Source organism: Polaromonas sp. P1_G1 (genome assembly GCF_056405595.1).
Map to the genome: position 1 here is coordinate 54,103 of NZ_JBFUBU010000027.1, position 108,533 is coordinate 162,635.

The following is a 108,533-nucleotide window of genomic DNA, read 5'->3' on the forward strand; positions in this document are numbered from 1 at the left end:
CAGAGCGTTGCTCGATGGCCGCCAGCAGGGCGGTGCGTACCGAGGGCGTGGTGGAGATGGGGCTTGCTGCCGGCGACGAGGTGGCCGTCCAGGTGCCGGCGGTCAACGGACTGAGCAGGTAGGCCCGGCCTTCAACGGTGACACGTTGCGCGAGAGGATCGTTCGAGGTGGCGCAGCCGGCCAGCAACAGCATGAAAACTGGGATGAAAGCGCACCGGAAGGTCTTCATGCGTGCGCGTTGCGATGTGCTGCTGTGAGTTGTGCCGGCAGGCGAAGCTCGGCCGAGTCGGCCGCTTTGGGCTCGGGTACTTTGGGAGGAGCTTTGGGGGACTTGGGATCGGGGCAAGCCGACAAAAGCAGCAAGCCGGCCAGTGTGAAGGGCAAGAGGGGCTTCATGGTGTCTCCAGGCGCATGCGGGTGCGCTGCCTGAATGATAGGACGCGGGCAGGCGCAAGGCCAGTGCCCGCGGGCAAGTCGCGGCGGTGACCTACAGGCGGCGGCGCGGGTGCGCGCCTGCCACGCCCATGCGCTGCAGGGCTTCGCTGAGGCTGCGCGCAGGGCGCTGGCTGCCGGGTTGCGCGGCGGCGCATTGCTGCTGGGCGGAAGAGGGCCGGGATGCGGTCGGGGCGGGCCGGTGCTTCGCGAGTTCCGCCGCGAGCCGGCGGCCTTCCGTCTGCAGATAAAGCGTCAGGTCCATTTCATCGGGCTGGTTCATGGGTGCCTCGCAAGCCCTTTTGTGTGGGCGCAAAAAAAGCGGAGGCACATGGCCTCCACTTGTCTTTTGGGGAAATGCGGTCCACAGCGCGATCAGTTGTTGCTGCGGCCCGACTGCCGGCTGCCGGAGTCCTGGGGCTCCATGTTCTCGTCGCGCTCGGACTGGTTGCGCGACTGCTTTTGCTGGTTGCCCTGGGCGCTGCCGTGCTGGCCTTGCTGCCCCTGGCGCTGGTTGCCCTGGCCCTGGTTCAATTGCGCATCGCTGGACTGGTTGACGTTCTGGCGGTCCTGCTGGCCGGGCTGCTTGCGCTGGCCTTGTTGCTGTTGCTGTTTGTCCTGGGCTTGGGGATTGTTGCGTTGCTGGTCATTCTGGTTCGAAGGCATACGGGTCTCCTTGAGTGAATGGATGAATGAATGCGAAATGGGAGGTTTTGGAACCCCCACAACTCCAATTTAAAGGCTGCTTGCGTTCGGCCATGTCGGGCCGCGGGCCCTGGCGCTGTAGGAGGCGGATGACAGGTCCCCTGCATCACGCGCGCCGCGTCGGCGGCTTGAAGCCAAGCTGTTTCATCGCGGCGCTCAGGCTGTTGCGTGAGGCCTCGTAAGCGTCCCAGGGCCGGTTGCCGACGCCCAGCCGGGCGCCCAGGGTCTGCGCCGTCCAGTGCGCGCCGCCGGTCAGCGAATCCAGTTCGTCCCAGGCAACGGGCACCGAGACGCCCAGCCCGGGCCGGGCGCGCAGCGACCAGGCCGACACGGTGGTCGCGCCGAAACCGTTGCGCAGGTAGTCCGGGAAAATCTTGCCTACACGGTTTTTAGGGCCACTCTTGGCGACAAAGCGCTCGGGAATCACCGTGGCCAGATGCTTGACCAGCGCATACGAAAAATCCTTGACGGTGTCGAAGTCATACTGCCGCTTGAGCGGCACCACCACGTGCAGGCCCTTGCCGCCGCTGGTCTTGAGGAAGCTGGACAGCTTCAGCTCATCGAGGAAGGCCCGCACCAACTGTGCGGCCTCTTGCATCTGCGGCCAGGCCACGCCTTCGCCGGGGTCCAGGTCAAAGGTCATGCGGTCGGGTTTGTGGATGGCGCGCGTCGTGGCGTTCCAGGTGTGGAACTCCAGCACATTGACCTGGGTGGCGGCCAGCAGGGCGGCGGTGGTGGGGATTTCCAGCAGCGGCTCGTGCTCGGGGTCGAGCGCGGGGTCCAGCAGTTTGATGCCCGGGACAGAACCGGCCTCGGCGTGCTTCTGGAAGAACAGCTCGCCGCCTATGCCCGAGGGGGCGCGCACCAGCGAGGTCGGGCGCGCCTTGAGGTGCGGCAATATCAGCGCCGCGACCTGCGCATAGTGCTCGACCACGTTCTGTTTGGTGAAGCCGGTGCTGCTGTCGACCACGCGGTCGGCATGCGTGACGCGCAGGGATTTCAGCGTGGCCGGGGCGGCTTTGGCGGGTGTTTTTGCCGCGGCTTTCAGGCTGCCCTTGGCACTGGGTTTTTCGCTGGCGGGTTTTTTCGCGGGGTTCACGGCGGCGCCTTTCTTGCCGCGCTGCAGGGCGGCGGGTTTTTCACGAACGATGTGGGTGGCGGGCTTGTCGCTGCGCAGGCCCTGGAACACCGAATGGCGGATGTGGCCGCCGTGGGTCCATTCGCCGAAGGCGACTTCGGCCAGCAGCTGCGGTTTGACCCACTGGCCCTTGACGCCGGCGGGCAGCTTTGCGAAGGGGCTGCGTTCCGTGTGGATTTTCTGCAGCCGCGCCTTGAGGTCCTTGAGCACCTTGTCATTGAAACCGGTGCCGACGTTGCCGGCATACTTCAGCGCGCCGTCTTCGTCATGCACGCCCAGCATCAGCGCGCCCAGGCCGGCACGCGAGCCCTTGGGCTCGGTGTAGCCGCCGATCACGAACTCCTGGCGCAACTGGGTCTTGAGCTTGATCCAGTCCGGTGAGCGGCGCGAGACATAGGCCGAATCCATGCGCTTGCCGATCACACCTTCGAGCCCGACTTGCCGCGCCGACTCCAGCAGGTCTTGCGGTGCTTCCTCAAACGTGTCGCTAAAGCGTATGGTCTCCTGCGGATGGCGGGTGACCAGCGCGCACAGTAGCTCCCGGCGCTGGGCCAGCGGCAACTGGCGCAGGTCCAGTCCGTCGAACCAGGGCAGGTCGAACACGTAGTAGAGGATGCGAGCCGTGCTGGCGTGGTCGAAAGCGTTTTGCAGCGCGCCGAAGTCGGGCACGCCGTGCTCGTTCATCACCACGATTTCGCCGTCGACCCAGCCCGAAGGAATTTCCAGCGCGGCCACGGCCTGGGCCAGCTTGGGCAGCTTGTGCGTCCAGTCATTGCCGTTGCGCGTCATGAGGCGGACCGAATCACCGTCTATGCGGGCCAGCAGGCGGTAGCCGTCGTACTTGATCTCATAGGCCCAGCCCTGCGGGTCGGCAGGCGGGCGCGCGACCAGCGTGGCGAGTTGCGGCGAGAGTATCTCGGGTAGCTTGGCCTTGACGGCGCCTTCGGGAATGCCGGCGGTGCTTTGCTTTGCGGTCTTTTTGGTCGATGCCGTGGAGGCTTTTTTTGCCGCGGCCTTGCGCGGCGCTTTGCCGGGTTTTCCTTTGGCGTCACGGGGCAGCGGCTGGCCTGAAAGCACGCTGTTGGGCAGGGCCTCGCGCACGTCGTATTCTTTTTCGGGGCGCGCGTATTCGTCGTGTTCCTTGATCAGCAGCCAGGGTTCCTTGCTGTCGTCGCCGCGGCCGTGCATGCGCACCAGGGTCCAGCCGCCTTTGAGTTTTTCACCGTGCAGCTCGAATTTCAATTTACCTTGGCGCAGGCTTTTGGCGGGGTCGCCGTGCGGTGCCCACAGGCCGCGGTCCCAGACGATCACGTCACCGGCACCGTATTGTCTGGCTGGGATGCTGCCTTCAAAACCCCCGTAAGAGATCGGATGGTCTTCCACGCGCATGCCCATGCGCTTGACGGCCGGGTCCAGGCTGGGGCCTTTGGGCACCGCCCAGCTTTTGAGCGCGCCCTGCAGCTCCAGGCGGAAGTCGTAATGCAGGTTGCGGGCGTCGTGTTTCTGGATCACGAAGCTCAGGGCCTTGTCCGAACGCGTGCCGCCCTCCGCGGGTTCGGGCGTGCGCGTGAAGTCGCGTTTGGCGCGGTAGTGTTTCAGCGAATCGCGTGTGGTGCCCATGTCGTCGGCCTGCGCGGCAGTGGCCGGCTAGGCGGCGCGCCGCCTGGCGGGGGCATGCGCGCCGCTTTTGGCCGCGGACTTTTTGCGTGCCGGCGTTTTGGCAGAGACCTTTGTTTTGGCGGCCGGTTTGGATTTGGGCGCCTCGCCGCCGCCTTTGCGCAGGCTGCGCTGCAGCAGCTCGGTCAGGTCGATGATCTTGGCGCCGGAACGGGTTTCGGCTTCGTCGGACTCCTCCGGCTGCACCACGTTTTCCAGTTTGCCTTCCTTGGCCTTGCGCTTGACCAGCGCCATGATGTCGTCCTTGAAGGAATCGGTGAACTGTTCGGGGTCCCATTTGCCGGTCATGTCGTCCACCAGCTGTTTGGCCATGGCCAGTTCCTTGTCGGAAAGGCCGGCAGCCTTGGCGCCCACGGGCGGCAGGTTCAGCTCTTCGATCGAGCGGATGTCGGCGCCCCAGCGCAACAGGTTCAGCACCAGCACCGGGCCCGCGGGCACCAGCACGGCCAGGTGCTGCTTGGTCTGGATGATGACGCGGGCAACGCCGACGCGCTGCGTCTTCAGCAGGGTGTCGCGCAGCAACGCATAGACCTTCTGGCCCTTGTTGATGGGCGCAACATAGTAGGGCCGCTCGAGGTAGACAAAGGGAATCTCGGTGTTGGGCACAAAACTTTCGATCTCGATGGTCTGGGTGGTCTTGGGATAGGCCGCGGCGATTTCGTCTTCCGACAGCACCACGTACTGGCCGTCCTCGTATTCGACGCCCTTGACGATGTTTTCCTTGGTGATTTCGCGGCCGGTGCGCTTGTTGATGCGCTTGTAGCCCACCGGGTCCATGCTGCGCTTGTCCAGCCAGTCGAAGTTGACGCCGCTTTCGGAGGTGGCCGAATGCAGCGCGACGGGGATGTGGACCAGGCCGAAGCTGATGGCGCCTTTCCATAGAACGCGGGATGCCATGGGTGTCTTTCTTGCGGATGTGGCTATCCCAACAGTCTCCGGCTCGCGCGCATGCGGTTGTGTCGGCGCGCGGTGGGGTAGGGGCGTCGTCCGGAACCGACTGTTCGCATGGGGTTTGTCCTACGGGTCCGGGCGCGGTGCGACACGCACAATCGGCTGCAACTTTTCAAGGAGCTGACCCATGCTTTCACGCCGTACCGCCACCCGAATGTCCCTGGCCGCCCTGGCTGTGGCCGCTGCCGCCATCACCGGCTGCGGTGTGATGAACAAGCAATCCAGCCTGGTCGCTTTCACCACGCAGCTTCGCGGCGCGAATGAAGTGCCCGCCAATGCCAGCCCCGGCAGCGGCTCGGTCGATGCCGTGTTCGACCCCAGCACCAACCTGCTTCGCTGGAAGGTCAACTACACCCGTCTCACCGGGCCTGCAACGGCAGGGCACTTTCACGGCCCCGCCGCCATTGGCGCCAACGCCGGCGTGGCCTTGGGATGGGCCGGCCCTCCAAGCAGCCCCAWGGACGGCAGCGCAACGCTGACAGCCGCCCAAGCCGCCGACCTGATGGCAGGCCGGTGGTATGCCAATATTCATACGGCGGCCTATCCCGCGGGTGAAGTGCGCGGCCAGATGACGGTGGTGCGCAACTAAATTCGGGTTTCCCGGCCTCTGCGGAGGTTGTCGAATAAATGGTTGCGGACGCAACCGGATGGGTTTATAGTTGCGAGCGCAACCATAAATCAACCGGGACAAGCGCATCGTGACAACGCCTCTTTCTTCGGGTTCCCCAAGCTGGCCGCACCGCGTGCCGGTGCTGATCGCCGGCGGCGGCCCGGTGGGCATGACGCTGGCGGCTTTGCTGGCGCGCCACGGCATTGCCAGCCTGGTGGTGGAGGCCGATGCCGGTTATTGCGCCGGCAGCCGGGCCATCTGCATGTCGCGCCGCTCGCAGGAAATTTTCGGCTGGGTCGGCGCAGACAAGGCGCTGGTGGACAAAGGTCTGTCGTGGGTGGGTGGGCGCAGCTACTTTCGCGATCGCGAAGTGCTGCATTTCCAGATGCCCAGCGAACCCGCGCAGCGCTTCGCGCCCATGGTCAATATCCAGCAGTTCTATGCCGAGGAGTTCGCGCACAAGGCGGCGCTGGCCCAGGGCGGCCTGGTTGACGTGCGCTGGTCCAGCAGGGTGACGGCCGTGCGGCCCGAGGCCGGCGGCGCGCAGGTGGATATCGAGGCGCCTGACGGCACGCATACCGTGCAGGCTGACTGGGTGGTGGCCTGTGATGGCGGCCGCAGCACGGTGCGCGAACAGCTGGGCCTGCAGCTTGAAGGCACACAGTACGAGGGCCGTTACGTGATCGTCGACGTGGTGCAGAAAACCCGCCGCGCGGTCGAACGCCTGGCCTGGTTCGACCCACCGTCCAACCCCGGCTCCACCATCCTGATGCACCGCCAGCCCGACGACGTCTGGCGCATCGACTACCAGATCCGCGACGACGAGGACCCGCTCGAGGCGGTCAAACCCGAGAATGTGCTGCCGCGCGTGCAAAGCCATTTGTCCATGATCGGCGAGGACCAGCCTTGGGAGCCGCTGTGGATTTCGATCTACAACGCCAAATGCCTGACCTTGCCCAGCTACCGCCACGGCCGTGTGCTGTTCGCCGGCGACGCGGCCCACCTGGTGCCCATCTTCGGCGTGCGTGGGCTCAACTCGGGCCTGGACGATGCGGGCAACCTGGCCTGGAAACTGGCACTGGTGCAACAAGGCCGCGCCGCGGATTCGTTGCTCGACAGTTATTCCAGCGAGCGCGTACAGGCCGCTCGCGAGAACATCCGCTACGGCGCCAAAAGCACCGAATTCATGGCGCCGCCCAACCACGGCTTCAAGCTGTTGCGCGAAGCCGCGCTGCGCCTGGCGACCGAGGACGCCGCCGTGGCCTCGCTGCTGAACCCGCGCCAATCCACTCCAGTCGAATATGTGGGCTCGCCGCTGAACCTGGCCGCGCAGGAAAGCGCTTTCGGCGCCGGTGCGCGCGCCGGCATGCCCGCACCTGAGGCCAGGCTGCGTGGTGCGGACGGCGACCTTCATCTCACATCGTGTTTCGGTGGCGGTTTTGTGCTGCTGTATTTCAGCGAGAAGGGCGTACTGCCAAAAGGCATCGCCGCCTTGGCGGCCTCCGGCCAGGACGGCCCCGCTTCCGTCAAGGTGATCGCTATTGGCAAGCAGGGCGAGCCCGCCAATGACGTCCTGCTCGATGAGCTCGGCCAGGCTCGCGAGCGCTACGGCGCTGGTGAGGGCTCGGCCTTCCTGGTGCGGCCCGACGGCTACCTCATGGGCCGCTGGAAGGCGGCTTCAGCGGCGGAAATTGCATCCGCGTTGAAGCCTTTCCAGCAGCGGCCAGCTTGATGATTGAGGAGACAGCCATGAACCCAACACTGCCCCAAACCGGCGACCTTGACCAGGCCTATACAGCGCTCGCGGAGGCCACGGCCCGCGTCGGCGAGGCGAGGGCGCCGCTGCTGCTGGCCACGCTGGCGCTCGCGTTGCTGAGCCGCCAGCCCGACGCCGGCGAGGTCCTGGCGTTGATCGCCCAGGCCGAGCGCCTGGCGGCCACCTGATTTCCGATACACCTTCCCGATCACCCATAACCATTTCACGGAGACAAAACATGCACCGCCTTCCCGCTTCCCTTCGCCGCCTGCTTGCCGTACTGGCGCTGGCCTCTACCGCCGCTTCCGCGCAGACCTGGCCGGCACGCCCCATCGAGTGGGTGGTGCCTTACCCGGCGGGCGGCGGCTCCGACGTGGTGGCGCGCGCGCTGACGGAAGCCATGGGCCAGGCCCTGGGCCAGCCGCTCATCGTCAACAACAAGCCGGGTGCGGCGACCAATATCGGCGCCGACTACGTCGCCCACGCCAAACCCGACGGCTACACCGTGCTGACCGGCGACACCGCCACGCTGGCGGCCAACCCGGCGCTCTACACCAAGCTCAGCTACAGCGCTGAAAAAGACCTGGCGCCCATAGGCCTGCTGGCGCGTTTCCCGATGATCCTGGTCGTCAACCCCACCGTGCCGGCCAAAAACCTGGCCGAGTTCACGGCCTGGGCCAAGACCCAGAAGGGCGGCGTCAGCTACGCCACGCCGGGCGCCGGCAGCCCGCACCATCTGGCCACGGAACTGTTCCGCGGCAAGACCGGCCTCAACCTGGTGCATGTGCCGTACCGCGGCGCCGCACCGGCGGTGCAGGACGTGGCGGGCGGGCAAGTGCCTTTCATGTTTGTCGACACTGCCAGCGGCATGGGCTTTATCAATGCCGGGCGCCTGCGCGCCATTGCCATCGCGAGCCCGCAGCGCGTGAAGAACTTCGAGACCATCCCCACGCTGGACGAACAGGGCCTCAAGGGTTTTGAAGCCTATGCCTGGCAGGGCCTGGCTGCGCCGGCCGGCACCCCTGACAGCGTGATTGCGAAGCTGAACAAGACGCTGGTGGACGCCCTGAACTCCACGCCTGTCAAGGCGCGCTTCCAGGTGCTGGGCCTGGAACCCACGCCCAGCACGCCGGCGCAGATGGCGAGCTATGCCAAGGCCGAACGCGAAAAATGGGCGCAGGTCATACGCGCCAGCGGCATCAAACTGGACTGAGTGCGCTGAAAATGGAGTCCCTGCCACCAAGGTAAGACCGACATGATCAAGCTCGACAGAACCCTGACCTACCGCCTGCATTTGCTGCACAAGCTGACCGACCTGGAAAGCCAGCGCGCCTATGTGGCCGGGGCCGGGCTGTCGATGAGCGACGGCCGCTGCCTCACGGCGGTCGGCACCTTCGCGCCCTTGTCGGTCAACGACCTCGCACAAAAAGCCAACCTGAACAAGGGCCAGGCCAGCCGCGCCGCCCAGTCGCTGGTCGAGCAGGGCCTGGTGGTCAAGGCCGCCAGCCCGACCGACGGCCGGGGCGTGGTACTGACCATGACGCCCAAGGGCAAGGCCGCCTGGCAGTGTGCCATGCAGGTGGTGGGCCGGCGCAACCAGGACATCTTTGGTGTGCTGAGCGCGGCCGAGCGCGAGCAGCTCAGCGGCTTTTTCGACCGGCTGATCGCCAAGGCCAGGGCCGACGGCGGCGCGGTGGAAGACACCGGCGAAGAATGACATGGGAACTTTGGAGAAACTTCAATGAACACGACGACCACCTTGCGATACCAGTCCGGCTTCGGCAATGAATTCGCCAGCGAAGCCGTCGCCGGCGCCTTGCCCGAAGGCCGCAACAGCCCGCAGCGCGCGCCGCACGATCTGTACACCGAGTTGATCTCGGGCACGGCCTTTACCGCGCCGCGCGCCGACAACCGCCGCACCTGGCTCTATCGCCGCCAGCCGTCGGTGGTGGCGGGCGGTTACCAGGCTTACGCGCAGCCGCAGTGGACCACGGGCGCCGCGGGCGGTGTGGCCGTGCCGCCCGACCCTTTGCGCTGGAGCCCATTTGCGATTCCCGCGCAGCCGCTGGATTTTGTCGACGGCCTGCGCACCGTGGCGGCCAACGGCAACGCCGATGCGCAGACCGGCATTGCCGCGCACATGTACGTCGCCAACCGGTCGATGGCGCGGCGCGCATTGGTCAACGCCGACGGCGAAATGCTGCTGGTGCCGCAGCAAGGCCGGCTGGTGCTGACGACCGAACTCGGCATCCTGGACGTCAAGCCTGGTGAGGTCGCGCTGCTGCCGCGCGGCATGGCTTTCAGCGTGGCCCTGCCCGACGGTGCCTCGCGCGGTTACGTCTGCGAAAACTACGGCGCGCATTTCCGCCTGCCCGAGCTCGGCCCCATAGGCTCCAACGGCCTGGCCAATGCGCGTGACTTTCTGGCGCCCGTGGCGGCTTTTGATGCCGACGACGCACCAGGCAAGAGTTACGAGATCATCAAGAAGTACGGCGGCCGTTTATGGTCGGCGCAGCAGCTGCGCAGCCCCTTCAATGTGGTGGCCTGGCACGGCAACCTGGTGCCCTGCAAGTACGACACGGCGCACTTCATGACCATAGGCTCCATCAGCTACGACCATCCGGACCCGTCCATTTTCACCGTGCTTACCTCGCCATCGGACACGCCGGGCACGGCCAACTGCGATTTCGTGATCTTCCCGCCGCGCTGGATGGTGGCCGAGAACACCTTCCGCCCGCCCTGGTACCACCGCAACCTCATGAGCGAGTTCATGGGACTGGTGTACGGCCAGTACGACGCCAAGCCCGAAGGCTTCAAACCGGGCGGCGCCTCGCTGCACAACTGCATGGTGCCGCACGGCCCCGACACCGAGGCGTTTGAAAAAGCCAGCACGGCCGAGCTCAAGCCGCACAAGCTCGACAACACCCTGGCCTTTATGTTTGAAAGCCGCTACCGCTTTATCCCCACGGCCTATGCGATGGAAGGCGGCTCGCTCGATACCGCCTATGCCGGCTGCTGGGCCGGGCTCAAGGACCAGTTCAAGGCTTGATGCCTGCCACCTATTTTTTGCAAAGCCGACCATGATGAATTCGCTGAATGCCACCCACGACCCGAAGCTGCGCAGCTGGGTAGCCTCCGCCAATGGGACCACCGACTTCCCCATCCAGAACTTGCCTTTCGGCACTTACAGCCTCATGCCGAAGGGCGAACGCCGCATCGGTGTCGCCATCGGCGACCAGGTGCTGGACCTGCAGGCGGCGGGGCTGATCAATGCCAGCGACATGAATGCGCTGATGGCAACAAGCCCACAGGAGATGAGCGCGCTGCGGGCCGCGATCTCGCAAGGCCTGACTGAAGGCAGTGCGAAGCAGCGCGAGTGGTCGGGCTTGCTGCACCCCCAGGATGCGGTCACCCTGCACCTGCCTTGCCGCATCGGCGACTACACCGACTTTTACACCGGCATCCACCATGCGACCACGGTCGGCAAGCTGTTCCGGCCCGACGCGCCGCTGCTGCCGAACTACAAATGGGTGCCCATCGCTTATCACGGCCGGGCATCGTCCATTGGCGTCAGCGGCCAGAAATTCCCGCGGCCGCTGGGGCAGACCAAGGGTCCGAACGAGGAGGCGCCGGTCTTGCGGCCCAGCCATCGCCTGGACTACGAACTCGAACTCGGTGTGCTGGTGGGGCAGGGCAACGCGCTGGGCGACGCTCTGGGCATCGAGCAGGCCGAGGCCCATGCTTTCGGGATGGTGTTGCTTAACGACTGGTCGGCGCGCGACGTGCAGGCCTGGGAGTACCAGCCGCTGGGCCCATTCCTGGCCAAGAATTTCGCGAGCACCATCTCGCCCTGGATCGTCACCCTGGAGGCGCTCGCACCGTTTCGCGCGGCCTTCTCGCGCCCCGAGGGCGACCCGCAGCCTTTGCCCTACCTCGACTCGCCAGGCAACCGGCAGCAGGGCAGCCTGGACGTGGAACTCGAGGTCTGGCTGCACACACAGGCCATGCGCGAGGCCGGCCAGGGTCCCGAGCGCCTGTCGCAATCCAACTTTCGCGACGCCTACTGGACGGTGGCGCAAATGCTCGCGCACCACACCGTCAACGGCTGCAACCTGCAGCCCGGCGATTTGCTGGGTTCGGGCACCTTGTCTGGGGTGCGGCCCGAGCAGGCCGGCTCGCTGCTGGAGCTAAGCGCCGGCGGCAAAAACGCATTGAAACTGGCCAACGGCGAGACGCGCACCTTCCTCGAGGACGGCGACGCCATCATCCTGCGTGCCTGGTGCGAGCGCGAAGGTTTCCAGCGCATAGGTTTTGGCGAATGCCGGGGGCAGGTGCTGCCCGCACGCTAAAAGCGGTCATGTTTCGTCCGCGAGCGAAGCATAGGGTCGATGTTTGGGGCAAAAATGATGGCCATGCACCTCGACACCAACCCCGAAAACATCCTCGCGGCCTCCGCCCACCGCAATCCCTATCCGTATTACGCAACCCTGGTCGCTGGCCCGGCGCTGGTGTTTGACGCGCCGCGCAAGCTCTGGATCGCGAGCAGCGCGGCCAGCGTCAAAGAGGTGCTGGGCAATCCGGCCTGCCGCGTGCGACCCGTCGCCGAGCCTGTGCCCGCGGCCATCGTCGGCTCGGCGGCCGGCGAAGTCTTTGGCCATCTGGTGCGCATGAACGAAGGCCTTAGGCATGACGCGCCCAAGCTGGCTTTGCAGCGTTTCCTGGCGGCGGTGGACCTGGACCTTGTCGCGCTGGGCGTTTGAGGTGCCCGTGATGGCGGTGGCCGACCTGCTGGGTTTTGCCGAAGATGAGCTGCCCCAGGTGGCGCGCTGGATGGCCGACTTTGTCGCCTGCCTCTCACCGCTCAGCACGCCGGCCCAACTCGCGGCGGCCGGCGATGCCGCATCGGCCTTGCTCGCACGCTTTGCGGAGCTGGTGCAAGCGGCAGACGCCCAGCCCGGCAGCGCGCTGGCACGCCTGCAGCACGAGGCCGCGCAGGCCGGCTGGCACGATGCGCAGGCGCTGCTTTGCAATGCGGTCGGCTTGCTGTCGCAAACCTATGAAGCCACGGCGGGTTTGATCGGCAACAGCGTCGTCGCACTGGCCACGCAGCCCGGCTTGCTGGATGCCACGGAGCGGGAGCCCGGCCAGCTGCTGCAGATGGTCCATGAGGTCAGCCGCTATGACCCTTCCATCCACAACACGCGCCGCTTTGTGGCCGGGGCCACCGAGGTCGCGGGCGTTTCACTGCAGGCCGGCGATGTGGTGCTGCTGGTGCTGGCCGCCGCGGGCCGCGACCCCGCGTGCAACGCCCGGCCCAACGAATTCCTGCTGGAGCGACCGGACCGCGAGGTGCCCGGCTTCGGCCATGGCGCGCACCAGTGCCCGGGCCAGGCGCTGGCTTGCGTGATCGCGGCGGCGGCCGTCCGGGCCTTGCTGGTGCCGGGGCGGCTCAAGGATGCCGCGTCGTTCAGCTGGACTTACCGGCCCGCCATGAATGCCCGGATTCCGGTCTTCACCGGCTGATGCCACCATCACACCCCGCTCGCCAATAACAAAGGCCCCCCATGATCGCGATTATTTTTGAAGTGCTGCCCGCCCAGGGCCAGAAGCAGACCTACCTCGACATCGCCGCGGCGCTCAGGCCGCAGCTCGAAAAAATCGACGGCTTTATTTCTATTGAGCGCTTTGAAAGCCTGAGCACGCCGGGCAAGCTGCTGTCGCTGTCCTTCTTCCGCGATGAGGCCGCCGTGCTGGAATGGCGCAAGCTGGAAACCCACCGTAATGCGCAAAGCCGCGGGCGCGGCGGGGTGTTTGAGGACTACAGGCTGCGTGTGGCCCATGTGCTGCGCGATTACGGCATGACCGAACGCGACGAAGCGCCGGCCGACAGCCGGCAGATTCATGGCTGATTAACGGTCGATTCAGCGCGCGCGGCGCGGCGGCCACCACCACCAGCTCAGCAGGACCAGCACGCCGAACGCGGAGTAGGCCACCATGAACATCCAGGCCGGCGCGTTGAAAAAGATCAGCCTTGAGAGCCAATGCTCGATAAACGAATCGGCATAGGCTTCTTGCCCGGCCTGCAGTCGCAGCGACTGTTCCCAGAGGGTGAGGGGGCATACCTGGCCCAGCCAGCTTTGCAGCACCACAAAGGCGATCAGCGCCAGGTGCGCCAGCCGGACCCACAGCTTGCGCACCCAGGCCCAGCCGCGCAGGCCGCCGGCCATGAATAGCAGCTGGCCCAGCACGGCAAAAGCCACGATGGCCACGTGCAGCAGCAACATCAGGTCGGCGAGCCAGCCGGCGGTAAAAGGTGTCATGGGGATGATTTAAAGGGAAAAGCGATTGAATCCGTGGTCCCTGAGCCACTTTATGCCCCTCGGGGGCCTGTGTCGGGGCCTTTGTAGGGCTTAAATGCCGGATAAAGAGGCATAACTCAGGGTAAACCTTACAATCGAGGGTTACCCAAAGTCCCCATGAACGCCCCCGTCGACGTCTCCTTCTTCACGCGCGCCGCCAAGCCGCTGACCAGCTACCGCAAGTACTGGGCCGCCCGCTTCGGCACCGCCAAGTTTCTGCCCACCAGCCGGGCCGAGATGGAYGYGCTSGGCTGGGACAGCTGCGACATCATYSTGGTSACGGGCGACGCCTATGTCGACCACCCGAGCTTCGGCATGGCCGTCATTGGCCGCATGCTGGAGGCGCAAGGCTTTCGCGTCGGCATCATCGCCCAGCCCGAATGGCAAAGCGCGGATCCCTTCAAGGTGCTGGGCAAACCCAACCTGTTCTTCGGCGTGACCGCCGGCAACATGGACTCGATGATCAACCGCTACACGGCTGACCACAAAATCCGCAGCGACGATGCCTACACCCCCGGCGACRTAGGCGGCAAGCGCCCCGACCGCGCGGCGCTGGTGTATTCGCAGCGCTGCCGCGAGGCCTWCAAGGACGTGCCCATCATCCTGGGCGGCATCGAAGGCTCGCTGCGCCGCATCGCGCATTACGACTACTGGTCCGACAAGGTCCGCCGCAGCGTGGTGGTCGATGCGAAGTGCGACCTGCTGCTCTACGGCAATGCCGAGCGCGCCATCGTCGAGATCGCGCACCGCCTGGCCGCCAAGGAGCCCGTGGCCAACATCACCGACGTGCGCGGCACGGCCTTCATACGCCGTAGCGGCGACGAAAGCGCCCAGGGCTGGTTCGAGATCGACTCCACCAGTGTGGACGCGCCGGGCCGCGTCGAGGCGCACGTCAACCCCTACCTGATGATTTCCGACCAGGCGCGCGAACAGGGCGCGACCTGCGCACGTGAGGATGAAGCCACCGAAGTGGCGGTCAAGGCCGAATCGGCAGGCTCGCCCATGGTGGCCAAGGCTGCGCCGGCCAACCCGGCCATCAAGCCGCTGACCTTTGTCGCCAACCCAAACCTCCCGTCCACGGTGCACACCGCGCAGGGCAAGATCAAGGTCCCGCCGCGCGACCGCTCGGTGATACGCCTGCCGTCCTACGAACAGGTCAAGAGCGATGCGGTGCTCTATGCCCACGCCAACCGCGTGCTGCACCTCGAAACCAACCCCGGCAACGCCCGCGCGCTGGTGCAGGCCCACGGCGAAGGCGCCACGGCGCGCGACGTGTGGATCACGCCGCCCCCCATCCCGCTGACCACGGCCGAGATGGACTACGTGTTCGACCTGCCTTACGCCCGTTCGCCGCACCCGCGTTATGCCGACGAAAACGGCAACCACGACGGCGCGACCAAGATTCCCGCGTGGGAGATGATCCGTTTTTCCGTCAACATCATGCGCGGCTGYTTYGGYGGYTGCACCTTCTGCTCCATCACCGAGCAYGARGGCCGCATCATCCAGAGCCGCTCSGAAGACTCGGTGATCCGCGAGATCGAGGCGATCCGCGACACCGTCAAGGGTTTTACCGGCGCGATTTCCGACCTGGGTGGGCCCACCGCCAATATGTACCGCATAGGCTGCAAGTCGCCCGAGATCGAGGCCGCCTGCCGCAAGCCTTCGTGCGTGTACCCGGGCATCTGCTCCAACCTCAACACCGACCACAACCCGCTGATCAAGATGTACCGCCGCGCGCGGGCCTTGAAGGGCGTGAAGAAGATCCTCATCAGCTCCGGCCTGCGCTACGACCTGGCCGTGMAAAGCCCSGAGTAYGTGAAAGARCTGGTGMMRCACCACGTGGGYGGCTACCTSAAGATYGCRCCCGAGCACACCGAGCAGGGCCCGCTCACCAAGATGATGAAGCCCGGCATCGGCAGCTATGACAAGTTCAAGCAGATGTTCGAGAAGTACAGCCTCGAAGCCGGCAAGAAGCAGTTCCTGATCCCGTACTTCATTGCGGCCCATCCGGGCACCAGCGACGAAGACATGATGAACTTGGCSATCTGGCTCAAGAAGAATGGYTTYCGCGCCGACCAGGTGCAGACCTTCTACCCSAGCCCCATGGCCACGGCGACGACGATGTACCACACCAACAAGAACCCGCTGCGCAAGATCACGCGCGACAGCGAGACGGTGGACATCGTGCGCGGCGAACGCCGCCGCCGGCTGCACAAGGCCTTCCTGCGCTACCACGATCCCAACAACTGGCCGGTGCTGCGCGAGGCGCTCAAGGCCATGGGCCGCGCCGACCTGATCGGCAACGGCAAACACCACCTGATCCCGACCTTCCAGCCGATGACCGACGGCAGCTACACCAGCGCGCGGCGCAAGAACTCGACGCCGCTGGCGGGCAAGCCCGCCGGTTCCGGAGTTGCGTTGAAGAGCGCCACCCCGGTCAAGGGCCGCATGCTGACCCAGCACACGGGGCTTCCGCCTCGCGTGACCGGTTCAGCCAAACCCCGCAAGACAGGCCGCTAGAAAGCGATTGCGGCATCCCGATCCCCGAGGTGCCGTCCAGACTCCTAGAATGCCTGATGAGAATAAAAGGGCTATCCGGGAGGGGAACCATGCAGGCAGGCTTCACAAAGCGGTTCATCGCGGCTCTGTTGCTGTGCGTGGCCGGTACGAGCGTCATCGCTCAGACGCAACAAACTTACCAGGCACAGGCGGGGCGCGTCCTGTCCGCCGACGAGCAGCAGGTTGTGCTCCTGGTCAACGAGTCGGCTGCCCTGCTTGACCAGGGCCGTACCGAGCCCGCGGCGGCCGTCGCCCGGCGGGCGCTGGAGCTGGCTAAAACAACCCGTATGCGCGACATTGAGGCGCTGGCCTTGCACAACCTTGCGCGGCTGGAATTCAAGGGCGGCCAGACCGATTTGGGTCTGCGCCTGTTGCGCCGTACCCTGTTGCTGTACGAAATCGAAGGCAATATAGGCGGGCAGGGGATGACTCGCCTGGAGATGGCCGAGATGCTCTCCCAGCTGGGCCAGCCCGAAGCCTCCAGGGCGCAGGCCGATGCCGCTCGCAAACTATCTGCCGCCGCGGGCGACAGCCTGGGCCTGCTCAACGCCACCAGCCTGGCCGTGCGGACTCACCGCGGCGATCCCGCAAGCAAAGAGGCCCAGATCGAAAGCCTGTTGGCGCAATCCCAGGCGCAGGGAGCGCCTCTGGCCGAGGCCACCGCATTGCGCCAGCAGGGCCGCCGGGCCATGGAGGAAGGCCGGCTACAGGATGCGCAGCAGTTTTTCGATCGCTCCCTTGCCCGTTCCCTGACCGCCTTGAATCCGGAAGCGGAGTCCTATTCGCTGGTGACGCTTGGCGAGCTTGCCGCCGCGCAATACAAGCTGCCCGAAGCACAGGCCTTCTACCAGCGCGCCCTGGGCGCGGCGCATAAAAGCAAGGATTCCGGCGCCGTGGGCAATGCCTTGCTGAAGTCCGCGCTGCTGCAGGGACTGATGGATAACGCGGCGCTCATGCGCGAGCAGGCGACGCAGGCGCAAGCCGCTTTCAAGGCCGACGGGCAGCTTGTGGGCCAGGGCTTGGCCAGCGAAGCGCTGGGTGACGCCGAGTGGATGGAAGGCCGCAGGCCGAGGGCTGAGGCCTTCTACCGTGAAGCCATCAGGGCGGGCGAAACGACAAAACAGCCGGAGAACGAGGCCAGCGCGCGCTTGCGCCTGGCCTCGCTGCTGCGCCCCAAGGCTTTCCAGGCGGCAAAGGCCGAAGCCGAGCGCGCCATCGAGCTCTACAGGGCGGCAGGCATGAAGTCTGGCATCGCGCAAGGCTTGTTCGAACTGGGGCGTATCCACGGCGCTGCCGGCGATGTTCCCAAAGGCCTTGAGATGGTCCAGAAAAGCCGCGATGCGTTTGCGCAGATCAACCGTCAGGACAAGATGGCCATGGCGGATTTGATGATCGCGGGTGCCCAGCGCTATGCCGGTAATCTGCCCGAAGCGCTGGTCGCCGTACGGCGTGCGATTGACGGCTACGGCAAGGCCGGCATATCGGCGGAAGAGGCCAGCGCAGAGCAAGAACATGCCGACATACTGGCAAGAATGGGCGACGCGCAGGGCGCGCAAGCCGCGTTGCAGCGCGCGCTGCTGCTGGCCCGGCAAAGCAGCCGGCCCAAGCTTGTCGACGCCGTCCAGCGGAAAATCGACTCACTGAAGAAGGGAGGCTGAAATGGCGCAGCCTTTTGACGACACCCGCCCGGACACGCGGCCGGCAGCCCTCGATGCCGGGATCACCCGCAAGCGCGCATGGGCATGGTGCACCCTGCTGATCCTGCTGGCGATGCTGGGCCTGACCGCGACGGCGCTCTACAGTTCCAACGCCTGGTTTGCCCCCAATGACGCCCTGCTGAAATGGGGCGGCAACTCCGCCACGACCACTCTGCAGAGCGGTAACGCGTGGCGGCTGGTCGCATCCAAGCTGCAACTGGGGTCCGTGATCGGCGCCGCGGCCTTTATTCCCTTTTTCTGGGTGGTCTCGGGGGCCTTCGAGCGCACCTATGGCACGCTGAGCCTGTTGTTGTCGTTTGTGCTGGTGTCGGCGCTGTGCAGCGTGGCGACACTTTATTTCCGCGATTTTGCGACGGTGAGTGTGGGCGCCGGCGGGCCGGCGCTGGGCCTGGGGCTGTGCCTGCTCATTGCCATGTTGCGGGGGACCGAAGGTGCGCCCGGCAGGCGCGACCTGTCCATACTCAGCGGGCTGGCCCTGGTCCCGCTGCTCGGCCTTCTGGGTTTTGCCGTCGCCAAGGGCTCGGCGGATTTCGGCTCGCTGCTGTGCGGGCTGTCCTGCGGCGCTGTCATGGGCATACTGCTTCAGCCGAAAGCGGCCCAGGCGAGCGCGGGACGCGGCAACCGGTTTGCGGCCGTCGCGGTATCCGTGGCCGCGGCAGCCGTCATCGCCACCGGGACGCTTTATGYGCCCAAGCCGCCGTACTACTGGTCGGAAGTCGTGGCGTTGCAGCAGGCCGCGCGGGAGTATGAATCGCAGATCAATCCGCTCAATGCGCGGTTCGAAACATTTATGAACAGGGCGCTCGATGGGGATATCCCGCCCAAGGACCTGGTGCCGGAGATGCAGGCGGAGCTCATCCCCGCATGGCGGGCGCTTGAACAGCGCTGGAGCGTGTTCACCATCAACCCGGCGATGCCGGACGCAGCGATGCTGGCTTCGATGAAGCAGTACCTGCAGAGCCGCCGCGCGTTCCTGGAGGCGACGTTCAGGGGCTGGACCACCGGCGACGAAACTGCTTTCATCGATGCGGCGAAGCACAAGGCGATGCTTGAGCAGGCTCGCCTGGTGCTGACAGGCGCGCCAGGCGCCAGGGTGGCGCCAAAGCCGGCAAAGCCTTGATAGAGCTGGCCGGGCCCTGCATCTTTGCGGAGCTGTGACGTCCGACGGGGGCTCTATGACGGGTACTGGGTACTGCGCTCAGGCCGCCTGGTTGTCAGAGACAGGCGAGTTGCGGCCAGCTCTTTCTGGCAAGATGGACTGACGCCCAGCAGCTTTCGGCGTGGCACCGCTGCTATCCATCACACGGAGAGACCCATGCACATCGCACTCAGAGCCCTCTTGGCTTTCACCATGGCCGCTGTCATGGCCTGCGCCTGGCTGGCGCCCCTGGACGCGCCGGCCATGCGGCAGGTCGATGCCGGCCTCAAGCGCGCGCTGGTCAGTTTCGCGACGGCGCGCCTGCTCAATGCCGTGATCTCTGTCGCGCAGGGCACTGAGGCCTCGGTGCAGCCTTTCGGTGTGGGCGTGACCTTCACGCCTGGGCAAATCCTGGATCCGGTGAACGACCTGGTGGAGCAGTTCTCGCACTTGATGCTGGCGGCCAGCGTTGCCTTCGGCATCCAGAAGGCGCTGATCAGCATAGGCAGCTACTGGCCGGTGTCGCTGGCCTTGAGCGCCGCGGCGCTGGGCTGGTGGTGGTTCCAGCTGCGCAGGTCGCGGGCGCCGCCCTGGCTGTCCAGGCTGCTGGTGATTTTGCTGATGCTGCGCTTTGCCGTGCCGGTGGTGACGCTGGGCAGCGACCTGCTGTGGCAAAAATTCCTGGCGGCCGACTACGCGGCCAGCCAGCAGTTGATAGACGGCGCGACGGGCCAAGCCGTTCAGCTCAACCCCGCTGCCGCGGCCGCACCCGATAACCGCGGCCTGGTCGACAGCATGAAAGACTGGCTGGCGAAAAACGGCGACGTGGGCCGGCATTTCGAGAATCTCAAGCGCGCGGCAGAGCAGGCCACCGAGCACATCATCAAGCTCATCGTGATCTTTGTGCTGCAGACCCTGGTGATTCCTTTGCTGTTGCTGTGGGCCCTGTATGCCTTTGTCAGGCAGGTGTTTGAGCGGCCGGCACCAAGGGGGTTTGTATCGACCGCCGTTCCTTGAGCAGCTGTTTTTTAGTCGGCAAGCGACCAGGGCTTGATGCTTCCGCGCTCGAATTCATCGAGCGCTTTTGCCACGGGGACGTTGTAGGTGAATTCGGCTGCGCGGCCTTGTGAGGCAAGCTGTTTCCAGCGCGCCGCATATCCTTCGACTCCGATGTTCATGCCTTGCTTGAATTCGTAGTTTTTCAGGCTTGCCTGCAGCGCCGGCAAGGTGATGGCGATGGGACCCAGCTTGTTGCGCTTCGTCTTGTCCGGCATGGTGACGATCATGTTGTTGACCAGCACAAACGCCACGGGCCCAACAGGTGTTGAGGCTTCGATGGCCAGGGTGGTCACGGAAATCGCGCCATCGCCCCGGTGCGTTTCGATCATCCAGGTCTGGCCCGCGGCAAGCGGCGGCGGCGGGCGCGGACTGCAAGCGGCCAGAGTAAGCGTTGATGCAACTACCGTGGCCGCAATGCAGGAGGCTAGGGTGAGGTGTTGCGGAGCGAGGCTTCTCATCATGCGAATGATCTTAGCCCAGGCGATGCGGGCCTGTTCGTCACCTTTTCGTTATCATCTCGCCCATGCAACTCCAGCTTTCTCCCCCCTCCGTCAGCCTGTGATGCACCCGGCTTGACGCCGGGCTGCGCCCTTTGGCCGTGCCAGTTCCAACGGAACGGCGCGCGGCCTTGAGTTGACGCGCCTGCCTGCTTTTTTCGCGGCGACCCCGCCTGCGGCAGGCGCACGGACGGAGAATTTTCATGAAAACCCAAACATCGGCCACCCTGGCCTGGGGCGGTGTCTTGCTTGCGGGCGTCTTGTGGGGCGTGGGTGCCCTGGTTGCCCAGTCTGTGATGGCCGGGGGCATGGCGCCCTACAGCCTGTCCCTGGCGCGCTTCGCGCTGGGCCTGCCGCTCCTGTGGTGGTGGCACTGGCGGCAGTTGCCGCTTGCGCCACATACCGCCCATTGGCGGCAACTGCCGCGCCGCGGCCAGGCGCTGGTTGTGGGCACCGGCCTGGCCATGGCGCTCAACGTCACGAGCTGGTTCATCGCCATGGGCTACATAGGCGCGGCGCTGCCGACGGTGATCTCGATCTGCTGCGCGCCGGTGATCGTCGCGCTGCTATCGGTGCTGCGCGGCTATGAGCGCGCCAGCGGCCGGTTGCTGCTGGCTTTGGGCCTGGCCTTGCTGGGTGTGGGCCTGATCGCCATGCCCGGCGAGGGCTTGAGCCTGCCGGCGCATTACGCGGCCGGCCTGGCTTGGTCGCTGGCTTCGGCCGCACTGTATTCGCTGGTGGTGCTGGGCAATGCGCGCATGCCCTCGCACATTCCCGCGGTCACGGCCTCGGCGTGGAGCATGAGCGCGGCCGCCTTGTTGATGCTGGCCCTGGCCATCTCACAAGGTGTGACCTGGCCGCAGCACACCACCGCCTGGCTGCAGGTGGCTTACACCGGCATCTTCACCACCTCGATCGCCTACCTGGCCTTCGCCTGGGGCGCGCGGCGCCTGTCGCCGACCGCGACGGTGATAGGTACGCTGGTGGAGCCGCTGGTGGCCGCCGTCGCGGCGGCCTGGCTGTTTGCCGAACCGCTGAGCGCGCAGCAGGGCGTGGGCGCCTTGCTGCTGGGAGCGGCGATGGTGGTGCTGGCGCGGCGGGCTTCGTGAGTTCGCGCAGGGACGCTCAGGCCGCCAGCGTATGCAGCGGGATGTCCTTTTCCACGGCCAGCGCGTCCAGCTCCTTGCGTGTCTTGCCTTTGAGCCAGGTTTCAATCGCCGCATGCGTGGCCGGTGCGAACATCGCCTTCATGCCCGAGGCCTGGACGCCGGCGACGGTGCACAGGCTGGCCGCGAAGTGCGGCTCCAGCGCCGCCAGCGCGACGCGGCCGTCCTTGCAGGCGTAGAGGCGGTAACCCGCATGGCCGCCGCCCACGGCTGCGCCGGCTTGCGTCAGGCCCCAGCTGCGCGGCAGGGCCAAGTAGCCGGCCGCGGCGGAGAGGGCGACTTCAAGGTACGCGCCTTTGCCCTTGCTTCGCTGGTGCATCACGGCTTGCAGCACGGCTTCGCTGGCCATCAGCGAGCCGCCCATGTCGGCGTACAGCGTGGCAGGCAAGTCCAGCGCGGTGACCAGGTCGTTCTCGGCCAGGTAGGTGAGGTCGTGGCCGGGTTCTTCGGCGCGCTCACCCGGGCTGCCGACGATGGCGACCTGGCTGAGCTGCGGGTGTTGCTTGTGCAGCGCCTTCCAGGTCAGCCCGAGTTTGACCAGGGCTGAGGGCCTGAACGAGGTGAGCAGCACGTCGGCCTTTGCGAGTTCGCGGTGCAGCAAGGCCTGGCCGCGTTCGGTCTTGAGGTCGGCGGTGGCGGTGCGCACGCCGGCATGCAGCGCCGCGTAGGCCTTGGGGTTGTAGAGCTTCATCGGGTCGCCCGAGGCACCAGCCGGAGCACCGGCGGGCGGGGGCGGCTCAAGTTTCACGCAACTCGCACCCATCTGCCGGCAGCGCATCAGCGCCGCAGGGCCGGGCAGGTTGAGTGCCAGGCTTACGACACGTACGCCTTTGAGCGGCTGGATGGGGGCGGGCGAAGAGGGCGTTTTCCGGGCGGCGGGGGATTTGGAAGTGGGCATTGAAGGGGTGGGAAGCGTGAAGGGAAGGCCGGCCCGGCTCGCAGGCGTGCAGGCAATTTACCCCAAACCTTTGCCCGCGGTAGCGCGGGTTGTCGCTAAAGCGCCCAAAATTATCGAAAGAATTTCTGTTTTAAAGATATTAATTATTGTTTTACGGTAATTATTCTGCGACACTGAAGCCCTCTTCACAAGACAAGAGGTGCTCCCTTGAAACACACAGCAACTCCCCTGGCCCCTTCCGAGCCTGWTGTGCAGGGCATCAGCAGCGTGCTGGCCTGGGCCTGCGCCTTGCTCGCGGTGGCGCTGCCGCTGGCGGTGGCCTACCACCTGCTCAGCACCCCGGTGGACAGCCTGCTGCTGCGCGCGGGCCTTTCGCTGCAGGCCGCACAGGCCGCCGCCATGGACATCACGCTGGGGCAAAAATGCCTGGCCGCGCTGCTGGGCGTCTTGCCGGTGTGCTGCGCGTCCTACGGCCTGGTGTGCGCGATGCGCTGCTTTTCGGGGTTTTCGCAGGCGGAGTATTTCAGCCTGCGCACCGTCAAATACCTGCGCGGTTTTGCCGCCGGTATTTTTGCGTCGGTGGTCACGGGTGTGCTGGCATCCACGCTGGTCACGGTGGTGCTGACCCTGGGTGCGCCGGCCGGGCAGCGCGCGCTGTCGCTGGGCCTGGGCAGCAACGAGCTGCTGACCCTGTTGTTCGCCGGCATGGTGTGGCAGATCGCCGCCGTGATGGCGCGCGCCGTCGCGCTGGCCGAAGAGAACGCGCAGTTCGTTTAACTTTTTTCGTTTTCCGCGCGTGCCCATCGTCGTCAAACTCGATGTGATGCTCTCCGAACGCAAGGCCAGGTCCAAGGACCTGGCCGCCTACGTCGGCATCACCGAAGCCAACCTCTCCCTGCTCAAGCAGGGCAAGGTCAAGGGCGTGCGTTTTGACACGCTGATGCGCATTTGCGAATTTCTCGATTGCCAGCCGGGGGACCTGCTTGTTTCCCGGCCGGACGACACCACTTGATTCCCTGTTCAGGAGCCTTTCCATGAAACGTCTTGCTATTGCCGCGGTCCTTGTCACTTTGCTGAGCGCCTGCGCCGCCGTCAATTGGGAGCAGACCGCGAAGGAGTCCGTCAAGTCGGCCTGCCGTGGATCCAGCAATTGCAGCATCCCCTGCGACCGCAACAACCCGGCCACTTTCAACGACCCGCAATGCATCGTGGGCGGCAGGCGGACCTCGCAATAACAAACCTCCAAGATGCCGCCGGAAACGCCCGAGACGACAACCGAACCTGCGCCGCCGCGCTGGGTGGACCGACATCGGTCCCTGGCGGCTGTGCTGGTCGTCATGTTCTCGATGTTTTCCCCCGCGGTAGACCTGCGGCCCAAGCCCCTGCTTCCGGCCCAGTACGAGATGGCCGAGCCTGCCGACCCGCCCGACCTCGACTTGAACCAGATGAAAGCTGAGTCCGCGCAAAAGAGTGGGACAGCCGCAATGGAAGAAGGCGCGGCAGCCTCCGGCGCGCCTTGGCCTTCGGCTACCGGTTCGCATCCGTTCAAGTCTGAAAAAGCACGGAAACGTTACCTGGCTTTCTACGATGCACGCGCCCGCCACTGGCCCGCGCCCTCAGTGACGCAAATGATCGCCGGCGATTTCGGCGACACCCTGGTCCGCATCAGTGGGCCTGCCGATGCACCGCCGCTGGTTTTGCTGCACGGCATCAGCAGCAATTCGCTCACCTGGATGCCCAACATCCAGGCGCTTTCCGCGCACTACCGGGTCTACGCCGTCGACCACATCTTTGATTTCGGGCGCAGCGTCTATCACCGGCCCTTGCGCAGTGCCGCGGATCATCTCGCCTGGCTGGATGGATTGTTCGACAGCCTGGGACTGTCAAACGGGGTGCGCCTTGTCGGCCTGTCTTACGGCGGCTGGCTGGCCGCCCGTTATGCGCTGCATGCACCGCGGCGCCTAGCCGGAGTGGTTTTGCTGGCGCCTGTTTGCACTGTGCTGCCGCTCGCGGCCGGGTGGATTGCCCTGGCCGTGTCGTGCCTGTTGCCGCACCCCTGGTTTACGCGAAATTTTATGCGCTGGTTGTTGCCCGACCTTGCGGCGCAAGGGGGCCCGCCTGGGTCCACTTTTGACGAGGTCGCGAACGAAGCCTTGCTGGCTTTGCGGTCCTTCAAGTCGCGGCGGTTGGTGCCGGCGAATGTTTTCAGCGACGCCGAACTGGCGGCCATCAAGGTGCCCGCACTTTTTATGGTTGGCGTGAACGAGAAAATCTATCCGCCCCTGAAAGCCTGTGAACGGCTTGGCAGCGTGGCGCCGCAGATTCAGACGCTGCTGCTGGCGGATGCCGGCCATGACCTGAGCGTGGTGCGCGCCGATCGGGTCAATGCTGAAATTCTGCGGTTTTTCGGGACAGCTGGCCAGGGCTGACGCGCGGCGTTTCCGGGTACGTGCGCGGCCCGGCCTCCTTTAGATGCAGGAGGCGCATTGCATGGGCGCGGCGTAGACTCGGCCGACGCTCGAAGGCAGCCGCGTCGTCAGCCGATGCCTGCCTGATCCATCCCATTGCCAAAAGGACCCCCACCATGTTTTTGCAAGTTCCCGCCGAGAGTGAGGCGAGTTCGCGCCTGTACAAGAGTGACCTGGAGCAGCAAGGCTTTGTGATGAACCTCAGCCGCCTGTGGGCCTGGCGGCCCGAAGTCTGTGAGGCCTTCTCCGCCTTGCGGGGATTGCTGACGACGCAATCCTCCCTGTCGGACCGTGAACTGGCGGTGATTGTCTGCGCCACCGCCGCAAGCCTTGGCGACTCCTATTGCGCGTTGGCCTGGGGAAAGAAGCTTGCCGCGGCAAGCGGTGCTTCGGCCGCCGCGGCTGTTTTGCAGGACCTTGAGAATGATGCGCTGACGCTGCGTGACCAAGCCTTGTCGGCATGGGCGCGCAAGGTGGCGCAAAACCCGAACGCCACCACGCCGGGAGATGTGGAAGCACTCCGCGCGGCGGGTTTCTCCGAGCGGGAAATTTTTGAAGCCACGGCTTTTGCGGCATTCCGGCTGGCGTTTTCCACCGTCAACGACGCCCTGGGCGTGCGGCCGGACTGGCAGTTGGCCGCTGCGGCGCCGCCAGAGGTCAAGCAGGCCGTCACCTTTGGCCGGCCAAGCGCGGAGCAGACAGCGTGAGCGCAAATGCCGAATTCGTCGCTCACGTGCGTGAACTGCTGGCCCCATTGGGAGACATCCGCGATGGCAAGTTCTTTGGCGGCCACGCGATGAAGCATGGCGGAAGCCAGTTCGCCATGGTCATGGGCAATACCTTGTACTTCCGGGTGGACGACGGTTCGCGGCCGGCCTACGAGAAGAAGGGTTCCAAGCCCTTCAGCTATTCCACCAAAAACGGTGTGGTGCAGGTGCGCAAGTACTACGCTGCGCCCGCCGAATTGCTCGATGACCCGGCGCAGTTGCTGGTGTGGGCCCGGCAGGCCATTGGTGCGGCGGGAACAGCCTGACGGTACGCCTCAAACAAGCAGCTTAAAGCGGCAGGCCCACATAGTTTTCGGCCAGGGCCGTTGAGGCCGCCGGCGAATGGATCAGGTAGTCCAGCTCCGCCTGCTGCAGCTTGTGGCCGAACTCCCCGCCATCGGGGAACTGGTGCATCAGCGAGGTGAACCACCAGGAAAAGCGCACGGCCTTCCAGACGCGGTGCAAGCAGGTCTCTGAATAGCGGTCGATGCCGGTCTCGTCGCCGGCGTAAAAACCGGCCAGCGCGCGGGCCAGGTAGCGCACGTCGCTGGCCGCCAGGTTCAAGCCCTTGGCGCCTGTGGGCGGCACGATGTGGGCGGCGTCGCCGGCCAGGAACAGCCGGCCGAAGCGCATGGGCTCGGCCACAAAGCTGCGCAGCGGGGCGATGCTTTTTTCAATCGACGGGCCCGTCACCAGGCTTTCGGCGAGCTCGGGCGCCAGGCGGCGGCGCAGTTCGTCCCAGAAGGCGTCGTCGCTCCAGCGCTCGGCCTTGTCATCCAGCGCGCACTGCACGTAGTAGCGGCTACGCGTGTGGCTGCGCATGCTGCACAGGGCGAAGCCGCGCGCATGGTTGCTGTAGACCAGCTCGTCGGCCACGGGCGGCGTCTCCGACAGCACACCCAGCCAGCCGAAGGGGTAGACGCGCTCAAAGGTCTGCATCGCGCCGGGCGGCACGCTGGCGCGGCTCACGCCGTGGAAGCCGTCGCAGCCGGCGATGAAGTCGCATTCGACCTCGTGCGCCACGCCGTGCTGCACATAGCGCACCTTGGGCCGTGTGCCGTCGAAGTCATGCAGGCTGACGTTTTCGGCTTCATAGGCGGTGGCCAGGCCCGCCGCGGCGCGCGCGTTCATGAGGTCGCGCGTCACCTCGGTCTGGCCGTAGACCATGACGCTTTTGCCGCCGGTGAGCTGCTGCAGGTCGATGCGGTGGTGGTCGCCGCCGAAGCTCAGCGAAATGCCGCCGTGCACCAGGCCCTCGGCATGCATGCGGCTACCCACACCGGCTTCATCGAGCAGGTCGGTCGTGCCTTGCTCGAGCACGCCTGCGCGTATGCGGCCCAGTACATAGTCCTGGCTGCGCTGCTCGATCACGATGGCGCTGATGCCGGCCTTGTAAAGCAGCTGGCCGAGCAAATGCCCGGCGGGGCCGCCGCCCACGATGGCAACTTGTACACGCATGTCTGTCTCCCGTAAATCCTGTTGGCCTCAAGGGTAGGGCGCGAGGCTTCTGATCGCCAGTGGCGGCAAGCGGCTTTGCACGATGTTTGGCCTGTTTGTGCGATGATCGCGCAATGGTCACGTCCCGAACCGCTTCAAAACCCGGCACCTTTGCGATTGCCAAAGCCGACATGATTGAAGGCATGGCCAAGGGCATGGCGGTGCTGGAGAGCTTCGACACACAGCGCCAGCGCCTCAATGCCACGCTGGCGGCCGAGCGCGCCGGCATCACACGCGCCGCGGCGCGCCGCCACCTGCTCACGCTCACGCACCTGGGCTACCTGGAAACCGATGGCAGCTATTTCTGGCTGGCGCCCAAGGTGCTGCGTTTTTCCGGCAGCTACCTTGCGACGGCACGCCTGCCGCGCGCCATCCAGCCGGCGCTGAACCGGCTGGCCGCGCAGGCGCAGGAGTCGTTTTCGGTCGCGGTGCTGGACGGCGACGAGATCGTCATCATCGGGCGCAGCGGCTTTGAATGGAAGTCCTCAGGCGACCCAAAGGCAGCGCCGGCCCGCGTGCTGGCTTACGGCCTGCACCTGGGCGCGCGCCTGCCGGCGCATGCCACTTCCACCGGCCGCATCCTGCTGGCCGCCAAGACCAAGAGCGAATTCAGCGCCTGGCTCAAGGCAAAAACCGAAACCGGCAACCTGGCGCGGCTGACCTTGCACACGACCACCGACCCGCGCAAGCTCAAGGCCCTGGTCGAGCAGGTGAGGCTGGATGATTTTTGCCTGGCCAGCGAGGAGCATGAGCTGGGTGTGCACGCGCTGGCCGTGCCGCTGCGCGACATGCAGGGCCGCACGGTGGCCGCACTTAACGTGGTGTCCTCGCCGCAGCGGCTGCGCGTGGAGGTGCTGCAGCGCGAGCTGCTGCCTTTGCTGCTGGATGCTGCGCGGGAATTGCGCTCCCTGCTTTAGCCCAGCCTTACTGCGGCACCAGCCCGGCCGCTTTCACGAGCTCAGCATGAATCCGGATCTCTTCCGAAATCACCTGCATCAAGGGTTTGGCTTCATCGACCGCCGGCTCCATGCCTATTTCAATGAGCTTGCTTTTGGCATCGCCGCGAAGCATGGCCTTCACGGACTTGCCGAGGCTGTCCAGGATGGGCTGGGGCGTTTTGGCGGGTGCCAGCAGGGCGATCCAGGCGGACAGCACCACGTTGTTCACGCCGCCTTCTTTCAGCGTCGGAATCTCCGGCGCCGAAATGGCGCGCTTCTCACTGAGCACGCCCACCGGATGCAGCTTGCCGGACTTGATGTGCGGCAGCGCCTCCGGCAGCGGGGCGAAGGCCATGTCCACCACGCCGCCTATGAGGTCGGTAATCGCCGGTGCGCCGCCCTTGTACGGGATGTGCAGCAGTTTCACGCCGGTCCGGCTTTCAAACATCAGGCCGGCCAGATGCTGCGGGCTGCCGTCGCCAGAGGAGGCGTAGGTCAGCTTGCCGGGGTTGGCTTTGGCCGCCGCCAGCACGTCGGCCGGGGTGGCGTATTTCGCCTTGTCGCGCACCACCAGTACCATGGCCTGGTTGACCAGCTTGGTCACGGGCWCAAAGTCGGTTTCAGGGTTGTAGGGCAGTGTCTTGAAGATGCTCTTGTTCGTGGTCAGGAAGGACGCGGGAGACACCATGAGGGTGTAGCCGTCCGGTGGCGCCTTGGCGACCACCGGTACGCCGATCTGGCCCGATCCGCCTGCCCGGTTGTCCACTACAAAAGGCTGGCCCAGGTCGGACGTCAGCTGCTGGCTGATCTGCCGCGCCACCATGTCCACGCTGCCGCCCGCCGGCAGCGCGACGATGACCTTGACCGGCCGGTTGGGGTAGACGTCCTGTGCCGAGGACAGTGTGGCGAACAGGCTGGACGCGGCGCAGAGGGCCGCCAGGAAAGATCGACCGATAGCAGGGGTAGAAGGCATGGCTTGCTTTCAGAGGGGGATGGGATTTCATGCCTGTCGTCGGCGCACTGGTGCGTGCCCCGGACCGGACGGAAAAATCGGAGCAAGTTGTGTACCAGCCCCGCCTGATGCGGCGCGGGAATTGCGTGCCTTGCTTTAGCTTTTGGGCGGCGAAGGGCGCACGGCCAGCGCGACGCCGCCCAGAATGGCCGCGCAGCAGACGGCGAGCGCCCAGCCCAGCGGCTCCCCCAGAAAGGCGATACCGCCCAGCGCGGTGATGGCCGGCACTGACAGTTGTACCGAGGCCGCCGTAGTGGCGGGAAGCCGCTTCACCGCCGCGTACCAGACGATGTAACCCACACCGGAAGTGAGCGCGCCGGAGGTCACGGCATATGCCGCCCCGCGCATATCCCAGACCAGCTGCGGGAACATCAAGCCGGCCAACAACAGTGCTGGCGGCGTGGCGCGCAAGAAGTTTCCGGCGGTGGCCCGCGTCGGGTCACCGGCGTTTTTTCCGCGCAGCGAATACACCGCCCAGGCGATGCCGGCCAGCAACATCAACATGGCCGACGGCAAGCTTGGGGTGGCGGCGCCCGGCAGCAACAGGGCGATGAGGCCCACAACGGCAATTGCCAGGCCGGCGCTTTGCCTTGCGCCCAGCCGTTCGCCGCGGGCCAGCCCGGTGCCCAGCATCGTGAGCTGTACTGCGCCGAACAGCAGCAGGGCACCCGTGGCCGCCGGCAGGCTTACGTAAGCCAGCGAGAATGCGGCGGCGTATACGAACAGCGCCCCGGCAGACGGCCAGTTGCCGGTCGCCGTGACACCACGCCGACACACGAAAAGCCAGAGCACCAGCGCACCCGAAGCGATGCGAAGGGCCGTGAAGCTGGCCGCGTCAATCGGCGTGCTGCGCAGTGCGAGGCGGCACAGGAGCGAGTTGCCCGCAAAGGCGAGCATGGCCAGCACGGTGAGGCTCAGTGTCGAGGTGGCCGGTGATATCTTCATGGTTGCCGCTTCCTGGCAACTCCCGGCTCATACGCCCAGGTATTGCGCCAGCAACTCAGGCTTGGCATGCAGTTCGGGGGAACTGCCTTCAAACACGACCTGGCCCTTGACCAGGATCACGTTGCGGTCGGTGATCTGGGTAACGTGCTTCCAGTTCTTGTCGACGATCACGCTGCTGATGCCGGTTTCGCGGATCAGGCCGCAGATGCGCCAGATGTCGCGCGCGATCAGCGGCGCCAGGCCTTCGGTGGCCTCGTCGAGGATCAGCACGTCCGGGTTGGTCATGAGCGCGCGGCCTATGGTCAGCATCTGCTGTTCGCCGCCTGAGAGCTGCTGGCCGCCGTGGTTCAAGCGTTCTTTCAAACGCGGGAAGGTCTCGAGCACGCGTTCGTAGGTCCAGTCGCGCTGGCCCCGGGTGCCGGCGCGTGCCGCCATCTTGAGGTTCTCGGTCACGCTGAGGTTGCCGAAGATGCCGCGGCCCTCGGGCACGTAGGCGATGCCCAGGCGGGCGATTTCGTAGGGCGGGGCGCCCGTCATGGGCCTGCCGTTGATCGCGACCGAGCCCGAGCGCGGTTTGACCAGGCCCATGATGCTTTTAAGCAAGGTGCTCTTGCCCATGCCGTTGCGGCCCAWGAGGCCAATCGTTTCGCCGCGCGCGACGTGAAAGTCAATGCCGCGCAGCACGTGGCTTGCGCCGTAGTAAGTGTTGATGTCCTGGGCGCCGATCAGGATGTCGATCTGTTTCTCGGGGGCGTTCATCAGTGTTCCTCTCCGAGGTAGGCCGCCTGCACGCGGGCATCTGCGCGTATCTGCGCGGGCGTTCCGCTGGCGATCACCTGGCCGTTGACCATCACGGTGAGCTTGTCGGCCAGCGTGAACACCGCGTCCATGTCGTGCTCGACCAGCAGGATGCCGTGGTCCTTCTTGATGGCCAGCAGCAGGGCGACCATTCGCTCGGCCTCGGCCACGCCCATGCCGGCCAGCGGTTCATCGAGCAGCAGCACCTGCGGTTCGGTGGCCAGTGTCATGGCGATTTCAAGCTGGCGCTGCTCGCCGTGGCTGATGGTGCCGGCGATGCTGTGCTTTCGGTTTTGCAGGCCGGCCAGTTCCAGCGCTTGTTCGGCACGGGTATTGACCGCCGCGAAGTCGGTGGCGCGCTTGAGCCAGTGGGCGGCGTGCGGTGCGCGCGACTGCGAGGCCAGCCTGACGTTTTCCCAGACGCTGAAAGGCAAAAAGATATTGGTCTTCTGGTAGCTGCGGCCCAGGCCCTTGCCCGAGATTTTCTCGGGCGTCCAGCCGGTCACGTCGTGGCCGCCCAGCGTCACCGTGCCCGACGTCGGCGGCAGGTCGCCCGAGAGCAGGTTGGTCAGCGTGGACTTGCCGGCGCCGTTGGGGCCTATGACCGCGTGGATGTGGTTGCGCCAGAGGTCGACCGACACATCGTTGACMGCAGCCAGCCCACCGAAGCGCTTGGTGAGGTTTTTTGCACTGAGCAGGACTTCACTCATGGCCGGCCTCCGCCTTGGCTTTGCGCTGGGTGAATTTTTCAACCAGGCCCAGGATGCCGCGCGGCGCGAAAACCACCAGCAGCACGATGAAGAGGCCCATCCACAGCTGCCAGTGTTTGCCGAGGTTGACGCTGCCGATCTGCGGCAGGTCCTTGAAGACGTGCAGCAGATATTCAAACGCGAAGGCGCCGACGATGGCCCCCGCGAAATTGCCCATGCCGCCCAGGATGACCATCATGATGGCGTGCGCGCTCATGTGAAAGCCCATGAGCTCGGGGTTGATGTAGCCGGTCTGCGTGCCCCACAGGTAGCCGGCCAGGCCCGCGAGCGCGCCGGCCAGGGTGAAGGCCGAGAGCTTGTAGCCGAAGGTGCCGAAGCCCATGGCGCGCATGCGGTGTTCGTTGACGCGTATACCGGCCAGCGTGCGGCCGAAGGGGCTCCAGAGCAGGCGGCGCAAGAAGGCGTAGACCCCCAGCATCGCGCCTAGCGTGAAGTAGTAGAGCGTGAGCTTGCTGTCCAGGTCGAAGGGCACCCAGCCGAAGACGGCGGCGCTGGGCTTGAAGTTGACGTAGAGCCCGTCGGAGCCGCCCAGGGCCTTGTTGTCGAAGAAGAGGTAGAACACCATCTGCGCAAACGCCATGGTGACCATGATGAAGTAGATGCCGTGGGTGCGCACCACAAAGAAGCCGATGATGAGCGCCGCCAGGCCGGAGGCCAGCACGGCCACCGGCAGCGTCCACCATAGGCTCACGGGTTCACCCGCGGGCGTCAGGAAAGCCAGCGCATAGCCGGCCAGGCCGAAGTAGGCCGCGTGGCCCAGCGACACCAGGCCGCTCACACCCTGCAGCAGGTCCAGGCTCATCGCGAAGATCGCCATGATCATCATGCGCGTGACCATCTGCGTGTAGAAGTCGGTACCGACGAAGGGGAAGGCGACCAGCGCGATCAGCCCCAGCCCCAACGCCACCTGCACGCCACGCGGCAGGATTTCGAGGTTTGCTTTTGCCGTGCTCATTGTTTAAAGAGTCCTTCTGGCTTCCACAAAAGGACAGCAGCCATCAACATATAGACCAGCATGCCGGCCATGGAAGGCAGCAGCACCTTGCCGAAGGTGTCGACCAGGCCGACCAGCAGCGCGGAAATCAACGCGCCGCGCACCGAGCCTATGCCGCCAATCACCACCACCACAAAACACATGATGAGCACTTGCGAACCCATGTTCGGGTAGACGCTGGCGACCGGCGCGGCGATCATGCCGGCCACTGCCGCCAGGCCCACGCCCAGCGCGAACACCACGGCATGGATCAGCTTGATGTTGATGCCCAGCGATTCGGCCATGTCGCGGTTGAAGGCGCCGGCGCGTATCTTCATGCCCAGGCGTGTGCGCGAAATCATCCAGTACAGGCCCAGCGCCAGCGCGATGCAGACGCCCGACATGAAGAGGCGGTAGACGGGGTAGGACAGGTTGTCGGTGAGCGGAACGGAGGCGCTCAGCAGCTCTGGAATCGTGACGCCGTGCACGTCGTCGCCCCAGAGGATGGAGCGCAGCTCTTCAAAGATGTAGATCAGGCCGAAGGTCAGCAGCACCTGGTCCAGATGGTCGCGTTTGTAGAAATGGCGGAACAGCAGCCATTCCAGCGCCAGGCCGAAGATGACCGACAGCACCGCGCCGCCGAGGATGGCCAGCGTCAGGCTGCCCGTCAGCGTGCTGAGGGACCAGGCGAGGTAGGCTCCCAGCATGTAGAAGCTGCCATGGGCCAGGTTGACGACACCCATGATGCCGAAGATCAGCGTCAGGCCGGCGGCCAGCATGAACAGCAGCAGGCCGTACTGGACGCTGTTGAGCAGCTGGATAAGGAAGTTGGCGAGATCCATAAATCCGATTAGGTATGACGACGTGTAAAGAGAAGCAGGCTGCCCATGAGCGTGAACAGGCCTCCAGAGACGCGGTTAAACCAGCGCACGGCACGGCTGGAGCGTAGCAACGGCGCGATGCGCGATACACCCAGCGCGCAGCAGGTGAGCACAGTGAATTCGAAGGCCATGAAGGTCAGGGCGAGGATGGCGAACTGCGGCACAAAGGGCGCGGCCGGGTTCAGGAACTGCGGGAAGAAGGCCGCGAAAAACAGCACGGCCTTGGGGTTGCTGGCGCCGACAAGAAAACCGCGCAGGAAGAACGAACGGCGCTGGGCCGGTGCTTCGCCGGCGGCGGGGTCAAAGACGGCCGCTTCGCTGCGGAAGGTCTTGATGCCTAGCCAGATCAGATATGCCGCGCCAATGACTTTTGCCACGGTGAAGGCGGTTTCAGACGCTGCCAGCAACGCGCCCAGTCCCATGGCCGACAGCAACATGACGCACAGCACCGCGGCGACGCTTCCGGCCACCGAGGTCATGGCCTTGCGCGGGCCGTGGTTGAGTGCATTGGTCATGCACATCAGCATGGTCGGGCCCGGCGTGAGGATCAGCAGGGCAACTGCTGCGACGTAGAGGAGGTAGGTGGTGAGCGTCATGAGCCTGAAGATAGCACCGGTAAGGACCCGTCAGCATGGTCCGTGCCAGCATGGTTCAAAAAAAYGGGAGGCCTGAAGACCTCCCATTGCGCTGAAACTAAGGCGATCAGGCCATCTTGCAGCCGGCGCCGGAATCGGCAAGCGCCTTGGCTGCAACGCCGATCACCTTGTTTTCCTTGTTCTCGACCACGCGCAGGTACATGTCCTGCACCGGGTTGTGTGAAGGGCTCATGGTCCATTTGCCGCGCGGGCTGTCGATGACGGCGCCTTCCATGGCCTTGTAGAGGGCCGGCTTGCTGCTCAGGTCTCCTTTGACGGCGTTGGCGCCCTGGATCAGCAGCAGGCCGGTGTCGTAGCCCTGCACGGCGTAAACGTCGGGCTGCATCTTGAATGTCTTGGCGTAGCTGAGGCGGAACTGGCCGTTGCGCTGGGTCGGCAGCGAGTCGCTGTAGTGCATGGTCGTGATGATGCCGTTGGCCGCGGGGCCGGCGGCGTCGAGCACGCCTTCGGTCAGGAAGCCGGAACCGTACAGCGGGATTTTCTCCTTGAGGCCAGCGGCCGCATAGTCACGGATGAACTTGGCGGCGCCGCCGCCGGCGAAGAAGCAGGCCACGGCGTCAGGCTTGAGCGCGGCGATCTCGGTCAGCAAGGCCTGGAACTCGACCTGCGGGAAGGGCAGGCCCAGCTCCTTGACGATGGTGCCGCCCGCGGCGGTGTAACTTTCCTTGAAGCCTTCAAACGCCTCGTCGCCCGCGGCGTATTTCCAGGTGATCCAGACGGCCTTCTTGTGGCCGCGGTCCACCATGGCCTTGCCCAGGGCGCGGGTCGGCTGCGAGTTGGTGAAGGACGTGCGGAACACATTGGGCGCGCACAGGCTGCGCGTGGCGGCATGCACGCCGGCATTGGGGATCAGGCTCAGCACGCCGCTGTCGCGCGCGACTTTCTGGATGCCCATCTGCACGCCCGAATGCACGGTGCCGACCAGCACGTCGACCTTGTCGCGCTGCACCAGCTTGTTGGCGTTTTCAATGCCTTTGGAGGGCTCGGACTCGTCGTCGACCTTGAAGTATTCGATCTCGCGGCCGCCGAGCTTGCCGCCTTGCTCGTTGATGGCCATGCGAAAGCCGTTTTCAATGGCCACGCCGAGCTGGGCGAAGGTCCCGGTATAGGGCAACATGAAACCCACACGCACCTTGGCGGACTGCGCACGCACGATTTCGGGGAGCAAAAGGCCGGTGGAGGCGGCGCCTATCATGGCGGCGCTGCGGGTCAGTATGAGACGGCGTGAGGTCATGGAATAGCTCCTGGTTGAGACTGAAAACAGTTAGACGAATAGTAAGCGTGCGTTGTGTGGGCGGCCCTAGTGTAAAACCCGAGATTGAGGGTTGAATTGTTTACATCTAAAGCAATAGCTGTGCCCGATCCGGCCTGCCTGCAACTTTTTTTTGCGGTATTTTTGCGGCACGGCGGGTTTGTGCACGGTGCGCTTCAGCGTGGCTGGCGCAGCTTGAAGCGCTGGATCTTGCCGGTGGCCGTCTTCGGCAGTTCGTTGACGAACTCTATCCAGCGCGGGTACTTGTAGGGCGCGAGCTGCTGCTTCACATGGGCCTTGAGTTCGTCCATGGTGGCGCTCTGGCCGGCCTTGAACACCACATAGGCCTTGGGCTTGACGAGCTCATCGGCATCGGCCACACCGATCACCGCCACCTCGAGCACGGCCGCGTGCGTCATCAGGCAGGCCTCCACCTCGAAAGGCGAAACGTAAATGCCGCCGACCTTGAGCATGTCGTCGCTGCGACCGCCGTAGGTGTAGAAGCCGTCGGCGTCGCGTGTGTACTTGTCGCCGCTTTTGGTCCATTCGCCGGCGAAGGTGGCTTTGGTCTTGGCGCGGTTGTTCCAGTACATGATGGCGGCGCTGGGGCCGCTGATCTGCAGTTCGCCGATCTCGCCGTCGGCGCATTCGCGGCCGTCGTCGCCGATGATGCGCAGCGCATAGCCCGGCACCGCCTGGCCGGTCGTGCCATAGCGCACCTGGCCGGGACGGTTGGACAAAAAGATGTGCAGCATCTCGGTGGAGCCTATGCCGTCGAGGATTTCGCAGCCGTACTGCGCCGTCCACTTCTTGCCGATCTCGGCGGGAAGGGCCTCACCGGCGCTGGTGCACACGCGCAGGCTCAGCTCGGATTTCGCCGGCCGTGCCGGGTCGGCCAGCAGGGCGGCATACAGCGTGGGCACGCCGTAAAAAATAGTCGGCTGGTATTTTTTGAGCAGCGCGAAGACATCGGCGGGCGCCGGCCGCGCGGGCAACAGCACCGTGGTGGCGCCCACGCTCATCGGGAAGGTCAGCGCGTTGCCCAGGCCGTAAGCGAAAAACAGTTTGGCGGCGGAATACACCACGTCGGACTCGCCTATGCCCAGCACACCGCGGCCATAAAGCTCCGCCGTCTGGACCAGGTGGCTGTGCAGGTGCACCGTACCCTTGGGCGCGCCGGTCGAGCCGCTGGAGTACAGCCAGAAGCAGGCGTCGTCGGCGCAGGTGGCCGCAATGCTGGGGGTGGCCGCCGATGCGCGCAGCAGGGCAGCCATGGTGGTGTGTCCTGCGGACGCTTCCACGCCTGCGACGATCACAGTCTTGAGCTGGTCGATCTTGCCCAGCAGCGGCTCAAAAGCCGGCAGCAGCGCGTGCGAGACGACCAGGCCCTGGGCGCGCGAGTCGCGCAGCATGAATTCGAAGTCCTGCGTGGTCAGCAAGGTGTTGGCCGCCACGGGCAGCACGCCCGCGAGTATGCAGCCCAGGAAGGCGACCGGCCATTGCGGTGTGTCCAACATGGCCAGCAGCACGCGGCTTTCGGGAGCGAAGCCCTGGGCGCGCAGGGCGTTGGCAAATCGGTGGGATTGTTCGGTGAGTTCGCCGTAAGTGAGCTGCTCGCCGCTCAGCGCGTCCATAAAGGCCACTTTTCCGGGGCGCGTGGCGTTGCGCGCCAGCAGGTCGTGCGCCGCGTTGTAGTCGCGCGGGATGGTTATCCGGGGCGGGCTTGCCGAATGGTCGGCACTGCTTGTTTGCATGCTTGTCTCCAGATCTCTTTTGTCTTTTGTTTTGGTAGCTGCTTGCGCACGCTCATCAAGCGCTACGGGGGGCATTTTTTCTTCTTGTGCGTCAGGCGGTGGCGGAACCGACCCCCAATGTTTGCAGGGCGTCGGTGAGCCATTGGCGGCACCACTCAGTGCCTTCAGTTTCCGGCATGGTGCCGCTGCTTGCGTCATGGCACCAGATCTCGCCGATGCGCTGTGCGCCCAAGTCCTGCAGGCGCTCGTCAAATTTCTTGCCGCCGAAGCAGAAAGTCTGCATATAGGTACGGTCGCCGAGCGCGATGACGCCGTAGCGCACGTGGCCGAGGAATTGGGGATTGGCGCCCAGCGACTCATAAAGGGCGCGTGCGTTGTCGGGCACGTCGCCCGAGCCATAGGTTGAGCTGCAGATGAGATAAAGTGCATCTTCGGCTTTGGCCGCATCAAAGACGCTGATGTCCAGGTTATCCATCAGCTCAACCTCAATCTCGCTGACCAGGTCGGCGCAGTCCATCTGGATCGCTTGCGCCACATAGTCGGCGGTGCTGGTCATGGTGCCTACAAGGATTTTGAGTTTCATCAAAGGTCTCCAGATAAAGATGCAATAAACTGCTTGACATCGATTTGACCTGAAGTATACTGCAATTTATTCAAATCGCAACCACCAAAAGCCCGTCCCTAGGGTTTTCACAGGTTTTTTGACACAGGTGCCGCTTGGAAATCATGTCTGAACAGGAATCGAAAGCCACGCTCAGCGAACTGGGCGCCCGCGTTCGTGCCTGGCGTGCCCGCCGCGGCATGACGCGCAAGCAGCTGGCTTCGGATTCGGGTCTGAGCGAGCGTTTCCTGGCCGACGTGGAAAGCGGCAAGGGTAATGTGTCCATCAATTCCCTGGAAGCCGCGGCCCGCGCGCTCAATATTTCCATCCTTGAACTGCTGCAGGACGCGCCGCGTCCGGCGCTGGCCCGCGTGCAGGGCCTGCTGACGCGGCTGGACGATGCCCAGCTGGACCAGGCTTACAGCCTGCTCGGCGGCACTTTCGGCCTCAGCGACGCGCTGGGCCGCGAGCAGCGTGTGGCGCTGATAGGTCTGCGCGGCGCCGGCAAGTCCACCTTGGGCGGCCAGCTGGCGGCTGAGCGCGGTGTGCCTTTTATCGAACTCGACCGCGAGATCGAGCGCGAGGCGGGCACCAGCATGAACGAAATCCTGTTGCTCCACGGGCAGGCCGGCTACCGCCGCTATGAGCGCCGCGCGCTGTTCCGCATCGCCGAGGACCACCCGGAAGGCGTGGTCATGACCACCGGCGGCAGCATCGTGAGCGAGCGCGAGACCTTCGACTTGTTGCAAAGCCGTTTTTATTGCGTATGGCTCAAGGCCAGCCCCGAGGAACACATGGCCCGCGTGGTGGCCCAGGGCGACATGCGGCCCTTTGACACGACCCGCGGCGCGACCGACGAGGCGATGGAGGACATCCGCCGCATCCTCTCCAGCCGCGAAGCCCTCTATGCCCGCGCCGACGCCGTGGTCGACACCGCCGCGCGCACACTGAAACAAAGCCTCAAAGACCTGGAACGCGCCGTTCCCAAAACAACCGTCCGCGAACAAGCCGAACGGACCTAACCGGAGACACCCCATGAACGCCATGACAGAACCGCTTTTATTCAAACAGGTTATCGAAGGCCAGGAGCGCGAGCTCGTGAGTTTCTCCACCCACCCCAGCAAATACCAGCACTGGACGCTGAGCGTGGAGGGCGACGTTGCGCGCTTGAAGCTCGACATCAATGAAGACGGCGGCATCAAGCCGGGCTACAAGCTCAAGCTCAACAGCTACGACCTCGGTGTCGACATCGAACTGCACGACGCGATCAACCGCGTGCGCTTCGAGCACCCCGCCGTCAAGGTGGTGGTGTTCGAGTCGGGCAAGGAAAAGATCTGGTGCTCAGGCGCCAACATCTACATGCTGGGTTTGTCGACGCACGGCTGGAAGGTCAACTTCTGCAAGTTCACCAACGAAACCCGCAACGGCCTGGAAGACTCCTCCCGCCATGACGGCTTGAAGGCGATTGCCTCGGTGACCGGCGCCTGCGCCGGCGGCGGCTACGAGCTGGCCCTGGCCTGCGACCGCATCATCATGGTGGACGACCGCTCCTCCACCGTGAGCCTGCCCGAAGTGCCCCTGCTGGGCGTGCTGCCGGGCACCGGCGGCCTGACCCGCGTGACCGACAAGCGCAAGGTGCGCCGCGACCTGGCCGACATTTTCTGCACGACCTCCGAGGGTGTGCGCGCCGACCGCGCCAAGGACTGGAAACTGATCGATGCCCATGCCAAGCCGCAGCAGTTCGGCGACTTGCTGAATACCGAAATCGAAGCATTGCGTGCGCAGTCGACACGGGCCGCCGGCGCCAAGGGCATAGCACTGACGCCGCTCAAAGCCTTGATCGATGACGCCGGTTACCACTACAGCCTGGTCGACGCGCAGGTGGATCGCGAAAAGCGCATTGCCACTGTCACGGTGAAGGCGCCCGCAAGCGCCATCGAATCCACACCCGAGGCGATTGAAGCGGCCGGCGCCAACTGGTACCCGCTGAAACTGCAGCGCGAGCTTGACGACGCCATCCTGAACCTGCGCACCAACGAACTCGAAGTCGGCACCTGGGTCATCAAGACGACGGGCGACGCCGGCCAGGTGATACGCATGGACGAGGTGTTGGCCAAACTGAAGGACCACTGGCTGGTGAAGGAAACCACGGGCGCGTTGCGCCGTACGCTGGCGCGGCTGGATGTCACCAGCCGCTCGCTGATCGCGCTGGTCGACGCAGGCTCGTGTTTTGCCGGCACCTTCTATGAATTGGCCCTGGCTTGCGACCGCATTTACATGCTCGATTTACCCGATGCGCCCGACAGCGCTCCCGCGCTGCAATTGAGCCCTGCCAACTTCGGCTGGTTTCCCGCCGTCAACGGCCTGACGCGACTGCAGACGCGCTTCTGCGAAGACAGCGCCACGATTTCCCAGCTGCAAAAACTCGGCGACAGCCCGCTGCGTGCCGACCAGGCATTGGCGCTGGGTCTCGTCACCTTGACGCCCGACGACATCGACTGGGAAGACGAAATCCGCATCATGCTGGAAGAGCGCGCTTCGCTCTCGCCCGACGCCATGACCGGCATGGAAGCCTCGCTGCGCTTCCCCGGGAAGGAAACCATGGAGACGCGCGTGTTTGGCCGCCTGTCGGCCTGGCAGAACTGGATTTTCATTCGTCCGAATGCGGTGGGTGAGGACGGTGCGCTGAAATTGTTTGGGACTGGCAAGAAGGCCAAGTTCGATTGGAAACGGATTTAAGGAAACATCATGAGCACCATAGACCTCCAAGCCCTCATCCCCAACAACGTCCATCTCGGCGAAAACCGCCAGCTCCAGCGCGCACTTGAGCACTGGCAGCCGGCTTTCCTGAACTGGTGGGACGAGATGGGACCCAGCGACTTCAAGGCCAAGGAAGTCTATTTGCGCACCGCCGTCGGCGTGGACGCTTCGGGCTGGGCCAGCTACGGCTACACGCCGATGCCGGACTACCGCTGGGGTATCTTCCTGGCCGACAAGGAAGAGGGCCGCAAGATCGGCTTTGGCGATCACATGGGTGAAGAAGTCTGGCAGGAAGTGCCCGGCGAATACCGCTCCACCTTCCGCCGCCTCATCGTGACCCAGGGCGACACCGAGCCGGCTTCCGTCGAGCAGCAGCGCCTGCTGGGCCACACCGCYCCTTCTCTGTACGACCTGCGCAACCTGTTCCAGGTCAATGTGGAGGAAGGCCGGCACCTCTGGGCCATGGTCTACCTGTTGCACGCGCACTTCGGCCGCGACGGCCGCGAGGAAGCCGAAGAACTCCTGATGCGCCACAGCGGTGATGCCGACAAGCCGCGCATCCTGGGCACCTTCAACGAGCCCATGGACAACTGGCTGTCCTTCTTCATGTTCACTTACTTCACCGACCGCGACGGCAAGTTCCAGCTCAAGTCATTCGCGGAATCCGCTTTTGACCCGCTGGCCCGCACCACGCGCTTCATGCTGACCGAAGAGGCCCACCACATGTTTGTGGGCGAAACCGGCGTGGGCCGCGTCATCAAGCGCACGCTGGAAGTGATGAAGGAGCTGGACACCGACGATGTGGTCACCTTGCGCAAGGCCGGCGTGATCGACCTGCCCACCATCCAGAAGTTCATGAACTTCTGGTTCACCTCGTCGCTGGACCTGTTCGGTTCGGAAGCCTCCTCGAACGCCGCCAACTACTTCAGCAACGGCATCAAGGGCCGGCCGGACGAAGCCAAGTTCGCAGACCATGTGGAGCTGGAAACCGAGATGAGCATCGTGGTGCCGAACGGGCAGGGCGGTCTCAAGAACGAGACGATTTCGACGCGTAACGGCATGAATGAAATCACGCGCCTCGAATATGTCAAGGACTGCAATGTCGGCGTGACGCGCTGGAACATGGGCATCAAGCGCGCCGGCGTGGACTTTGAACTGACTTTGCCGTCGACACGCTTTCGCCGCGAAGTCGGCGCCTGGGCCGGCAACTTCACCGACCCGCTGGGCAACCCGATCAGCGCCGCCGATTTCGAGGCGAAGAAAGACCAGTGGCTACCGACACCGGCCGACACGGCTTTTGTGAAAAGCCTGATGAACCGTGTTACCGAACCCGGCAAGATGGCCGCCTGGATTGCACCGCCCGACCGCGGCATCAATGCCAACCCCCTCGAGTACGAATACGTAAAACTCTAAAGGCGCGATTTAAGCCAAGTCGGGGCCGCGGGACTGGCTTTGCCAGACCGCAGGCGCAGCGGCCCCTCGGGGGCAGGGCGCTACACGCAGTGAGCAACCGTGGGGCTAACCGATATTGGCGCCGCGTTCTTTTAGCAGGTCCCGCAGCAGCGAGCGGTGGCAGCGCGCCTCGTTCTCGCAGTAGCAGCCCATTGCGAAGTTCGCCTGGTGCGACAGCGCCGCGAGCAGGTCGAGATTGCGGCCGGCGTCGGCCTCGTTCATTTCCGAGCGGTATTTTTTGCTGAAGACGGCCCAGTCCTTGTCGGACTCCACACTCTGGCCCAGCTTCATGGTTTCCACGCTGGGCGCGAGGTTGGGGTACCAGACGTCGTACCAATCCTGCGAGGCGAACTCGGCCTTGGGCACGCCGCGCGGCGGCCTGCGCACTGTGCCTATGCGCAAACCCTCGTTGGCGCTGCGGGCTGTGCCCAGCCTGATGATTCTGATGGCCATTGCGGTCTCCTTTTCTGCGAACGTTCACAAGCTCTTTGTTGAAGCGGTTCAGGGCGCGGCCGGAGTGGCGGCGGCGCCCGGTTCGGGTGGCTCTACGCGTGACATCTCCCGCATCTGGCGCGCGATTTCATCCTCGGCCATGGGGATTTGCGCGGACGCAGCGGGAGCGGGTGCATCCAGCCAGTGCACGGTGGACGGAAAGGCAAACACCACCACCGTGAGCGCAACCTGCACCAGCAGCATGGGCCACAGCCTTGCCAGCAGTTGCCGGCTCGAAATGGCCGGCAGGCCCGAGCGCGACCGGGCCATCAGCACGGCATAGCCCATGGGCGGAATCAGGAAACTGAGTTGCAATACCAGCAGCAGCAACACGGCCGCCTGCTGGGCATCGCCCAGGCGCGCGATCAGCGCCGGTGCGACGATGGGCACGATGACAAAAATCATCTCGAACGCATCCAGCACCCAGGCGCACAGCGCCACCAGCAGCAGTACCAGCGCCGCCGTCACGCCGGGCGGCAGGGTAGAACCCAGCAGCAGGCCGTTGAGCCAGCGATCGGTACCGAATACGCGAAACACCAGGCTGAAAGTGGTGGCGCCAACCAGCAGCGCAAACAGGGCGCCGCTGAGCTTTAGCGTGTCGCCCAGCACCGCTTGCCGGCCGGCCGCCGGCAGCGAGCGGCTCAGGAGGGCCGAGACGACCAGCAGCATCGCGCCGGTTGCCGCCGCCTCCACCGCGTAGAGCTTTCCGGTAAAGACGCCGGCCAGCAGCAGGACGATGGTGCCGCCCGCGAGCAGGGCGACGGCCACCTGTGTCCGGTTGGCGGGGACTTGCGGCGGTGCTTCCTTGAGCTTGCGCGCCTGGCGCCAGGCCACCAGGGCCCAGAGCGCCAGCACGCACAGGGCGGGCAGCAGCGCGGCATGCATGACGTCCTGGGTGTTGATGATGCGCTGGCCGGTTTGCAGATAGCCCGGCAGCCGGCTGGCCTCCAGGTGCGCCAGCAGCATGGCATCGCCCAGCAACAGCAAGACCAGCGAAGGCGGCACCACCACGCCTATGGTGGCGGCCACGCTGATGATGGAGACAGCCCGCGCGGTGTCCAGGTGCGCCATGCGCGGGGCAACAAGGCGTGAGAGCAGGGCCGAACTGGAGGCGACCGAGCCGTTCATGGGCGCAATCAGGGCGCCCACGCCCAGGGCCGAGAGGGCGTGCGCGCCGGCCAGCGGGCGAAACAGCCGCAGCAGCGCGGAGTACAGGGCGTCGGCCACGGTCAGGCGCTGCAGCAGCACGCCCATGAAAACATACAGCGGCATGGCCTGCAGCAGATCGTTTTCCAACAGGCCCAGCGTGCGCACCGGAAGGGCCTGCAAGATTTGCAGGTCGAAAGCGCCCGCTGCCAGGCCCAGCACTGCGAACAGGCTTGACACACCGATCAGCAGGGCCCAGACCGGCAGGCCGGTGGCAAGAATCAGTGCGCCCAGCGCCAGCAGCATCCACACACCCGCGAGTGGGCCGGTCGGGCTCATGGCGAGCCCGGCGCACGGCCGTGCGGCAAGAGTTCGAGCAGGCCTTCGGCCAGCACCAGCAAAAGCATCAGCGCCATGGCGAGCTTGATCATGAAATAACCCGGCGTGAGCGTTTCGCCAAATCGCTCGAAAGAGGCCACAGAGGCTGCAACCAGCGGCCAGCCGGCCCACAGCATGAACAGCGCCCAGGGCATGACACAGGCCAGCAGCGCCCAGGCATGCCAACGCGGCCGGGGCGCGCCGGACGGATGCGGCTGCAGGGAGGCCAGGTGGGCGTGGTTTCTGGAAGCCGCCGTCACGGCCACCGCCACATATAGCGCGAACAGCACCTGCGCCGCATCATTGGCCTGGCGCGAGTAGGCTTGCACAAGTTCACGCAGCGGCCATTGGGCCAACAGCAGCGCCGCCAGCGGCAGCACTAGCAGCGCGAATGCCGCGGTCAGACGCGTCAGGGCTTTGTCTATTTGGGACGCGGCCGCAGCGGCGGCCCCCATCCTCATACGGCCCCAAGGTTGCGACGGCAAGCCTTTGCGTCGGGCCGGTGCTGATCGGGCTGGACAGCGAGGCGAAATTTCATTGGGTAATCCAGTGAATGGAAAAAATGAAGAGGGCGCGGGAAAGTGTAGCGGGTTCGAGCTATAATATTTGACTAGTCGGAGTGTGGCGCAGTCTGGTAGCGCACCTGGTTTGGGACCAGGGGGTCCAAGGTTCGAATCCTTGTACTCCGACCATCATTTCCCAGCAAAAAGCCCACGTCAGTGGGCTTTTTCATGTCCGCATGGCGGCGAAACCCTCAGGACTTGAGCGGCCCGAAGTTGGATGTGCGCCAGTATTCGCGCACCTGTTCCAGTTTTTCCTGGAAATCCCGGAAATGCAGCGGTTTGCGCACGTAACTGTTGAGACCGCCCTGAATCTCTTTCACGATTGGCGAGTATTTGGGCTCGGAGGTCAGGATGACGACGGGCACGAAGAAAGTGCGGGGGTCTCCACGCATGCGCTGCATGACTTCCGCGCCGCTGATCCCAGGCAAATTCAGGTCCAGCATGACCAGCTCGGGAGGGTGATCGTTGGGCCGGTTGCTGTAAGCACCTTCGCAGAAAAGGTATTCCAGGGCTTCCTTGCCGTCGCGGGCCACGATGACTTCATGGTCGGCGCCGTTTTCCTGCAATGTCAGCAGCGTCAACTCGACGTGAGCGGGGTTGTCCTCCACCAGCAACATGGTTGGTCTGGCCATCTTTTCTCGCCTCCTTGGTCTTGCCGGCCTTTGCATGGGGCCGAATCCCGACTATATACCCCGATTCCGAGGGTGTGTAAGCGAAGTTCGCTATCGCAGGGGGAAAGGGCGGGTACGACTGACGCCGCGATTGGCCTGCCCGGAGGGGATCGAACCCCCGACCCTCAGCTTAGAAGGCTGATGCTCTATCCGACTGAGCTACGGGCAGTTTGTGTGTGAGAGCAGGGGCAAGGCCACGCAGGGGCGGCCGCCGTTTCCAGCTCGTCGCGAATCATACCTTCAATCGAGGGCCGAGGGCCCTGGCCAGCCCGCCTCCACCCAGCGCTTTTCGGTGCTTTTCTCAGCGCTTTTCGTACTGCGTCTTGCCGAACAGCACTTCCCGCGCCTTGTCGTCGGTGATGGGCCGGCGCAGCTCGGCCAGCACCTTGACGCCGCGCTGCACGGCGGGGCGTTCACTGATCAGGTCAAACCACTTTTTCAGGTGCGGATAGTCGGCCCAGTCTATGCCGTGGTTTTCCCAGTTGCGCAGCCAGGGGAAGRTGGCGATGTCGGCAATGCTGTATTCGTCGCAGGCGATGAACCGGCTGCCGGCCAGCTGCTTGTTCATCACGCCGTATAGCCGCTTTGTCTCATTGGTGTAGCGGTTGATGGCGTAGTCTATTTTTTCGGGTGCGTACTGGCGGAAATGGTGTGTCTGCCCGATCATCGGGCCGACGCCGCCCATCTGGAACATCAGCCATTGCAGCACCTGGAACTTCAGGCGATCGGTTTTCGGCAGCAGCTTGCCGGTTTTGGCGGCCAGGTAGAGCAGGATGGCACCGGACTCGAACACCGAGATGGGCTTGCCGTCGGGGCCGACAGGGTCGACCAGCGCGGGGATCTTGTTGTTCGGGCTGATGGCCAGGAATTCGGGCTTGAACTGGTCACCGGTGCCGATATTGACTGGGTTAGCCTGCCAGTCGCGGCCCAATTGCAGGCCGCATTCCTCCAGCATGACGTGGACTTTGTGGCCGTTGGGCGTGGGCCATGAGTAAACATTGATCATTGGGACTTCCTTGACTACTATGATGCCTGCTGCACTTTAAGAGAAAAGCGAAAACCATGTTCGAGCGGCTGAAGAAAGTCTTGGTCGGGGGTAAGGCGGATGCCGGCGATGCAGCCGCGTCCGACGAGGCCGTGTCCGAATGGGCCGGCACCCGTGGCTTTTCTTTCACCGGCATGGGGCAGGGCAAGGGGTTCGCGCTCAAGGGCAACGTGGGCGGCAAGCCCTGGAAGATGGAGCGCGGCAGCCCATCGCGCGACTACATCCGCGGCGAAGAACTGCGTGCCCGGGGTGAAGTCAAGGTCAACGACGACGTCACGGTCCTGGTCATGAACCGGGCCTTGAAGGAGGGGCTGGAAAAGCGCGCCTACCAAGCCTATACCGACACCCTGCAGACCACCGCCGACCCCAGCATGCCCGAAGAGGTGCGCTGGCTGGCCATGTACCCCGAAGTCGGCTGGGAAAGCCTGCCCAAGCCCTTCTGGCAACGTTATGCGGTGATGGCCGACCATCGTTCCAACGCATTGGCCTGGCTGGACTCGCAACTGGTCGAGTTGCTGATGTCCTGGCCCGAGCCTTCACCCGACGCGCAGGTGCCTTTTATCCTGATGGTGCTGCGCGGCAAAACCTACCTGCGCATGCAGTACACCCCGGCCGACATGCCCACGCTGGAGCATGCGGCGCTGATTTTCACCACGGCCTGCGAGTCGGCGATCGCCGGACTCTCGAACGACCTTACCTTGTAAGGCTTCAGCCGCCGCGCGTGATCGGCATTTCGACTTCGCCGGGCATCAAGAGGTGCTTGGCCAGTTCCAGCTTGGCCAGCGAGGCGCGGTGCACCTCGTCCGGGCCGTCGGCCAGGCGCAGGGTGCGCTGGCTGGCGTAGGCATAGGCCAGCGGGAAGTCGTCCGACACGCCGCCGCCGCCATGGGCCTGGATGGCCCAGTCGATGATCTGGCAAGCCATGTTGGGTGCGACCACCTTGATCATCGCGATCTCGGCCTTGGCGACCTTGTTGCCCACGGTGTCCATCATGTAGGCGGCCTTGAGCGTCAGCAGGCGGGCCTGCTCGATCATGCAGCGGGCCTCGGCGATGCGCTCATGCCAGACCGACTGGCTGGCGATCGGCTTGCCGAAAGCGACACGGCTGTTCAGGCGTTTGCACATCAGCTCCAGCGCGCGCTCGGCAATGCCTATGCTGCGCATGCAGTGGTGGATGCGGCCGGGGCCGAGGCGGCCCTGGGCGATCTCAAAACCGCGGCCTTCGCCCAGCAGCAGGTTGGCGGCCGGCACGCGCACATTGGTCAGGCGCACTTCCATGTGGCCGTGCGGCGCGTCGTCGTAGCCGAACACCGACAGCGGGCGGATCACGGTGATGCCGGGCGTGTTGGCGGGCACCAGGATCATCGATTGCTGCTCGTGGCGGCCGGCGTCGGGGTTGGTCTTGCCCATGACGATGTAGACGGCGCAGCGCGGGTCGCCCGCGCCGGACGACCACCATTTGAGGCCGTTGAGCACGTAATTGTCGCCGTCGCGCTCAATGCGGCACTGGATATTGGTCGCGTCGGACGAGGCGACCTCGGGCTCCGTCATCAAAAAGGCCGAGCGGATCTCGCCCTTGAGCAGCGGGTCCAGCCACTGGTCCTTGTTGGCTTCGGAGCCGTAGCGGGCGATGGTTTCCATGTTGCCGGTGTCCGGCGCCGAACAGTTGAAGACCTCGGCGGCGAAAGGTACGCGGCCCATGATTTCGCACAGCGGCGCGTACTCGAGGTTGGACAGGCCTTCAGGCGCGCGCGGCGAGTGCGGCAAAAACAGGTTCCACAGGCCGGCGGCGCGGGCTTTGGGCTTGAGTTCCTCGACCAGTTTGGTCGGGACCCAGGCATTGCCCTTGGCGCGGTTTTCGGCGATTTCTCGGAAAAAGCGTGCCTCGTTCGGGTAGATGTTCTCGTCCATGAACTTGAGCAGGCGCGCCCGCAGTTCCTGTACTTTTGGGGTGTAGTTGAAGTCCATGAAATCTCCAGAAGGGGTGTGTGGGGGCGATGTTGTTGTGAAGAAGGGCAGGCTTCAGCCCTGGCTTTTGAGGGCAAAGCCCCAGGCCATCTTGGCCAGCAGCGGCGCACCGGCGGCCGAGCTGACGGCCTGGGCGCTGGAGGCGGTTCCGGCCTCGACCCGCTTGGCGATGCCCTGCAGGATGGCCGCGATGCGAAACAGGTTATAGGCCATGTAGAAGTTCCAGTCGGCCTTGAGCGCCTCGGGCGTGGCAAGGCCGGTGCGCTCGCAATAGCGGCGTATGTACTCGGATTCGCTGGGGATGCCCAGGCTTTCGACGTCCAGCCCGCCTATGCCGCGAAAGGCCCCGGGCGGGATGTGCCAAGCCATGCAGTGGTAGCTGAAGTCGGCCAGCGGATGGCCCAGCGTGGACAGCTCCCAGTCGAGCACGGCCAGCACGCGCGGCTCGGTCGCGTGGAACAGCAGGTTGTCGAGCCGGAAATCGCCGTGCACGATGGAGACCATGCTGTCGTCGCGCGCGCCGGCCGGGATGTTGGCCGGCAGCCATTGCATCAGGCTGTCCATCTCGGCGATGGGCTGGGTGATGGAGGCGGCGTACTGCTTGCTCCAGCGGCCTATCTGGCGCTCGAAGTAGTTGCCGGGCTTGCCGTAGTCGGCCAGGCCGCGCTCGGCGAACTTCACCTTGTGCAGGGCGGAGACCACGCGGTTCATCTCGTCGTAAATCTCACCGCGCTGGGCCTGCGTCATGCCGGGCAGGGACTGGTCCCAGAGCACGCGGCCCTCGACGAACTCCATCACATAGAAGGCGCGGCCTATCACCGACTCGTCCTCGCAGAGGCAATACATTTTTGGCACCGGCACGTCGGTGCCTTGCAACCCCTGCATGACCTTGAATTCGCGCTCCACCGCATGGGCCGACGGCAGCAATTTGGCCACGGGCCCAGGCTTGGCGCGCATCACATAAGACGCGGTGGGCGTGATGAGCTTGTAGGTTGGGTTGGACTGGCCGCCCTTGAAGATTTCCGCTGTCAGCGGGCCCTTGAAGCCGGGCAGGTAGCTGGCCAGGTAAGCGGTGAGTGCGTCGAGGTCAAAGGCCTGCGTGCCGGACACGGCCCGCGTGCCGACAAAGTGGTCGAAATTGCTCGTGCTCAAAGGGCTGGCCCCCGTGTGTTTATTTGTCGATTTCGGCTTCGGAAATGCGCATCAGGGCTTGCCGGTTGCGCACCACCAGGCCGCCCGGCTCTATGCGTATGGCTTCCTCGCGCTCCATGGACTTGAGTTCCTGGTTCACGCGCTGGCGCGAGGCGCCCAGCAGCTGGGCCAGTTCTTCCTGCGCCAGCTGCAGGCCGATGCGCACTTCGCCGCTGTCCGACAGGCTGGGCACACCGTAGCTGCGCACCAGGTGCAACAGTTGCTTGGCCAGCCGCGCGCGCAGGGGCAGGGTGTTGAGGTCTTCCACCAGGCCGAAAAGCTGCCGTATGCGCCGCGCATGCAGGCGCAGCAGGGCTTCGTAGAGCTCGACGTGCTGGCTCAATATCTTGCGCAAGTCGGCGCGAGAAACGCACAGCAGCGTGGTCTCGCCATGGGCGTAGGAATCGTGGGTGCGCCGCTCCCCATCGAAGATCGCCACGTCGCCGACCCAAATGCCGGGCTCCACATAGGTCAGGGTGACCTGCTTGCCCGAAATCGAGGTCGAGCTCACCCGGATGGCGCCGCGCGCGCAGGATATCCATTCTTCGGGCGCATCGCCGCGGGCGCTGATGAGTTCGCCGTCTTTGTAGCGTTTGACGTAGGCGCATCGAAGTATGTCGTGCCTCAGGGATGGGGACAGGGATGAAAACCAGCGGCCGTTGTTAATGGCCTCTCGTTCCTCTATCGTAAGAATGGGATCGTCCATGGTCTGTCTTTTGAGTGACTAACAAGACGTCCATTGTCGCTTGAGGGACCCGCCCGGCGCCAGCGGGCTGTCGCATGGGTGTCGCCCGGCCGCAGGGGCCGGGGATTTGGCGGCGGGGCGGGCTGCCGTGGGCCCACCTGCGCAGGGACCAGCTAGCGGTAGTGCGGCGTGCGCTTGTTCAGGAAGGCGTCTATGCCTTCACCGGCGTTGGCGTCGTGCAGGTTGCGCACGAAGTGGTCCTGCTCGCGGGCCAGTTGCTGGTTCAGCGTGTTGCCAGCCGCGTCGTTGATGAGTTCCTTGATGCTGGCCAGCGCGTTGGGCGCCCGCGCATTGAGGTTGTCGGCCAGTTGCAGGGCCTGGGCCAGGGCTTCGCCCGGTGCCGTTACGCGGTTGACCAGCCCGAGATCGTGCAAGCGGCGAGGGCCTATGCGTTCGCCGGCCATCAGCAGTTCGCTGGCCAGCGCACGGGGCAGGGCGCGCGCCAGGGCCCAGCTACCGCCGCCATCGGGTGACAGCGCGACCGTGCTGTAAGACATCACGAACACCGCGTTGTCGGCTGCCACCACAAAATCGCAGGCCAGCACCAGCGAAAAGCCGGCGCCGGCGGCCGGGCCTTCCACGGCGGCGATTACCGGCTTGGGGTAGGTGCGTATCGAGTCGATCCAGTTGTGCAGGCCTTCGATGCTCTGGGCCTGCACCTCGGGCGCCTCACGGCGGTTGGCCTGCAGCCGCTGCAGGTTGCCGCCCGCGCAGAAGATCGAACCCTCGCCGGTGATGACCACGCTGCGGATGTCGGGATTGTTCTCGGCGGCGTTCAATGCCTCGATGCCCGCCGCATAAATGTCGGGACCCAGGGCATTCCTGAACTCCGGATTGCTGATCGTCAGGATAAGGGTCTGGCCCTCACTCGTACCTTTGATTGCGCCTGCCATGTCAGTTGTTCCAATACGAAAGAATGTGTGGTCGCCGGAGGAGGGATTCCCACGCCAGTGGGGGCCGCGGAACTGGCTTCGCCAGGCCGCAAGCGCCGCCCCCTGGAGGGGGGAAGGTGCTACACGAAGTGAGCATCCGAAGGGGGTGTTTCATTCTTCCTGGTGTAGGAGGCTGAGGCCGATGGCGCCGCGGCGCCGCAGCCACGGGGAAGGGCGGTAGCGCTGGTCGCCGTAAACGGTCTGCATGTTGAACAGCACTTCCAGCACATTGGTTGGGCCGTAGCGGTCGCCCATGGCCAGCGGGCCCATGGGATAGCCGAGTCCGAGGGTCACGGCGGTTTCCAGGTCTTTCGGGCTGCAGATGCCCTGCTGGCAGATGTCGCTGGCGATGTTGACGATGGCAGCCACCACTCGCTGGGTGACGAAGCCACCGCTGTCGCGGATCACGCTGACGGCCTTGCCGTCGCGGGCGAAGAGGGCGTGGGCCGCGTCGCGCATGTCGCTGCGCGTGGCCGGGTTGGTGGCCAGCACACGCCGCTTGGTGGCCGCGTCGTCGATCAGCATGTCGATGCCGATGGTGCGGGCCGGGTCTAGGCGCTCCACCACGGCCACTGTGGTGATGTCAAAGCCCAGCGGCGCGACCAGCATGAGGGCCTGCGGCGAGGCGGAGGCGCCGGTCTCGATCTTGGCGCCCAGGTTCTTGAGGAGTTGTAGCAGTTCCGAGCGCCGCGAAGCACGCGGCGAGACCCATACCGGTGGAAGTTCGGCCACCTGGGGAACGGGGGGCTCAGGCGGCACCTGCATGGCGCCGTCCGCATAGCGGTAAAAGCCTTCGCCGGTCTTGCGGCCCAGCATGCCGCCGGCCAGGCGCTGCGCCGTGATCACGCTGGGGCGGTAACGGGCTTCTTCATAGTACTGGTGGTAAATCGACTCCATCACAGGATGGGAGACGTCGAGCGCGGTCAGGTCCATCAGCTCGAAAGGGCCCAGCTTGAAGCCGGCCTGGTCGCGCAGGATGCGGTCTATGGTGGCGAAATCGGCAATGCCTTCGCTGACGACGCGCAGCGCCTCGGTGCCAAAGCCCCGGCCGGCGTGGTTGACGATGAAGCCGGGCGTATCTTGCGCCTGCACGGGCGTGTGGCCCATTTGCCGGGCGTATTGGCTCAGGCCCTCGCAGACCGCGGGGCTGGTCTTCAGGCCCGCGATCACTTCCACCACTTTCATCAACGGAACCGGGTTGAAGAAATGAAAACCGGCCAGGCGCTCGGGATGTTTGAGCGCCGCCGCGATGGCCGTCACTGAAAGCGACGAGGTATTGCTGGCCAGCACGGTGCTGGCGGGCACCAGGGCTTCGAGTTCGGCGAACAGCGCGCGCTTGACGTCCAGGCGTTCCACGATGGCTTCGATGATGAGGTCGCAGCCCGCCAGGTCGGTCAGCGTGCCGGCAAGCAGCAGCCGGTCCTTGTGGCCGCTGGCCGCGGCCGCCTCGAGCCGGCCTTTTTCAACCAGCTTGTCCCATTGGGCGCAAATGGCTTCGCGCGCCTTTTCGGCGGCACCCGCCTGCGCGTCCATCAGCTTGACGGTGCTGCCGGCTTGCGCCGCGATCTGCGCGATGCCCCGACCCATGGCGCCGGTGCCAACTATTCCCACATTTGCAAAATTTACTTTCATGGCCGAATTATGGCTGAGCGTATTCGTCAGAGGTGCGTGGCAAAATTTGCGCACCCCATGAAAGTCACCGAGAAGTTCCTGAAATGCCTGCTTGGCGCTTTGCTGTTGGGGCTTGCCGCCAATGCCTTGGCCGCGTCCCTGGGACGTATGCGCGGCGCGGCAATCGTAGGGCATCCACTGGACGTCACCCTGTCCGCACAACTGGACGCCGCCGAAAATCCTTCTTCCGCCTGTGTGTCAGTCGATGTGTTTTTCGGCGACAGCCAGGTTTTCCCTGACAGGATACGCACCGCGATCTCGCCGGGTTCCGGCGCTGGTGAAATCCTGGTCCGCATCCGCACGACGCTGGCGTTGGACGAGCCGGTCGTGACGATCTACGCACGCGAAGGCTGCCAGCAAAAGAATTCACGCAAGTACGTCTTGCTGGCCGAGATGCTGGGCGACAACGCGGCCCCGGTGCCTTCGATCCTTCCGCAAGCGGCGGTTGCGGCAAGCCTGGTGCAGGCTCGCCCGGCGGCGCCATCCCGTTCCGGGACATCGAGGGCGAAGCCGGAACCTCGCGCCGGGATGGCCTCTTCACTGGCCGCACCGCCGGTCCGCGCGGCAGGCAAGCCTCCGGCACCGGTGCGTCAATCGCGGGCACGCCTGCAACTGGCCCCCATTGACCTCACCATCGAACGCGATCCGGTGCTTCGTTCATCGCCGGAACTGCTGACGCCGCCTTCCACCGACGCCCAGCAACGCGCCTCCGCAGTCGCCTTGTGGCAGGCTTTGAATGCCCAGCCGCAAGACATGCTTCGCGACAGCCAGCGCCTCAAGTCCCTGGAATCCGACGTGGCCGCCATGCTGGCGCAAAGCCGCAAAACCGAACAGGCCGTGACGCAGTTGCGGGACCAGCTGGAGCAGGCGCGCCAGGAGCGTTACAGCAACTGGCTGGTGTATGCCCTGGGCGCTGTCCTGCTGTTCGCGCTGCTGGCGGCCGGCTTTTTATGGAGGCGCAACCGGCAGCACGCGCTGCGCTTGAGCCATGGTCCCTGGTGGGACAAGAATGATGGACAGAGCGATTTTGCGGTTTATGCAGGGCCGGCGTCCGGGCACCTCGGCACTGAACCGGCACATGAAGAGCGCCCGCCCAAGCCCGTGGTGGACCTCGACCTGGATGCGCTTCATTTCGAAAGCACACGCAAGCTGCCTGCGTCCAGGCCGGCTGAATCTGCTGATCGCCCGGAATTCCTGCCCAGCCTGGGCGGCTTGAGCGGCATGCCCCGTATCGTCAATGCCGAAGAGCTTTTTGATGTCCAGCAGCAGGCGGATTTTTTCCTCTCGCTGGGCCATCCCGACAAGGCGGTGGATGTCCTGCGCCTGCACATCATGGACAACGTGGAGACGAGCGCGCTGGTCTACCTGGACCTGTTCGACCTCTATCACAGCCTGGGCCGCAGGGACGACTATGACGCGCTGCGCAAGGATTTCCACCGGATGTTCAATGCCCAGGTGCCCGCCTTCGACGACTATGCGATAGACACGCACGGCCTGGAGTTCTATGTGGCGGCCCTCACGCGCATTGAGTCGTTGTGGCCGACGCCCAAGGTGCTGGACGTCCTGGAAGAGTCCATCTTTCGCAAGCCAGATTCGCGCAACGAGGTCTTCAGCCTCGCGGCTTACCGCGAACTGCTGCTGCTTCACTCCATCGCCAAGAAGCTTATTTCCCGCCCTGGACAGCCGGAAGAAAAAGGCGGTGAGCCTGCGCTGCTTTCCGCCCAGGATGGGCCGGCCGCCTTGCCCCAAACGACCAGCTTTGGCCCGACCAATATCCTGCCCTTGTCAGCCCGGTTTCAGGCGCCGCCTCCGCCGCTTGCCGCCGCGGTTCCCAGCGCTGTGGCGGCTGCCCTTTCCACGGAAATCGCATTGACGCCCGACCTGACGCGGCCCCCGGTTTCACCGAGGCTGGGGCTGGACATTGACTTGAGCCAGGACGTGGGCGGCGCGCTCGAACCGCTGCCGGTCATCGTAGCGATGGACGCCGAGGCCGAAGCCGGAGACTTTGGCAATCTCATCGAGTTCGATCTCGATGGCCCGGTCGCGGCACCGGCCCGGAACGCCTAGGTTCCTGGCGGTTTCGGCCCCCGCCTTGGGGGCAAGGTATTACCTAGCGCCGCACTTGCAGGGCGCCGGGGTTCACGATGTTGGTGGGCGTGCCCTTGATGAAATTCACCACGTTGTCGAAGGCCGCGCCGAAGTAGAGCTCATAACTGTCTTGCTCCACATAACCGATATGCGGTGTGCAGATGCAGTTCTCGAGGCGAAGCAGGGCATGGCCCTGCAGGATAGGCTCGGATTCAAACACGTCGATCGCCGCCAGGCCTGGGCGGCCGCGGTTGAGCGAGGCGATCAGGGCTTCGGGCTCTATCAGTTCGGCGCGCGAGGTGTTGACCAGCAGGGACGTGGTTTTCATGCGCGACAGGTCTTCGAGCGTGACGATGCCGCGGGTTTCGTCGTTCAGCCGCAGGTGCAGGCTCAGCACGTCGCTTTGTTCAAAAAACTCGGCCTTGCTGTCGGCGATCTCATAGCCATCGGCCTGGGCCCGTTCACGCGAGGCATCGCGGCCCCAGATGATGACCCGCATGCCGAAGGCCCGGCCGTAGCCGGCCACGATCTGCCCGATTTTTCCGTAGCTCCAGATGCCCAGGGTCTTGCCCTTGAGGACCGAACCTATTCCGAAATTCGGCGGCATGGAGGCCGACTTGAGGCCCGCCTGCTGCCAGGCCCCGTGCTTGAGGTGGGCCACGTAGTGGGGGATGCGGCGCATGGCCGCCATGACCAGTGCCCAGGCCAGTTCGGCCGGCGCAGTAGGCGATCCGGTGCCTTCTGCCACCGCGATGCCGCGCTCCGTGCAGGCAGCGACGTCGACGTGGCTTCCGACACGGCCGGTCTGTACGATCAATTTGAGCTTGGGGAGTTTTTCAATGACCTGCCGGTTGAGCTGGGTCCGTTCCCGGATAAGGACGATGACGTCGGCATCCTTGAGCCGGACGGACAGCTGGCCTATGCCTTTGACGGTGTTGGTGTAGACCTTGGCGGGGTAGGCCTCAAGTTTGGCAGCGCAGTTCAGTTTTCGCACTGCGTCCTGGTAGTCGTCGAGGATCACAATATTCATGCCGATATTGTGCCTGCAAGATTTTTCTTCCTCGCGGGAAGGGCTACCCGAATGCTTGCATTTTGTATCGCAAGGAAACCTGTCGAGGCATTTCAGTCCTGCCGTGGCGCACTGGGCGGGCTCATTGACCTTCACGCAGCCGGGAAATAGCCTCCCTCAGAGAGGGCGAAGGCGGGCAGGGGCTTTTTTATTGCAAGGCGGCCTCGCGCTGGGCCATGCGCTCAAGCTCCGCACAGACGTCGGCCATGCGGCCGGAGATGACCATGCGGCCGGCGCAAGCCGGGCCGACATTGGCATCGAATTCGCGCACGATGCGCAGGCGGCTGGGCGTGGGGTTACGGGGCCTTGCCTTGCCGGCTTGGGTGGCTTCGCGGGGCGATGGGGCGGGACCGGAGGAAAAAGGCAATGCCAGCTGGCCGGCCGCGCGCTGGGCGCGCACGGATTTGGAAAACTGATGGGACCTGCTTTGCTGCGCAGGCACAAACCAGGCGGCCAGCGCCTGCACGGGAGCCAGCAGGAGAGACAGAAGGGGTGAATGTGAAAAACTGACGATTCCCATGATGAACTCCTGTATGAGAGAGGTTTACACAGGCAGGATTTCGGACCGGCTACAGCCGGCAGGGCCGCTGCACCAGGGTGTTGGCCATACAGCCAAACGCCCGCCACCTGGTGCGTGGCCGGATTGGAAGGCTTACATCAGCATGGTGTTGCGTATCAAACCGACGGCGAGGCCTTCGAGTTCAAACGGCTCGCCGGGCTCGACCACGATGATGTTGAAGTCGGGGTTTTCGGGCAAAAGCTCGATCAGGTTCTTGTTGCGGCGAAAGCGTTTGACGGTGACTTCATCGCCCAGGCGGGCCACGACGATCTGGCCGTTCTTGGCTTCCTTGGCCTGTTTGACGGCCAGCAGGTCGCCGTCCATGATGCCGACGTCGCGCATGCTCATGCCGCGAACCTTGAGCAGGTAATCGGGCTGGCGCTGGAACAGGCTGCTTTCAAAATAATAGGTTTGCTCGATATGTTCCTGCGCGAGAATCGGGCTGCCAGCAGCAACCCGCCCTACCAAAGGTAGGGCGAGCTGGGCCAGGCTTTGCAACGGCAGGGAAAACTGTTTGGTGCGTGATTCGTTGATGGAACGTAGGGTGTCGCCGCGCAAGCGTATGCCGCGTGAAGTACCGCTGACGAGCTCGATGACGCCTTTGCGGGCCAACGCCTGCAGGTGTTCTTCGGCGGCGTTGGCGGACTTGAAACCCAGTTCGTTCGCGATTTCGGCGCGGGTGGGCGGTGCACCGGTACGGGCGATGGCACTCTGGATCAGTTCCAGGATTTGTTGCTGGCGCGCCGTGAGCTTGGGACCTTCGGAGGGAAAATGCGGAAAATCGGCGAGGATGCTCATGGCGGGGACTCCTATGGTTCTTCAGATAAAGGCAGAACCGAGGGCTGCAACCGTTTGCCTGCCGTCGACCTGTTTTAATATCCAGTACCTGTATTTTCATCCAGTTTTTAAAAGATTGCAAGATCACTTTCCATGCATCCTCAAAATATTGTGATTCTGGGCACCGGCGGCACGATCGCCGGCCGGGCCGCCAGCGTGTCGGACAACATCGGTTACACCGCCGCCCAGGTGGGCGTCGAAGAACTGCTGGCTGCGATCCCCGCTCTGGCGCAGGCCGGCACCGTGCTGACGGAGCAGGTGGCGCAGGTTGACAGCAAGGACATGAGTTTTGCGGTGTGGGCCAAACTGGCCGCGCGCGTCAGCCATTACCTCGCGCAGCCCGACGTCCAGGGCATCGTCATCACCCACGGCACCGATACGCTGGAGGAAACCGCCTTTTTCCTGCAGGCGCTGCTGGCGCCGGCCAAGCCCGTAGTGCTGACCTGCGCGATGCGCCCGGCCACGGCGCTGGTGCCTGACGGACCGCAAAACCTGCTCGATGCGGTGGCGGTGGCGCGCCACTCGGGAGCGCAGGGCGTGGTGGCGGTGTGCGCCGGCGTCGTCCACGGTGCGGCGGACGTCCAGAAGGCGCATACCTATCGTCTTGACCCTTTCAGTTCGGGCGACGCCGGACCCATCGGCTATGTGGAGGAAGGGCGGCTGAGGCAGTTGCGCAGTTGGCCGCAAGCCCAGGCGGGCCGCGCGCAAACTGCCGCCAAAATCATCGCCACCTTGGCCGGCGCCGCTGTGCCCCGCGTTGAGATACTCATGAACCATGCCGGCGCTGGCGGAGCCATCGTGCAGGCCCTGCAGACGCAGGGCGTGCAAGGCCTGGTGGTGGCCTGCACCGGCAACGGCAGCCTGCACCACGAACTGGAGGCGGCCTTGCTCAAGGCGCAAGCCGCCGGCATCAAGGTCATTCGCGCCAGCCGTTGCACTGCAGGGCGGGTGCTGCCGACCCCGGCTGACGCAATTCCGGATTCAGAAGGCCTGAGCCCGGTCAAGGCCAGGGTCCAGCTGATCCTGCAACTGCTGGCCTGATCTCCCGAGCCCGGCAGCGCAGGCGCGCCGGGTTCCACCCCATTCCCTTTGACTCTCGCGGACGACCTTCCATGCAAACCCCGTACGAACTCGGCAACCAGAACCAGACAACGACCTGGGATGCCTGCATCCGGTTTTACGAAGCGCTGGCGCTGCGCTGCCCCGGCGTCCTGCAGTTTTCGCAGATTGGCGTTTCCGACGCCGGCGTGCCCCTGCACGCAGGCATCGTGAGCGCCGACGGTGTGTTTGACCGCGAGCAGATCCGGCGGGCGGGGCGCGCAGTCTTTTTCAATAACAACGGCATACACCCCGGCGAGCCCGAAGGCATAGATGCCTGCATGGCGCTGGTGCGCGACCTGTGCCTGGAACCCGGGCGCCTGGCCGCGCTGGGCAGCACGGTCTACCTGTTCATCCCGGTCTACAACGTCGACGGCAGCTGCAATCGCGGCGATGCCAGTCGCGTCAACCAGGACGGGCCCGAGTCCTTCGGCTTTCGCGGCAACAGCCTGCATCTGGACCTGAACCGCGACTTCATCAAGTGCGACAGCCTCAATGCGCAACTGTTCAACCGCTTTTTCACGGCGTGGGACCCGGACGTGATGGTTGATACCCACACTTCCAACGGCGCTGACTACAGCTACACCATGACGCTGATCCACACCCAGGCCGACAAGCTGGGCGGCGGCCTGGGCGCTTTCCTGCGGGAGCGCATGCTGCCGGTGATTTACCAGGGCATGGAGGCGCGCGGCTGGCCGACCTGCCCCTATGTGAATCCCGTGCACGTGAGCCCGGACCAGGGGATTGCCGATTTCCTGGAGGTGCCCCGGTTCTCGACCGGCTATGCGGCGCTGAACCACACCATAGGCTTCATGCCCGAGACCCACATGCTCAAGCCCTTCAAGGATCGCTATGAGTCCATGCGCGCGTTGCTGGATGTGACGCTCGCCTTCACGGTGGCGAACGCGCCGGAGATCCAGGCGCTGCGGCGGCAGGCTCGGCAAGCGTCGGGCGGCAGGACGCATTGGCCTGTCCGCTGGAAGCTCGATGAAACCCGTCGCTCGCGCCTGCGCTTCAAGGGCTATGCAGCGCTGCACTCGCCAAGCTTGCTGGGCGACTACCAGCGCCTGTCTTACGACAGAGACCAGCCCTGGGAGCGCGAGATCGACTACTTCACGCACTTCTCGGAAGAGGTTTCCGTGCCGGCCCCGATGGCTTACGTCGTCCCGCAAGCCTGGCGCGCCGTGATTGAACGCCTGGACTGGAATGGCGTTCGCATGGAGCGCCTGGGCGCAGCCCGCACGGTTCAGGCCCAAGTCAGCCGTATCAAGAGCGTGCAAAGCCGCGCCGGCGCTTATGAAGGCCACATGTTCCATGACGACCTCACGCTGGAAACCAGCCTGGAGGCCGTCGAACTGCAGGCCGGTGACTGGTGGGTGCCGCTGGACCAGGACAAGGCCCGTTATGCCGTCGAAACCCTGGAGCCGCAAGCGCACGACAGCTTCTTCCGCTGGGGATTTTTCAACAGCATCCTCGAAAAGAAGGAGCATTTCTCGGACTACGTCTTCGAAGACCTGGCGCTGCAGCTGCTCAAAGATGAGCCGGCGCTGCGCGCGCGCTTTGAGCAGTGGAAGGCGGCCAACCCCCAACTGTTGTCGGACCCCCAACAAGTCCTGGGTTTTATCTTCGAGAACTGCGCGCGCCATGCCGAACCGCAATGGCGCCGCTATCCGGTGCTGTCGATTTTTGAGCGCCCATAAAAAAGCCATCGGAAGACGGCTTTTTTGTGGACCTGCGAAGGCTTAAGCGGACAGGGCCTCGAAGGCGCGCGCCGTGATCTGGTCTACCGTGCCCATGCCGCTGATGGCGCGGTATTTGGGAGCAGCGTCCGGTGCGACCTTGGCCCATCCGGAGTAGTAGTCCACCAGCGGGCGGGTCTGGGCGCTGTAGACCTCCAGCCGCTTGCGCACGGTTTCCTCCTTGTCGTCTTCGCGCTGGATCAGCGGCTCGCCGGTCACGTCGTCCTTGCCCTCGACCTTGGGCGGGTTGAATTTGACGTGGTAGGTGCGGCCCGAGGCGGGGTGCGAACGGCGTCCGCTCATGCGCTCGATGATGGCTTCAAAGGGCACGTCGATCTCCAGCACATAGTCGAGTTTGACACCCGCCGACTTCATCGCGTCGGCCTGGGGGATGGTGCGGGGGAAACCGTCGAACAGAAAGCCCTTCGCGCAATCGGGCTGGGCAATGCGTTCCTTCACGAGGTTGATGATCAGGTCGTCACTGACCAGCGCGCCGGCATCCATGATTTTCTTGGCTTCAATTCCCAGAGGCGTGCCGGCCTTGACGGCCGCGCGCAACATGTCGCCGGTGGAAATCTGGGGGATGCCGTACTTCTGGCAGATGAAGGTCGCTTGTGTCCCCTTGCCCGCGCCAGGCGCGCCCAACAATATCAGTCTCATGGATGTCCTCGGATTTTATGAATTCGTGAAGCCAACCCCGGGCCGGCGCGCCGGTTATCCGCTGGGGTTGCTTGGGGCAGGTGTGAAGGGCTGCCAGCGCGTCCTGCAGGCCTTCCACTTGCGTTTTTCCCAAGGATAGCATGCACCCCTGACAGCACCTTACAGGCAAGGGCTTCCCAGTGGGGATGCTCGCTCAGGTAAACAGCTTGCGGGCGCGGTCCAGGTCTTCGGCGGTGTCGACGCCCGGGCCGGGCGCGTCATCGGTGATGTGCACGGCGATGCGGTGGCCATGCCACAGGGCGCGCAGCTGCTCCAGTTGCTCGAGTTGCTCCAGCGGTGACTGGGGAAGGCGGGGGAACTCTCGCAGAAAACCCACGCGGTAGCCGTAGATTCCGACATGGCGCAGCGGCTTGGGCAGGGTGCTGCCGGCCTCCCACCAGGCCTGGCCGGCGAAGTCGCGGCCCGCGGGGATGGGCGAGCGGCTGAAATAGAGCGCGGTGTGGCGGGCATCCAGCACCACCTTGACCACGTTCGGGTTCTGCAGGTCGGCCAGCTGGCCTATGGAGTGCGCGGCGGTGCTCATGGCGCAGTCGGGCCGCTCGTTGAGCAGCCGCGCCACGGCGTTGATCAGCGCCGGGTCTATCAGCGGCTCGTCGCCCTGGACGTTGACCACGATGTCCTCGTCCGCCAGGCCCAGCACGCCGCAGGCTTCGGCCAGCCGGTCGCTGCCGCTGGGGTGGTCGACGCGGGTCAGCACAGCCGTGACGCCGAAGGACGCGCATCTTTCAATGATTTCCTGGCTGTCGGTCGCGACGACGGTGCGCAAGGCCGCGCTTTGCATGGCGCGCTGCGCCACGCGCACGACCATGGGGGCGCCGCCTATGTCGGCCAGCGGCTTGTTGGGAAGGCGGGTGGAGGCCAGCCGGGCCGGGATCAGGACAGTGAAGCTCACAGGCCCAGCTCTTCGTCGGTCATGGTGCGTGCTTCGCTTTCCAGCAGCACGGGCAGGCCGTCGCGCACGGGGTAAGCCAGCCGGGCGCTGCGGGAGAGCAGTTCCTGTTTTTCCCGATCGTAATCAAGCGGGCCTTTGGTCACGGGGCAGACCAGCAGTTCAAGCAGTTTGGTGTCCATGTTTCGATGGTAATGGAGAAAGCAGGGGCGCCAGCAGCGCGTCAAAGGCGGCGAAAAAGGCCGGTTCGGGCGAAAACACCAGGGGCACGGCCAGCATGTCCAACCCGGTCGCGCCCGGCAGGGCAAACAGCTTGACGGCGTCCTTTTCGGTGCACAGCACGGTCCGGCTTTGCAGCCCGGCCAGGTCGGCCTCGCTGAATATATGGTGGTCGGGCAGGGTGATGGTGGCCTCCAGCATCAGGCCGCGGTCCTCCAGCATGCCGAAAAATGCCCACGGGTTGGCGATGCCGGCCAGCGCCGTCACCGGCCGGCCGCGCAAGCTGGCCAGCGCGACCCGGTCGCCGCCGGGCGACCATGCATCGTCGGCCAATTGCCGGCTGGAGGTGAAGCCTTCGAAGGCGGGTTTCTGCCCGGTGTGGAGCACAAGATCCAGGCCATGATGTTTGCGCCCGGGCCAGGGTTCGCGTAGCGGGCCCGCCGGCAACAGCCAGCCATTACCGGCGCCACGGTCGTCAAACGCGGCGATTTCGATGTCGCGCTGCAGGGCGTAATGCTGCAGGCCGTCGTCGCACAGCACCACGGCCGTCTCGGGATGGGCGGCCAGCAAGGCCCGCAGTGCTTCGGCGCGCTTGTCCGCTACAAAAACCGGCACGCCAGTAACCTTGTGGATCAGGGCCGGCTCGTCGCCGGTTTGCGCGAGCGGCGCGGTGGGCGTGACCTCCACGCAGTCCGAACCGGAGCGCCCGTATCCGCGCGACACCACGCCGACCGCAATACGCTGCGCCTGCAAGTGCCTGACAAGCGCAATCACCAGCGGGGTTTTGCCGGCCCCGCCGGCGACCACATTGCCGACCACCACGACGGGAACCTTGAAACGCTCGGACCGCAGGATGCCGCGTCGGTACAGCGCACGGCGCAAACGCACCAGCAGGCCGTAAAGCTGCGCCAGCGGCCAGAGCAGGCATGCCAGCCCTCCGCGGGTGAGCCAGGCGTTCTGCAGAAGGTGTTTCACGGCCGTTTCGCGGGGAGGGCGGCTGTTGCGGCCGGGAATGGCCAGGGGCTTATTTCGCCCCGCCCATCGCGGCGCTCTGTGTGGCAAACGTGATTTGCGTGAGGCCCTGGCGGCGCGCCGCCTCCATGACGGTGATGACCGCCTGGTGCGTGGCACTGGCGTCGGCGCTGATGATGATGACGCTCTCCTTGCCGGCCTTGGCCGCCTCGGCCAGCGCGGCGCCCAGCGCCTCGATGCCGCGGCCTTCGACCAGGGTCTTGTTAACCATGTAGCGGCCGTCGCTGCTCACCGCGACGATGACTTCCTTGGGATAGTCGCGTTGCTGTTCGGCGTCGGCCACCGGCAGCTTGACCTGCAGTTCGGTGAACTTGCTGTAGGTGGTGGACAGCATCAGGAAGATCAGCACCACGAGCAGCACGTCGATGAAGGGGATCAGGTTGATCTCCGGTTCGTCGTGGGGGTGAGGACGAAAATTCATTTACGCAGCGTATTGAGGTGGCGGACGAAGCGCTCGGCGGCCAGTTCCATGCTCAGCAGGTAGCCATCCACGCGGGCCCGGAAATAGCGCCAGAAGATCAGCGCTGGAATGGCGACCATCAGGCCGAAAGCCGTGTTGTAGAGCGCGATCGAAATACCGTGCGCCAGCTGCGCGGGGTTACCGCCGGTCGCACCGCCGACACCACCGCCGCCGGCCTGGGAGCCGAAGATTTCAATCATGCCGATCACCGTGCCCAGCAGGCCCAGCAGCGGAGCGGCGGAGGCAATGGTTGCCAGAGCCGCGAGGTAGCGCTCCAGCTTGTGCGCCGCCTGGCGTCCGGCGCCTTCGAGGATGGAGCGCAGATCGTCCTCGCTGATGCGCGGGTTGGTGTTCAGCGCGCGAAAGCCGCTGGCCAGCACTTCGCCGAGCACCGAGTTCTGCTCGAGTTGCGCGACGACGTCGGGCGAAGGGATGGAAGCGCGGGAGACGGTGATGGCCTCGTCAAGAAGTTTTGGGGGCGCGACTTTGCGGATTTTGAGGCTGGTGAAACGCTCGATAACCAGGGCAAGAGCCAAGACGGAACAGGCAACCAAGGGCCAGATCGGCCAGCCTGCGGCTTGTATGATCGAAAACAATGCACATCTCCAAGCAGATAATTTGTGGTGGATTATGGCTTACAGATACTGCAGCGCCGCGCGATGCGCGGCACATCCATCCCGAATGTTTTCAATATCCGGTTTTTGTCAGACTTAGCCCACAGAAGTTGTGGATAACTTTGTGAGCAAGTAAGGGCGGTGCGCCCGCCAAGCCGCGTCAAATCGTGGATATGACAAAACGATGAAAATTTGAGCAGAATTAAGTTATTCAAAATCAATGAGTTACACGAATTTATCGCGTCATCCGCAGGGAACAGGGTCTTTCGACCATACGGGACGGCGCTCTGTGGAGTACTGCCCCCGCGAAATCAAGGGGTTTGGCCATGTTTGAGCCAGCGTCTCGTCCCGAGAGGCCGTTTCCGGCGGGACGCGAGGCGGGTGTGCGTATCTGGCCCGTGGGCTCGCTGCTGCGCGCGATTGCGGACAGCCTGGAGGCGCGCTTCAACCCGGTAGCCGTGCAGGGCGAGATCAGCGGCTTCTCGCGTGCGGCCAGCGGCCACTGCTATTTTTCCCTCAAGGACGAGCAGGGCCAGATCCGCTGCGCCATGTTCCGCCGCGCAGCCGGTTTGCTCGATTTCGCCCCGCGGGACGGCCAACTGGTGGAGTTGCGCGGGCGCCTGGGCGTGTACGAACCGCGCGGCGAGCTGCAACTGGTGGTGGAGTCCATGCGGCAGGCCGGGCAGGGCAACCTGTTCGAGCAGTTCCTGCAACTCAAGGCCAGGCTGGAGGCTGAGGGCCTTTTCGAGCAGGGCCGCAAGCGCCCCTTGCCCCTGTTGCCGCGTGCGATCGGCGTCGTCACCTCGCTGGGCGCCGCGGCCCTGCATGACGTTGTCAGCGCGCTGCAGCGGCGCGTACCGCATATCCCCGTGATGATCTATCCGGCCAGCGTGCAGGGCGCGCAGGCTGCGGGCGAATTGCGCGAGGCCCTGTACAAGGCCTACCAACGGCGCAACCAGGACCGGATCGACGTTTTGCTCCTGGTGCGCGGCGGCGGTGCCATGGAAGACCTGTGGGCCTTCAATGACGAGCAGCTCGCGCGGGCCATCGTGGCCTCGCCGGTGCCGGTGGTCAGCGGTGTGGGGCATGAAACCGACTTCACCATCGCCGACTTTTGCGCCGACGTGCGCGCGCCRACGCCTACCGCCGCTGCCGAGCTGTGCGCGCAGCCGCAAAGCACCTGGCTCAGCGCGTTGGACCTGGCCTTGTCGCGCCTGCAGAACGGCGTGGACCGTCAGCTGCAATCGCACAACCAGCGCCTGGACTGGGCGGCGTCCCGGGTCAGCCGGCCGTCACATTTGGTGACTCGCCAGCATGCGCGCCTGGCCGGGCTGGGACAGGGCCTGAATCACGCCTTACGCTCAGCCTTGCAGCATGAGCGGCTCAAGCTGCAGTCCGTGGCGAGCGAGTTTCCGCGCGAAGTGGAGGGCAGCCTGCGGCGCGGCCGGCAGCGCCTGGAACGCGCGCAGCTGCGGCTGGAATTGCTGGACCCGAAACTGGTCCTCAAGCGCGGCTATGCCTGGCTGGCCGACTTGCAGGGCCAGCCGATCACCAGCCCCGAAAAGACGCATGAAGGCCAGCCCGTGCGCGCTACCCTTGCCGGCGGCGAGGTCGATTTGACCGTCACCGCGCGCCGCCTGATTTAGTTTTTACAATGGCCCGGACAGCGTTCGCAACCGTTCAATAACAGTTTATTCATCACCACGAGGAAAAATCATGGAACACAAGCTCCCACCACTCCCTTACCCGATCGACGCGCTGGCGCCGCACTACAGCCAGGAAGCCTTTGAGTACCATCATGGCAAGCACCACAACGCTTACGTGGTGAACCTCAACAACCTGCAAAAAGGCACCGAGTTCGAAGCCATGACGCTCGAAGAGATCGTCAAGAARTCCAGCGGCGGCRTTTACAACAACKCGGCCCAGATCTGGAACCACACCTTYTTCTGGAGCTGCATGAAGCCCGCCGGCGGCGGCGAACCCGGCGGCGCGCTGGCTGCGGCCATCAATGCCAAATTCGGCTCCTACGCCGCTTTCAAGGAAGCGTTCGTCAAGTCCGCCGTCGGCAATTTCGGCTCCGGCTGGACCTGGCTGGTCAAGAAGSCTGAYGGCWCSGTGGACATCGTCAACACCGGCCCGGCCGGCACCCCGCTCACCACCGCCGACAAGGCCCTGCTGACGGTCGACGTCTGGGAACACGCTTACTACATCGACTACCGCAACCTGCGCCCCAAATTCGTTGAAACTTTCCTGTCCAACCTGGTCAACTGGAGTTTCGCGGAAGCCAACTTCGCCTGATTGACGCTGCCGGCGCACTCAGCGCCCGTAAAAAAGCCGACTTCAAGTCGGCTTTTTTGCATTCGGGCGGGCGGAAAAATCWGCGCCTGGCTTCAAACGGTGGGCCGCCCAGCTTGCTGCCGGCCTTGATGCCCTTTTGAGCGAACCAGCCCTTGTTCATTTCCAGCACGTAGCGCACCGGCTTGGCGGAGCAATGGGGGTCCGTGGTTTGCGGCTTCATGTCAGCCAGGTTCACGATGGTGCCGTCGTCCGCCACGAATGCCGCCGTCAAGGGCAGCAAGGTGTTTTTCATCCAGAAACATTGCTGGCTGGGCTGCTCGAACACGAAGATCATGCCTTCCTGCTGCGGCATCTCCTTGCGGAACATCAGGCCGATTTGCCGCTGCTCGGGCGTAAGGGCCACCTGTGCATCAATCAGGTGCATGCCGGCAGACAGCTTGACGCGCTGCAGGTTCATCTGCGGCGCCTCCTGGGCCGAAGCGCACAGAGGGGAGAGCAGGGCGGCCAGGGCCAAGGCGCTGGCCAGGACCTGGAATACCTTGCCCAAAGAATGGGCGCCAGGTGTTGAAAACATAAAGTCACCACGCATGAAGTTGATCTGCCAGCATAAACGACGCGCATAAAAAATGCCCGCACGCGGCGGGCATTCTGACCGAAGTCACCAGGAATTACTTCTTGGCTTCAGCTTTCTTGGCGACAGCGGCGTCAGCCTTTGCCTTCTTGGCGGCAGCGGCTTCAGCTTTCTTGGCTGCGGCGGCTTCAGCTTTTGCTTTCTTTTCAGCAGCGGCTTTTTCTTTCTTGGCGGCCTTGGCGGCAGCTTTTTCTTCCTTGGTCATCTTGGCGGGCTTGGCATCAGCCTTGGCAGCTGCGGCGGGAGCGGCAGCAGGTGCTGGAGCGGCTGCAGCAGCAGGAGCGGAAGCAGGCTTGGCAGGAGCTTGTGCGTATGCACCAACAGCGAAGAGGCCAGCGATCAAAGCAGCGAGGATTTTGTTCATTTGGAATTTCCTTGATAACGTTATTGGAAAAAATACCCCGAACTTCTCGGAGGCCCTACCGTAACGGAGCCCCTTCCCCGGCCGTTGACACAAGCCCCCAAATTCTTTTGCTCCTTGCATTTACGGCTAGAATTTAGGGGTTTTTACCTAACTGCTACAGGGCGTACCTTCCACGCCTCAGCGCTCACCGGAGACTTTCCTACATGTACCAGCACATCAAGGTGCCTTCTCAAGGCCAGAAAATCACTGTCAACGCCGACAACTCCCTGAACGTCCCTGACGAACCCGTCATCCCGTTCATCGAAGGCGACGGCACCGGCGCCGACATCACGCCGGTCATGTTGAAGGTGGTCGATGCTGCTGTTGCCAAAGCCTACGGCGGCAAGAAGAAGATCCACTGGATGGAAGTGTTTGCCGGTGAAAAGTCCACCAAGGTCTACGGCCCCGACGTGTGGCTGCCCGAAGAAACCCTGCACGCCGTGCGCGACTACGTCGTTTCGATCAAGGGCCCGCTGACGACGCCCGTGGGCGGCGGCATCCGTAGCCTGAACGTTGCGCTGCGCCAGGAACTCGACCTCTACGTCTGCCTGCGCCCCATCCAGTACTTCAAGGGCGTTCCTTCCCCGGTCAAAGAGCCTGAAAAGACCCACATGGTCATCTTCCGCGAAAACTCGGAAGACATCTACGCCGGCATCGAATTCGAATCCGGCAGCGACAAGGCCAAAAAACTCATCAAGTTCCTGCAGGACGAGATGGGCGTCAAGAAGATCCGCTTCCCGAACACCTCGGGCATCGGCATCAAGCCGGTTTCCAGCGAAGGCACCGAGCGCCTGGTGCGCAAGGCCATCCAGTACGCCATCGACAACGACAAGCCCAGCGTGACCATCGTGCACAAGGGCAACATCATGAAGTTCACCGAAGGCGGTTTCCGTGACTGGGCCTACGCCCTGGCCAAGAAGGAATTCGGCGCGGTGGAAATCGACGGCGGCCCATGGATGAAGTTCAAGAACCCGAGGACCGGCAAGGAAATCACGGTCAAGGACAGCATCGCCGACGCCTTCCTGCAGCAGATCCTGTTGCGCCCCGCTGAATACAGCGTGATCGCCACCCTGAACCTGAACGGCGACTATGTGTCCGACGCGCTGGCAGCCCAGGTCGGCGGCATCGGCATCGCCCCCGGCGCCAACCTGAGCGACACCGTCGCGATGTTTGAAGCCACCCACGGCACGGCGCCCAAGTACGCCGGCAAGGACTACGTCAACCCCGGTTCCGAGATCCTCTCAGCCGAAATGATGCTGCGCCACATGGGCTGGACCAAGGCCGCCGACCTGATCATCAGCTCGATGGAGAAATCCATTGAGTCCAAGAAGGTCACCTATGACTTCGCCCGCCTCATGGAAGGCGCGACCCAGGTCAGCTGCTCCGGTTTCGGCCAGGTCATGATCGACCACATGTAAAGCGGGCCCAGCCCTCTATTTTGAAGCCGCCCGGGAGCAATCCCGAGGCGGTTTTTTCATGTCCGCGAAATAAGCAAAAAATCACGCTTGAATGTCGCGTTCCCGCCACCAATTTCCCTAACAGGCGCACTGGGTTATATCGGTGGCTAGAATGAATTCCATGGCAACCAAGTCTCCCAAAACCCCGAACACTCCGGTGCAGCATCCGGTACCAGCCGTCAGGCCGGACAACGGAGGGGATTCGGTCGTGCTGGAGCGCCGGCCGCAAAAGACCAAACCGCCGCAGATGTACCAGGTCGTTCTGCTCAATGACGACTACACCCCCATGGAGTTCGTGGTGGTGGTGATCCAGGAGTTTTTCAACAAGGACCGGGAAACCGCCACGCAGATCATGCTGAAGATCCACCTGGACGGCAAAGGCGTCTGCGGGGTTTTCTCCAAGGACGTGGCCGCCACCAAGGTCGACCAGGTCACCGAAGCCGCCCGCAAGAACGGCCATCCGTTGCAGTGTGTCAGCGAGCCCATTGAATAATCGCGAATCCGGCCAATATTCGAGCTATAAGTCAGTTAAGTAACCCAAGCAAGCCGAAAGGAAGATCAATGATTGCCCAGGAATTAGAAGTCAGCTTGCACATGGCGTTTGTCGAGGCGCGCCAGCAGCGCCACGAGTTCATCACCGTTGAGCACCTCCTGCTTGCCTTGCTGGACAACCCCAGTGCCGCCGAAGTGCTGCGCGCCTGCTCCGCCAACGTCGACGATTTGCGCAAGTCGCTGGCCAACTTCATCAAGGACAACACCCCGCAGGTCGCGGGCACCGATGATGTCGACACGCAGCCCACGCTGGGTTTCCAGCGCGTGATCCAGCGCGCCATCATGCACGTGCAGTCCACCGGCAACGGCAAGAAGGAAGTCACCGGCGCCAACGTGCTGGTCGCCATCTTCGGCGAAAAAGACTCGCACGCCGTGTATTACCTGCACCAGCAGGGCGTCACCCGCCTGGACGTGGTGAACTTCATCGCCCATGGCATCAAGAAGAGCGACCCACCCGAGCCCGCCAAGGCCGGCGAGAGCGCGGCCGAGAACGAAGAGGGCGCCGAGAAGAACGAAAAGGCCTCCCCGCTCGAGCAGTTCACCGTCAACCTGAACCAGCTCGCCAAGGACGGCAAGATCGATCCGCTGATCGGCCGCCAGTACGAGGTCGAGCGCGTCATCCAGATCCTCTGCCGCCGCCGCAAGAACAACCCGCTGCTGGTCGGCGAGGCCGGCGTGGGCAAGACCGCCATCGCCGAGGGCCTGGCCTGGCGCATCACGCAAAAAGACGTGCCGGAGATTCTGGCCGAAGCCAATGTGTATTCGCTCGACATGGGCGCCTTGCTCGCGGGCACCAAATACCGCGGCGACTTCGAGCAGCGCCTCAAGGGCGTGCTCAAGGCGCTGAAGGACAAGCCCAACGGCATCCTCTTCATCGACGAGATCCACACCCTGATCGGTGCCGGTGCGGCTTCGGGCGGCACGCTGGACGCGTCCAACCTGCTCAAGCCCGCGCTCAGCTCGGGCCAGCTCAAGTGCATTGGCGCGACCACCTTCACCGAATACCGCGGCATCTTCGAAAAAGACGCGGCCCTGTCGCGCCGTTTCCAGAAGGTCGACGTGGTCGAGCCCACGGTGCAGGAAACCGTCGACATCCTCAAAGGCCTGAAGTCGCGCTTTGAAGAGCACCACAGCGTCAAGTACGCCGTGGCCGCCCTGCAGGCCGCGGCCGAGCTCAGCGCCAAGTACATCAACGACCGCCACCTGCCCGACAAGGCGATTGACGTGATTGATGAAGCCGGCGCCGCCCAGCGCATCCTGCCCGCGTCCAAACGCAAGAAGATCATCACCAAGGCCGAGGTCGAAGAGATCGTGGCCAAGATCGCCCGCATCCCGCCCGCCAACGTGTCCAACGACGACCGCGGCAAGCTCAAGACGCTGGAGCGTGACCTGAAAAGCGTGGTCTTCGGCCAGGACAAGGCGCTCGATGTGCTTTCGTCCGCCGTCAAGATGGCGCGCTCGGGCCTGGGCAAGGACGACAAGCCTATCGGCTCCTTCCTGTTCTCCGGCCCCACGGGCGTCGGCAAGACGGAAGCCGCCAAGCAGCTGGCCTACATCATGGGCATCGAGCTGATCCGCTTTGACATGTCCGAGTACATGGAGCGCCATGCTGTGAGCCGCCTGATTGGAGCGCCCCCGGGCTACGTCGGTTTCGACCAGGGCGGCCTGCTGACCGAGGCCATCACCAAGAAGCCGCATGCCGTGCTGCTGCTCGACGAGATCGAAAAGGCGCACCCGGACATCTTCAACGTGCTGCTGCAGGTCATGGACCACGGCACGCTGACGGACAACAACGGGCGCAAGGCCGATTTCCGCAATGTCATCATCGTCATGACCACCAACGCCGGTGCCGAGACGATGAACAAGGCGACCATCGGTTTTACCAACCCGCGCGAGTCCGGCGACGAGATGGCCGACATCAAGCGCCTGTTCACGCCCGAGTTCCGCAACCGCCTGGATGCGACCGTGAGCTTCAAGGCGCTCGACGAAACCGTCATCCTGCGCGTGGTCGACAAGTTCCTGCTGCAGCTCGAGACCCAGTTGGCCGAGAAGAAGGTTGAGGTCACCTTCACCGACACGCTGCGCAAGTACCTCGGCAAGAAGGGCTTCGACCCGCTGATGGGCGCGCGCCCGATGCAGCGCCTGATCCAGGACACGATTCGCCGCGCGCTGGCCGACGAACTGCTGTTCGGCCGCCTGATCGACGGCGGGCGCCTCACGGTCGACATGAAAGTGACGGCCGACGAAAAAGGCGTGGAGACCGGCGAGGTCGAGCTCGACATCCAGCCGCTGCCCAAGAAAGAGGGCAAGGCCAAACCCGAAGCCGAGGCGGCTGAGACCAACTGAGGGCTTGGCAGGCGCTGATTTTTCAGCACCCACCCAAAAGGCCGGTAGCATCACGCTATCGGCCTTTTTTCATGCCCGCCAGCGCCGCCAACCCTTTCAAATCCTGTCTTGACGCTCCCCGAACTCAGCTCCGAATGGAAAACCGGCCTCTCCCTGGCCTGGAGCGCCTACATCGCGGTGCTGTCCATCTGGATCGTGATGCAAAAGCGTGCCCCGGTATCCACCATGAGCTGGATACTGTCGCTGGCCCTGCTGCCTTTCGCGGGCTTTGTCATTTATTACTTCCTCGGCCCCCAGCGCCTGAAAAAACAGCGCCTCAAGCGCCTGCGCAGCCGCGCCGGTGAGCGCGCGGGTGCGGACCTGGCCTTGCTGCGCGAAGCTGCGGAAATGGCGCCCGCGGCCCTGCGGCAAATGGCCGCGCTGGGCACCGCCGCCTGCGGCTTGCCGGTGTCCAGCGCGACTTCGGTCGAGCTGCTTTCGGGCGGCGCCCGCACCTTCGACCGTATCTTCGAGGCGGTGGGCGAAGCCCGCGACCACGTCCACCTTGAGTACTACGTCTTCGAGCCCGACCAGATCGGCACCCAACTGCGCGACCTGCTGGTGCAAAAAGCCGGGGAGGGCGTCACCGTGCGGCTGCTGGTCGACGCGCTGGGTTCCAAGCGCCTGGGCAGCGGCTTCCTGGCGCCGCTGCAGGCGGCCGGCGGGCAGGTCGCGKTTTTTCACGACACCCGCATAGGCCGGCGGCTGCGCCCGGTGACCAACTACCGCACCCACCGCAAGATCGTGGTCTGCGACGGCAGCATAGGCTTTACCGGCGGCGTCAACATCACCGACGAAGAAGACCGGCGCACCCGCAGCGACGCCTACCACGATGTGCACCTGCGCATAGAAGGCAGCGCCGTGCGCTGGCTGCAGACCACCTTCCTCGAGGACTGGGCCTACACCACCGGCGAGTCCCTGAACGACGGGCAACGCGCCTTGCCGCAGCTGTTGCCGCGGCTGCAGCCCGAAGCCGAGGCCGGCGAGATCCCGGTGCAGATCGTCACCAGCGGGCCCGACACCACGCTGGAGCCCATACACCGCATGCACGTGGCGGCCATCAACGCCTCTTGCCAGCGCGCCTGGCTGACCACGCCGTATTTTGTGCCCGGCGAGCCTGCCCTGATGGCGCTCACCAGCGCCGCGTTGCGCGGCGTCGACGTGCGCCTGCTGGTGCCGCGCCGCAGCGACAGCCTGATCGTCAGCGCCGCCGCGCGCTCCTACTATGACGAGCTGATCGCTGCCGGTGTCAAAGTGTGGGAATACAAGGCCCGCATGCTGCACTCCAAGACTCTGGTGGTCGACGACCACTGCGCCATGGCCGGCACCGCCAACTTCGACAACCGCAGCTTCCGCCTGAACTTTGAGGTCATGGCGGTGGTCTACGGCCCGGCGCTGGCAGGGCCCCTGGCCGACCAGTTTGAAACCGACCTGCGCAGCGCCGCCGCCGTGCGCGCCCACAGGCCGCAGCGCTTCCTCGTGCGGCTGGGGGATGCCACCGCGCGGCTGTTTTCCCCCTTGCTTTAACAATCCCTTCCGAGACGTTCCATGGCCTCCCACACTTTTCTCTGGCACGACTACGAGACTTTCGGCATCAACCCCCGGCGCGACCGTCCCGCGCAGTTCGCCGGCATACGCACCGACGCCGAACTCAACGAAATCGGCGAGCCGCTGATGCTTTACTGCAAGCCCGCCAACGACTACCTGCCCGACCCGGAGTCCTGCCTGCTCACCGGCATCACGCCGCAGCTGTGCCTGGAGCGCGGCGTGGCCGAGCACGAATTCGCCGCCCGCATCGAGGCCGTGCTGGCCGAGCCCGGCACGATTGGCGTGGGCTACAACACCATCCGCTTTGACGACGAAGTCACACGCCACCTGTTCTGGCGCAACCTCATCGACCCCTATGCGCGCGAGTGGCAGAACGACTGCGGCCGCTGGGACTTGCTGGACGTGGTGCGCATGGCCTACGCCCTGCGGCCCGAAGGCATCGCCTGGCCGCGCAAGCCCGACGAGCGCTTTCCCGACGACCCGAAGGCGACACGGCCCAGCTTCAAGCTTGAAGACCTGGCACGCGCCAACGGCCTGATGCATGAGGCGGCGCACGATGCGTTGTCCGACGTGCGCGCCACCATCGCGCTGGCCCGGCTGATCCGCCAGGCGCAGCCCAAGCTCTTCGACTTTGCCCTGAGCCTGCACAAAAAGGACAGGGTCGCCGCCGAACTCGGCCTGCCCACCAGCCCGCAGACGGCCCAGCCCTTTCTGCATATCTCCGGCATGTTCCCGCCCGAGCGCGGCTGCCTGGGCGTCATGTGGCCGCTGGCCACGCATCCCACCAACAAGAACGAGTTGCTGGCCTGGGATCTGTCGCAAGACCCCGGTGAGCTGCCGCTGCTGGACGTCGCCACGCTGCGCCAGCGCCTCTTCAGCAAATCCGTCGACCTGCCCGAGGGCGTGCAGCGCCTGCCCATCAAGTCGGTGCACCTCAACAAATCGCCCATGGTGGTGCGCAAACTCGCCACCCTGACGCCCGAGATGGCGGCCCAGTGGGGCGTGGACATCGAGGCCGCCCTGCGCAACGCCGAAAAAGCCGCAGCCCTGCCCGACATGAGCGCCATCTGGCCCGAGGTTTTCCAGCGCCCCAAAGAGGCCGCGCCCGACGTCGACGAAGACCTCTACGGCGGCTTCATCGGCAACGCCGACCGGCGCCGCCTGAACCAGCTGCGCGCACTGTCGCCCGCCGAACTCGCCCACAGCCGTGCCGGCTTTGACGACGACCGGCTCGAAGAAATACTGTTCCGCTACCGCGCCCGCAATTTCCCCGAGACCCTGTCGCCCGAAGATGCCGAACGCTGGGAGGCGCACCGCGTTGCCTGGCTGCTCGAAGGCGAGGGCGGGGCGCGCAATGTGGATACGCTGTTTGCGCGGATTGATGTCCTGTCGGAGACGGCGGATGAGCGGGGGGAAGGGATTTTGGGGGCGCTTTATGAATATGCGGAGGTTGTGGCGCCAGAGGTTTAGGTGCCGGGTCTTGCGCCGGCGGGCGCGCTTCCTCTGTGCCCTCTTCTAAGWTCTGCTGGCCGGGGGTTGCCCGGCAGCAAGTAACTTTCTTTTGCTTCGCCAAAAGAAAGTCACCAAAGAAAAGGCGACCCGCAGTCTGGGTCCCTACGCTTCGCTGCGGGCAACCTGCGGTGCTCGCCTACGGCGGGGTCTCGCGCAAACTCGCTTCGCTCAAACAAGCGCGATCCCTGATCCGCCTACGTCTGCGCTCCTCGGCCCAGCCAGGACGGGGCAAGCGGGAGCGGGGACAAAGACAGAAATACCAAGAAACCAAGAAGACAAATACAAACAAGGACTCGCCAAGGCGAGTCCTTGTGGTTTTCAGTATTGAGCGCAGGGCCAGACGGATCAGGGATCGCGTTGTTTGAGCCGAAGGCGAGTTTAGCGAGACCCCGTCTGGACCGAGCACCGCAGGTTGCCCCGTAGCGAAGCGTAGGGGACGCAGGAACCAGGGTCGCCTTTTCTTTGGTGACTTTCTTTTGGCGAAGCAAAAGAAAGTTACTTGCCGCCGGGCAACCCCGGCCAGCAGAACGCAGAAGAGAGCACTCCACCAAAAACACCTCAGACATCAAAAAAGTTCTAAATATCTTTCAAATATCTAACAACGTTCAAAATAAAAAACAACAGTTAATTTTCACCAAAACCCCGGCAAGGCTTGCCTTTACATTTGACGAATGCAAGCCCGACTAGACCGCCAGCAAGCCCAAAGCGATTCGCGCCGAAGGGGCGTGCTGGACGCGGCCCGCGCGGTGTTCGAGCGCCTGGGCATGGAGGGGGCCAGCATCCGTGAAATCGCGAAGGAGGCCGGCTACACCGCCGGCGCCATTTACTCCTACTTCGAAAGCAAGGAGGCCATCTATGGCGCCTTGCTGGCCGAATCGCTGGAGCGCCTGAACGCCGCGGTGGATGTGGCCGGCGCAGACTGCATTGAGGCGGCCGACCTGCTGGAAGCCAAGGCTGGTGCCTGGTTCGGTTTTTTCGCGGCCAACCCGCGCGACCTGGACCTGGGCTTTTACCTGATGCAGGGCATGCGCCCGCGCGGGCTCACGGCCGAACTGAACTTCCAGCTCAATGACCGCCTGCATGATGCGCTGCGGCCCTGCGAAGGCGCGTTGCAGGCCATGGGTTTGAACGCCGAAGACGCCTTGCGCGAAAATACGGCTTTGTTCTCCCATGGCGTGGGCCTGCTGCTGCTTCAGCACACTGGCCGCATACGCATGTTCGGCCAGGACGCGACGCTGCTGTTTGACGCCTACCTGATCACGCTGGTGGAGCGCCTGCGCTACGCCCCGGCCTGATCCGCTTTTATTTTTTCCAGGAATTCCCATGCTGCTCGATGCCGACGACTCCCAACTGGTGCTGGTGGACTACCAGTCCCGCCTCATGCCCGCCATTTTTGAAAACAGCCTGGTGCTGGCCAATGCGCTCAAGCTGGCGCGCATGGCCAAACTGCTGGAGGTGCCGGTCTGGGGCACGGCCGAAAACCCCGGCTCGCTGGGCCCTCTCGTGCCCGAACTGCAAGCGGCCATCGCCGCCGCCGGCGGCCGCACGCTGGACAAGATGTCTTTCAGCGCCGTCGCCGACGGCCTCGTCGACCTGCTGCGCCCGCCCGTGCGCAAGGTGCAGGCCGGCGGCAACGCCCGCAGCCTGCCCAAGCATCTGCAAAAGCCCGCGCCCGAACCGGAAGAAGGCAGGGGCACCATCGTCATCGCCGGTTGCGAAGCCCATGTCTGCCTGATGCAGACCGCGCTCGACCTGCTGGAGGAAGAGTTTGAAGTCTGGGTTGTGACCGACGCCTGCAGCTCGCGCACCGAACGCAACCGCGACGCCGCCTTTGACCGCCTGGCCGGCAACGGCGCCGAACTGGTGACCACCGAGATGGTGGCGTTTGAGTGGCTGCGCACGGCCGAGCATGAGGCCTTCAAGGATGTGCTGGGGCTGGTGAAGTGAGGCGGGCCGGCTTTCAAGCTGCCTATACCCTGCGCATACTCTGGCTTCTTCTTTTTACACTCCTTGCGGGCTGCGCCACCGGCGAAATCGTGCAGCCTGTGAGTCAGGCAAGTTCACCCAGCCCTGAATATCCCGCTGTCTCCAGGCGTCTTGGGGAGGAGGGCCGCGTGATACTACGAGTGCGGGTGCTGGCCAGCGGTGAACCCGGCGAGGTGCGGCTTCACAAAAGTTCAGGCTTTGACAGGCTGGATGCGGCTGCGGTGGCGGCCATGAAGCAATTCAAATTCAACCCCGCACGAACCCGCTGGGGCCGCGCCGTGGATTCGTGGGTAACCCTGCCGATCGAGTACGCCTTGAAATGAGCAATTCATTCACCGCTAAAACCCGAGCATTCCAAAGTGCTTCGACACCCTTAACGCATCCGTCAACCATGCCGCACGGTTGCCGCCATAGCCCTGCGGCATTACAGTAATTCCTCGATTTCCGTCCCGATTGTGAGGATTCCATGCCGGCTGCCGACACCTTGCTCTTTGCGCTGACCTTTCTTACAGCCCTAGGCTGTGCGCTCGTTGCCGGCATTTTCCTGGCGTTCTCGAACTTCGTGATGGGAGCCCTGGCCCGCATCAGCCCGCCCTCGGGCATTGCCGCCATGCAGTCCATCAATGTCGTGGTACTCAACCCAGGTTTCCTGGGACTCTTTATGGGTACCGCGCTGGCCTGCGCCGTGCTTCTTGTCTACGCGGTGATGCACTGGCAAGCGGCTGGCGCGCTTTGCCTGGCGGTGGGAAGCCTGTTCTATATCGTGGGCACTTTCGGCGTCACCATGGTTTTTAATGTGCCGCTGAACAACGCGCTGGCGCGGCAAGACCCCGCCAGCCCGGAGGCCGCCGGTTTCTGGCGCGGCTATGTGGCCGGCTGGACGATGTGGAACCATGTGCGCACCCTGGCGGCACTGCTTGCCGCGGTATTGCTGGTTTATCCGCTGATCCGGTTTTCGGGCGGCGCATAGTCTGAAGGGAAGTGCCCCGGCGAAAGTTCGGGCCGCTTGCTTCAAGCCATGCTAAAACTGCAAAATATTTGCTGAAATTCCAATCAACAAGAGAGTTCTGAAGGGATTCGATGGTCAAGTTAAACCGAAACCGGCGCAGCGCCAAAATTCGCTCCAAGTGAAACAATCGCTTAAGCCTTCAATCGAGAAGACGTACCGCGACAAGCCGGGTCACGTCTCTTATCTCAAACGTTCGGCGCCACAAATGCGAGTCTTGCTCCTGGCCATCTCAGCGCTTGTTACCGGCTGCGACCACATACATGGCGTTGCGCGCTACACCGACCCGATGCCATCGGCTCCGCCAGCCCGGTGCGTCCAGGACGCCGTCTCATCCGTCGAGGGCGTAAAGAATGTCAGCTATTCCTGGGAGCTAGGTAGCCGACCACTGACGCTTCACGGAATTGAAAGACCAGATCAGGTGCATCGATTCTGGTATGAATACAAAGGCATCAAGAGCAATCTCTATTTTGTGGTGCACTACGATGGCTCTGCTACGTACCGTCACAGCTACGGCTGCCTCAACTGCACACCACCTCAAAGCACCATCGATACCCTTTACCCAGGTATGCGCGCTATCGACGAAGCTATTAAGTTACGGTGCGGGGTTTCAGCGCCCATCCAAGAGTCCTGTTCGGGGGTGAAGTGCGGCGGCGCCTGACCCTTCGCTGCAGCCGACCTGCCACGGCTGGCTTCGCCAGCTTCCGCAGGCGGCCGAACGCCAACCTTAGGCGCTTTGTATGTCTCGCGAAGGTGATTTGATGCGCAAGGCTCTCAAGAAGGTTCTGCTGCCGGAGCTGAGCCGCATTGGCTTTATTGGCACAAGCTCGAACTTTCAGCGCAGGTCCACGGAGAACCTCGATCTATTGTCTATCCAGTACTGGAAGTACGGTGGGCAATTCATTCTGGAATTTGCGCGCGGCAAGAGAGGCGCTCTCAATACAAGCTGGGGCGAGGTCGTGCAGGAAGAAAATATTGGCGTGGCCCATATATCCCCACTCCAACGGGCTCGGCTTCAGCAAACGCTTGAAGCGTCCGAGGAACTCTTTCGCGGCTTCAAGTTCTCGGGCTTCGGGGAAGACTTGGCGAAATACGTCGCGCTGGCGAATGAAGTTGCATCATTGCTGCCTCAAATCAATGCGTGGCTTGAGAGTGGGGTGGCCGGAGAAAATATCCATACACTGGGCCGAAGCACTTAACCCTTCCATCGAGAGGGCTCGCCTCGGCAAGCTGGGGCCGAGCCTCTCATGTCAAACATTAAAGGTCAWCCCGTCGTATGCGAACAAAGCCGGTACTCGTTTTAGCCTCGATGCTCACGGCGCCCTTGCTTCTATCCGCGCAAACAGAATTCAAGGCCCGCGGAGCTTTATTCGTGGGAAATATTGCCGATGCCTGCACAACTTCGGCCATGAGTGCAGGAATTCTCACGGCTTTGAGGGACAAAGGTGCTTCACAGGCGGACGCAGAATTGAAGGTGGCCGAGCTCCTGGCCAATGATCCCAACAGGGATTTTTATGTCGGATTGACTGCTCAAAACTCGAAAGTGGTCTTTGGCTTCCCTGCCGTACCCAAGACGTCACAGGAGCAAATAGCATTGGCTCGTTGCGCGCGCTTCGCGAAGAGCAAGCCAGTTCTCGCCGAAGAAACCGTTGTGGCGCTTATGCCCGCTGTCGTAAAGTGCCAGGTGTCTACCTCTCAGGAGGCCAGCAAGTGTGTGTTTTCAGTGGTGTACGAGGCGCAACCGCAATGACCTTTAACTGGTTGGCCAACACGAAACCGCAGCAGCAGGAGGCCGCTTCGCGGCTTGTGTTGCATGCCGGGCGGTGTCAACGTTGAGCCTCATGATGCCAATCGCCCTTTGTGAAGCAAAGTGCAAGCGCTGCGGTGCCGTCTTCGCTCATGCATGCCTTGGTGAATCCGCTTACGGCGAGGTGATTCTCTCCACCGACGACGGTCGAGAATTCCTGATTGCAAGCGCATGGTCAGCGTTCGCGCAAAAGGTGAGCGATCAAATCCCAGGGGAGCACTCCAACGCCTTCTGGGAGGTTCTCGCCTCGCTCGCCGATCCCGTCAATGGCAAGCAGCTCATCCATGCAATCGTGTGTCCCAGTTGCCTGGGCACCGAGCTCGAGTATTGGGGCGGCAGCAAGGTTGGCTCAGTAGTGTGCGCTGATGCCAGTTTTCTACAATCCGAGCGGCTTAGCCCGGTTTCTCTGGCTGAACGAGTGGCCCAGCCCTTTGGACGCGACCGTGAGGCCTAAGCTGATCAGGCAACTGGTTCAAGCCAGGCGAGCCCTTCTTTCAAGCGGACATGCCTGCAGCGGCCCGCTTAAGTCAAACGTTAGACGCCACCGTTCCCTCGACACTATGAAACACGCTTTTGTCTCCGCGCTTCTCGGGCTGGTAGCAACCTGCAGTCTCGCCGCCGATCCTGCGTTGGCGCCAAACGCTCCGAAAGACAATCCTGTCCGCGCCGAATCGGCGGCGCGCATGGAGAAAGCAATTGCGCCGTACGTTGCTCAAGCAAGGGCCTCATATCCACAGGCAAAGCAGCGGTTCCTTGCCGGGCTCCCGAGAGGTCATTCATTCTTTCTCACTACGCGCCTCTCCGACAGAAAGGGAAACGTGGAGCAGGTCTTTGTTGCGGTACAGAGCATTCGCAACGGCTTGATTACAGGAAGGATATGGAGTGACATCGAGCTCGTTGAAGGTTTCCGCCACGGCGATGTGTATTCTTTTCAGGAGGCGGCGATGATCGACTGGCTCATTACCAAGCCCGACGGAACGGAGGAAGGTAACCTCGTCGGGAAGTTCCTCGACACTTATTCCACGAAGTAGGTGCCGAATGCCTAACTCTTCCTATGTGGGCTCCCCCACAACGGGAGGCGGCTCCGCCGCTAGTTCGCTGAGAAACATGGGTTGGCGTCCTACGACGGCATGGATGTCGGTCCTGCGCTGATCGCCGCGAAATGAACCTGAACTGGGGGGCACCGCATCACCCCCGTTTTCACTTGACAACTTATGGCAGCTTTGGACACCGGCCCTTTTTTTCATGGCACGAAAGCCGAATTGCAGCCAGGCGACCTGCTGAGTTCAGGCTTTAAATCGAATTACGACGAAAGCGTCGTGATGAATCACATTTATTTCACCGCCATCCCCAAAGGCGCTGGGCTTGCCGCGGAAATAGCCAAAGGCAGCGGCAGGCCGCGGGTCTACATCGTTGAGCCGACGGGAGAATTCGAGAACGATCCCAACGTGACAGACAAGAAGTTCCCGGGCAACCCGACGCGGTCCTATCGAAGCAGGCTGCCTTTAAAAGTTGTTGGCGAGCTCGAAAGCTGGGAACTCTATGACTCAGAGTTCATTCAACAACTGAGAGCCCGTGTAGAGAATGGCATGGGCAAAATCATCAATTGATGGGAGACGCCGCTGTGAAACGGTGTCCCAGTCGTGGCAATAGGGCATGGGAGCATGACCAAGATGAAAAAACCTGAAGATGCACCGGGCGCCTTTCAGGACGTCTGGAACGCTCACGACATGGTGGCTCTCGGTGAGCTGTTCGACCAGGACGCAACCTTCGTGAATCGCTTCGGGCACTATGTCCGGGGTGTTGAGGAGATCGTTGCACTCCACGTTCCGATTCACGAAACAATCTATCGCGACTCCACGCTCCAGAACGAGCTGATCGATATCGCCCCTATTGCCGACGGGGCGGCGGTCATTCATTTCTGGAGTCGCCTGGCTGCCGGCGCCGCTCATCCGGCCGGGCCACACGTGGTGGATACGCTGATCCTCGCCGTGTTGACGAGACAGCACGATACCTGGCGCATCCGGGCGCTTGAGAACGTGACCCTTGTCAACCCGCGGACCGGTGAGGCGATCTTGCGCGACTAGCGCAGCCTTGAACCTACAAGCTTCCTCTTCGCTCGAAACTTGCCGTGAACTCCGCATCCTGGGTTGGGTGGCGCCGTCAGCCTCCTGAAAGCCCATTATCCATAATTAAGAATTCAGTTTCWCTGGTTTCCCATCGTTTTCCGGCACCTGAAACAACAATCCACTGGAGACAACGCCGTGTTCAAGTCCCTTTTGCTCAGCAAGTCCGACGCCGGTTTTTCGGCGGCGGTGACCGATACCGATGAGGCCCAGCTTCCCGCCGGCGATGTGCTGGCGCAGGTCGAATACTCCACCCTCAATTACAAGGACGGCCTGGCCATCACCAACAAGGGCCCGGTGGTCCGCAACTGGCCCATGGTCGCGGGCATTGACGGCGCGGGCACCGTGCTGGAATCGACCCACGCCGGCTGGAAGGCTGGCGACCGTTTTGTGCACAACGGCTGGGGTGTGGGCGAAACGCGCTGGGGCCTGATGGCCGAACGCGCGCGCCTGCAGGGCGACTGGCTGGTCAAGCTGCCGGCGGCCTTTAGCGCGCGCCAGGCCATGGCGATCGGCACGGCCGGCTATACCGCCATGCTGAGCGTGCTGGCGCTTGAGCAGCACGGCGTGAAGCCCGGCGACGGCGAAGTGCTCGTGACGGGTGCCACCGGCGGTGTGGGCAGTGTGGCCGTGGCTTTGCTCGGCAAGCTGGGCTACACCGTGGTGGCCGCTACCGGCAAGGCCAGCGAGGAGGCCTACCTCAAGCAGTTGGGCGCCGGCAGCGTGATTGACCGGGCGGAACTGTCTGCGCCCGGCAAGCCGCTGCAAAAAGAACGCTGGGCCGCAGTAGTGGACGCCGTGGGCTCTCACACGTTGGCCAATGCCTGCGCGCAGACGCGCTACGGCGGTGTGGTGACGGCCTGCGGCCTGGCCCAGGGCGCGGATTTTCCCGCGACGGTCATGCCGTTTATCCTGCGCGGCGTGACACTGGCCGGCATAGACAGCGTGATGGCGCCGCTGGCCAAACGGCAACAGGCCTGGGAGCGCCTGGCCAGAGACCTGGACGCGGCCAAGCTGGAGTCCATGGTCGAGGATGTGCCGCTGGCCCGTGCCACCGAAAAAGCGGCGGACTTGATGGCCGGTAAGGTGCGCGGCCGTGTGGTCGTCAAAATCTGAAGAATCTAAAAATTAAAAATGGAGACAAGCAATGACGAGCTACGCAGATTTCTACCGCCAGTCCATAGACCAGCCCGAGGCCTTCTGGACCGAGCAGGCCAAACTGATCGACTGGCACAAGCCCTTCACCCGCGTCTGCAATGACGACAATCCGCCATTTGCCCACTGGTTTGAGGGCGGGCAAACCAATCTGTGCCACAACGCGGTGGACAGGCACCTCAAGGACAGGTCCGACCAGGCGGCGCTGATTTACGTTTCCAGTGAAACCGGCGTTGAAAAAACCTATACCTTCCGCGAACTGCACGCCGAAGTGCAGCGCATGGCCGCCAGCCTGCTCGCCATGGGTGTGGTCAAGGGCGACCGCGTGCTGATCTATATGCCCATGATTGCCGAGGCGGCTTTTGCGATGCTGGCCTGCGCGCGCATAGGCGCCATCCACTGCGTGGTGTTCGGCGGCTTCGCCAGCGGCTCGCTGGCTTCGCGCATCGACGACGCAACGCCGCGCGTGATCATCAGCGCCGATGCCGGCTCGCGCGGCGGCAAAGTGGTGGCCTACAAGCCCCTGCTCGACGAAGCCATTCGCCTGGCCAGACACCAGCCCGAAGCCGTGCTGCTGGTCGACCGCGGCCTGGCGCCCATGCCCATGGTGGCCGGCCGCGACCTGCACTGGGAGACCCTGCGCGCCAAATACCTGCACGCCCAGGTGCACTGCGAATGGCTGGACTCCACCGCCATCAGCTACACCATCTACACCAGCGGCACCACCGGCAAGCCCAAGGGCGTGCAGCGCGACACCGGCGGCTACGCCGTGGCGCTGGCCGCCAGCATGAAACACATCTTCGACGGCCGCGCCGGCGAGACCTATTTTTCGACCAGCGACATCGGCTGGGTCGTGGGCCACAGCTACATCGTCTACGGCCCGCTGATCGCCGGCATGGCGACCATCATGTATGAAGGCCTGCCCACCCAGGGCATGGACAAGCAGCCCAATGGCGCGATCTGGTGGAGCCTGGTCGAAAAATACAAGGTCACCGGAATGTTCAGCGCGCCCACCGCCGTGCGCGTGCTCAAAAAGCAAGACCCGGCCCTGCTCAAGAAGCACGACCTCTCCAGCCTGCGCGCCTTGTATCTGGCCGGCGAGCCGCTGGATGAGCCCACGGCCCGCTGGATCAGCGAAGGCCTCAGGGTGCCGATCATCGACAACTACTGGCAGACCGAATCCGGCTGGCCCATCATCACCATCGCCAACGGCGTTGAAAAAAAGGACAGCCGCTTCGGCAGCCCCGGCGTGCCCATGTACGGCTTCAAGGTCAAGATCCTGCACGAGTCCACCGGCGAAGAACTGACGCAGCCCAACGAAAAAGGCGTGGTGGTCATCGAAGGCCCGACACCGCCCGGCTTCATGCAGACCATATGGAAAGATGACGCTCGCTTCGTCAACACCTACTGGAAGAGCGTGCCCGGCAAGATGGTCTATTCCACCTTCGACTGGGGCATACGCGACGAGGACGGCTATTTTTTCATCCTGGGCCGCACCGACGACGTGATCAACGTCGCCGGCCACCGCCTGGGCACCCGCGAGATCGAGGAAAGCATCTCAGGCCACGCCCAGGTCGCCGAAGTCGCGGTGGTCGGCGTGGCCGACGCGCTCAAGGGCCAGGTCGCCATGGCCTTTGCCGTGCCCAGGGACGCCGCGGTGCTGACCGACAGCGCGGCCGCCCTCAAGCTCGAAGGCGAAATCATGAAACGCGTGGACGGCGATTTAGGTGCGGTCGCACGGCCGTCGCGCGTGCTTTTTGTGACGGCCCTGCCCAAGACCCGCAGCGGCAAGATGCTGCGCCGTGCGATCCAGGCGGTATGCGAGGGCAGGGATGCGGGGGATTTGACGACCATGGATGACCCGGCTGCGTTGCAGCAGATTCGGGATCGGGTGGCCAGCTAGAGCGCTACTGCGCGGCCTTCCATCTGCCTTAGTCTGGCAGGGCAAGAGTGGTGCCGGCCATCATGCCTTTCGCTTCGGGTTCCTGGGTCTCGGTCCAGATGCGGTTTCCACTGGCAGCAACGGGGCGGTTAATGGTTTCCTGAACAATGGCACCGAGCAAACCAAACATGAGGGAGAAGTCTCCTGTCGGTCGTGAGAAGGGCGCGAGCAAGTAAAAGAACCGGCGCTCGTCCGCTTGCGCCATGAGCTCCGTGACACGCTCTTGTCCACCAGGTGTGGAGGCTGTGAGCCGCCTTGTACCTGGGGCAACACTGATGGCGGTGTAGCTGTTTTGCGGCAGAGTGGCCACCTTTGCCCCGTCCACCAACACCGTAACGGTCTCTGTATCTCCGGAAATTCTCACCAGATACAGCAGTGCTTGCCCCGGCATGGGGTCCTGCAGTTGAACTTCGGTGGGCTGTGGTGCAGAAGGCGTTGCAGGGGGATTGGCCCAAGTGCAGGCGCTTGCAATCAAAAGTATTCCTGCCAGCGTGCGTCGGATCATCTTGGTTTTCAAGTTCAGGTGAATCGGGCCTCAATGGCCATGAGCGTTGGCCGATTCTAGAGGGCACAGCGGGCGCGCCCCTCATGTCTCATCTTGAGAAATCTTCTCGACACTTTGTTTCAGCCAAGGGTTTCTACCCGGATACCCCCCAAAACCCAGCCTTAGCATGAGTCGCGCAAGGCCTTCGGGTAGTAGCTGACTTTGGGGCCTGCCCGATCCTGTGATGACAGACAGCGATTCAACAAAAGGGGACCCCGATGACAACAAAACTCAACGTGAACGGCCGCGCCGTTTCCGTCAATGCCGAACCCGACACACCCCTGCTGTGGGTGATACGCGATGAACTGGGCATGACCGGCACCAAGTTCGGCTGCGGCGCCGCCCTCTGTGGCGCCTGCACTGTGCACCTGAACGGCAAGCCGGTGCGCTCCTGCCAGACGCCGCTGTCGGCAGCGGCGGGGCAGAAGGTGGCGACGATTGAAAGCCTCTCGCGCAACAACACGCATCCGCTGCAGGTGGCGTGGATCAAGCATGACGTGCCGCAGTGCGGCTACTGCCAGTCGGGCCAGCTGATGAGCGCGGCGGCCTTGCTCAAGGACAACAAAAATCCCAGCGACGCGGACATCGACGCGGCGATGAGCGGCAACATCTGCCGCTGCGGCACCTACCCGCGCATCAAGGCGGCGATCAAGGATGCCGCTTCCACCCTGCGTAAAGCCTGAGGAGAACCATCATGACCATCACCTCACTGATTTCTCCGAACCGCCGCACCTTCCTCAAGACTTCGTCCGCCCTGACGGTCGCGGGGGGCGGGCTGATGCTGGGCGTCACGCTGGGCGTGCCGTCGGCACAGGCGGCCGGCACGCTATACACGCCCAATGCCTGGGTGCATATTGCCGATGACAACACCATCACGCTGCTGTCCGCCCGCTCCGAGATGGGGCAGGGCGTGTACACCTCCATGCCCATGCTGATCGCGGAAGAGCTCAATGTGGACATCCGAAAGGTCAAGGTCGCGATCGCGCCGCCGGGCAAGGTCTACACCAACGCCTTGCTGGGTGCGCAGATCACGGGCGGCTCGACTTCGGTGCGCGACGGCTGGGAGAAGCTGCGCATCGCGGGCGCGCAGGTGCGGACCATGCTGGTTTCCGCAGCGGCGGCCAAGTGGAATGTGGATGCGTCGACGCTCAAGGCCGAGAACGGCATGGTCATAGGCCCGAACGGCAAGAAGGCGACCTATGGCTCGCTGGCCGAGGCAGCGTCGAAGCTGCCGGTGCCCGAGAAAGTGGCGCTCAAAGACCCGAAAGATTTCACCGTCATCGGCAAGCCCACCAAGCGGCTGGACACGCCGATGAAGGTCAACGGCACGGCGGAGTTCGGCATCGATGTGAAGCTGCCGGGCATGGTCTATGCCAGCCTGCAGCAATGCCCGGTGATTGGCGGCAAGGTCACCAGCTTTGACGCCGCCAAGGCCAAAGCCATGCCGGGCGTGATTGACGTGGTGCAGATTCCCGACGGCGTGGCGGTGGTGGCTGACAGCTACTGGCATGCCTTCAAGGCGCGCCAGGCCCTCACGGTGCAGTGGGACGAAGGCCCGGTCGCGGCCATCAGCAATGCCAGCATGCTGGACGGCATACGCAAGGCGGCCGATAGCGGCAAGGTGATTCCCATCGTGCCGGCCAAGGGCGACGCGGCGGGCGCGATGAAGGGCGCGGCCAAGACGCTGAAGGCCGAGTACGTGTCGCCGCTGCTGGCGCACGCCACGCTGGAGCCGATGAACTTCACGGCTGATTACAAGAACGGCAAGATTCTGTTGATAGGCCCGACGCAGTTCCAGCAGGGCGCGGAGGGCAGCGTGGCGGCGGCGCTGGGCATCAAGCCGGAAGACATCACACTGAAGACCACCTTCCTCGGCGGCGGCTTCGGCCGTCGGCTGGAGCTGGACTTCATCGTGCAGGCGGCGCAGATCTCCAAGGCGGTGGGCAAACCCGTCAAGCTGCTCTGGAGCCGCGAGGACGACACCACGCACGACTTCTACCGGCCCATGGCGGTGAACCAGCTCTCCGCCGGGCTGGGGGCCGACGGCAAGCCGGTGGCGCTTAACTTCAAGGTGACCTCGCAGTCCATCACGCAGCGCGCCTTCGGCCTGCCCAAGGACACGCTGGACCCTTTCATGGCCGAAGCCGGTGTCATGCCTTACGACATTCCCAACACGCAGTACGACCTGGTGATCCACGACAGCGGGCTGCGCGTGGGCTACTGGCGTTCGGTGAGCCATGCGCTCAATGCCTTCGCCAACGAAAGTTTTGTCGACGAAATGGCGCTGGCTGCGGGCAAGGACCCCTATGCCTACCGGATGTCATTGCTGGAGAAGCAGCCGCGCTTCGCCAACGTGCTGAAAATGGCAGCCGAGAAATCCGGCTGGGGCACGCCGGCGCCGGCCGGCCGCAGCCGTGGCATCGCGCTGATGGAGGGCTATGACACTTATATGGCGCAGGTGGCCGAGGTGTCGGTGAAGGACAACCAGGTGACGGTGCACAAAATGACGGTGGTGGCTGACCTGGGCCGCATGGTGAACCCCGACACGGTGCAGGCGCAGATCCAGTCCAGCGTCGTCTTCGGCCTCTCGGCGGCGCTGAACAACCAGATCACGCTGGACAAGGGCCGGGTGCAGCAGAGCAACTTCGGCGACTACCCGGTGTTGCGCATGCATGAGTCGCCGGTGATGGACATCACCCTGGTGCCCAGCACCGAAAAACCCGGCGGCATCGGCGAGCCGGCGACGGCGCTGGTGGCGCCGGCGGTGGCCAACGCCGTGTTCGCGGCCACCGGCAAGCGGGTGCGCACGCTGCCGCTCAATGACAACCTGGCCAAAGCCTGACGACATATGGGGTTGGTGCCGGGGTTGAGGCAAAGATGAGCACGGACTGCTAGCATCCGGCGCATGGACAACATTGACCTCGAAGTTCTGAAAACCTGCTCGCAGTGGCTGGCTGCGGGCCTGCGCTGCGAGCTGGTCACCGTGCTCAAGACCTGGGGCTCCAGCCCGCGGCCCGAAGGCTCCATGCTGGCGATCTGCGAGGACGGCCGGGTGGTGGGCTCAGTCTCGGGCGGCTGCATTGAAGACGACATGATTGACCGGGCTCGCCGTGAGGGCCTGGACCGCGCGCGGCCGGCCATCGTCACCTACGGCGTGTCGGCCGACGAGGCGCGCCGCTTCGGCCTGCCCTGCGGCGGCACCATAGAACTGGCGATTGAGCCTTTGTCGGCGGACAGCCGCATCGAGGAACTGCTGCGGCGCCTGCAGGCCGGCGAGCTGGTGGCGCGCCGGCTGGATTTGCACAGCGGCGCCGTGACGCTGAGCACGGCCCAGCCCAGCCAGTCCATGCAGGTGTCGGAAGCCGCGCTGGTGACCTTGCACGGCCCGCGCTGGCGCCTGCTGGTCATTGGCGCGGGGCAGCTGTCGCGCTTTGTGGCGCAGATTGCGCAGGGCATGGACTACGCCGTGACGGTATGCGACCCGCGTGAAGAGTACCGTGACAGCTGGCAGGTTGAGGGCGTCGAGCTGGCCACCGGCATGCCCGACGACGTGGTGCAGGCCATGAAGCTGGACGCGCGCTGCGCCGTGATCGCCCTCACGCATGACCCCAAGCTGGACGACCTGGCGCTGATGGAGGCGCTGCGCTCGCCGGCGTTTTACGTGGGCGCGATCGGTTCGCGGCTGAACAACCAGCGCCGCCGCGAACGGCTGGCCGAACACTTCGACATGACGGAAGAGGAACTGGGCAAGCTGCACGGCCCTATCGGCCTTTACATCGGCAGCAAGACACCGCCCGAAATCGCGATTTCCATCCTGGCCGAACTCACGGCGGTGAAGAACCAGGTGGCCTTGCCGCGCGCGGTGGGCATCGCCGAAGCGAAGGCGCAGGCCGGCCTGGCGCCCACGGGCGAGGTGTGTGAATTGCCCGTGCCGGCTGGCAAGCCTGCCGTTTAGGCCACGTCAAAGGCTACCGGTGGCAGCCCTGCGCGGGAGCGCTCGGCCATGACCGTCCAGGCCGCTTCCCATTCCTTTACGCGTGCCGCCAGGTCGAACAGCGGCGCCGCTGCGGCAGCCGCTTCGACGCGCTCCCGCAAGGCCCGCAGCGCACCGGGGTCGCGCCCCAGGCGCACCGCTTCGGCCCGATAAGCTTCGGGGCTGTCCAGGACGCATTGCGCAAGGCCGGCGGCATGCAGGATGCTGCCGCCCAGGCGTGATGCAGGGCGCTTGCCCGCACAGGTGATCGCCGGAACGCCGAGCTGCAAGGCGTCTTCCAGGCCCTGCGCGGCACTGAGCCGCAAGGTGTCCAGAAACAGGTCGGCATGCCGCATGGCGGCCAGTGCCTCGCTTCTATCCATGGGCGTTGAAAAAAGCAGGCGGGCCGGGCCCACACCGGCGGCCTGCGCTTCCCGCACCAGGTTGACCGCCGCCGCGCCGCAGCGGGGAAGCCATAGCACGGCATCGGGCAAGCCGCGCAGGATTTTCATCCACACGGAAAAACTGTGCGGATCGATGCTTGCCGGCGCGCTGAATGAAGCCAGCACCAGCGCGTCGGTGGGCAGCCCTGCGTCCTCGCGCGAGAGGGTGCGTCCGGTCTCCGGCCGGCCGGCGCTTGCCAGCCAGCAGCTATGCGGCAGGCGGACGATGGCGCCGTCCTGTGAAGGTTCGGCGTCGCCGGGATGGGCAAAGCGGTCCGACAGGCTGTAGTCCCAATGCCCGGGCACATGGCGCTGGTAGAGGCCGGTCTGGCGCAGTTGCACAGGCGCTACCCGCATGGCCGCGATGTCTTGCCGGCTCCAGGGCGAATCCGAAGCCATTTCGATATAGATATCCAGTTGGTCCAGCCGCATGCGCCCGGCCGMTTCCGCCGCCGCCATATGGCCGATTTCGCTGACGCTTGCCGCATGAGGCCGCAGCGAGTCAGCCGGCAGTGGACCGGGCCGCAGCGTGAAAGCATAGACATGGATGGCAAAGCGTGATGCATCATGCAGCGCAAGCTGCTGCGTGAGCGCCTGCAGCTGGCGTGAATCGTGAAGGCTTTGCACGGCCAGGCCCACGCGGATGCGGTCGTCCTGCCGGGAAACTGGCTTTTGCCGCCTTATAAAAGCCGGCAACGATGCCTTGAGCCGGGCGTCGAGCACGGGGATGGATTCGCTGTGCATCTGCGCCAGCTCGTCGTCCCGCAAATCCAGCGGCAGGCCGTAAAACGGCGCGTCACCCCAGTAGCGGCCGAGGCCGGTGGCGGCATTTTTTTCAAGGGTGGCACGCAGCAGGGTGGTGAGCTGGTCGTTGTTTCGCCAGTCGCCTGCCGACAGGCCGCGGAATGCCTGGTCAAGATGGATCTGCAATGCGTCGGGCGGCTGAAGGGTGAGCTTGCGCGCGTGGCTGACGGCGCTGCCGTACAGGTCATCCGGGATATCGAGTTTCGACAGGAATTTTTCAAAAAGCAGGCGCGTTTCACCGACGAGGCCGGCCAAGGCCAGGTCCGCTTTCTCAAGCTCGCCGTGGGAGGCGAGAAGGACGATGTGGCGTATTCGCAGTTCGCCCTCGAGAGGGAATTTCTCCAGGGCGGCGCCAACGACGTTGAGAGCCTCGGCATAGCGCCGCGCGCCTGAAAGGTACTCGGCAAGATTGGCATGGTAGGGCGCATGGCCGGGCTGCAGCTCCACGCACTTTCGCGCCAGTCCTATCGCGATGTCCCAGCGCGACGAACCCGCAGCCAGGATGCCGACGTTGTTCAGTGAGCGCAGGTGCCCCGGGTCAAGCTGCAGGGCCGTTGCATAAGCGGCCTCAGTCCTGGCCAGGTCGCCGCAGGTTTCGGCCGTGATCGCGAGGTTGGCCGCGCCGTCGGCATCCTGCATCAGCTGGGCCTCTACCGACAGCAGTGTCCTGTAGGCGGCCATGGGCCGGTCGAGCAGGCTCAGCAAGGTTGCACAGGCCGACGCGGCATTCACGTCCTGCGGGCTCAGCGCCAGGGCCTGCTCAAACGCGAAGAGCGCCTGTTCAAGCTGGCCGGCCGCATGCAGTTGTGCGCCGCGCAACATCCAGTCGCCATGGCCTGTGGCGGCCGCAGGCAGCGGGGGCTGTTCGGGCGCGGCTGGTCGGCTATCTTGCATGTCGGGATTATGTGGCACCGGCCTGTGCCGGCCCCGGGGATAATCCGGATCAATGACTGATCCCTCCGCCAGCGCCCCAGCCGCGCCCCTGCATTTGCTGGGACGCTTCGGTGAGCTATTTACCGGCGCGGAACGGGAACTGCTGGACCTCGGACGGCTTCTGGCCGGCAGGCGCCCGGTCAAGCTGTGGTCCGACGTACCGGTGCATCCGGCCTATGCCCGCGAAGGCATTACCGCGGTTCAGCCTTTCGCGCAGCAATTTCCCAAAGACGGCACGCTGCTGATCGGCGGTGTGCATCTGCAGCCGGGGATCTGGCTCAAGTACACGCGCTTCAAGCGCATTGTTCTTTTCCACAATCTCTCCAACCAGGGCCAGCTTTTTTCCATTGTCGAGAGCGTGCGCGAATCAACCGGGCTTGATCCCGAAATCGTGTTTGTATCGGATTTTGTGCGGCGCAGCGCCGCGCTGCCGGGCCGTGTGATACCGAGCATGCTGGACCTGGAGCCTTTCCTGCGGGTGGCCGAACAGCGATTCGAGGCCACGCAAAAGCCCGGACCTTTTACGGTCGGGCGTGCCAGCCGTGACCTGCTCGAAAAGCATCACCCGGACGACCTGAGCCTTTACCGGATGCTTGCCAGCAGGGGCATCCGGGTGCGCATCATGGGCGGTACCTGCCTGGCACCGGGGCTGGGCGGAGTGGCCGGCATTGAACTGCTGGCGGCGGGAACTGAAAGCATGCCTGAGTTTTACCGCTCGCTCGACGCGGTTTTCTACCGGACGGGGGCCTTGTTCATCGAAGCCTATGGCCGCGTGGTGCTGGAGGCCATGGGGGCGGGCTTGCCGGTGGTGGCGCATGAGGCAGGCGGCTACGCGGAGATGATGGCCCATGGGACATCGGGCTTTCTTGTGAGGACCCAGGAGCAGGCCTATGACAGCTTGATGGCCCTCAGTGACTCGCCCGAACTCTGCCGCCGGGTCGGTGAGGCCGCCACGCGGCAAGCGATCAACGCCCACGGCCCCGAAGCCATAGCGCGCGACCTGGCTTTCTATTTGCGCTGAGGCGCTTGGCTCACGGTGCCTGGAAGGCTGCCGCGCCGGAGAAAATCGTTGTGCCGGGACCTGTATAGACCAGGCCCGCCCGGTTGGCATTGACGCCTGTGAAAAATCCGTTGACGTAAATGCCTGTGCCGGAGCTGTAGGTGAATTGCGCGCCGGAAATCGCGATGAGGCTTCCCACGCTGATGTTGCCCAGGGTGGTGTTGATGGTCACGCCAAGTTTGCTGTTGACGAAATCGACCGCCATCGATGCGGAGGTGAGTGTTCCCATGGCGGTCGCCGGCCCGCTGGGGCTGGTATAGCCGGTGACCGGGGTGGCGCCGATCAGGGTGTAGGTGGCGATGCCGGTTGTGGTGGGCATGACCGCCGTGGGCTGGCCGATGATGTAGTGGAGGTCCGCAAGGTTCGTCCCGCTGTTTTTCGTGGCCGTCGTCCAGGTACCCCATCCAATAAAGTCGCCGGCCGCGATGGTGCCGGCTGAACCGAAGCTGTTGGCCACGGTGGGCTTGAAAACGTTGCTTCCACTGGTGAAGTCCGTGACTTTCCCGAGATCCAGGGTCGCGGAGGTCGCCACCACAGGGCCAACCTGGGGCCCGGGCCCGGAGACCAGGGGGACGTAATAGTTCGCCGCCACCTTGAGGTTGGTGAAGGTGCCGGTGTTGACTGGCGGGGTGGGGGCAACAGGTTCAACAACCTTGATCAGATCGGGTTTGCCCTGGTCGTTGACCTTGTCTCCGACGGTGACCGGGTCGCGCTCGGGAGCGGGCGTGGGAACATTGGCCCGCACATTGGTGCGCACCGGCGCATCGGTGTTGTTGATCACGCGCACCGATTCGCCGGCCGTCAGGCCCACGCAGCCGCCGGCATTGCAGACCTCGATGGCGTCCAGCTCGGTCGTCACGCCCAGCGAGCCGTCGGGGTTGTAGCCGACATTGAAGCCGGAGCCGCGTATGCCGATGGTGGCCGTGGTGGTGGTGACCTTGTAATTCTCGCGGTTGCGCTTGCCGATCAGGCCGGTGATGGCCCGCATGCTGCCGCGCAGCAGGTCGACCAGGAAACGGTCTTCCTTGGGATCAGCCTTGTCCACATAGTTGGCGACCTTGAACTCGGTGTTGGGCTGCAGGGAAACCAGCCCGCCATCGGTGAAGCGCACCTGCGCGCGGCCGCTGGCGCCGGTCACGATGGCCTGGCCGCTTTCAATGTCCTTGCCCTTGACCAGTGGCGTAGTGCCGCCGTCGGCGCGGCGGACGTTGACATCACCAGCGATGAACTGGGCGACGCCTGCGGAGGGCGCGGCGAAGGCTTGCAGGGGGTAAATGGCGGCTAGCGCCATGACCAGGACGGTGTGTTGGAGCTTGATGTGCGGGGTCATGGCGGTTTCTCCGGGGATTTTTTAGGCGTTCGCGCTGGACTGGCTTGCTGAACTAAAGGGGGCCCTGCTTACAAGGGCGGTCGAAGGACCAGGGTGCTTTGCTGAAAAACGGCCGCACCGGAAACCTGCCCCGCGTTGGCGCCTGCACCGGTAACGGAGGGAGCGCTGTAGACCAGCGCGGCGCGGCTGGCATTGTTGCCGGTGAAAAAACCGGTGACATTCGCGCCCGAATTGTTGGTGATTTTGGCGTTGTTGATGTCCAGCTCGCTGCTGACGCCATAGTCGTTGCCGCCGAAGCGCGTGGTGAGGCTGAGGCTGCCATAGCCCTGGCCCGCACCGTAGGCGCCGAAGTTGGCGACCAGCGAACCCCCGACAAGCTGGCCCGCGCCGAGCAGGCTCGAAAAGGCCGTGCCGCCGGCAAGCTGGTAGGTGCCCTGCATGTTGTCGGCCGGCATCTGGGCCAGCGGCGTCGGCCGGCCCATCACGAAGTGAACGGATTCAATCGCGGTGGTCGAGCCCGCCACGATTTTTTGCCCCGTCACCCAGCTGCCCCAGCCGACGAAGTCGAGATCGGTCGGTACGCCCAGCGCGCCTTTTTCCATCGTCGTAAGGCCGGGCGTGCTGCGGAACTGGGTCCGGACGTTGCGGCTGTCGACGCTGTCGAAGTCGATCGGTTTGCCGCTGAGGAAGCTGGTCAGCACGGCCGTGCCGGCCTCGGGGTAATAGCTTTCGACCACCGAGCTGGACGTCGAGGGATTGGTGAACGCAACCGCTGCGGCCAGGTCGGTGAACACCTGCTTGACGGGCGCCGGCGTCGCGGCGGGCGGAGGAACAATGGCGGGCTTGCCGTCGGACGTGGTCTGGTTGCCGGCCACGGCCACTTCCTGGGTAGGCGGCGGTGTCGGCACATTGGCCCGCACATTGGTGCGGACAGGTGCCTCGGAGCTGTTGATGACGCGCACCGATTCGCCGGCCGTCAGGCCCACGCAGCCGCCGGCATTGCAGACCTCGATGGCATCCAGCTCGGTCGTGATGCCCAGAGAGCCGTCGGGGTTATAGCCCACGCTGAAGCCGGAACCGCGTATGCCGATGGTGGCCGTGGTGGTGGTGACCTTGTAGTTTTCGCGATTGCGTTTTCCGATCAGGCCGGTGATGGCCCGCATGCTGCCGCGCAGCAGGTCGACCAGGAAGCGGTCCTGTTTGGGGTCGGCCTCATCGACGTAGTTGGCGATCTTGAAGTCGGTGTTGGGCTGCAGGGACACCAGGCCGCCGTCGGAAAAGCGGACCTGGGCCCGGCCGGCGTTGCCCGTCAGGATAGATTCGCCGCTTTCAAGCGCTTTGCCTTTGACCAGGGCCTCGGTTTTTCCGTTCGCGCGCTGCACGTTGACGTCGCCGGCAATGAACTGGGCCACGCCGGCCGACCCGGCGGCCATGGTTTGGGCGGGAAACGCCGCGGCGATCACCACCGAGAGGGCGACTCGCTTGAGCGGGAATTTTCTTGTTGTTTTCATGGGGGCGTTGTTGGCCGGCAAGCCGGTCAGAAGTCGCGGCGCACCGTGACCGAGAACAGGCTGCGGTTGTAGTCGGAAATCACGACGTTGGACTTCACCGAGGTCAGGGCCAGCTGGGGCGTGACGCGCCACAGTTTGGCCGGCACCCAGTTCAGGCCCAGGTTCAGGTTCCACTGCTTGTCATGGCGGGTGACGAGGAAGAGCGGGTCGGTGCCGCCGTATTTGCGGTCTTCGTAGGCGAGGCTGCCGAACAGCGCCAGTGCATCCGAGAGGGTTTTCTGGATGCCGGTGCGAACGCCGACAAGGTCATGGCCCAGTTGCGGGACGCCTGAGGCGCGCTCTTTTTCCTTGCCGACGTAAGCGCCGCCGAAGACGACGATGTTGCTGTCCCGGAAAGCATGGGCATAGGAAGTCCCGATTACCGTGCGCGTGGCGTCGCGCAGCGACTGGCCGGGATAGCTCAGGTCGCCCCACTGGATGTAGCTGCTCCACTGGCGGAAACCGTCGATGCGGTAGGTCCATTCGCCGACCAGGCCTTGCTGGTCGCGGGCACGCGAGCCTGCGACGGTGTAGGTCCCGGCCTGGACGACGCCCGAGAATTCGTGCTTGTCGTAGCGGTAGCTGGCGCCGAAATTGAGGTCGACCTGGCCGGTGTTGAAGTCGTTGTATTTGGCGTTGACGCGCGCATTGCCGTAGACGTTGCCGATCAGCGACCAGCGCGGATCGACCACGTAGCGCGCCGACAAGCCGCCGCCCAGGCTGGCAAAGGCGTCCTTGGTTTCGACGCCGGCGCTGTTGAGCGTGAAGATCAGGCCGCCGAACGCGGGCACGGCCACATTGGGATTGCCGGGGCCGCTGTTGATGTTGGTGTCGTAGCCGATGCTGGCTTCGATGAAGGGCTTGACCGACGAGCGGGCGGCTTCTTCCGTCCGGTCAATGGCCTGCAGGAACTGGTCGATGGTGGCGGCGGCTTCGGCCGGGATGTTGTCCTGCTTGGTCTCCAGCAATACCTGCCGGGAGGCTTTGGTATCGCCGACCGAGAAAAGTGCGCGGCCGAGTTCGGCGCGTGCCCTTGAATTGCTGGGCTGCACGGCCAGCACGCGTTCCAGCGCGAATACCGCGCGGGTGTATTGGCCGGTTTCGTTGGCGGCGATGCCCAATACGGTGTCGAAGTCCGGGTCTCCCGCGCGCGCGGCCTCTTGCGGCTCCAGCAGATCGAAGGCTTTCTGCGCCTGGCTCTGGTCCAGCAGGGTGCGTGCGTTGGTGACCAGTGCGTCGACTTCCGCATGTGCCAGGCCGCTCAAAAGGCCTGCAAGCAGGAAGAGAATGCCGCCCGAGAAAAGTCTGTGTTTTGAATACATAAGTATTATTTTATAAAGTTCCCAGGTAACAACCCGTAAGTAACAAAAGTTTTATATCACGGAGGCATGACTTTCAGGGTTTTATTACACCTGCTACAGAGGGGCGGAGTGCGTTGCGGCAACACCTTTTGGGACCTTTGGCACCGGCTTGGTGATATTCACCAGTTTCAGGAGGCTGCCAAGGGTAATCACGGAGGAAAGCTCCCCCGTTTGGATGAATAATATTAGTCATTACTTATATTAAGAAGAAGTCACTATGGACGAGATGATCCAGGCCAGTGCCCAGGTTGAACGGGGCCGGGTGTTTGAACTGGCGGCCGAGCTGTTCGGTGTACTCGCAACGCCGATGCGCCTGCGCGTGCTGAGCGCCTTGTGCGAGCGTGAAAAATCCGTCAACGAGCTGCTGGCCGAGATTGACACCACGCAGCCCAACCTTTCGCAGCACCTGGCCGTGCTGTACCGCACCGGCGTGCTGGCCAAACGCAAGGAAGGCACCCAGGTGATCTACCGGGTGCAAAGCGAAAAAGCCGTGGCGCTGTGCCGCAGCGTCTGCACCCAGATCGCCATCGAACTGGATGAGCCGGGCGCGCTGCCCCCGGCGCAAAGCCTGTCGCCGCGCTCCGGCACACAGGACGCCTGAACCGAAAGACGCCTCCATGATGTTGAACCGATTCCTTCAGCGCGCCCCTGAGAACTTCCTTTCTCGCGAGCAGATACAAGAGGTGCGGGCCGGGCGCCGCGGTTTTCTGGCCGGTGCCTTCGCCGCCGCGGCCGGCACGCTGGCCGCGGGCCAGGCCGCTGCTCAAGGCGCTGCGGCTGCTGAAGGCGAGCCCGAAATCCTGAACCTTCCGCCGCACAGCAAGGGCCTGGGCCAGCCGGTGGCGGCGCGACCTTACGGCCTGCCGAGCGAATTCGAGAAAAACCTGCAGCGCCGCGAAAGCCCGGGCCTGACGCGTGTCAGCCAGGCCAGCGTGAGTTTTTGTCCCCTGCAAGGCTTGTTCGGCATCATCACGCCCAGCGGCCTGCACTTTGAGCGCCACCATCAGGGCTGGTGGGACATCGACCCGTCCAAACACCGGCTGATGCTCAACGGCTCCGACGAGGCCATGCTCAAGCGCCCCATGGTTTTCAACATGGACGAATTGATGCGGCTGCCCAGCGTGAGCCGTATGCACTTCATCGAATGCGGCGCCAATACGGGCATGGAATGGGGCAATGCCGCGGTGCCGACGGTGCAGTACACCCACGGCATGCTGAGCTGCAGCGAATTCACCGGCGTGCCGCTGCGCACCTTGCTGGAACTTTGCGGCGCCGACCTCAAGCGCGCCAGGTTCATCCTGGCCGAAGGCGCCGACGGCTCGGGCATGACGCGCACCATTCCCATGGACCTGGTGATGAGCGGCGAGGTGCTGGTCGCCTACGGGCAGAACGGTGAAATGCTGCGGCCCGAAAACGGCTATCCGCTGCGGCTCATCGTGCCTGGCGTGCAGGGCGTGAGCTGGATCAAGTACCTGCGCCGCATCGAGGTGGGCGACATGCCCTACGGCGCCAAGGATGAAACCATTCACTATGTCGACCTGCAGCCCAGCGGCCTGCACCGGCAGTACACCAGCATCCAGGAAGTCAAAAGTGTGGTCACCTCGCCCAGCGGCGGCCAGGTGCTGCTGCAAAAGGGCTTTCACAACCTCACGGGCCTCGCCTGGAGCGGGCGCGGCAAGATACGCCGGGTCGACGTCTCGGTGGACGGCGGGCGCAACTGGACGCAGGCACGGCTCGAAGGGCCGGTACTGGCCAAGTGCCTCACGCGCTTTAACGCCGACTTCGTCTGGGACGGCAAGCCGGCGATTTTCCAGAGCCGCGCGGTGGACGAAACCGGGCAGGTCCAGCCGACCTACAGCGAGCTGCGCAAGGTGCGCGCCTCGCGCAGCATTTATCACAACAACGCCATCCAGTCGTGGTCGCTGGAAGAAAACGGCGAGGTGAAAAATGTCCAGGTTTAAACACGCTCCCCTCGCGCTGCTGCTGGTGCTTGCCGGCTTGGCCACAGGCTTTGCAGAGGCGCAGCCGGCCGCTCGGCAGGCGGCGCTGGCCGGCGTCGGCAGAACCGCCACGCCCGCCGAGGTCAAGGCCTGGGACATCGACGTGCGGCCCGATTTCAAGGGCCTGCCCAAGGGGCAGGGCACGGTGCGGCAGGGCGAAGTGCTGTGGGAGGCGCAGTGCGCCTCCTGCCACGGCAGTTTTGCCGAGTCGTCGGAGGTGTTCACGCCGATCGCCGGCGGCACCACGGCGCAGGACATCAAGAGCGGCCGGGTCGACGGCCTGATGCCGGGCGCCAACCAGCCCAACCGCACCACGCTGATGAAGGTGTCGACGCTGTCGACGCTGTGGGACTACATCAACCGCGCCATGCCCTGGACCGCGCCCAAGACGCTGACGCCCGACGAGGTCTATGCCGCGACGGCCTACATCTTGTTCCTGGGCAATGTGCTGCCGGAAGACTTTACGCTGTCGGACACCAACATCCGCGAGGTACAGGCCCGCCTGCCCAACCGCAACGGCATGACCACGGCGCACGCGATGTGGCCCGGCAAGGAACTGGGCGGCACGGCCAAGCCTGACGTGCAAGGGTCCAACTGCATGGCGAACTGCAAGGCCGAAGTGGTGGTCAAAAGCTTTTTGCCGGACTATGCGCGCAACGCCCATGGCAACCTGGCAGATCAATCTCGCCTGGTGGGCCAGAGCCGCGGTGTGGATACGACACGCCCGGCTTTGGCCACCGAGGCAAAATCCGGCGTCGTCATGGCGCAGGCGGAACGCGCGCCCGCCGCAACGGCCCCTGTGGCCGCCGTGGTAAAGACGGCCGCTTCCGGCTCGGCGTCCGTGATGCCTTTTTTGCAGAAAAATGCCTGCTTGGCCTGCCACGGCATGGACAACAAACTGGTGGGTCCTTCGTTCAAGGATATAGCCAACAAATATAAGGACCGCGCCGATGCGGTGAATTACCTCTCGGGCAAAATCAAGGCCGGCGGGCAGGGCGCCTGGGGTGCGATCCCGATGCCGCCGCAGGCTTTGAGCGCGGCGGAGTCGGCGCAGATTTCCCAATGGCTGGTGCAGGGCGCGGCGAAGTAAGGCGTGCGGACCGGCGGTGTTTTTTTTGAGGATGCTGGGAGAAATACCCTCCCGGAGTTTTGCGGTTTTGTGTCCAATCGGGCTAAGTTTTTAAAGACATTCAAGTTATATACAGAGGAGTTCAACCATGGAACGTCGTGATTTTTTGGCTAGCAGTTCCGGCGCCACGGCGCTGGCGCTGGCGGCTGCTTCGGGCCTGAGCCCGGCCTATGCGCAAAACGCCCCCGGCTGGAACAAGGCGGCTTTTGAGAGCAAGTCCCTGGCCGACGCGGCCAAGGCCATGGGCGCCACCAGCGCACCGGTCGAAAGCAAGGACCTGCTGCTGCAAGCGCCTGAAATCGCCGAAAACGGCAACGTGGTGCGCGTAGGCGCGCAGAGCAACATCGCCAACACGACGCAGATCGCCCTCATCGTCGAGAAAAACCCGAGCGCACTGGCCGCCATGTTCGACATCCCGGCCGGCACCGACGCCAATGTTTCGACCAATATCAAGATGGGCCAGTCCTCCAATGTCTACGCGCTGGCCAAGGCCGGGGACAAATATTTTTACGCCGTGAAAGAAGTCAAAGTGACTCTGGGCGGCTGCGGCGGCTGAGCCTCGCGACACCCAAACGACTGAAAGGAAAAAGATATGTCAGACCCAATGCGGATTCGGGCCCAGGCCCAAGGCGATAAAACCACGGTGCGTGTGCTCGTGAGCCATGAAATGGAAAGCGGCCAGCGCAAGGACGCCGCCGGCAAGACCGTGCCGGCCTGGTTCATCCAGAACATCAACGCCACCTGGAACGGCAAGACCGTCATGAGCGCCCAGTGGGGCACGGCCGTGTCCAAAAACCCATTTGTGCAGTTCAGCTTCAAGGGCGGCAAAGCCGGTGACAAGATCGCGGTCAGTTGGACCGACAACCACGGCGACAAACGGACCGACGAGGCCGTCATCTCCTGAGTTCGCCGGTTTTTGCGCCGCGGCCCCGGCCGCCCACAACGATATTTGAGGAGAGACCACGATGAAAAAAAGCCTGTTCGGGCTGGCGGCACTGGCCGCGATAGCCGCCTTGCCTTTGCAGGCCGCGGCGCAGAAAAGCACGGCCGAAGGCATTGCCGAATACCGCGCCATGCTGGCCGACGGCAACCCGGCCGAGCTGTATGAAGCCAAGGGAGAGGCCCTCTGGAAACAGGCGCGCGGCCCGAAAAACGCCTCGCTGGAAAAATGCGACCTGGGCAAGGGCCCGGGCGTGGTCAAGGGCGCTTTTGTCGAGCTGCCGCGTTTCTTTGCCGATACGCAGCGTGTGCAGGACCTCGAGTCGCGCTTGCTGACCTGCATGGAGCAGTTGCAAGGCTTCAGCGCCGCCGACATCGCCAAGACCCCCTTCGGCGCCGGCGAGCAGAAATCGATTGAATCGCTGGTGGCCTATCTCTCCGCCGAATCGCGCGACATGGCGTTTAACGTGCCGCAGTCGCATGCCAAGGAAAAGCTCATGTACGAAGTGGGCAAGAAGGTGTTTTACCTTCGCGGCGGCCCTTACGATTTCTCTTGCGCGTCCTGCCACGGCGAGGACAACAAGCGCGTGCGCCTGCAGGACCTGCCCAACCTGACCAAGCAGCCCGGCGCCGGCAACGGCTTCGGCGCCTGGCCGGCCTACCGCGTCTCCAGTGGCGACCTGTGGAGCATGCAGCGACGCCTGAACGACTGCTACCGGCAGCAGCGCTTCCCCTTCCCGGGTTATGCCTCCGATGCCACCATCGCCCTGGGCGTGTACATGGGTGTCAACAGCAAGGGCGGCGTGTCGATCGCGCCCGCCCTGAAACGTTAATCCCTCAAGTCCGGCATCGGGAAAAATCCACATGAACAAGTCATACACACAAGCGGCGCTGTCCGCGGCAGGCCTGGCTTTCGCCGCCTTTTTCCTGGCCAGCTGCGCCACCGCGCCCACGGCCCAGCAGGTTGATGAGGCCACGCAGCAGGTGCTCAAGAGTTCCTTCCGCGAACAGGGCATCGCCAAGATGGACCGGCTGACGCTGGACGCCTCCAACCAGGCCTGTTCGGAAGCGGCCGGCAAACCGCTGGACGAAAAACTCGCCAAGTCGATTGAAGAGGCCAACCTGCAGACGGTGAAGCTGCCCTCGGACGGCAAGTACCTCGGCAACTGGAGCGAAGGCGAAAAAATCGCACAGAACGGCCGCGGCCTGACCTGGAGCGACAAACCCGGCGAGGCCAACGGCGGCAGCTGCTACAACTGCCACCAGATCAGCAAGGCCGAGCTGTCCTTCGGCTCCATAGGCCCCAGCCTCTACAACTACGGCAAGCTGCGCGGTGTGAGTAACCCGGCATCGCCCGAGAGCAAACCCATCGTCGACTACACCTGGGGCAAGCTGTGGAACGCCAAGGCCTACAACGCCTGCTCCGACATGCCCCGGTTCGGCCACGCGTCCATCCTGAACGAGCAGCAGATCCGCGACGTGATGGCGCTGCTGCTAGACCCGAACTCGCCCGTTAACAAATAATTCCATTCCTACTTCAAAGCGATAGGTCGTTGCGCCGCCTTGCCGTGCTGTAGCACTGTCTGCGGCGACGCGCCTACTCTCGCATTGAATTAGAAATGGAATCACTGGTCATCGTTCCAGCTGCCGGCCCGTCAAGCGGGCGCGCGCCGGTTCCCGATTTGACCGCAACCTGAAAGCATGCCTGGTGCGCCGGGCAGGATGTCCAACGCCATGAACCTCTCCCGCCGCGAATTCGCAAGTGTCATGGCGGCCGCCCTGGCCGCCGGTTTTCCCCTGCAGCGTGAGGCCGGTGCGGCCCAGGCCGCCGGCCTGTACGAGCTGCCGCGCAGCGGCAATGTGCACTTGCTGCACATGACCGACTGCCACGCCCAACTGCTGCCGACTTATTTCCGCGAGCCTTCCGTCAACCTGGGCGTGGGCGCCATGCGCGGGCAGGCGCCGCACCTGGTCGGCGAACACCTGCTCAAGGCGGCCAGCCTGAAGTCGGGCACGCCCGAGGCCCATGCGCTGACTTTCCTCGACTTCGAGCGGGCGGCCCGCCAGTACGGCAAGGTGGGCGGCTTCGCCCATCTCGCCACGCTGGTGAAGCAGCTCAAGGGCGGGCGCCCCGGCGCCTTGCTGCTCGACGGCGGCGACACCTGGCAGGGCAGCGCCACGGCGCTCTGGACGCAAGGCCAGGACATGGTTGACGTGGCCAAGTTGCTGGGCGTGGACGTGATGACGGGCCACTGGGATTTCACCTATGGAGAGGAGCGCATCAAGAAAATCGTCGAGCAGGACTTCGCCGGCAAGATCGACTTCATTGCCCAGAACGTCAAGACCAGCGACTTCGGTGACCCGGTGTTCAAGCCCTACGTCATCAAGGAAATGAACGGCGTGCCGGTGGCCATCGTCGGCCAGGCCTTTCCCTACACGCCGATCGCCAATCCGGCCTGGCTCACGCCCAACTGGACTTTCGGCATCCGCGAAAGCGAGATGCAGGAAACCGTGAACGAGGCGCGCGCCAAAGGTGCCCAGGCCGTGGTGCTGCTGAGCCACAACGGCATGGACGTGGACCTCAAGATGGCCTCGCGCGTCACCGGCATCGATGCGATCCTGGGTGGCCACACCCACGACGGCGTGCCGGTGCCCGTCATCGTCAAAAATCCCGGCGGCCAGACCATCGTGACCAATGCCGGTAGCAACGGCAAATTCCTGGGCGTGCTGGACCTGGACGTCAAGGACGGCAAGGTGGCCGGCTTCAATTACCGGCTGCTGCCGGTCTTCGCCAACCTGCTGCCGGCCGATGCGGCCATGAACGAATTGATCGCGAAGGTGAGGGCGCCTTACACCGCCAAACTCGACGAAAAACTGGCGGTGACCGAAGGCACGCTGTACCGCCGCGGCAATTTCAACGGCAGCTTCGACCAGCTGATCCTCGACGCACTCATGAAGGTGCGCGGCGCCGACATCGCGTTCTCGCCGGGGTTCCGTTGGGGCACCTCGCTGCTGCCCGGCCAGGCCATCACGCGCGAGCATGTGATGGACCAGACCGCCATCAGCTATCCCTGGACCACGCTGACCGACATGCGCGGCGACATGATCAAGACCATCCTGGAAGACGTGGGCGACAACCTCTTCAATCCCGACCCGTATTACCAGCAGGGCGGCGACATGGTGCGCGTGGGCGGCCTCACCTACACCTGCGAGCCCGGCGCAAAAATGGGCGAACGCATCCAGGACATGCGCCTGGGCGGCAAGCTGATTGAGGCCGGCAAGACTTACAAGGTGGCCGGCTGGGCGCCGGTGGCCGAAGCCAGCAAAAACGCCGGCCCGCCGGTCTGGGAGGTGGTGGAAAGCTACCTCAAGACGCAGAAGGTCATCAAGCCCGTCAAACCCAATACGCCCAAGCTGGTGGGCGTGGCCGGCAACCCGGGCCTTGCCGCCTGAGCTTTCGCCCCAATCTGTCAAACAGCTGTCAAGGCCGGGCATGTGAAGGTATGTGAGCCATGTAAAAGACATGACCTATTCGAAATGGGCATGGCATGGTCTTTCGGCTGTCACAGTTCGGTGGCACAATCTGGGTTGTTTCTGAAGGCCCTTCCTGCCACAGTCGCATCCGCTAATCGGTCCAGCCGTGTTGCGGAAGGTTAATCAACCAGCCATATCCTGTTGTGGCCAGCTAATGTTTCCCAAAGGGAAACGGAGGTCAGCGTAATGAGTTCCAACCCGACGGCATCGTCCGTCTATTCTGCCTATCAAGGCAACACCTATCTCTTCGGCGGCAATGCGCCCTATGTCGAAGAGATGTACGARAACTACYTSGCCAACCCCGGCAGCGTKCCYGACAMCTGGCGCGAGTATTTCGACGCACTCCAGCACGTTCCCGCCGTCGACGGCAGCAATGCCAAGGACGTTCCGCACCTGCCGGTCGTCAACGCCTTCGCCGAACGCGCCAAACAAGGCCAGACCAAGGTTGTCGTGGCCAGCGGCGCCGACTCCGAAATGGGCCGCAAGCGCACCGCCGTCCAGCAACTGATCGCCGCCTACCGCAACGTCGGCGCACGCTGGGCCGACCTGGACCCGCTCAAGCGCGCCGAGCGCGACAAGATTCCCGAACTGGAGCCGTCGTTCTACGGCTTCAGCGACGCCGACCAGGAAACCGTGTTCAACACCAGCAACACGTTCTTCGGCAAAGACACCATGAGCCTGCGCGAGCTCATGAACGCGCTGCGCGAGACCTATTGCGGCACCATCGGCGCCGAGTACATGTACGCCACCGACCAGAACCACAAGCGCTGGTGGCAGCAAAAGCTCGAATCGATTCGCAGCAAGCCCAATTTCACCAAGGAAAAGAAGCTCCACATCCTGGACCGCCTGACGGCCGCCGAAGGCCTGGAGCGTTTCCTTCACACCAAGTACGTCGGCCAGAAGCGCTTCTCCCTCGAAGGCGGCGAAAGCTTTATCGCCAGCATGGATGAGCTGATCCAGCAGGGCGGCATCAAGGGCGTGCAGGAAATCGTGATCGGCATGGCCCACCGCGGCCGCCTCAACGTGCTGGTCAACTCCCTGGGCAAGGTCCCGGCCGACCTGTTCGCCGAGTTCGACCACACCGCTCCCGAAGACCTGCCCAGCGGCGACGTCAAATACCACCAGGGCTTCAGCTCCGACGTGACCACCCCCGGCGGCCCGGTCCACCTGACGCTGGCTTTCAACCCCTCGCACCTGGAAATCGTCAACCCCGTGGTCGAAGGCTCGGTGCGCGCCCGCATGGACCGCCGCGCCGATCCCAAGGGCCTGCAGGTGCTGCCGGTGCTGGTGCACGGCGACGCCGCCTTCGCAGGGCAGGGCGTGGTCATGGAAACGCTGGCGCTGGCCGAAACCCGTGGTTATTTCACGGGCGGCACGGTGCACATCGTGATCAACAACCAGATCGGTTTCACCACCAGCGACCCGCGCGACAGCCGCTCGACGCTGTACTGCTCCGACGTCGTCAAGATGATTGAAGCACCGGTGCTGCACGTCAACGGCGACGACCCCGAAGCCGTCGTGCTGGCCACGCAACTGGCGCTCGAGTTCCGCATGGAATTCCAGAAGGACGTCGTGGTCGACATCATCTGCTTCCGCAAACTGGGCCACAACGAGCAGGACACCCCTGCGCTGACCCAGCCGCTGATGTACAAAAAGATCGCGCAGCACCCCGGCACGCGCAGGCTGTATGCCGACAAGCTCACGGCCCAGGGCATGGGCGACACGCTGGGCGACGATCTGGTCAAGGCCACGCGCGCCGCGCTGGACGCCGGCAAGAGCACCTTCGACCCGGTGCTGACCAACTTCAAGAGCAAGTACGCAGTCGACTGGACGCCTTACCTCGGCAAGAAGTGGACCGACGCGGGCGACACCGCCATCCCCATGGCCGAGTGGAAACGCCTGGCCGACAAGATCACTGCCATCCCCGGCACCGTGGCGCCGCACCAGCTGGTCAAGAAGGTGTACGACGACCGCGCCGCCATGGGCCGCGGCGACATCCCTGTGGATTGGGGCATGGGCGAGCACATGGCTTTCGCCTCGCTCGTGGCCAGCGGCTACCCGGTGCGCCTGTCGGGCGAAGACTGCGGCCGCGGCACCTTCACGCACCGCCACGCCGTCATTCATGACCAGAACCGTGAAAAGTTCGACACCGGCACCTACGTGCCCCTGCAGAACGTGGCCGACAACCAGGCCCCGTTCGTCGTCATCGACTCCATCCTGTCCGAAGAGGCGGTGCTGGCGTTCGAATACGGCTACGCCTCCAACGACCCCAATACGCTGGTGATCTGGGAAGCCCAGTTCGGCGACTTCGCCAACGGCGCGCAGGTCGTGATCGACCAGTTCATCGCATCCGGCGAAGTGAAGTGGGGCCGCGTCAACGGCATCACGCTGATGCTGCCGCACGGCTACGAAGGCCAGGGCCCCGAGCACAGCTCGGCTCGCCTGGAGCGCTTCATGCAGCTGTCGGCCGACACCAACATGCAGGTGGTGCAGCCCACCACGGCCAGCCAGATCTTCCACGTGCTGCGCCGCCAGATGGTGCGCAACCTGCGCAAGCCGCTGGTCATCATGACGCCCAAGTCGCTGCTGCGCGCCAAGGATGCGGCATCCCCCTTGAGCGAGTTCACCAAGGGCGGCTTCCAGACGGTGATTCCCGAGAACAAGGAAGAGATCAACAAAAAGGCCGACAAGGTCAAACGCATCATCGCCTGCTCTGGCAAGGTCTACTACGACTTGGCCAAGAAGCGCGAGGAAAAGGGCGCGGACGACACCGTCATCCTGCGCGTTGAGCAGCTCTATCCCTTCCCGCACAAAGCCTTTGCCTCCGAGCTGAAACGCTATCCGAACGCCACCGACATCGTGTGGTGCCAGGACGAGCCGCAAAACCAGGGCGCCTGGTTCTTCGTGCAGCACTACATCCACGAAAACATGCTCGACGGCCAGAAGCTGGGCTACTCCGGCCGTGCCGCCTCGGCATCGCCGGCAGCGGGTTATTCGCACCTGCACCAGGAACAGCAAAAGGCGCTGGTGGAAGGCGCCTTCGGCAAGCTCAAGGGCTTTGTGCTGTCCAAGTARGGCCGGCCTTCCCGCAACACAGAACACTAGAACGCACACGAAAGAAACAACATGGCTATCGTAGAAGTCAAAGTCCCCCAGCTGTCCGAGTCCGTGGCCGAGGCCACCATGCTGCAGTGGAAGAAAAAAGTCGGTGAAGCAATCGCCGTGGATGAAATCCTGATCGAGATCGAGACCGACAAGGTTGTGCTCGAAGTGCCCGCGCCTTCCGCCGGCGTACTGACCGAACTGGTGGTCGCCGACGGCGGCACCGTGGTGTCCGACCAGGTGATCGCCCGTATCGACACCGAAGGCAAGGCGGGCGCCGCCGCGCCTGCGGCCGCTGCTGCAGCCGCACCGGCTGCCGCGGCAGCCTCTGCGCCGGCCCCGGCCGCCGCTCCTGCTGCGGCGGGTGGCTCCATGGCCGGCGTCCCCATGCCCGCCGCCGCCAAGCTGATGGCCGACAACAACCTGGCCGCCGGCTCCGTGCCCGGCACCGGCAAGGACGGCCGCGTTACCAAGGGCGACGTCCTGGGCGCGACCGCCGGCGGCGCCAAGCCGGCCGCTGCCGCCATCCCCACGGGCGCACCGACCACGGTCCTGCCGCAGGTTGCAGCCTCGGCCAAGCCCGCCGACCTGGGCGAGCGTCCCGAGCAGCGCGTGCCCATGAGCCGCCTGCGCGCGCGTATCGCCGAGCGCCTGCTGCAGTCGCAAGCCACCAACGCCATCCTGACCACCTTCAATGAAGTGAACATGGC

General features: G+C 64.2%; 107 protein-coding genes, 2 tRNA genes and 2 pseudogenes (1 of these 111 running past the window's edge). 63 read left to right on the forward strand and 48 right to left on the reverse strand.

Annotation, left to right across the window (positions count from 1 at the left end):
* The 6 genes from AC1D1Y_RS14990 to ku all read right to left on the reverse strand — a co-directional run.
* Nucleotides 1-229, reverse strand: the 5' portion of a protein-coding gene (locus tag AC1D1Y_RS14990; RefSeq protein ID WP_477683019.1) for a hypothetical protein. The gene continues 86 nt to the left of window position 1, outside the view; only the first 229 of its 315 coding nucleotides appear in the window; the start codon lies at nt 227-229; the stop codon falls past the left edge of the window.
* On the reverse strand, nt 226-396 hold the full coding sequence (locus AC1D1Y_RS14995) for a hypothetical protein (RefSeq protein WP_477683020.1): 171 nt from the start codon (nt 394-396) through the stop codon (nt 226-228). The genes AC1D1Y_RS14990 and AC1D1Y_RS14995 overlap by 4 nt, the downstream gene beginning before the upstream one ends.
* A gap of 91 nt (nt 397-487) precedes the next feature.
* Nucleotides 488-715 (reverse strand): hypothetical protein, encoded by a 228-nt coding sequence (locus AC1D1Y_RS15000; RefSeq protein WP_477683021.1) that lies wholly within the window; start codon nt 713-715, stop codon nt 488-490.
* A 92-nt stretch (nt 716-807) separates the two neighbouring features.
* Nucleotides 808-1,098, reverse strand: a complete 291-nt coding sequence (locus tag AC1D1Y_RS15005) for a hypothetical protein (RefSeq protein ID WP_477683022.1) — start codon at nt 1,096-1,098, stop codon at nt 808-810.
* 145 nt (nt 1,099-1,243) lie between these two features.
* Nucleotides 1,244-3,895 (reverse strand): DNA ligase D, encoded by a 2,652-nt coding sequence (gene ligD / locus AC1D1Y_RS15010; protein WP_477683023.1) that lies wholly within the window; start codon nt 3,893-3,895, stop codon nt 1,244-1,246.
* 27 nt (nt 3,896-3,922) lie between these two features.
* Nucleotides 3,923-4,849: a non-homologous end joining protein Ku gene (gene ku, locus AC1D1Y_RS15015; RefSeq protein ID WP_477683024.1), complete on the reverse strand. Its 927-nt coding sequence runs from the start codon at nt 4,847-4,849 to the stop codon at nt 3,923-3,925.
* A 181-nt stretch (nt 4,850-5,030) separates the two neighbouring features.
* On the opposite strand from ku, the gene AC1D1Y_RS15020 reads away from it, so the two are divergent.
* The 10 genes from AC1D1Y_RS15020 to AC1D1Y_RS15065 all read left to right on the forward strand — a co-directional run bounded on the left by AC1D1Y_RS15020 (nt 5,031) and on the right by AC1D1Y_RS15065 (nt 13,178).
* Entirely contained in the window at nt 5,031-5,492 is a 462-nt protein-coding gene (locus AC1D1Y_RS15020; RefSeq protein ID WP_477683025.1) for a CHRD domain-containing protein, read from the forward strand.
* 109 nt (nt 5,493-5,601) lie between these two features.
* Nucleotides 5,602-7,245: an FAD-dependent oxidoreductase gene (locus AC1D1Y_RS15025; protein ID WP_477683026.1), complete on the forward strand. Its 1,644-nt coding sequence runs from the start codon at nt 5,602-5,604 to the stop codon at nt 7,243-7,245.
* Nucleotides 7,246-7,262: 17 nt separating this feature from the next.
* On the forward strand, nt 7,263-7,457 hold the full coding sequence (locus AC1D1Y_RS15030; RefSeq protein WP_477683027.1) for a hypothetical protein: 195 nt from the start codon (nt 7,263-7,265) through the stop codon (nt 7,455-7,457).
* A gap of 50 nt (nt 7,458-7,507) precedes the next feature.
* On the forward strand, nt 7,508-8,482 hold the full coding sequence (locus AC1D1Y_RS15035; protein WP_477683028.1) for a Bug family tripartite tricarboxylate transporter substrate binding protein: 975 nt from the start codon (nt 7,508-7,510) through the stop codon (nt 8,480-8,482).
* A gap of 42 nt (nt 8,483-8,524) precedes the next feature.
* Nucleotides 8,525-8,986 carry a MarR family winged helix-turn-helix transcriptional regulator gene (locus AC1D1Y_RS15040; protein WP_477683029.1) on the forward strand — a complete coding sequence of 154 codons (462 nt, stop codon included), beginning with the start codon at nt 8,525-8,527 and terminating at the stop codon, nt 8,984-8,986.
* A 24-nt stretch (nt 8,987-9,010) separates the two neighbouring features.
* Nucleotides 9,011-10,318, forward strand: coding sequence for a homogentisate 1,2-dioxygenase (gene hmgA / locus AC1D1Y_RS15045; protein ID WP_477683030.1), 1,308 nt, complete (start codon nt 9,011-9,013; stop codon nt 10,316-10,318).
* A 31-nt stretch (nt 10,319-10,349) separates the two neighbouring features.
* Entirely contained in the window at nt 10,350-11,618 is a 1,269-nt protein-coding gene (gene fahA / locus AC1D1Y_RS15050; RefSeq protein WP_477683031.1) for a fumarylacetoacetase, read from the forward strand.
* Nucleotides 11,619-11,672: 54 nt separating this feature from the next.
* The gene (locus AC1D1Y_RS15055) at nt 11,673-12,029 is read left to right on the forward strand and encodes a hypothetical protein (protein WP_477683032.1); all 357 of its coding nucleotides are present in this window, start codon (nt 11,673-11,675) and stop codon (nt 12,027-12,029) included.
* On the forward strand, nt 12,010-12,792 hold the full coding sequence (locus AC1D1Y_RS15060; protein ID WP_477683033.1) for a cytochrome P450: 783 nt from the start codon (nt 12,010-12,012) through the stop codon (nt 12,790-12,792). The genes AC1D1Y_RS15055 and AC1D1Y_RS15060 overlap by 20 nt, the downstream gene beginning before the upstream one ends.
* A 41-nt stretch (nt 12,793-12,833) precedes the next feature.
* Nucleotides 12,834-13,178 carry an antibiotic biosynthesis monooxygenase family protein gene (locus AC1D1Y_RS15065; protein ID WP_477683034.1) on the forward strand — a complete coding sequence of 115 codons (345 nt, stop codon included), beginning with the start codon at nt 12,834-12,836 and terminating at the stop codon, nt 13,176-13,178.
* Nucleotides 13,179-13,190: 12 nt separating this feature from the next.
* Here the strand turns inward: AC1D1Y_RS15065 and AC1D1Y_RS15070 are convergent, their stop codons facing one another.
* Nucleotides 13,191-13,589 (reverse strand): DUF2784 domain-containing protein, encoded by a 399-nt coding sequence (locus AC1D1Y_RS15070; RefSeq protein WP_477683035.1) that lies wholly within the window; start codon nt 13,587-13,589, stop codon nt 13,191-13,193.
* A 156-nt stretch (nt 13,590-13,745) separates the two neighbouring features.
* On the opposite strand from AC1D1Y_RS15070, the gene AC1D1Y_RS15075 reads away from it, so the two are divergent.
* The 4 genes from AC1D1Y_RS15075 (at nt 13,746) to AC1D1Y_RS15090 (ending at nt 20,060) form a co-directional block, all read left to right on the forward strand.
* Nucleotides 13,746-16,148 (forward strand): YgiQ family radical SAM protein, encoded by a 2,403-nt coding sequence (locus AC1D1Y_RS15075; RefSeq protein ID WP_477683036.1) that lies wholly within the window; start codon nt 13,746-13,748, stop codon nt 16,146-16,148.
* 89 nt (nt 16,149-16,237) lie between these two features.
* Complete coding sequence (locus AC1D1Y_RS15080) at nt 16,238-17,845, forward strand: ATP-binding protein (RefSeq protein ID WP_477683037.1); 1,608 nt, start codon at nt 16,238-16,240, stop codon at nt 17,843-17,845.
* Between the two features lies 1 nt (nt 17,846).
* Nucleotides 17,847-19,025 (forward strand): rhomboid family intramembrane serine protease, encoded by a 1,179-nt coding sequence (locus tag AC1D1Y_RS15085; RefSeq protein ID WP_477683038.1) that lies wholly within the window; start codon nt 17,847-17,849, stop codon nt 19,023-19,025.
* A 195-nt stretch (nt 19,026-19,220) separates the two neighbouring features.
* Nucleotides 19,221-20,060 (forward strand): hypothetical protein, encoded by an 840-nt coding sequence (locus tag AC1D1Y_RS15090; RefSeq protein ID WP_477683039.1) that lies wholly within the window; start codon nt 19,221-19,223, stop codon nt 20,058-20,060.
* A gap of 11 nt (nt 20,061-20,071) precedes the next feature.
* On the opposite strand, the gene AC1D1Y_RS15095 is transcribed toward AC1D1Y_RS15090, so the two are convergent.
* A complete protein-coding gene (locus tag AC1D1Y_RS15095) occupies nt 20,072-20,431 on the reverse strand; it encodes a hypothetical protein (protein WP_477683040.1) in 360 nt (119 codons plus the stop codon).
* 371 nt (nt 20,432-20,802) lie between these two features.
* Here AC1D1Y_RS15095 and AC1D1Y_RS15100 point away from each other — a divergent pair, with 371 nt between their 5' ends.
* Nucleotides 20,803-21,708 carry a DMT family transporter gene (locus tag AC1D1Y_RS15100; protein ID WP_477683041.1) on the forward strand — a complete coding sequence of 302 codons (906 nt, stop codon included), beginning with the start codon at nt 20,803-20,805 and terminating at the stop codon, nt 21,706-21,708.
* A gap of 16 nt (nt 21,709-21,724) precedes the next feature.
* Here the strand turns inward: AC1D1Y_RS15100 and AC1D1Y_RS15105 are convergent, their stop codons facing one another.
* Nucleotides 21,725-22,663, reverse strand: a complete 939-nt coding sequence (locus AC1D1Y_RS15105; protein ID WP_477683042.1) for a CoA transferase — start codon at nt 22,661-22,663, stop codon at nt 21,725-21,727.
* 207 nt (nt 22,664-22,870) lie between these two features.
* Here AC1D1Y_RS15105 and AC1D1Y_RS15110 point away from each other — a divergent pair, with 207 nt between their 5' ends.
* The 6 genes from AC1D1Y_RS15110 to AC1D1Y_RS15135 all read left to right on the forward strand — a co-directional run bounded on the left by AC1D1Y_RS15110 (nt 22,871) and on the right by AC1D1Y_RS15135 (nt 26,164).
* Nucleotides 22,871-23,440, forward strand: a complete 570-nt coding sequence (locus AC1D1Y_RS15110; protein WP_477683043.1) for a DUF2975 domain-containing protein — start codon at nt 22,871-22,873, stop codon at nt 23,438-23,440.
* Between the two features lie 19 nt (nt 23,441-23,459).
* Entirely contained in the window at nt 23,460-23,675 is a 216-nt protein-coding gene (locus tag AC1D1Y_RS15115; protein WP_092127875.1) for a helix-turn-helix domain-containing protein, read from the forward strand.
* 22 nt (nt 23,676-23,697) lie between these two features.
* A complete protein-coding gene (locus AC1D1Y_RS15120) occupies nt 23,698-23,898 on the forward strand; it encodes a hypothetical protein (RefSeq protein ID WP_477683044.1) in 201 nt (66 codons plus the stop codon).
* 168 nt (nt 23,899-24,066) lie between these two features.
* Nucleotides 24,067-25,092 carry an alpha/beta fold hydrolase gene (locus AC1D1Y_RS15125; RefSeq protein WP_477683045.1) on the forward strand — a complete coding sequence of 342 codons (1,026 nt, stop codon included), beginning with the start codon at nt 24,067-24,069 and terminating at the stop codon, nt 25,090-25,092.
* Between the two features lie 155 nt (nt 25,093-25,247).
* The gene (locus AC1D1Y_RS15130; RefSeq protein ID WP_477683046.1) at nt 25,248-25,838 is read left to right on the forward strand and encodes a carboxymuconolactone decarboxylase family protein; all 591 of its coding nucleotides are present in this window, start codon (nt 25,248-25,250) and stop codon (nt 25,836-25,838) included.
* The gene (locus AC1D1Y_RS15135) at nt 25,835-26,164 is read left to right on the forward strand and encodes a TfoX/Sxy family protein (RefSeq protein WP_477683047.1); all 330 of its coding nucleotides are present in this window, start codon (nt 25,835-25,837) and stop codon (nt 26,162-26,164) included. The genes AC1D1Y_RS15130 and AC1D1Y_RS15135 overlap by 4 nt, the downstream gene beginning before the upstream one ends.
* Nucleotides 26,165-26,186: 22 nt before the next feature.
* On the opposite strand, the gene pobA is transcribed toward AC1D1Y_RS15135, so the two are convergent.
* On the reverse strand, nt 26,187-27,356 hold the full coding sequence (pobA, locus tag AC1D1Y_RS15140) for a 4-hydroxybenzoate 3-monooxygenase (protein WP_477683048.1): 1,170 nt from the start codon (nt 27,354-27,356) through the stop codon (nt 26,187-26,189).
* Nucleotides 27,357-27,469: 113 nt separating this feature from the next.
* On the opposite strand from pobA, the gene AC1D1Y_RS15145 reads away from it, so the two are divergent.
* Nucleotides 27,470-28,312: an IclR family transcriptional regulator domain-containing protein gene (locus tag AC1D1Y_RS15145; protein WP_477683049.1), complete on the forward strand. Its 843-nt coding sequence runs from the start codon at nt 27,470-27,472 to the stop codon at nt 28,310-28,312.
* A 7-nt stretch (nt 28,313-28,319) separates the two neighbouring features.
* Here AC1D1Y_RS15145 and AC1D1Y_RS15150 read toward each other — a convergent pair whose 3' ends face one another.
* The 11 genes and pseudogenes from AC1D1Y_RS15150 to AC1D1Y_RS15200 all read right to left on the reverse strand — a co-directional run bounded on the left by AC1D1Y_RS15150 (nt 28,320) and on the right by AC1D1Y_RS15200 (nt 37,957).
* On the reverse strand, nt 28,320-29,306 hold the full coding sequence (locus AC1D1Y_RS15150; RefSeq protein ID WP_477683050.1) for a Bug family tripartite tricarboxylate transporter substrate binding protein: 987 nt from the start codon (nt 29,304-29,306) through the stop codon (nt 28,320-28,322).
* Nucleotides 29,307-29,441: 135 nt separating this feature from the next.
* On the reverse strand, nt 29,442-30,290 hold the full coding sequence (locus AC1D1Y_RS15155; RefSeq protein WP_477683051.1) for a DMT family transporter: 849 nt from the start codon (nt 30,288-30,290) through the stop codon (nt 29,442-29,444).
* Between the two features lie 27 nt (nt 30,291-30,317).
* Entirely contained in the window at nt 30,318-31,049 is a 732-nt protein-coding gene (locus AC1D1Y_RS15160) for an ABC transporter ATP-binding protein (RefSeq protein ID WP_477683052.1), read from the reverse strand.
* Nucleotides 31,049-31,264, reverse strand: coding sequence for an ABC transporter ATP-binding protein C-terminal domain-containing protein (locus tag AC1D1Y_RS15165; protein WP_477683103.1), 216 nt, complete (start codon nt 31,262-31,264; stop codon nt 31,049-31,051). The genes AC1D1Y_RS15160 and AC1D1Y_RS15165 overlap by 1 nt, the downstream gene beginning before the upstream one ends.
* A 15-nt stretch (nt 31,265-31,279) precedes the next feature.
* Nucleotides 31,280-31,798, reverse strand: a pseudogene (locus AC1D1Y_RS15170) (ABC transporter ATP-binding protein); the annotation flags it as partial.
* Nucleotides 31,791-32,813, reverse strand: a complete 1,023-nt coding sequence (locus tag AC1D1Y_RS15175) for a branched-chain amino acid ABC transporter permease (protein WP_477651999.1) — start codon at nt 32,811-32,813, stop codon at nt 31,791-31,793. The pseudogene AC1D1Y_RS15170 and the gene AC1D1Y_RS15175, both read right to left, overlap by 8 nt.
* A complete protein-coding gene (locus AC1D1Y_RS15180) occupies nt 32,810-33,673 on the reverse strand; it encodes a branched-chain amino acid ABC transporter permease (RefSeq protein WP_477651998.1) in 864 nt (287 codons plus the stop codon). The genes AC1D1Y_RS15175 and AC1D1Y_RS15180 overlap by 4 nt, the downstream gene beginning before the upstream one ends.
* Nucleotides 33,674-33,681: 8 nt before the next feature.
* Nucleotides 33,682-34,308 carry a LysE family translocator gene (locus tag AC1D1Y_RS15185; protein ID WP_411882354.1) on the reverse strand — a complete coding sequence of 209 codons (627 nt, stop codon included), beginning with the start codon at nt 34,306-34,308 and terminating at the stop codon, nt 33,682-33,684.
* A gap of 106 nt (nt 34,309-34,414) precedes the next feature.
* Entirely contained in the window at nt 34,415-35,602 is a 1,188-nt protein-coding gene (locus AC1D1Y_RS15190; protein ID WP_477651996.1) for an ABC transporter substrate-binding protein, read from the reverse strand.
* A gap of 194 nt (nt 35,603-35,796) precedes the next feature.
* Nucleotides 35,797-37,374: a benzoate-CoA ligase family protein gene (locus tag AC1D1Y_RS15195; RefSeq protein ID WP_477683053.1), complete on the reverse strand. Its 1,578-nt coding sequence runs from the start codon at nt 37,372-37,374 to the stop codon at nt 35,797-35,799.
* Between the two features lie 91 nt (nt 37,375-37,465).
* Nucleotides 37,466-37,957 (reverse strand): flavodoxin domain-containing protein, encoded by a 492-nt coding sequence (locus AC1D1Y_RS15200; protein WP_477683054.1) that lies wholly within the window; start codon nt 37,955-37,957, stop codon nt 37,466-37,468.
* A 143-nt stretch (nt 37,958-38,100) separates the two neighbouring features.
* On the opposite strand from AC1D1Y_RS15200, the gene AC1D1Y_RS15205 reads away from it, so the two are divergent.
* From AC1D1Y_RS15205 to boxB, 3 genes are read left to right on the forward strand one after another with little or no spacing between them, the layout of a single operon-like run.
* Nucleotides 38,101-38,997, forward strand: coding sequence for a helix-turn-helix transcriptional regulator (locus tag AC1D1Y_RS15205; RefSeq protein WP_477683055.1), 897 nt, complete (start codon nt 38,101-38,103; stop codon nt 38,995-38,997).
* Between the two features lie 22 nt (nt 38,998-39,019).
* Nucleotides 39,020-40,714: a 2,3-epoxybenzoyl-CoA dihydrolase gene (gene boxC, locus AC1D1Y_RS15210; protein ID WP_477683104.1), complete on the forward strand. Its 1,695-nt coding sequence runs from the start codon at nt 39,020-39,022 to the stop codon at nt 40,712-40,714.
* A gap of 9 nt (nt 40,715-40,723) precedes the next feature.
* Nucleotides 40,724-42,148: a benzoyl-CoA 2,3-epoxidase subunit BoxB gene (boxB, locus tag AC1D1Y_RS15215; RefSeq protein WP_477683056.1), complete on the forward strand. Its 1,425-nt coding sequence runs from the start codon at nt 40,724-40,726 to the stop codon at nt 42,146-42,148.
* A gap of 105 nt (nt 42,149-42,253) precedes the next feature.
* On the opposite strand, the gene AC1D1Y_RS15220 is transcribed toward boxB, so the two are convergent.
* Genes AC1D1Y_RS15220 through AC1D1Y_RS15230 form a run of 3 tightly spaced genes read right to left on the reverse strand, consistent with a single transcriptional unit; the run spans nt 42,254 to nt 44,658 of the window.
* Nucleotides 42,254-42,640, reverse strand: a complete 387-nt coding sequence (locus AC1D1Y_RS15220) for a DUF488 domain-containing protein (RefSeq protein WP_477683057.1) — start codon at nt 42,638-42,640, stop codon at nt 42,254-42,256.
* Nucleotides 42,641-42,688: 48 nt separating this feature from the next.
* The gene (locus tag AC1D1Y_RS15225; RefSeq protein ID WP_477683058.1) at nt 42,689-44,164 is read right to left on the reverse strand and encodes a TRAP transporter large permease subunit; all 1,476 of its coding nucleotides are present in this window, start codon (nt 44,162-44,164) and stop codon (nt 42,689-42,691) included.
* The gene (locus AC1D1Y_RS15230) at nt 44,161-44,658 is read right to left on the reverse strand and encodes a C4-dicarboxylate ABC transporter substrate-binding protein (protein ID WP_477683059.1); all 498 of its coding nucleotides are present in this window, start codon (nt 44,656-44,658) and stop codon (nt 44,161-44,163) included. The genes AC1D1Y_RS15225 and AC1D1Y_RS15230 overlap by 4 nt, the downstream gene beginning before the upstream one ends.
* A 160-nt stretch (nt 44,659-44,818) precedes the next feature.
* Here AC1D1Y_RS15230 and AC1D1Y_RS15235 point away from each other — a divergent pair.
* Nucleotides 44,819-44,895, forward strand: a tRNA-Pro gene (locus AC1D1Y_RS15235).
* Between the two features lie 62 nt (nt 44,896-44,957).
* On the opposite strand, the gene AC1D1Y_RS15240 is transcribed toward AC1D1Y_RS15235, so the two are convergent.
* The 3 genes from AC1D1Y_RS15240 to AC1D1Y_RS15250 form a co-directional block, all read right to left on the reverse strand.
* Nucleotides 44,958-45,398, reverse strand: a complete 441-nt coding sequence (locus AC1D1Y_RS15240) for a response regulator (protein ID WP_477683060.1) — start codon at nt 45,396-45,398, stop codon at nt 44,958-44,960.
* 131 nt (nt 45,399-45,529) lie between these two features.
* Nucleotides 45,530-45,606: transfer RNA gene (locus tag AC1D1Y_RS15245), tRNA-Arg, on the reverse strand.
* A 132-nt stretch (nt 45,607-45,738) separates the two neighbouring features.
* The gene (locus AC1D1Y_RS15250) at nt 45,739-46,443 is read right to left on the reverse strand and encodes a glutathione binding-like protein (protein ID WP_477683061.1); all 705 of its coding nucleotides are present in this window, start codon (nt 46,441-46,443) and stop codon (nt 45,739-45,741) included.
* Between the two features lie 56 nt (nt 46,444-46,499).
* Between AC1D1Y_RS15250 and AC1D1Y_RS15255 the strand changes: the two genes are divergently transcribed.
* The gene (locus tag AC1D1Y_RS15255; RefSeq protein ID WP_477683062.1) at nt 46,500-47,186 is read left to right on the forward strand and encodes a hypothetical protein; all 687 of its coding nucleotides are present in this window, start codon (nt 46,500-46,502) and stop codon (nt 47,184-47,186) included.
* Between the two features lie 4 nt (nt 47,187-47,190).
* Here AC1D1Y_RS15255 and AC1D1Y_RS15260 read toward each other — a convergent pair whose 3' ends face one another.
* The 5 genes from AC1D1Y_RS15260 to AC1D1Y_RS15280 all read right to left on the reverse strand — a co-directional run bounded on the left by AC1D1Y_RS15260 (nt 47,191) and on the right by AC1D1Y_RS15280 (nt 52,950).
* Nucleotides 47,191-48,450: an acyl-CoA dehydrogenase family protein gene (locus AC1D1Y_RS15260; protein WP_477683063.1), complete on the reverse strand. Its 1,260-nt coding sequence runs from the start codon at nt 48,448-48,450 to the stop codon at nt 47,191-47,193.
* A 54-nt stretch (nt 48,451-48,504) separates the two neighbouring features.
* Nucleotides 48,505-49,602 (reverse strand): phosphotransferase family protein, encoded by a 1,098-nt coding sequence (locus AC1D1Y_RS15265; protein ID WP_477683064.1) that lies wholly within the window; start codon nt 49,600-49,602, stop codon nt 48,505-48,507.
* A gap of 19 nt (nt 49,603-49,621) precedes the next feature.
* The gene (locus AC1D1Y_RS15270) at nt 49,622-50,347 is read right to left on the reverse strand and encodes a Crp/Fnr family transcriptional regulator (protein WP_477683065.1); all 726 of its coding nucleotides are present in this window, start codon (nt 50,345-50,347) and stop codon (nt 49,622-49,624) included.
* A 152-nt stretch (nt 50,348-50,499) separates the two neighbouring features.
* Nucleotides 50,500-51,279 carry an oxepin-CoA hydrolase, alternative type gene (locus AC1D1Y_RS15275; RefSeq protein WP_477683066.1) on the reverse strand — a complete coding sequence of 260 codons (780 nt, stop codon included), beginning with the start codon at nt 51,277-51,279 and terminating at the stop codon, nt 50,500-50,502.
* A 150-nt stretch (nt 51,280-51,429) separates the two neighbouring features.
* Nucleotides 51,430-52,950, reverse strand: a complete 1,521-nt coding sequence (locus tag AC1D1Y_RS15280; protein ID WP_477683067.1) for a 3-hydroxyacyl-CoA dehydrogenase — start codon at nt 52,948-52,950, stop codon at nt 51,430-51,432.
* A 57-nt stretch (nt 52,951-53,007) separates the two neighbouring features.
* Between AC1D1Y_RS15280 and AC1D1Y_RS15285 the strand changes: the two genes are divergently transcribed.
* Nucleotides 53,008-55,056, forward strand: a complete 2,049-nt coding sequence (locus AC1D1Y_RS15285) for a type IV pilus assembly protein FimV (protein WP_477683068.1) — start codon at nt 53,008-53,010, stop codon at nt 55,054-55,056.
* Between the two features lie 43 nt (nt 55,057-55,099).
* Here the strand turns inward: AC1D1Y_RS15285 and AC1D1Y_RS15290 are convergent, their stop codons facing one another.
* The 3 genes from AC1D1Y_RS15290 to lexA all read right to left on the reverse strand — a co-directional run bounded on the left by AC1D1Y_RS15290 (nt 55,100) and on the right by lexA (nt 57,503).
* The gene (locus AC1D1Y_RS15290; protein ID WP_477651980.1) at nt 55,100-56,107 is read right to left on the reverse strand and encodes a D-2-hydroxyacid dehydrogenase family protein; all 1,008 of its coding nucleotides are present in this window, start codon (nt 56,105-56,107) and stop codon (nt 55,100-55,102) included.
* Nucleotides 56,108-56,294: 187 nt separating this feature from the next.
* Nucleotides 56,295-56,666, reverse strand: coding sequence for a hypothetical protein (locus tag AC1D1Y_RS15295; RefSeq protein ID WP_477651979.1), 372 nt, complete (start codon nt 56,664-56,666; stop codon nt 56,295-56,297).
* A gap of 132 nt (nt 56,667-56,798) precedes the next feature.
* A complete protein-coding gene (gene lexA / locus AC1D1Y_RS15300; RefSeq protein WP_436154473.1) occupies nt 56,799-57,503 on the reverse strand; it encodes a transcriptional repressor LexA in 705 nt (234 codons plus the stop codon).
* Nucleotides 57,504-57,635: 132 nt separating this feature from the next.
* Here lexA and AC1D1Y_RS15305 point away from each other — a divergent pair, with 132 nt between their 5' ends.
* Together AC1D1Y_RS15305 and AC1D1Y_RS15310 are read left to right on the forward strand one after the other, a co-directional pair.
* The gene (locus AC1D1Y_RS15305; protein WP_477683069.1) at nt 57,636-58,583 is read left to right on the forward strand and encodes an asparaginase; all 948 of its coding nucleotides are present in this window, start codon (nt 57,636-57,638) and stop codon (nt 58,581-58,583) included.
* A gap of 71 nt (nt 58,584-58,654) precedes the next feature.
* Nucleotides 58,655-60,340 carry a M14 family zinc carboxypeptidase gene (locus tag AC1D1Y_RS15310; RefSeq protein ID WP_477683070.1) on the forward strand — a complete coding sequence of 562 codons (1,686 nt, stop codon included), beginning with the start codon at nt 58,655-58,657 and terminating at the stop codon, nt 60,338-60,340.
* Between the two features lie 42 nt (nt 60,341-60,382).
* Here the strand turns inward: AC1D1Y_RS15310 and adk are convergent, their stop codons facing one another.
* The 6 genes from adk to AC1D1Y_RS15340 all read right to left on the reverse strand — a co-directional run bounded on the left by adk (nt 60,383) and on the right by AC1D1Y_RS15340 (nt 64,295).
* Nucleotides 60,383-61,039 (reverse strand): adenylate kinase, encoded by a 657-nt coding sequence (adk, locus tag AC1D1Y_RS15315; RefSeq protein WP_477651976.1) that lies wholly within the window; start codon nt 61,037-61,039, stop codon nt 60,383-60,385.
* A gap of 193 nt (nt 61,040-61,232) precedes the next feature.
* Complete coding sequence (gene kdsB, locus AC1D1Y_RS15320) at nt 61,233-61,991, reverse strand: 3-deoxy-manno-octulosonate cytidylyltransferase (protein WP_477683071.1); 759 nt, start codon at nt 61,989-61,991, stop codon at nt 61,233-61,235.
* Entirely contained in the window at nt 61,988-62,170 is a 183-nt protein-coding gene (locus tag AC1D1Y_RS15325; RefSeq protein WP_477651974.1) for a Trm112 family protein, read from the reverse strand. The genes kdsB and AC1D1Y_RS15325 overlap by 4 nt, the downstream gene beginning before the upstream one ends.
* Nucleotides 62,151-63,182, reverse strand: coding sequence for a tetraacyldisaccharide 4'-kinase (gene lpxK, locus AC1D1Y_RS15330; RefSeq protein ID WP_477683072.1), 1,032 nt, complete (start codon nt 63,180-63,182; stop codon nt 62,151-62,153). The genes AC1D1Y_RS15325 and lpxK overlap by 20 nt, the downstream gene beginning before the upstream one ends.
* A gap of 49 nt (nt 63,183-63,231) precedes the next feature.
* A complete protein-coding gene (locus tag AC1D1Y_RS15335) occupies nt 63,232-63,660 on the reverse strand; it encodes an ExbD/TolR family protein (RefSeq protein WP_477651972.1) in 429 nt (142 codons plus the stop codon).
* Entirely contained in the window at nt 63,657-64,295 is a 639-nt protein-coding gene (locus tag AC1D1Y_RS15340) for a MotA/TolQ/ExbB proton channel family protein (protein ID WP_436154481.1), read from the reverse strand. The genes AC1D1Y_RS15335 and AC1D1Y_RS15340 overlap by 4 nt, the downstream gene beginning before the upstream one ends.
* Nucleotides 64,296-64,639: 344 nt before the next feature.
* Between AC1D1Y_RS15340 and xseA the strand changes: the two genes are divergently transcribed.
* Both xseA and AC1D1Y_RS15350 read left to right on the forward strand, forming a co-directional pair.
* Nucleotides 64,640-65,959, forward strand: a complete 1,320-nt coding sequence (xseA, locus tag AC1D1Y_RS15345) for an exodeoxyribonuclease VII large subunit (RefSeq protein WP_477683073.1) — start codon at nt 64,640-64,642, stop codon at nt 65,957-65,959.
* A 70-nt stretch (nt 65,960-66,029) separates the two neighbouring features.
* Nucleotides 66,030-66,611, forward strand: coding sequence for a Fe-Mn family superoxide dismutase (locus AC1D1Y_RS15350; protein WP_477683074.1), 582 nt, complete (start codon nt 66,030-66,032; stop codon nt 66,609-66,611).
* 85 nt (nt 66,612-66,696) lie between these two features.
* Here the strand turns inward: AC1D1Y_RS15350 and AC1D1Y_RS15355 are convergent.
* Both AC1D1Y_RS15355 and AC1D1Y_RS15360 read right to left on the reverse strand, forming a co-directional pair.
* A pseudogene (locus AC1D1Y_RS15355) lies at nt 66,697-67,185 on the reverse strand (DUF192 domain-containing protein); the annotation flags it as partial.
* Nucleotides 67,186-67,279: 94 nt separating this feature from the next.
* Nucleotides 67,280-67,606, reverse strand: coding sequence for a cell envelope biogenesis protein TolA (locus AC1D1Y_RS15360; protein ID WP_477683075.1), 327 nt, complete (start codon nt 67,604-67,606; stop codon nt 67,280-67,282).
* A gap of 203 nt (nt 67,607-67,809) precedes the next feature.
* Here AC1D1Y_RS15360 and icd point away from each other — a divergent pair, with 203 nt between their 5' ends.
* The 17 genes from icd (at nt 67,810) to AC1D1Y_RS15445 (ending at nt 85,082) form a co-directional block, all read left to right on the forward strand.
* Nucleotides 67,810-69,063 (forward strand): NADP-dependent isocitrate dehydrogenase, encoded by a 1,254-nt coding sequence (gene icd, locus AC1D1Y_RS15365; RefSeq protein ID WP_477651967.1) that lies wholly within the window; start codon nt 67,810-67,812, stop codon nt 69,061-69,063.
* Between the two features lie 160 nt (nt 69,064-69,223).
* A complete protein-coding gene (gene clpS, locus AC1D1Y_RS15370) occupies nt 69,224-69,595 on the forward strand; it encodes an ATP-dependent Clp protease adapter ClpS (RefSeq protein ID WP_477683076.1) in 372 nt (123 codons plus the stop codon).
* Nucleotides 69,596-69,663: 68 nt separating this feature from the next.
* Nucleotides 69,664-72,000 carry an ATP-dependent Clp protease ATP-binding subunit ClpA gene (gene clpA, locus AC1D1Y_RS15375; protein WP_436154487.1) on the forward strand — a complete coding sequence of 779 codons (2,337 nt, stop codon included), beginning with the start codon at nt 69,664-69,666 and terminating at the stop codon, nt 71,998-72,000.
* Between the two features lie 108 nt (nt 72,001-72,108).
* Entirely contained in the window at nt 72,109-73,566 is a 1,458-nt protein-coding gene (cls, locus tag AC1D1Y_RS15380; RefSeq protein ID WP_477683077.1) for a cardiolipin synthase, read from the forward strand.
* A 21-nt stretch (nt 73,567-73,587) separates the two neighbouring features.
* Entirely contained in the window at nt 73,588-75,057 is a 1,470-nt protein-coding gene (gene sbcB, locus AC1D1Y_RS15385) for an exodeoxyribonuclease I (RefSeq protein WP_477683078.1), read from the forward strand.
* Nucleotides 75,058-75,770: 713 nt separating this feature from the next.
* A complete protein-coding gene (locus AC1D1Y_RS15390; protein ID WP_477683079.1) occupies nt 75,771-76,394 on the forward strand; it encodes a TetR/AcrR family transcriptional regulator in 624 nt (207 codons plus the stop codon).
* 28 nt (nt 76,395-76,422) lie between these two features.
* On the forward strand, nt 76,423-77,046 hold the full coding sequence (locus AC1D1Y_RS15395; RefSeq protein WP_477683080.1) for an isochorismatase family protein: 624 nt from the start codon (nt 76,423-76,425) through the stop codon (nt 77,044-77,046).
* A 98-nt stretch (nt 77,047-77,144) separates the two neighbouring features.
* The gene (locus AC1D1Y_RS15400) at nt 77,145-77,408 is read left to right on the forward strand and encodes an energy transducer TonB (RefSeq protein ID WP_477683105.1); all 264 of its coding nucleotides are present in this window, start codon (nt 77,145-77,147) and stop codon (nt 77,406-77,408) included.
* A 143-nt stretch (nt 77,409-77,551) separates the two neighbouring features.
* Nucleotides 77,552-78,055, forward strand: coding sequence for an anthrone oxygenase family protein (locus AC1D1Y_RS15405; protein WP_477683081.1), 504 nt, complete (start codon nt 77,552-77,554; stop codon nt 78,053-78,055).
* A 776-nt stretch (nt 78,056-78,831) separates the two neighbouring features.
* Complete coding sequence (locus AC1D1Y_RS15410) at nt 78,832-79,290, forward strand: hypothetical protein (RefSeq protein ID WP_477652125.1); 459 nt, start codon at nt 78,832-78,834, stop codon at nt 79,288-79,290.
* Nucleotides 79,291-79,463: 173 nt separating this feature from the next.
* Nucleotides 79,464-79,841, forward strand: coding sequence for a hypothetical protein (locus AC1D1Y_RS15415; RefSeq protein ID WP_477683082.1), 378 nt, complete (start codon nt 79,464-79,466; stop codon nt 79,839-79,841).
* A gap of 91 nt (nt 79,842-79,932) precedes the next feature.
* Entirely contained in the window at nt 79,933-80,352 is a 420-nt protein-coding gene (locus AC1D1Y_RS15420; protein WP_477683083.1) for a hypothetical protein, read from the forward strand.
* A 106-nt stretch (nt 80,353-80,458) separates the two neighbouring features.
* Nucleotides 80,459-80,929 (forward strand): hypothetical protein, encoded by a 471-nt coding sequence (locus AC1D1Y_RS15425; protein ID WP_477683084.1) that lies wholly within the window; start codon nt 80,459-80,461, stop codon nt 80,927-80,929.
* Between the two features lie 183 nt (nt 80,930-81,112).
* A complete protein-coding gene (arr, locus tag AC1D1Y_RS15430; RefSeq protein ID WP_477683085.1) occupies nt 81,113-81,508 on the forward strand; it encodes an NAD(+)--rifampin ADP-ribosyltransferase in 396 nt (131 codons plus the stop codon).
* Between the two features lie 54 nt (nt 81,509-81,562).
* Nucleotides 81,563-81,985, forward strand: a complete 423-nt coding sequence (locus AC1D1Y_RS15435) for an SgcJ/EcaC family oxidoreductase (RefSeq protein WP_477683086.1) — start codon at nt 81,563-81,565, stop codon at nt 81,983-81,985.
* A gap of 177 nt (nt 81,986-82,162) precedes the next feature.
* The gene (gene acuI / locus AC1D1Y_RS15440) at nt 82,163-83,140 is read left to right on the forward strand and encodes an acrylyl-CoA reductase (NADPH) (RefSeq protein WP_477683087.1); all 978 of its coding nucleotides are present in this window, start codon (nt 82,163-82,165) and stop codon (nt 83,138-83,140) included.
* Between the two features lie 31 nt (nt 83,141-83,171).
* Nucleotides 83,172-85,082: a propionate--CoA ligase gene (locus AC1D1Y_RS15445; protein WP_477683088.1), complete on the forward strand. Its 1,911-nt coding sequence runs from the start codon at nt 83,172-83,174 to the stop codon at nt 85,080-85,082.
* A gap of 28 nt (nt 85,083-85,110) precedes the next feature.
* Here the strand turns inward: AC1D1Y_RS15445 and AC1D1Y_RS15450 are convergent, their stop codons facing one another.
* A complete protein-coding gene (locus AC1D1Y_RS15450) occupies nt 85,111-85,638 on the reverse strand; it encodes a hypothetical protein (RefSeq protein ID WP_477683089.1) in 528 nt (175 codons plus the stop codon).
* A 245-nt stretch (nt 85,639-85,883) separates the two neighbouring features.
* Here AC1D1Y_RS15450 and AC1D1Y_RS15455 point away from each other — a divergent pair, with 245 nt between their 5' ends.
* The 3 genes from AC1D1Y_RS15455 (at nt 85,884) to AC1D1Y_RS15465 (ending at nt 89,620) form a co-directional block, all read left to right on the forward strand.
* Complete coding sequence (locus AC1D1Y_RS15455) at nt 85,884-86,348, forward strand: (2Fe-2S)-binding protein (protein WP_477652117.1); 465 nt, start codon at nt 85,884-85,886, stop codon at nt 86,346-86,348.
* Nucleotides 86,349-86,359: 11 nt separating this feature from the next.
* The gene (locus AC1D1Y_RS15460; protein ID WP_477683090.1) at nt 86,360-88,507 is read left to right on the forward strand and encodes a xanthine dehydrogenase family protein molybdopterin-binding subunit; all 2,148 of its coding nucleotides are present in this window, start codon (nt 86,360-86,362) and stop codon (nt 88,505-88,507) included.
* A 63-nt stretch (nt 88,508-88,570) separates the two neighbouring features.
* Nucleotides 88,571-89,620 (forward strand): XdhC family protein, encoded by a 1,050-nt coding sequence (locus tag AC1D1Y_RS15465; protein ID WP_477683091.1) that lies wholly within the window; start codon nt 88,571-88,573, stop codon nt 89,618-89,620.
* Here AC1D1Y_RS15465 and AC1D1Y_RS15470 read toward each other — a convergent pair.
* Nucleotides 89,617-91,779 carry an O-linked N-acetylglucosamine transferase family protein gene (locus AC1D1Y_RS15470; RefSeq protein WP_477683092.1) on the reverse strand — a complete coding sequence of 721 codons (2,163 nt, stop codon included), beginning with the start codon at nt 91,777-91,779 and terminating at the stop codon, nt 89,617-89,619. The genes AC1D1Y_RS15465 and AC1D1Y_RS15470 overlap by 4 nt on opposite strands.
* A gap of 52 nt (nt 91,780-91,831) precedes the next feature.
* Here AC1D1Y_RS15470 and AC1D1Y_RS15475 point away from each other — a divergent pair, with 52 nt between their 5' ends.
* On the forward strand, nt 91,832-92,839 hold the full coding sequence (locus AC1D1Y_RS15475; RefSeq protein WP_477683093.1) for a glycosyltransferase family 4 protein: 1,008 nt from the start codon (nt 91,832-91,834) through the stop codon (nt 92,837-92,839).
* A 10-nt stretch (nt 92,840-92,849) separates the two neighbouring features.
* Here the strand turns inward: AC1D1Y_RS15475 and AC1D1Y_RS15480 are convergent, their stop codons facing one another.
* The 3 genes from AC1D1Y_RS15480 to AC1D1Y_RS15490 all read right to left on the reverse strand — a co-directional run bounded on the left by AC1D1Y_RS15480 (nt 92,850) and on the right by AC1D1Y_RS15490 (nt 97,080).
* Nucleotides 92,850-94,208, reverse strand: a complete 1,359-nt coding sequence (locus tag AC1D1Y_RS15480) for a FecR family protein (protein WP_477683094.1) — start codon at nt 94,206-94,208, stop codon at nt 92,850-92,852.
* Between the two features lie 68 nt (nt 94,209-94,276).
* Nucleotides 94,277-95,719 (reverse strand): FecR family protein, encoded by a 1,443-nt coding sequence (locus tag AC1D1Y_RS15485; protein WP_477683095.1) that lies wholly within the window; start codon nt 95,717-95,719, stop codon nt 94,277-94,279.
* Nucleotides 95,720-95,745: 26 nt separating this feature from the next.
* Nucleotides 95,746-97,080, reverse strand: coding sequence for a surface lipoprotein assembly modifier (locus AC1D1Y_RS15490; protein WP_477683096.1), 1,335 nt, complete (start codon nt 97,078-97,080; stop codon nt 95,746-95,748).
* A gap of 256 nt (nt 97,081-97,336) precedes the next feature.
* On the opposite strand from AC1D1Y_RS15490, the gene AC1D1Y_RS15495 reads away from it, so the two are divergent.
* From AC1D1Y_RS15495 to AC1D1Y_RS15540, 10 genes are all read left to right on the forward strand, one after another.
* Nucleotides 97,337-97,720: an ArsR/SmtB family transcription factor gene (locus AC1D1Y_RS15495; protein WP_477652109.1), complete on the forward strand. Its 384-nt coding sequence runs from the start codon at nt 97,337-97,339 to the stop codon at nt 97,718-97,720.
* 19 nt (nt 97,721-97,739) lie between these two features.
* Nucleotides 97,740-99,080, forward strand: coding sequence for a sulfite dehydrogenase (soxC, locus tag AC1D1Y_RS15500; protein ID WP_477683106.1), 1,341 nt, complete (start codon nt 97,740-97,742; stop codon nt 99,078-99,080).
* Entirely contained in the window at nt 99,067-100,209 is a 1,143-nt protein-coding gene (locus tag AC1D1Y_RS15505) for a c-type cytochrome (protein WP_477683097.1), read from the forward strand. Before soxC ends, AC1D1Y_RS15505 begins: the two co-directional genes overlap by 14 nt.
* A 127-nt stretch (nt 100,210-100,336) precedes the next feature.
* Nucleotides 100,337-100,804, forward strand: a complete 468-nt coding sequence (gene soxY, locus AC1D1Y_RS15510; RefSeq protein WP_477683098.1) for a thiosulfate oxidation carrier protein SoxY — start codon at nt 100,337-100,339, stop codon at nt 100,802-100,804.
* Nucleotides 100,805-100,840: 36 nt separating this feature from the next.
* Nucleotides 100,841-101,152 (forward strand): thiosulfate oxidation carrier complex protein SoxZ, encoded by a 312-nt coding sequence (soxZ, locus tag AC1D1Y_RS15515; protein WP_477652106.1) that lies wholly within the window; start codon nt 100,841-100,843, stop codon nt 101,150-101,152.
* A gap of 61 nt (nt 101,153-101,213) precedes the next feature.
* Nucleotides 101,214-102,020: a sulfur oxidation c-type cytochrome SoxA gene (gene soxA / locus AC1D1Y_RS15520; RefSeq protein WP_477683099.1), complete on the forward strand. Its 807-nt coding sequence runs from the start codon at nt 101,214-101,216 to the stop codon at nt 102,018-102,020.
* Nucleotides 102,021-102,051: 31 nt separating this feature from the next.
* Nucleotides 102,052-102,711 (forward strand): sulfur oxidation c-type cytochrome SoxX, encoded by a 660-nt coding sequence (soxX, locus tag AC1D1Y_RS15525; protein ID WP_477683100.1) that lies wholly within the window; start codon nt 102,052-102,054, stop codon nt 102,709-102,711.
* A gap of 210 nt (nt 102,712-102,921) precedes the next feature.
* Nucleotides 102,922-104,640 (forward strand): thiosulfohydrolase SoxB, encoded by a 1,719-nt coding sequence (soxB, locus tag AC1D1Y_RS15530; RefSeq protein WP_477683101.1) that lies wholly within the window; start codon nt 102,922-102,924, stop codon nt 104,638-104,640.
* A gap of 267 nt (nt 104,641-104,907) precedes the next feature.
* The gene (locus AC1D1Y_RS15535) at nt 104,908-107,796 is read left to right on the forward strand and encodes a 2-oxoglutarate dehydrogenase E1 component (RefSeq protein WP_477683107.1); all 2,889 of its coding nucleotides are present in this window, start codon (nt 104,908-104,910) and stop codon (nt 107,794-107,796) included.
* Nucleotides 107,797-107,847: 51 nt separating this feature from the next.
* On the forward strand, nt 107,848-108,533 hold a 686-nt coding region (locus AC1D1Y_RS15540; RefSeq protein WP_477683102.1), incomplete at its 3' end, for a biotin/lipoyl-containing protein.

Bases quoted from the DNA above. Each gene is read 5' to 3' on its own strand.
- AC1D1Y_RS15065 (WP_477683034.1), top strand. From the start codon at position 12,834: ATGATCGCGATTATTTTTGAAGTGCTGCCCGCCCAGGGCCAGAAGCAG.
- soxA (WP_477683099.1), top strand. From the start codon at position 101,214: ATGAAAAAAAGCCTGTTCGGGCTGGCGGCACTGGCCGCGATAGCCGCC.
- AC1D1Y_RS15295 (WP_477651979.1), bottom strand. From the start codon at position 56,666: ATGGGAATCGTCAGTTTTTCACATTCACCCCTTCTGTCTCTCCTGCTG.
- AC1D1Y_RS15275 (WP_477683066.1), bottom strand. From the start codon at position 51,279: ATGGCAGGCGCAATCAAAGGTACGAGTGAGGGCCAGACCCTTATCCTG.
- AC1D1Y_RS15165 (WP_477683103.1), bottom strand. From the start codon at position 31,264: ATGGGCGTGGCCGAGGCCGAGCGAATGGTCGCCCTGCTGCTGGCCATC.
- AC1D1Y_RS15240 (WP_477683060.1), bottom strand. From the start codon at position 45,398: ATGGCCAGACCAACCATGTTGCTGGTGGAGGACAACCCCGCTCACGTC.
- AC1D1Y_RS15445 (WP_477683088.1), top strand. From the start codon at position 83,172: ATGACGAGCTACGCAGATTTCTACCGCCAGTCCATAGACCAGCCCGAG.
- lexA (WP_436154473.1), bottom strand. From the start codon at position 57,503: ATGAGCATCCTCGCCGATTTTCCGCATTTTCCCTCCGAAGGTCCCAAG.
- AC1D1Y_RS15480 (WP_477683094.1), bottom strand. From the start codon at position 94,208: ATGACCCCGCACATCAAGCTCCAACACACCGTCCTGGTCATGGCGCTA.
- soxX (WP_477683100.1), top strand. From the start codon at position 102,052: ATGAACAAGTCATACACACAAGCGGCGCTGTCCGCGGCAGGCCTGGCT.
- AC1D1Y_RS15435 (WP_477683086.1), top strand. From the start codon at position 81,563: ATGACCAAGATGAAAAAACCTGAAGATGCACCGGGCGCCTTTCAGGAC.
- AC1D1Y_RS15190 (WP_477651996.1), bottom strand. From the start codon at position 35,602: ATGACCTCACGCCGTCTCATACTGACCCGCAGCGCCGCCATGATAGGC.
- arr (WP_477683085.1), top strand. From the start codon at position 81,113: ATGGCAGCTTTGGACACCGGCCCTTTTTTTCATGGCACGAAAGCCGAA.
- AC1D1Y_RS15260 (WP_477683063.1), bottom strand. From the start codon at position 48,450: ATGGACTTCAACTACACCCCAAAAGTACAGGAACTGCGGGCGCGCCTG.
- AC1D1Y_RS15070 (WP_477683035.1), bottom strand. From the start codon at position 13,589: ATGACACCTTTTACCGCCGGCTGGCTCGCCGACCTGATGTTGCTGCTG.
- AC1D1Y_RS15455 (WP_477652117.1), top strand. From the start codon at position 85,884: ATGACAACAAAACTCAACGTGAACGGCCGCGCCGTTTCCGTCAATGCC.
- AC1D1Y_RS15420 (WP_477683083.1), top strand. From the start codon at position 79,933: ATGATGCCAATCGCCCTTTGTGAAGCAAAGTGCAAGCGCTGCGGTGCC.
- sbcB (WP_477683078.1), top strand. From the start codon at position 73,588: ATGGCCTCCCACACTTTTCTCTGGCACGACTACGAGACTTTCGGCATC.
- soxZ (WP_477652106.1), top strand. From the start codon at position 100,841: ATGTCAGACCCAATGCGGATTCGGGCCCAGGCCCAAGGCGATAAAACC.
- AC1D1Y_RS15055 (WP_477683032.1), top strand. From the start codon at position 11,673: ATGATGGCCATGCACCTCGACACCAACCCCGAAAACATCCTCGCGGCC.
- hmgA (WP_477683030.1), top strand. From the start codon at position 9,011: ATGAACACGACGACCACCTTGCGATACCAGTCCGGCTTCGGCAATGAA.
- AC1D1Y_RS15475 (WP_477683093.1), top strand. From the start codon at position 91,832: ATGACTGATCCCTCCGCCAGCGCCCCAGCCGCGCCCCTGCATTTGCTG.
- AC1D1Y_RS15395 (WP_477683080.1), top strand. From the start codon at position 76,423: ATGCTGCTCGATGCCGACGACTCCCAACTGGTGCTGGTGGACTACCAG.
- clpA (WP_436154487.1), top strand. From the start codon at position 69,664: ATGATTGCCCAGGAATTAGAAGTCAGCTTGCACATGGCGTTTGTCGAG.
- AC1D1Y_RS15130 (WP_477683046.1), top strand. From the start codon at position 25,248: ATGTTTTTGCAAGTTCCCGCCGAGAGTGAGGCGAGTTCGCGCCTGTAC.
- AC1D1Y_RS15285 (WP_477683068.1), top strand. From the start codon at position 53,008: ATGAAAGTCACCGAGAAGTTCCTGAAATGCCTGCTTGGCGCTTTGCTG.
- AC1D1Y_RS15100 (WP_477683041.1), top strand. From the start codon at position 20,803: ATGAAAACCCAAACATCGGCCACCCTGGCCTGGGGCGGTGTCTTGCTT.
- AC1D1Y_RS15105 (WP_477683042.1), bottom strand. From the start codon at position 22,663: ATGCCCACTTCCAAATCCCCCGCCGCCCGGAAAACGCCCTCTTCGCCC.
- AC1D1Y_RS15030 (WP_477683027.1), top strand. From the start codon at position 7,263: ATGAACCCAACACTGCCCCAAACCGGCGACCTTGACCAGGCCTATACA.
- AC1D1Y_RS15505 (WP_477683097.1), top strand. From the start codon at position 99,067: ATGTCCAGGTTTAAACACGCTCCCCTCGCGCTGCTGCTGGTGCTTGCC.
- AC1D1Y_RS15185 (WP_411882354.1), bottom strand. From the start codon at position 34,308: ATGACGCTCACCACCTACCTCCTCTACGTCGCAGCAGTTGCCCTGCTG.
- AC1D1Y_RS15280 (WP_477683067.1), bottom strand. From the start codon at position 52,950: ATGAAAGTAAATTTTGCAAATGTGGGAATAGTTGGCACCGGCGCCATG.
- AC1D1Y_RS15095 (WP_477683040.1), bottom strand. From the start codon at position 20,431: ATGATCGAAACGCACCGGGGCGATGGCGCGATTTCCGTGACCACCCTG.
- soxY (WP_477683098.1), top strand. From the start codon at position 100,337: ATGGAACGTCGTGATTTTTTGGCTAGCAGTTCCGGCGCCACGGCGCTG.
- AC1D1Y_RS15270 (WP_477683065.1), bottom strand. From the start codon at position 50,347: ATGGACGATCCCATTCTTACGATAGAGGAACGAGAGGCCATTAACAAC.
- AC1D1Y_RS15220 (WP_477683057.1), bottom strand. From the start codon at position 42,640: ATGGCCATCAGAATCATCAGGCTGGGCACAGCCCGCAGCGCCAACGAG.
- AC1D1Y_RS15180 (WP_477651998.1), bottom strand. From the start codon at position 33,673: ATGGATCTCGCCAACTTCCTTATCCAGCTGCTCAACAGCGTCCAGTAC.
- AC1D1Y_RS15460 (WP_477683090.1), top strand. From the start codon at position 86,360: ATGACCATCACCTCACTGATTTCTCCGAACCGCCGCACCTTCCTCAAG.
- AC1D1Y_RS15145 (WP_477683049.1), top strand. From the start codon at position 27,470: ATGGTCACGTCCCGAACCGCTTCAAAACCCGGCACCTTTGCGATTGCC.
- AC1D1Y_RS15205 (WP_477683055.1), top strand. From the start codon at position 38,101: ATGTCTGAACAGGAATCGAAAGCCACGCTCAGCGAACTGGGCGCCCGC.
- AC1D1Y_RS15155 (WP_477683051.1), bottom strand. From the start codon at position 30,290: ATGAAGATATCACCGGCCACCTCGACACTGAGCCTCACCGTGCTGGCC.
- soxC (WP_477683106.1), top strand. From the start codon at position 97,740: ATGTTGAACCGATTCCTTCAGCGCGCCCCTGAGAACTTCCTTTCTCGC.
- AC1D1Y_RS15335 (WP_477651972.1), bottom strand. From the start codon at position 63,660: ATGAATTTTCGTCCTCACCCCCACGACGAACCGGAGATCAACCTGATC.
- clpS (WP_477683076.1), top strand. From the start codon at position 69,224: ATGGCAACCAAGTCTCCCAAAACCCCGAACACTCCGGTGCAGCATCCG.
- AC1D1Y_RS15225 (WP_477683058.1), bottom strand. From the start codon at position 44,164: ATGAGCCCGACCGGCCCACTCGCGGGTGTGTGGATGCTGCTGGCGCTG.
- AC1D1Y_RS15325 (WP_477651974.1), bottom strand. From the start codon at position 62,170: ATGGACACCAAACTGCTTGAACTGCTGGTCTGCCCCGTGACCAAAGGC.
- icd (WP_477651967.1), top strand. From the start codon at position 67,810: ATGTACCAGCACATCAAGGTGCCTTCTCAAGGCCAGAAAATCACTGTC.
- AC1D1Y_RS15490 (WP_477683096.1), bottom strand. From the start codon at position 97,080: ATGTATTCAAAACACAGACTTTTCTCGGGCGGCATTCTCTTCCTGCTT.
- ku (WP_477683024.1), bottom strand. From the start codon at position 4,849: ATGGCATCCCGCGTTCTATGGAAAGGCGCCATCAGCTTCGGCCTGGTC.
- AC1D1Y_RS15305 (WP_477683069.1), top strand. From the start codon at position 57,636: ATGCATCCTCAAAATATTGTGATTCTGGGCACCGGCGGCACGATCGCC.
- AC1D1Y_RS15080 (WP_477683037.1), top strand. From the start codon at position 16,238: ATGCAGGCAGGCTTCACAAAGCGGTTCATCGCGGCTCTGTTGCTGTGC.
- AC1D1Y_RS15040 (WP_477683029.1), top strand. From the start codon at position 8,525: ATGATCAAGCTCGACAGAACCCTGACCTACCGCCTGCATTTGCTGCAC.
- AC1D1Y_RS15230 (WP_477683059.1), bottom strand. From the start codon at position 44,658: ATGGGGGCCGCCGCTGCGGCCGCGTCCCAAATAGACAAAGCCCTGACG.
- AC1D1Y_RS15465 (WP_477683091.1), top strand. From the start codon at position 88,571: ATGGACAACATTGACCTCGAAGTTCTGAAAACCTGCTCGCAGTGGCTG.
- AC1D1Y_RS15390 (WP_477683079.1), top strand. From the start codon at position 75,771: ATGCAAGCCCGACTAGACCGCCAGCAAGCCCAAAGCGATTCGCGCCGA.
- pobA (WP_477683048.1), bottom strand. From the start codon at position 27,356: ATGCGTGTACAAGTTGCCATCGTGGGCGGCGGCCCCGCCGGGCATTTG.
- AC1D1Y_RS15425 (WP_477683084.1), top strand. From the start codon at position 80,459: ATGAAACACGCTTTTGTCTCCGCGCTTCTCGGGCTGGTAGCAACCTGC.
- AC1D1Y_RS15200 (WP_477683054.1), bottom strand. From the start codon at position 37,957: ATGAAACTCAAAATCCTTGTAGGCACCATGACCAGCACCGCCGACTAT.
- soxB (WP_477683101.1), top strand. From the start codon at position 102,922: ATGAACCTCTCCCGCCGCGAATTCGCAAGTGTCATGGCGGCCGCCCTG.
- AC1D1Y_RS14995 (WP_477683020.1), bottom strand. From the start codon at position 396: ATGAAGCCCCTCTTGCCCTTCACACTGGCCGGCTTGCTGCTTTTGTCG.
- AC1D1Y_RS15120 (WP_477683044.1), top strand. From the start codon at position 23,698: ATGAAACGTCTTGCTATTGCCGCGGTCCTTGTCACTTTGCTGAGCGCC.
- AC1D1Y_RS15290 (WP_477651980.1), bottom strand. From the start codon at position 56,107: ATGAATATTGTGATCCTCGACGACTACCAGGACGCAGTGCGAAAACTG.
- AC1D1Y_RS15000 (WP_477683021.1), bottom strand. From the start codon at position 715: ATGAACCAGCCCGATGAAATGGACCTGACGCTTTATCTGCAGACGGAA.
- AC1D1Y_RS15310 (WP_477683070.1), top strand. From the start codon at position 58,655: ATGCAAACCCCGTACGAACTCGGCAACCAGAACCAGACAACGACCTGG.
- AC1D1Y_RS15005 (WP_477683022.1), bottom strand. From the start codon at position 1,098: ATGCCTTCGAACCAGAATGACCAGCAACGCAACAATCCCCAAGCCCAG.
- AC1D1Y_RS15410 (WP_477652125.1), top strand. From the start codon at position 78,832: ATGTCTCGCGAAGGTGATTTGATGCGCAAGGCTCTCAAGAAGGTTCTG.
- boxC (WP_477683104.1), top strand. From the start codon at position 39,020: ATGACAGAACCGCTTTTATTCAAACAGGTTATCGAAGGCCAGGAGCGC.
- AC1D1Y_RS15485 (WP_477683095.1), bottom strand. From the start codon at position 95,719: ATGAAAACAACAAGAAAATTCCCGCTCAAGCGAGTCGCCCTCTCGGTG.
- AC1D1Y_RS15125 (WP_477683045.1), top strand. From the start codon at position 24,067: ATGGCCGAGCCTGCCGACCCGCCCGACCTCGACTTGAACCAGATGAAA.
- AC1D1Y_RS15195 (WP_477683053.1), bottom strand. From the start codon at position 37,374: ATGCAAACAAGCAGTGCCGACCATTCGGCAAGCCCGCCCCGGATAACC.
- AC1D1Y_RS15495 (WP_477652109.1), top strand. From the start codon at position 97,337: ATGGACGAGATGATCCAGGCCAGTGCCCAGGTTGAACGGGGCCGGGTG.
- AC1D1Y_RS15175 (WP_477651999.1), bottom strand. From the start codon at position 32,813: ATGAGCACGGCAAAAGCAAACCTCGAAATCCTGCCGCGTGGCGTGCAG.
- fahA (WP_477683031.1), top strand. From the start codon at position 10,350: ATGATGAATTCGCTGAATGCCACCCACGACCCGAAGCTGCGCAGCTGG.
- AC1D1Y_RS15360 (WP_477683075.1), bottom strand. From the start codon at position 67,606: ATGAACAAAATCCTCGCTGCTTTGATCGCTGGCCTCTTCGCTGTTGGT.
- AC1D1Y_RS15035 (WP_477683028.1), top strand. From the start codon at position 7,508: ATGCACCGCCTTCCCGCTTCCCTTCGCCGCCTGCTTGCCGTACTGGCG.
- ligD (WP_477683023.1), bottom strand. From the start codon at position 3,895: ATGGGCACCACACGCGATTCGCTGAAACACTACCGCGCCAAACGCGAC.
- AC1D1Y_RS15090 (WP_477683039.1), top strand. From the start codon at position 19,221: ATGCACATCGCACTCAGAGCCCTCTTGGCTTTCACCATGGCCGCTGTC.
- AC1D1Y_RS15255 (WP_477683062.1), top strand. From the start codon at position 46,500: ATGTTCGAGCGGCTGAAGAAAGTCTTGGTCGGGGGTAAGGCGGATGCC.
- AC1D1Y_RS15405 (WP_477683081.1), top strand. From the start codon at position 77,552: ATGCCGGCTGCCGACACCTTGCTCTTTGCGCTGACCTTTCTTACAGCC.
- adk (WP_477651976.1), bottom strand. From the start codon at position 61,039: ATGAGACTGATATTGTTGGGCGCGCCTGGCGCGGGCAAGGGGACACAA.